The organism is Streptomyces sp. NPDC047315 (assembly GCF_040643215.1).
Classification (GTDB): Bacteria; Actinomycetota; Actinomycetes; order Streptomycetales; family Streptomycetaceae; genus Streptomyces.
Map to the genome: position 1 here is coordinate 115,343 of NZ_JBEYTZ010000005.1, position 115,343 is coordinate 230,685.

Below are 115,343 nucleotides of genomic sequence, written 5' to 3' on the forward strand. Positions count from 1 at the left end.
CGCTCTTCATCATCGGCGCGCTGGTCGTCCTCGACCCGCTCCTCGGCCTCTTCGGGCTCCTCGTCGTCCTCGGTTGCTGGCTCGTCGTCCGCTGGTACCTGCGGCACGCGCTCGGCGGCTACCTGGCCGAAGGGGAAGCCAACTCCCACCTCGCGGAGCAACTCGCCGCCACCGCCACCGGCGCCCGGACCGTGGAGGCCCTGCGCCTACAGCGCCAGCGCATCGGCGCCGCGCAGGACGCCGTCGACAATTGCGTGCGCACCCGGCTGCGGACGCTCTTCCTGCGCTCCGTGCTGTATCCGGGCTTGGACGTCGCGCAGGTCGTACCGCTCGCCGGGGTGCTGCTGGCGGGCGCCGTACTGATCGACCGGGGCACGGTCACCCTGGGCGCCGTGGTGTCCGCCGCGCTCTACATGCGCCAACTCGCCCAACCCCTGGAAGCCGTGCTCGACCGGGTCGAAGAACTCCAGAGCAGCGGCGCGTCCTTCGCACGCGTCGAGGGGCTCGCCCTCGTCCCCCGCGCGGACGCCACCACCTCGCCGACTCCCGACGGCGACCGCATCGAGGTCATCGGCGCACGCTACGCCTACGAGGGCGGCGATGACGTGCTGCGCGGAGTCGACCTCACCGTCCGCCCCGGTGAACACCTGGCCGTCGTCGGCCCGTCCGGGGCCGGCAAGAGCACCCTCGGCCGGCTGCTGGCCGGCCTGGACGCCCCGCACGGCGGCACGGTGAGCGTCGGCGGCGTGCCCGTCGCCGACCTCGACACCGCACAGCTGCGCCGCCACATCGTGCTGGTCACCCAGGAACACCACGTCTTCATCGGCACCGTCCGGGACAACGTGCAGTTGGCCGCGCCCGACGCCACCGACGAGGAGCTGACGGCTGCGCTCGTCGCCGTCGGCGCGCAGTGGGCCGTGGAACTGCCCGGCGGCCTCGATGCCGAGCTGGGCGCCGGCGGCCACCAGCTCGACGGAGCGCAGGCGCAGCAACTGGCGCTGGCGCGCGTGGTGCTGGCGAACCCGCACACCCTCGTGCTCGACGAGGCGACCGCACTCCTCGACCCGAGGACCGCCCGCCACACCGAACGCGCCCTCGCCGCCGTACTGAAGGGCCGTACGGTCATCGCCGTCGCCCACCGCCTCCAGACCGCGCATGACGCCGACCGGGTCGCGGTGATGGAGGACGGCCGGCTCACCGAACTCGGCACGCACGACGAACTGGTGGCGGCGGGCGGGGCGTACGCGGCGCTCTGGGACTCCTGGCACGGCACCGCGAGATAGCCCCCCACGGCCCCACGGCCCCACCGCCCCACCGACCCACGAAAGGGAGTCCGGGCCGCCTCGCGCGCAGTCGGCGAGGCGGCCCGGGGCTGGGGAGCTCCGTAGAGCCCCGTCAAGTGGGTCGGAGCCTTGGCTTTACGCCGGCTCCCCCTGAGCGGTCGGCGTACGGTCGCCGCCCTCGCGTACCTCGGCGCCCTCCTTGTCGAGCCGGACCGACTCTTCGGCGCCGTCCGGGCGCTCGCAGCCCGCCTCGTCGACCGCGTGCTGCGGCTTGCGAGCCTCGTACAGCCGCACCAGGCACGGCTCGGCCCAGCGCGCCGCCAGCGGACCGAGGATCACCAGGATCAGGACGTACGCCGTGGCGATGGGACCGATCCGCGGCTCCGACGCCACCGCGAGTCCTGCGATAACGATGGAGAACTCACCGCGCGCCACCAGCGCGCCGCCCGCCCGCAGCCGCCCGCGCGGCCCGATGCCGGCGCGGCCCGCCGCGTACCAACCCGTCGCGATCTTCGTGGCCGTCGTGACCAGCGCGAGCAGCAGCGCCGGCAGCAGCACCGGCGGGATGTCGGAGGGGTTCGTCGACAGTCCGAAGAAGACGAAGAACACCGCGGCGAACAGGTCCCGCAGCGGCGTGAGCAGCTTGCGCGCCCCCTCCGCGACCTCCCCGGACAGTGCGATGCCCACGAGGAAGGCGCCGACCGCTGCCGACACCTGCAACTCCTGTGCGACGCCCGCGACCAGCAGCGTCAGTCCGAGCACCACCAGGAGGAGCATCTCCGGGTTGTCCGATGAGACCGCCCGGCTGATGAGCCGGCCGTGCCGCAGCGCCAGATAGAGCACGATGCCGACGGTGCCCAGCGCGATCATCAGCGTGATGCTGCCGCCGGCGAGTCCGACGCCCGCCAACAGGGCGGTGAGCAGCGGCAGGTACACCGCCATCGCCAGGTCTTCCATGACCAGGATGCCGAGGATCACCGGGGTCTCCCGGTTGCCCAGCCGCTCCAGGTCCGTCAGCACCTTCGCGATCACGCCGGACGACGAGATCCAGGTGACGCCGGCCAGGGCGACCGCGGCCACCGGGCCCCAGCCGAGCAGCAGCGCCGCCACCGCGCCCGGCACCGCGTTGAGCACGAAGTCCACCGCGCCCGACGGGTACTGCGTCTTGAGGCTGCCGACCAGCTCGGAAGCGCTGTACTCCAGGCCGAGCAGGAGCAGCAGCAGGATGACGCCGATCTCCGCTCCGACGGCGATGAAGTCCTCGCTCGCGCTGAGCGGCAGCAGTCCGCCCGCTCCGAACGCCAGGCCCACCAGCAAGTACAGCGGGATGGGGGAGAGCCCGATCCGGCCCGCGAAGCGGCCTATCAGGCCCAGCCCGAGGATGATCGCCCCGAGTTCGATGAGGAGGGTGGTCGTCTCGTGCACGGCTCAGCCTTCCGCAACGATCTCGGCGAGCGCGTCCACGCCCTCACGGGTGCCGACGGCGACGAGTGTGTCCCCGAGGGCGAAGCGGAAGTCCGGGCCGGGCGAGGGGTGCGCACCGGTGCGCCGCAGCACGGCGACGATCGAGGCGCCGGTCCGGCTGCGCGCCTGGGTGTCGCCGAGCAGCCGTCCCGCGTACGGGGAGCGGGTCCCGATCTGGATGTGCTCGGTGACGAGGTCGATGCCGTCCGTCCGCACGGCGTCGATCGGCGCCGGGTCGATGAGGTGGGCCAGTGCGGTGGCCTCGTCGGACGACAGAGGCACCTCCAACTGGCAGGCGTCCGGATCGTCCGACTTGTAGAAGCCGAGGAAGCGGCGGCCGTCGTGGTGCACCACGACGGAGATGTGCCGCCCCGCCTCGGTCGTGAAGTCGTATTGCGTACCGACTCCCGGCAATGAGGTCCGACGGGTGCCCATGGTCGCCTCCCGGGGCGTGCCTGACCTGCCCACGACGCGGGTGCGGGTGGGCAGGGCGATATGTGTGTTCGACGAACGCATATAGTACGGGGGCGATCTGAGCGGCCCGTTCCGTCCGGGTTGCGCCGGGGTCGCCGGCACGCCGAGGGCCCCGTTCCGGGAGTGCGCCGGACGAGGCCCTGGGGAGGATCGGCAACCGCGGTGGATCGAGCTTCCGTCAGCGGTCGTCCGTGATCTTCGTGGCGATGCCGTTCTCGATGATGACCTCGGCGGACACTCCGCCCTTCTTGGCGACGGCCTCCAACTGGGCCTCGGTGCACAGCGTGGCCGACTGGCCCTGCTCGTCGCCGCAGATGTCGCCGGCGCCCCAGATCTTGGTGTCGTCCGCGATGAGGAACTGCTGTTCGCTGTTGTTGGCGCCGCTGACGACGTACTTCCCCGGCGCGAGGAAGGTCACGTTGCCGAACCAGGTGCCGTTGACGCCCTTGCCCTTGTTGATGCCCTCGACGACCGTGTCCCGGTCCGAGCCGCCGGAGCCCTTGCCCGTACCCTTGTCCGTTCCGCCGCCGGAGGCCTTGTCGGTGCCCTTGTTCTGGTCCTTGCCGGGCTTCGTCGGGGCGCTGTCGTCGACCGGCGCGCCCTCGTCCGGCGCGGTGCGCTCGGTGACGCTGACGGCGATGCCGTCCTTCATCACCACGTCGCCGCCGATGGACCCCTTCTTGAGGGCCTTCTCCAGGTCGTCCACGGTGCAGGGGTTCGTCGACTGCGGGTTGTACGCGCCGCAGACCGTGCCGGCGCCGAGGACCTTGGTGTCGTCGGCGACCATGAACTGCTGGTCCTTGCCGTTGGTCGACACGATGTGCTTGCCCGGCGCCAGGTAGCTGATCACTCCACCGGTGAACGTGCCGCTGACCCCGTCCGCCTTCGCCGCTACCACGTCCTTGGCACCCGCCTGCGAGGCCGTCTCCGACTTCTTCGCCGAGTCCCCGGAGCCCTTGGAGTCGGAGCCGCAGGCGGTCAGCAGCATGGTGCCGGCGAGGAAGGCGGCGGCGGTGATGGCGGCCTTGGTGCGGATGGTGGAAGCCATGGAGTGTCCCCCGGAAGATGTTGGGCCTGCTGATCGAGTCGGCCCTGCTGATCAGTTCGTGGGGAACACTCTGGTCTGGCGACGCGGCCCCGGAAAAGGGATGTCGTCAGGCCCGGACCGGGCCGTTACAGGAGGCAGACATGTCAACAATCGTGCCCGGACTCTGAAGACAGACCTGGCTGCAACGGCCCAGGTGGGGAACCGTTCGGGGCGCGACGCCACCTCCCCGGCGGGCCGCGTCAGACCAAGGGCGCGTCCGTGCAGCGCTCCAGGACCGAGGTGACGCGCTGCCAGGTCTCGACGTCGCGCTCCACTGCGGGCCACTCGGTCGTCCGGCCCGTCTTCGACTGCCAGTGGACGGCGACGGCCACCGCGTCCTCGCCGGTCGCGGCAGCGGTCGCGAGCGCCGCTGAGCCCAGCGCCGTCGGCTCCGTCGCCTCGGGCACCAGCAGCGGGCGGCCCGAGAGCCGGCGGACCGTCTCCACCCAGTGCCGACCGCGGGCGCCGCCGCCGACCAGGCGCAGCGGGCGCCCGGCGACGGCCGGGTCCGCCGGATCGAGGCCGCTGGCGCGCAACACCTCGTCGAGCGCGCGCAGCACGGAGACCGTGGCGCCCTCGTACGCCGCGCCCAGCACCTGCTGCCGGCTCGTGGAGTGGCGCAGCCCGGTGAGGAGTCCGGCCGCGTGCGGCAGGTTCGGCGTCCGCTCGCCGTCGAGGTACGGCAGCAGGACCAACTCCCCGCCCGCTTCGGCGGTGTCGCGGCTGAGCCCGAGCAGGGCGGCCACCTTGTCCACGGCGAGCGTGCAGTTCAGGGTGCAGGCCAGCGGGAGGTACGTGCCGTCCGTCGCCGCGTACCCGGAGACCGCGGGGGAGTCGGGCCGGGTGCGGGTCGCGGTGAAGACCGTGCCCGAGGTGCCCAGGCTGAGCACCGGGTGGTCCAGCACGCCCTGCGCGCCGAGCCCGAGTCCCACCGCGGTGGCCATGTTGTCGCCCGTGCCCGCCGCGACCGCGATGCCCGCGGGAAGCCCCAGGTCCCGCGCCGCCGCTTCGGTGAGCGCGCCGACGCGTCTGCCGCCGCCGGGCGCCACCTCCGGCAACAGGGCGGCGTCGAGCCCGATGAGGTCGAGGACGTCGACGTCGTACGCACCGGTCGCGGTCGAGTACCAGCAGGTGCCCGACGCGTCGCCGGGGTCGGTGGCGGCGACGCCGCAGAGCCGTTCGGTGAGGTAGTCGTGCGGCAGGCGCACCGCGGCCGTCCGCTCCGCCGCCCGGGGATCGTGCTCGCACAGCCAGCGCCACTTGGCGGCGGTGAGGGCGGCGACCGGGACGGAGCCGGTGCGCGCCGCCCAGGCCGCGGGGCCGCCGAGGGCTTCGGCGAGGGCTTCGGCCTGCGGGGCGGAGCGGGTGTCGTTCCACAGCAGCGCCGGTCGCACCGGACGGCCCGCCGCGTCCAAGGTGACCAGGCCGTGCTGCTGACCGGCGACCGCGATCCCGGTCACTGCCGCCGCAGGGACCTCGCCCTCCTTGAGCCCGGCCGCCACCGCCTCCCGCAGCGCCCGCCACCACTCCTGCGGGTCGCTCTCGCGGGCGCCCCGGACGCCGGTCACCTCGTGCGGGGCGCGTCCCACGGCGAGCGTACGACCGGTGGCCGCGTCGACGAACGCCGCCTTGGTGGACTGCGTCGAGCTGTCCACGCCGATGACGACAGCCTGAGCCGGCATTGCTCCACCCTTCTGATCCATTTGGACTGGCGGCGAACAAATTACGCCAACCCGTCCTGGAACAACAGATGTTGTAGGTCTTCTGTGAACCGGGTGTCGTGTGCATCATTTATCAGGGCAGAAAACAAAACCCCTAAGGACGTTGGACACGGATGACGAAGGCGGGCAGCGAAGTGGACGTCACCCCCACCCCCGAGGACAAGTTCAGCTTCGGCCTGTGGACGGTCGGCTGGCAGGGCCGGGACCCCTTCGGGGACGCCACCCGGCCGCCGCTGGACCCCGTGGACGCCGTGCACCGCCTCGCGGAGCTCGGCGCGTACGGCATCACCTTCCACGACGACGACCTGATCCCCTTCGGCGCGGCCGACGCCGAACGCGCCCGCTGCGTCCGCCGGTTCCGGGCGGCCCTGGACGCCACCGGGCTGGTGGTGCCGATGGCGACCACGAACCTCTTCACCCACCCCGTCTTCAAGGACGGCGCCTTCACCGCCAACGACCGGGACGTGCGCCGCTACGCCCTGCGCAAGACGATCCGGAACGTCGACCTCGCGGTGGAGCTCGGCGCCCGGACCTACGTTGCCTGGGGCGGACGCGAGGGCGCCGAGTCCGGTGCGGCCAAGGACGTCCGCGTCGCGCTCGACCGGATGAAGGAGGCGTTCGACCTGCTCGGCGCCTACGTCATCGAACAGGGCTACGACCTGCGCTTCGCCATCGAACCCAAGCCCAACGAGCCCCGCGGCGACATCCTGCTGCCCACCGTCGGCCACGCCCTCGCCTTCATCGAGCGGCTGGAGCGGCCCGCGCTGTACGGGGTGAACCCGGAAGTGGGCCACGAGCAGATGGCCGGGTTGAACTTCCCGCACGGCATCGCCCAGGCCCTGTGGGCGGACAAGCTCTTCCACATCGACCTCAACGGCCAGAACGGCATCAAGTACGACCAGGACCTGCGGTTCGGCGCCGGCGATCTGCGGTCGGCGTTCTGGCTGGTCGACCTGTTGGAGTCGGGCGGCTACACCGGGCCGCGGCACTTCGACTTCAAGCCGCCGCGCACCGAGGACGCCGACGGCGTGTGGGCGTCCGCCGCCGGATGCATGCGCAACTACCTCGTCCTCAAGGACCGCGCCGCCGCCTTCCGCGGCGACCCCCGGGTGAAGGAGGCGCTGCGCGCGGCCCGACTGGACGAGCTGGCCCGGCCCACCGCCGACGACGGGCTCGCCGGCCTGCTGGCCGACCGAACGGCGTACGAGACCTTCGACGTCGACGCGGCGGCGGCGCGCGGCATGGCCTTCGAGGAACTGGACCAACTGGCCCTGGACCACCTGCTCGGCACGGCCTGAGCCCGTGCCCAGAACCTGACCCTTCCCGGTGGTCCGGCCCCGCTCCACCGGGAAGGGTCAGCCCGCCGTGCGGCTGCTGAAGGTGAGCGGATCGGTGAGCACGTCCTGGACGACGAGGGCCGCGGCGCCGCGCGCGGCGTCCGCGGCGGGGGAGGAGGCCCGCAGCCGCGCTGCGCCGGGCGGCCACAGCCCGGACACCACCCGCGAGCCCAACTCCCGTGCGGCGGGCGGCGCGAGCCAGGGCACCAGCGGACGGTAGATCCCGCCGAGGACGACGGCGTCGGGGTCGAAGAGGTTCACCGCGCCGGACAGCACCCGGCCGAGCATCACCCCCGCCCGGGTCAGCGCGGTCAGCGCCCGCTCGTCCCCGGTCCGGGCGCGGTGGACCAGTTCGGTCACTGCGCTCGCCCCGTCGGACTCGTCCAGCCCCGCCGCGCGCAACAGCGCCGACTGGCCGGCGTACTGCTCAAGGCAGCCCCGCGAGCCGCACCGGCACTCGGGGCCGTCGGGGGCGACGACGGCGTGGCCTATCTCCCCGGCGAAGCCGTGCGCGCCCCGCAGCAACTCGCCGCCGAGCACCAGCGCCCCGCCGACGCCTATCTCCCCGGTGAGGTAGAGGAACGTACGGGCCTCGCCGAGACCGCCGAACCACAGCTCGGCGAGGGCGGCGAGGTTGGCCTCGTTCTCGGAGCGCACCGGCAGCGCCGGCAGTTTGGCGCGGTGCCCGGCGAGCGCGTCGGCGAACAGGTCCTCGGCGGGGACCCGGCTCCAGCCGAGGTTGGGAGCGGCGCGGACCGTCCCCGCCGACACCAGGCCCGGCAGGGCGAGCGCGGCGCCCACCGGGCACAGGTCCTGCTCGTCGGCGGAGGCGAGGGCGCGGGTGGCGATGCGGGCGGCGCGGGCCAGCACCCGGGACGGCGCCGCCCCGCGGTTGTCCAGGTGCTCCACCAGCCGGACCCGGTCGGTGCCGGCGAGGTCGACGACGCAGACGCAGACGTAGTCGACGTTGATCTCCACGCCGAGGCCGGCGACGCCGGTGCGGGAGACCTTCAGGACCGTGCCGGGGCGCCCGGCCTGGCCGCTGAAGCTCTTCCCCGACTCGGACAGGAAGCCGCTCTCCAGGAGCTGTTCCACCAGGGAGGAGACCGCGGCCCGGGTCAGGCCCACCCGGGCGGACACCCCCGCCCTGGTGATCTCACCGGCGTCCCGGACCGCCCGCAGCACCAGGCTGAGGTTGTGGCGGCGCACGGTGTCCCGACCGGCCTTCGACTCCAGGGGCGCCCGGCCCCCGGACCTGGCTACGGGCGGTGCTGGGGTGCGGCCCGTCCGCGCCGTGCGCGTGGCTCTGTGCACGTCAGCCCTGGGGTCCGCGGTATCCCAGGGACGCCTCGATGCGTCCGGCCAGCCCGTCGCGACAGCGCGGCCCGCGCCCCGACGAACCCGCGAGCCACGAGCGGCACTTGCTGCCGAGCAGCAGCCCGAAGCTCTCCGCCTCGTTCTCCTCGGACTGGTCGAAGCGGGTTCGGGCGGCGACCTTGAGGACGGTGTCCTGGAGATCGGCCTCGTCGCTCAGCAGCCGGGCGGCGACGGCGGCGCCCTCGACGTGATGGCTGCAGTGACCGGCCTTCATGTGCCACAACTCATGGCCGAGAATCACCAGTTGGTGATCGGGCGCGGTGCGCTCCTCGATGACGACGAGGTCCTGGTCGGTCATGTCGAGCCACAGCCCGCTCGCCGTGCCCGGCGGGAAGACGGCCGTGCGGTAGCGCACCGGTCGGCCGCGGTGCCGGCTCATGCCGCTGCACAGGGCCGTATAGAGATCGGCGGGGTCCGCGGGCGCGGGCAGGTCGATCCCCGCGACCAACTCGCCGCAGAGCCGACGCATCTCCTTGCCAATGCTCACCGTTCTCCTCTCCCCGTCAGCTTCCCGCGGCCGTCGACCGTGTCCGGAAATCCTGTCGTGGACGGAGGCCCTTTCTGAAGTCAGGTTTCCGTCGGGTTGGCGCTGTCCGAATCCTCGGAATCGGCCGATTCCTGCGGTCCCGTCGGCTTGACGCTCTCCAGGAGCATGTCGAGCCATTCGGTGACCTTGTCGCGGTGTTTGTCCGTCGGCAGTTGTGCGGCGCGCCAGGCGATGCCGCGTACGCCGTGGTCCTGGAGCAGCCGCTCCAGCGGGTCGCCCTCCCCGGCGTAGTCCTGGAGCAGCCGTTGTTCCGTGCGCTGGAGCGCGCCGTGCAGGGCGTCCGTGTCGTCGGCGGTGAGGAATCCGGCGTGGACGCCGAAGAACCGTTGGATCGCGTCGCAGTGTTCCATGGTGGGGCGGCGGTCGCCGTTGATCAGGGCGCCGGCCTGCTGCCGGGACATTCCGGCGCCGTCGGCGATCTCCTGCTGGGTGTAGCGGCGGCCGTTCCCCTTCAGCCGTGTGCGGCGCAGCAGGTCGAGGCGTTGCAGGAAGCGCGCCTGCAGGTCGGGCTCGCCGGCGTGGCGCCCGTCGAGCAGCGCGGTGACCACCGGGGCGGGCACACCGGACGCCTCAGAGAGTTGCTCCACGTCGAAGACCTCGTCGCGACTCAGGCCGAGTCGGTCCGCGAGTTCGGCGACGCGGGCCACGGACGCCGCCAGAGTGTCTGCGGCTGCCTGGCCCGGAACCGAGAAGCCGTCTGTCACCAGTAGGTCTCCTAGATCACGCGAGAGGGCTCCGCACACAGTTGGCTCCGGGGAGATTAACCGGTCCCGGCTTCCGTGACCATGTTTTGCCACAGCTGTGGCGGGATATCGGCGAACGCTGGCGGGGAATGCCACGATAGTTGACATGTGCTTGAGAGGAGGCGCAGGATCACCAAGGGCGGAGTAAAGATCGAATGACGCCGCCGCGGCAGGACTTCGGGAAGGGTGGCGTTCTCGATGACACATGAGGCGGAGATCAACCGTCCTGGTGTCCACGGGCGCAGGGGGTGCGCGGGGACGGGTCGCGGCACCCTCAGGACGAGGAGGTTCGCCGACCTCGTGCGGGGCCGACGGGAAGAGCTCGGGCTGACCCCGGACGACATGGCGGCCCGCTTGGAGATCAGCGCCGGCACGTACGACGTGTGGGAGCGCACTCCCGCCCACGAATGGACCGAGGACAGACTCGCCGCGCTGGTCAAGGCGTTGGAGATGACCGACCAGCAGGGCGGCTGGCTGTTCCGGCTCGCGGTCGACCGGGAGATGCCGCCGTCCCCCGTGTCCCCGGCGTCCACGACCGTACCGCTCGGCCCCGCCCGCCCGTCCGGCCCCGCGTTCCCCTACCGCACCCCGGTCGGGCCGCTGTTCCCCTTCGCCCCCGTGGCCACGCCGTCCGACTCGATCGACGACGCCCCCTCCCTGGACGCCGCCACCCGGGCGTACCTCGCGGACTACGCCACGATGATGGACGCGGTGCCGCTGCCGTCGGTGCTCTTCGACCGGCGCTGGGACGTCGCCCATGTGAACCCGGCCTTCCAGGCGCTGTTCCGGGACATCGGCCCGCACCCCACCGCCATGCCGGAACAGAACTTCCTGCGGTTCGTGCTCTTCCACCCCGAGGCTGGCTCGGTGCTCGTCGACCGCGAGACGAGTTGGTGCCTGCCGCTGCTGGCCCAACTCGAATCCGCGCTCGAACGTTGGGCGGACGACGGAGTGCTTCAAGCCATTCGCAAGGACATCGAGGACGACCCGATCATGGACGCCGCCTACCGCTTCGGGCTGCCGCACTGGGTCCGGGCGACCGGCGCGGCGGCCGTCCACCACGACGGCGCGGTCCGCACCGTGCGCCATCCCGATCCGGGCTGGGGCCACGCCGAGTGCCGCATCGTGGACGAGACGCCGGGGACGCTCCAGGACGACGGGTACACCCGCATGACGCTGGTGCTCCGTGAGCCCCAGCGCGCCGGCACCCCCGACGTCCGCCGCGGCAAGTCCCACCTCCGAGCCGTCTCCGGCACCTGAGCCGACGTCACACCCCGAGCCGGCCAGGAACCGGAACTGGGCGTCCCGTACGGCTTGACCCTTGTCATGACCGGGCCGTACCGCGAACATGACCGCATGTCACAGCAGACCCCTGAACCAGCGGGCGGCGCCGACGCTTCGGCGGCCACCAGCCGGCGGACGGCGGTGCTGGCCGCGGGCACGGTCGCCCTGGGCACCGCGCTCGCCGGCGCCCCGGCCCACGCCGCGACCGCCCCCGAAGCGACCGCCGCGCCGGACGCCGCCGCCACCGCGCGGGCGCGCGTGGCCGGGGACCTGCCCGCGACCGCCCAGCGCCCCTCCCGCGAACTGCGCACCCTGCTCGCCGAGATCGACCGCCGTCGCATCGAGGCCACCGTGCGCGCCCTCGCGTCCTTCGGCACCCGACACACCCTCTCCAGCCAGGACGACCCGCACCGCGGCATCGGCGCCGCCCGCGACTGGATCCACGCCCGACTCGTCGAGTGCGCCAGCGCCAGCGGCGGCAGGATGACGGTCGAGCTGCAGAGCTATGTGCAACAGCCCGCGCCCCGCGTCCCCGTGCCGACCCGGATCACCAACGTCGTAGCCACCCTCCGCGGCAGCACCGACCCCGACCGCGTCCACGTCGTCTCCGGCCACTACGACTCGCGCGCCAGTGACGTGATGGACGCCGAGAGCGACGCGCCCGGCGCGGACGACGACGCATCGGGCGTGGCCGTCGTCCTGGAGCTGGCCCGGGTGATGGCCACCCGCCGGCCGGCCGCCACGATCGTCTTCGCGGCCGTCGCGGGGGAGGAGCAGGGGCTGTACGGCGCCGCCCACCTGGCGCAGACGTACCAGAGCGCGGGCGTGGACGTGCAGGCCATGTTCACGGACGACATCGTGGGCAGCCCCACCGCCGACGACGGCACCCGCGACCCGTACGCCGTCCGGCTCTTCGCCGAAGGCGTCCCGACCTCCGAGACGCCCGAACAGGCAGCCACCCGCCGCTCGGTGGGCGGCGAGAACGACTCGCCGTCGCGCCAACTCGCCCGCTTCGTACGGGACGTGGCGGACAACGATGCCACCGGCATGAACGTCCGCGTCGTCTACCGCCGCGACCGCTATCTGCGCGGCGGCGACCACATCCCGTTCCTGGAGCGCGGCTTCGCCGCCTGCCGGTTCACCGAACCCGCCGAGGACTACGCCCACCAGCACCAGGACGTCCGGGTCGAGGGCGGCAAGCAGTACGGCGACCTGCCGGAGTTCTGCGACTTCGGCTACGTCGCCCGGGTCGCCAAGGTGAACGCCGCAGCCCTGTGGACCCTCGCCCAGGCGCCCGCCGCCCCCAAGGGTGCCCGGATCCGCACCGCCGCGCTGACGAACGACACCGAGTTGGTGTGGGACCGCGGCCGAGAGCCCGACCTCGCGGGCTACGAGGTCGTCTGGCGCGAGACGACGGCGCCCGAGTGGACGCACGTCGTCCCCGTCCAAGACGTCACGCGGCACACCGTCGACCTCTCGAAGGACAACGTCTTCTTCGGCGTACGGGCCGTGAACCGCGCGGGGCTGCGCGGCCCCGTGTCGTTCCCCGCGCCCCAGCGGTGAGCCCGCGCCCCACTACTGACGCGCCCCGACCAGACGTTCCCCGCCCGCCGTCCGCCGGCCCATGGCCCGCGGACCCGCTGAAAGACGCGCCGCATGGTTGTGCACCGACGAGGTCCAGGCCCCCGCCTTCCCCGAGCCGGGGCCTGGACCTCTCCCCCTTCCCCCATTCCCCCGTGGACCGTGGTTCCCCGTGGCACCACGGCCGTTCGTGGCTGCTCAGCGCAGCGACGCCACGGCCCACTCCGCGGCGAGCACCAGGGCGACCCCGGCGCCGAGGACCGCGGTGGCCACGCGCGTACGCCCTGCCTTGCTGAGCACCAGCGCGCTGCCCGAAAGGATCAGCGCGACGCCGTAGAAGCCCATCGTCAGCACCGAGTGCGTGCTGCCGAGCCGGAGGGCGAGGGCCGCACCCACCGCGATCATGATCGTCGCGGAGAGTACGATCCGCACCCGGCGGGCCTGACGTGGTGTGAGCCCCTGCCGTTCAGGGGCGGTGTTGGCTTCCGACATGCGCAAAAGCCTATCCGCCCCGGTCCCGGCCGGGGGCCCGGAAGTCGGATGGACGGCCGTGACGGCATCGGCGGCCCCCGTGACGCCGGCGGTCATGACGTCCTAGGCCCGGCCGCTGACGCCGACCCGCCACAGGGGTGCGGTGCCAGTCAGTTGACAGGCCATCAGATAGAGGGGGATGGGCGGTGTGTAGGGGCTGTCGTCGTCGGGCCAGTGGATGAGTCGCGGGCGGTGGGCCGGTACGTACGCTCCTTCGGCGTAGTGGGCGGGCAGCGGCCAGGTCAGCTCCTGGTCGGAGCCGGCGGGGACGATCCACCACCACCAGTCGGCGTCGGCGAAGACGCAGCCGTTGCGCGGCAGCCGCGCCAGCAGGCGGAAGCCGTAGCGGGCGGGCACGCCCACCGCGTCACAGCCGAGCGCGGGCACGATCGTGGCCGGCAGGGCGAGCCGGACCAGGGGAGCGACGTCCCCGGTGCTGGCGGTGAGCCCGGTAGCCAGGGGGGCGCGGGGCGCACCCGGGGGCGGTCCGACCTGTTCCCTGGAGTAGGGGCCCCCGCCGCGCAGGAAGGCCGCGAGGTGCCTCAGCACGGCCGCTCCGCGCGCCGCGGATACGCGACTCCGTACGGCACGTGCAGATGGGCGAGGTCCGCCCAGACGGTGCGACCGGCGCCGTGCTGGGAGGCGTGCGCGCCCCACGCGGCGGACACCGTCTCCACCAGCAGCAGCCCGCGGCCTCTCTCCTCGGCGGCCCGGGAATGGCAAACGTGCGGTCCCGTGGGCGCACAGCCCTGGTCCCGCACGCTGATCCGCAGGTGCTTGACGTCGTTCAACAACTCACAGGAGATGAGATGGCTCCCGCTGTGCACGACCGCGTTCGTCATCAGCTCGGACATCACGAGCATCGCGGTGTCGTGGACGTCGCCGGCTATGCCCCAACAGTCGAGCCGGTCCCGGGTGAGCTTGCGTGCACGTGACACGTACTCGACGCGCGCCGGGAGCTCGAAGCCGTACCGGTGGTGGTCGGCCTCCGAGCACGGATCCAGGAGTGGGGCGTGGCGCGTGTCGTGGTTCACACGACCACTGTCGCCCTGCAATCGACATTTTGGCAAGGCCCACTGTGAATTTTTCAGAGTGGGCATATTCAGCGACACTGGGTGCGTGGCAGACTGCTCGCATCAGCACGTGGGGAGGTCTTCGAAGTGAGTGAACCGCGGTCCGCCCCCACGGTGGGGCAGGTCGTCCTCGGTAAGCGCCTGCAGGACCTGCGGGAACGCGCCGGACTCAAGCGCGAGGAGGCCGCGAAGGTCCTCCGCGTCGCCGCGGGCACCATTCGCCGCATGGAGACCGCCGAGGTCGCGCTGAAGATCCCGTACGTCCAGCTGCTCCTGGACGCGTACGGGATCAGCGAGGAGGAGGCGCGCGGCTTCATCGAGCTGGCGGAGGAGGCGAACAAGCCGGGCTGGTGGCAACGGTTCCACGACGTCCTGCCCGGTTGGTTCAGCATGTACGTCAGCCTGGAGGGCGCCGCGAGCCTGATCAGGGCTTACGAGCCGCACTTCGTGCCCGGTCTGCTGCAGACCGAGGACTACGCACGGGCGATCATGCTCAGCGGAGCCGTCGGTCAGACCGATCCCGAGGACATCGAGCGCCACGTGGCGCTGCGGATGGAGCGGCAGTCCCTGCTGCTGCAACCCGATGCACCCAGACTGTGGGTGATCATGGACGAGACGGTGTTCCGCAGACCCGTCGGCGGGCCCGGCGTGATGCGGGCACAGGTCGACAGGCTGCTCGAAGGCGCCGAGCTGCCCCATGTCACCCTGCAGATCGCGGAGTTCGCGTCCGGACACCACCCCGGCACCTACGGGCCGTTCGTGCTGTTCCGGTTCGCCGTCCCCGAGCTCCCGGACATGGTCTACAGCGAGTACCTCAGCGGCGCCGTCTACCTCGACGCACGTCCGGAGGTGGCCTCGCACCTGGAGGTCCTGGACCGCATGGCGGCTCAGGCCGCGACTGCACAACGCACGAAGGAGATCCTCAACGATCTCCGCAAGGAGCTGTGAATGGATCACATATACAACGGCATGCCGGCCCACGAGCTGGGCGACGTGGGCTGGCACAAGCCGTGGAGCGGCGGGAACGGCGGCAACTGCTTCGAGACGATGAAGCTCGCCGACGGCCGGGTGGCCGTGCGGCAGTCCGCCGACCCCGACGGTCCCGCGCTGATCTACACCCCGGGTGAGATCGCCGCGTTCATCCAGGGAGCCAAGTCGGGCAAGGCTGACTTCCTGCTGACCTGAGACCGTTCGCGGGCTCCCCTCCCTCACGAGCTACGAGTCGCAGGGTTGTGATTTCCATCGACGAATCCACCGGCACCTGTGCCACCACCGGCAGCACCACCGACGGTCCGTTATCGGACGGGCCCGACGGACACTTATCGCGTCCGTCCTTCCCCGACGGGGGAAGAGCGCTCTCGGAGCGCAGCGTGAAGAAACGGCGTGCGGGATAGCAACCCGCACGCCGTTCGTCGTTTCCCCCTCCTGCCGCCGGGCTCGCCGTACACCAAACCGTCGACCTCGGTGCCGCCCGCAATCCGTCGCCCTCGGTGCCGCCCGCGACACCGTTCGTGCGCGCCGTGTCCCCCGTCCCGGTGAAAGGGGCCCCGTACGGCTGCGGCGGACCGGCTCCGACGAGGACGATCGGCGGCCGTGACGGGGCGCCGGTGGAGCGCCTGAGGACGCCGACGAGCGTTCGACGCACTGTGCCGCACCTGTGACGTACGAGGGACGCACGGGTGACGCACGGGTGCGGACGCATCGGACGGGCACCGGACGCCGCCGAGGACCGAGCGGGCACTCGCGGCGGGCGAGGAGTGGACACATGCGATGGCGGTGGGTGCTGACGTGGCTGGTGTGCGCCGTGGTGGCCATCGGCCTGGTCGCCCTGTGGGCCAGGGCGGTCCCCGAGGACGCCGCGAGCGCCAGCTCGGTGGTGGCGGCCGTGGTCGGCCTGTTCGGCGTGATGGCGATGTGGGCGTGGCGGCGCAACCCCCGGCAGGGCGCCGCCTCCACCCCCGGACAGGTCACCGACGCGGCCCGGATCCTGGCCCGGCTGGTGCGCCGGCAGTGGCGGGACGAGGCGGTGCTGCGGCAGCTGTTCGACCCGGCGCCGCTCCCCGTGCTGTGGGAGGACTGCCCCCTGATGCGCGTCACCGACCACCGCCAGCTCATCGGCGACCCGGTCACCTGCCGGGCCGATCGGTCGCGGGAGTTGGCGGCCACCTTCCGGGGGCTGCCCCGCCGACGGCTGGTCGTCCTGGGCCCGGCGGGATCGGGCAAGACCACCTTCGCCGTGCTGCTGACCCTCGCCCTGCTGCGCGACCGGGAAGCGGACGAACCCGTACCGGTACTGCTGTCCCTGGCCTCCTTCGACCCGTCCCACGAGACCGTCGCGACCTGGCTGCGGCGCCGGATCCTCGCCGACTACCCCCAGCTGACGGACGCCGACACCTTCGGCCCCAGCGCGGTCGCCGACCTGCTCGCCGACGGCCTGGTCCTGCCGGTGCTCGACGCCCTCGACGAGTGCCCCGAAGCCGGCCGCACCGCGGTACTCCGGGCCCTCAACGACACCCTCGACCCGCACACCCCCCTGGTGCTCACCTGCCGGACCGACGACTACGCGGCGGCCGTCGCCGACGCGGACGTACTGGTCGGCGCGGCGGTCGTCAGCCCCGCGCCCGTACGCCCCGACGACGCCCTCGCCCTGCTGCGTCTCGCCACCCCGCCCGGCCCGCGGCAAGAGCCCTGGGACGTGCTCGTCGACCACCTGGCCGGGGAGCCCGACGGCGCGGCGGCCCGCGCGCTGGCGAGCCCCCTGACGGTGGCGCTGGCCAGGGCCGCGTACGCGGACGCCCCGGGCGATCCGGCGGAGCTCGCCGACCTCCGGCGCTTCCCGACCGCGGAGGCCATCGAGCACCATCTGTTGGACGCCCTCGTGCCCACCCTCTTCGCCCGCGCCCACCGCACGAGCCCCGCCGGCTGGCACCGCTGGGACCCGCACCGCGCCCAGCGCTACCTCACCTTCCTCGCGCGCGGGCTGGAGGAGCGCGGCACGTACGAGTTGGCCTGGTGGCAGCTGTACCGCTGGGTGCCGGCGCTGGAGCGCCCCTGGCGCCGGGCCGCGGTGTGGGGCGGCGTGACGGCCTTCGCCATGCCGCTGTGGCTGGGGAGCTTCTACGTACTGCTGCTGAGGGCGACCGACGCGCAGTGGGCGCTGACCGAGGCGCTGATGTGGCTGCCGACCACCGTGATCAGCGTGGTGTGCATGCAGTGCGTCGCCTCCTGGATCGCGGAGCGGCCCGACGGCACGATCCCCACGACCACCGCCCTGGTGCTCATCGCCGCGGGCGGCGCCGTGGCGGCGAGCTCCCCGTTCTTCTTCGTGGAACTCAGCCGGGGCAGCGGCCCTTGGGACGTGCTGGGCACCGCCGCGACCTTCGCCGGCCTGTACGGGTTCCCCGCCCTGATGGCCCTGCTCAGCGCGGGGCTGCCGCAGCCGCCGACGCAGCCGCAGCGCGGGGCCCTGGCCCTGCGGCACTGGCGCCAGCGCCTGCCCGGGGCGACGGTGACGGTCCTCGGCGTCACCCTGCTCGGCGGCGCCGCCCTCGCCGCACTCGCCGGCGGGTACTTCTTCGCGTCGGACTCCGTCACGGCGTGGGTGCACGGGATGGCGTTCGGCGCGGGCATGGGCGCCGCGCAGGCCGCCCTCGGCTGGGTCAGGAGCACCACTTCCCCGCGCGAGTTCACCACCCCGAAGACCTCGCTCAAGGCCGACCGGCTGATCGGGCTCGTCAACGGCGTCACCGGAGTGGTCCTCACCGGCGTCCCCATCGTGGCCATGAACTCCGGCACGGGCGTGGAGCCCTACCTGATCTGGCAGATGCTGATCGGGGTCGCGGCGCTCGGGCTCACCGGGGGAGCGCTGACGCTGTCCGCGTACGCCTGGCCCTACTACTGCGCGGCGCGAACCGTCCTCGCGGTGCGCGGCCGGCTGCCGTGGCGGTTGCAGACCTTCCTCGCCGACGCACACCGGCTGGGCGTGCTGCGCCAGGTCGGGCCGGTGTACCAGTTCCGGCACGCGCGGTTGCAGCACCGGCTGGCCGGAGCGCGGGTGCCGGCAGCGCGTACGGCGCCGGGGCGGTCGGACGCGCCGGTGCGCGGGCGGGCGTCGTGAACGGGGCCTTCGTGGGGCTCGTGGTGTGTCGGTGGCGGTCGGTTCGGGGATGGGGGCAGTGGTTCAGGTGAGCTGCCAGCCCGTGGGCGTCCAGGAGCCGCGGCGCCCGGTCTCGCGGCCCGTGGCCAGCCGGACGTAACCTTCGGCGACCTCGCGCGCGGGCGTGCCCTGGGCGACGTCCACCGCCAACTCCGCGCGCACTTCGGGGCCGAGCGCGACCAGCGTCTCGCGCACCCAGCCGGGGCTGACCGCGTTGAGCCGCACTCCGCGGGGCAGTTCCACTGCCGCGTGCCGTACGAAGGCGTCCAGTCCCGTGTTGGTGAGCGCGCCGAAGGCCGCGCCGGTCGTCGCGGCGGGGATGGCACCGGAGGTCAGGGTGATCGATCCGCCGTCGCGCACGGAGCCCACCGCCCGGCGCACGAGGCGCACTTGGCCCAGCAGTTTGCCGTGGAGGCCGGTGAAGAATTCGTCATCCGTCGAGCCCAGCAGCGGGACCAGCGCGCCGCTACCGGCGGTGACGAGCACGGCGTCCACCGGGCCGATCGCCGCGAACAGAGCGTCGACGGAGTCCGGTTGCTCCAGGTCGACCCGGAGTTCGCCGCGGCGCGAGGCACCCAGCACCTCGTGGCCGACGCCCTCCAGGGCGCTGACGACCGCGCCGCCGATGATCCCGGTCGAACCGATGACTACTGCCTTCATGACGACTCCCGACGGTGTGCGCTCCGCACCCAGCGCTGAGCTGGGGACTTGTTGTGGATCAGGCTGTCCCGGAAGCGGTCGGGGCGTCCAATATCCGTGTCCATAACCCGGGGACATGGACGGCGGTGCCCGCCGGCCGCGGTGCTGGTCGGTCGCGGTGCCCGCCGGCCGCGGTGCTGGTCGGAGAGGCGCGGCGGCCGGGGCGAGGAAAGTTATCCACAGGCTCGCGGGCGCCGTCGCGGGAGTGCGTACGGTGGTGATCAACGTCGTTGTCGATCGTTGAGGTGGGGCGGTACAGATGGTGGAGACCGAGGTGCACGAGGGCGGTTTCGTACGGGACGGGGTGTGGCACTCAGTTCCGCGTAAGGAGGCGCCGAGCGCCCCGGCGCAGGCGCTGATCGTGGTCGACGTGCAGACGGCGTTCCTGTCGGGCCCGGAGGCCGTTCCCGACGCCGAACGGGTCGTCGATCGGCTCGGCCTGCTCCTGGAACGGGCGCGGCAGGCGGGTGCGGTCGTCGTCCATCTGCGCAATGACGGCGAGGCGGGCGCGGTGGACGAGCGGGGGAAGCCCGGCTGGGAGCTGTATCTGCCGGTGCGGGAGTCGGAGCGGGAGGTCGTGGTCCGCAAGGAGAGCGACGACGGCTTCGAGGGCACCGAGTTGGGCGCGCTGCTGGACCGGCACGGGGTTCGTGCGGTGGTCATCGCGGGCGTGCTCTCCGAGATGTGCGTGAGCGCGACGGCGTTCGGAGCAATGGAGCACGGACTGCACGTCATAGTGCCGCACGACGCGCACGCGACGTACGGCCTGGACGACATCCCGCCGTCCGTCGTGTCGCGGGTCGCCGAGCACGCACTCGGTTCGGACCCGGAGTTCGTGGCGACGGCGGAGGCAGTGACGTTCGAAGCCGCCGTGCCGCCGGCGCCCGGCGCCTGAGCACACCGTCCGGCCGGCCGCTCCCCGGGATGCGGGATCCTGGGGTCTCGGGGTCTCGGGATCCCGCCGCGCCCTTCTGATCTCGGCGGCTGAGTACATGGTGCGGCGCGTGAGTAAGGGGCCGGAGCACGGGGGACAGGGATTCCCGCGCTCGGGGGAGCGGGCTCCGGGCGTGCCCTTCCGAGCCTGGCTCACGGCTCGGACCTCCCCGCCCCCTTGCCGAGCACTGCGGTGCTTTGTAACTTGAGCAAGCGCTTTCAGGAAGCGCTTTCTGCGCTGCGCCGCCACGCCCGTGCCCCACCCCCCAATCAACGAGGTGAACGGGATGCCCAGACCACGAAGGACCCGGCTCGCGTTATGCGTCGGGGCCCTGCTCGCGGCGCTGTTCGCGCCGCCCGCCTTCGCCCAGCAAGAAGAGACCCCCATCGCGGACCCGCTGCCCGATCCCACGCCGGCGCGGTACGGGCTGGTGCTCAAGGAGTTCGCGACGCTGCCGAAGTCCGAGTCGGTGCCGCCGCCGACGGACGCCCGGCTCAAGCGGTGGAACCGAATCAACTACCTCGGCGAAGTCCCGGACCGCTCCCGACGGTTGTACGTCCCCGACCTCAACGGAAAGCTGCTGATGGTGGACCGGGCGGGGGCCTCCAGCGAGTACCTGGACGTGGGGACCGCCGTCGGGCCCGACTTCTGGTCCCACCGGGGTCTCGGCAGCGGGCTGGGCTTCGTCACCTTCCATCCCGACTTCGCGCGCAACGGCGTCTTCTACACCGCCCACACCGAGGGGCGAGCCGCGCTCACCAGCAAGGTGCCCGACCTGCCGTACCCCGCAGGCGGCCAGCTCCACAGCGTGATCACCGAGTGGACCGCGAGCGACCCGTCCGCCGCGACCTTCAGCGGCACCCGGCGCGAGGTGCTGCGGCTCGGCTTCCACAACACGTACCACAACATCCAAGAGATCGCTTTCAACCCCAACGCCCGCGCCGGCGACCGGGAGTACGGACTGCTGTACGTCGCGGTCGGCGACGGCGCTGCCGGCGCCGGCGGCACGGTCCCGCAGGACCTCGCCGTGCCCCAGGGCAAGATCCTGCGGATCGACCCGAAGGGCAAGGACGGCCCCGGCGGCAAGTACGGCATCCCGCGCGGCAACCCGTACGTGGGGCAGCCGGGCAAGCTCGGCGAGATCTACGCGTCCGGGCTGCGCAATCCGCATCGCATCAGCTGGGACACCGGCGGCCGGCACCAGATGTTCGCCGGGAACATCGGCGAGCACCGGGTGGACTCGGTGTACGAGGTGCGCCCGGGCGACAACTTCGGCTGGAGCAACCGCGAGGGGCCGTTCGCGTACCGCAAGGCGGAGAACCCCACCTGCGGAGTCTTCCCGCTGCCCGCCGACGACGCGAAGAACGGCTACACCTACCCCGTCGCCGCCTTCGACCACACCCCGCGCCCCGACAGGCCCTGCGGCGACAGCGGAAACGCCCTGATCGGCGGGTTCGTCTACCGCGGCTGCCAGATACCGGGGTTGGAGGGCAAGTACGTCTACGCCGAGGGGGTCGGCGGCCGGATCTTCGCATCCGACGTGCGCGCCATGCGCCGCGGCGGCCCGCTGGCCACCACCTACCAACTGCCGCTGTTCGACGCCGCCACCGGGGCCGCGACCACGATGAAGCAACTCGCCGGGCACGACCGGGTGGATCTGCGCTTCGGCACCGACCGCGCCGGCGAGCTCTACGTCCTCGCCAAGGCCAACGGGAAGATGTGGAAGGTGGCCGGTGTCCGGGCCGTACGCTGAGCCGGCCCGCGGCGGGGCGGCCGGCGCGATCGTCACCGCCGTCGCACTCGCACTCGCCGCGGCCCTGCTGCCGGCCACGACCGCAGCCGCGGGCGGAGACCGGGGCGCCGGAGGTCCCGTCGCGCCCGGAGGGTACGGGGGTCGGCACGTGGTCGCCGCGTACGACTTCTCCCACCCGGTGCCGGGCGACGCGGGCCGCGAGCACGACCGGGGCCGCTCCGGCGTCGCGATCGACCTCGTCAACGGCGGTGCACGGATGCGGGTGTGGGACGCCGAGCGCGGCGCCGTGCTCCAGACCCGGCAGAACTCCCCGACGACCCAAGGCAACGACGACTGGAAGGCGGGTGCGTACGCGCCGGACGGCGTGCCGGGCCTGCGGGCCTTCAACGGCGCCCGAGAGGCCACCGTCATGGGCTGGTTCAAGACCACCGGTCAGGTCCCGAGTCCGAACTCCAACTCGGCGGATCCGAGCGACCGCTTCGGCGCCGTGGGGCTCGCCGGGATCCTCTCCGGCACCTCCCAGGGGCACGACGTGCGGGCCCTGCTGGAGCTGATCACGGTCGACGGAGTGCTGAAGGTCGTCGCCCTCGGCCGCCGCGTGGACGGCGCCCGCTCGCAGACCTTCGCCGCCGACGCCGACTGGCGCACCGTCCTGCCGCCCGGCCGCTGGGTGCACCTCGCCGCCACCTTCGACTACGACGACGGGACCATGGCCCTGTACCGCAACGGCCGGGCGCTGCCCGGCTCGTACGTGGTGGCCGGCGACCCGTGGGCGGTCGAGGGGCCGCCCGAGCCCGACGCGGCATCGCCCACGGACCCCCGCGGCATCAAGATCGGCGGCAGCTACCCGCAGAACACGCGGGAGGGCAACCCCTGCGACTGCCGCATGGACGACCTGACGTTCCTGGACCGCGCGCTCTCCGAGCGCGAGGTCAGGGCCCGATACCTGCTGACCCGCTGAAGGGGGTCCCATGCGCCCGCGGTTACGACCGCTGATCGCCCTGCTCGGCCTCGCCATGACCTGGACGCCGTTCCTCGCGCCCGCCGGCACCGCCACCGCGGCACCGGCGCCCGCGCCGCGCCCGGCGTCCGCACCGGCGGCGCTGCCCGACGGACTCGCGCTGACCCCTCCCATGGGGTTCAACAACTGGAACTCCACCGGCTGCGCCATCGACGAGAAGATGATCAGGGACATCGCCAACCTGTTCGTCTCCACCGGGCTCAAGGACGCCGGCTACGAGTACGTCAACGTCGACGACTGCTGGGCCGCCAAGGAGCGGGACCCGCTGACGGGCCGGCTCACCCACCACCCCACCCGCTTCCCGAGCGGCATCAAGGCCCTCGCCGACTACGTCCACTCCAAGGGGCTGAAGTTCGGCATCTACACCAGTGCCGGCACCGAGACCTGCGCACGCACCATGCCCGGCTCGCTCGACCACGAGGAGGTCGACGCCCGGACCTTCGCCGAGTGGGGCGTGGACTACCTGAAGTACGACAACTGCCACAACCAGGGCCGACCGGCCCTGGAGCGCTACACCAAGATGCGCGACGCACTGCGCGCCACCGGCCGCCCGATCGTCTACAGCATCTGCGAGTGGGGCCAGAACAAGCCCTGGGAGTGGGGCGCCGGCGTCGGCCACCTGTGGCGCACCACCGGTGACATCACCGACAGCTGGCAGTCGGTGGTCAACCTCTTCAAGCAGAACGCGCCGCTCGCCAAGCACGCCGGCCCGGGCCGCTGGAACGACCCCGACATGCTGGAGGTCGGCAACGGCGGCATGACGGACACCGAGTACCGCTCGCACTTCAGCCTCTGGTCCGTGATGGCCGCACCGCTCCTGATCGGCACCGACCTGCGCAAGGCCACCCCGCAGACGTTGGAGATCCTGTCCAACCGCGAGGTCATCGCCGTCGACCAGGACCGCCTCGGCGTCCAGGCGAAGGTGCTGCGCAGCGCCGACGGCCACTGGGTGCTCGCCAAACCGCTCGAAAACGGCGACGTTGCCGTGGCGCTGTTCAACGAGACCGAACAGACCGCCACCATCGCCACCAGCGCCGAGGAGCTCGGCCTGGAGCGCCGCAGCGGCTATCTCGTACGGGACCTGTGGAAGCACCGCAGCACCCACACCGCGGGCGTCGTCAGCGCCACCCTGCCGGCGCACGCCACCGCGCTGTTCCGCGTCTCAGCCGACGGGAAGTGGTGGCAGGCGCCGCCGGACGCGGCACTCGGGCTGCGGCTGCCGCCCGTCGCCGAAGGCATCCCCGGCAACATCACCCCCGCGGGCGAGGAGATCACGGCCACGGTCAGCGCCACCAACAACGGACGCACCCCGCTGATCACGCCCAAGCTCGGCCTGACCGCCCCCGACGGCTGGCGGGTGCGTCAGCTCGGCAGGCCCACCACCCCCGTGCTGCCCACCGGCCGTGCGCTGACGGTGAAGTGGCGCATCACCCCGCCGCCCGGCACCCCGCCGAGTTCGGCCCCGCTCTCCGCCCGGCTCGACTTCCGCGCGGTGGGCCACGGCCGGGTCACGGCGACCGCGAACGAGACGGTGAACGTGCCCGCCACCGTGCCGGCCGGGGTGACGGACCTGTCCCGGGCCGACTGGGCGTGGGCGAGCAACGGCTACGGCCCGGTCGAACGCGACTCCTCCAACGGCGGGGCGCGCGGCGGCGACGGCCGGAAGATCACCATCAACGGCGTCACCTACGACAAGGGCCTCGGCACCCACGCCCCGGTGCAACTCGTCTACTACCTCGCCGGGAAGTGCACCCAACTGGCCACGGACGTGGGCGTCGACGACGAACGCGACCCGCGCGAGCCGGAACAGGGCACCGTCACCGCGGAGATCTGGGCCGACGGCACCAAACGCGCCGACAGCGGCCTGCGCACCTGGCAGGACCCCGCGGTCTCCCTGAAGGCCGACCTCACGGGCGCGCGCTATCTCCGCCTCGTCGGCACCATAGGCCCCGACACCAACCGCTACGACCGCATCGACTGGGCCGCGCCCGTCCTCACCTGCCGGGGGTGACCCACGGGAGGGGGACCGCCTGACGCCGACCGGACCCGTTCGGGTGTCCGGGTCCGGTCGGTCCGGTGGTACGCGACCGAAGCGCTCGGCGCCGGTCGCGTACCACCCGTGCCTGTGCCTGTGCCTGTGGCCGTGCCCGGACGGTACGGGCGCCGATCGGTGGCGTGGACGCGCCTGCTCCCCTCCGCCCTGCCTTCTGCTACGTTCCTGGAGCGAGAAACCGGTTTCCCGTGGGCGGTGCACGGCGTGCGCCGGCTGGACTTCGGCGGGCCGTGAGCCAGTGGAGGAGAGCGTCCGGATGGTTGCCCCGAAGCGCCCCAAGAGGGTCACGATCGCCGACGTGGCGCGGCAGGCCGGGGCCTCCGTGGCGACGGTCTCCCGGGTGCTGAACGGTGTGGACACCGTGGCGCCCGCGCTCGCCGAGCGGGTGCGGGCCGCCATCGTCGAGTTGGGCTACCGCCCCAGCGCCGCGGCCCAGGGGCTCGCCCGGGGGCGCTCGGGCACCATCGGCGTGCTCGTGCCCGACCTGGCCAACCCGTACTTCCACGACATCATCAAGTCGGTCTCCGTGGTCGCCCGGGAGGCCGGCAGCCGGGTGCTGGTGATGGACTCCAACGAGGACCCGGCCGTGGAGCGGGAGTTGACCGAGGACCTGCTGCGGTACGCGGACGGGTTGCTGCTGTGCTCCCCCCGGATGCCCCGCGCGGACCTGGCGGCCATGGCCGGCCGCGGCACCCCGCTGCTGGTCACGAACCGTCAGGTGCCCGGCCTCGCCCTGCACTCCATTGCGGTCGACTTCTTCCGCGGGATCATGGCGCTCTGCGGTCACCTGGCGCGGCTCGGCCACCGCAAGGTGCTCTACCTGGAGGGCCCCGAGCACGCCTGGGCCAACGGCGAGCGGCTGCGCGCGCTCTCCGGCGCCGAGGCGTTCGGCCTGGAGGTGGTCACCGCCCCCTGCGGCTCCACGACGGACGAGGGGTACGCGGTCGCCCCCGCCGCCCTCGACAGCGGCGCGAGCGCCGTGATCGCGTACAACGACTTCGTCGCCCTCGGCGTCCTCGCCCGCTTCTCCGAGCTGGGCGTCAAGGTCCCCGACGACATCTCGCTCACCGGTTTCGACGAAATCGACATGGCCCGGTTCTCCTCGCCGCCCCTGACGACGGTAGCGGTTCCGCGCGATCGACTGGGGCAGATCGCCGGCGAGGCGCTGGGCCGGATCATGGCCGGGGACGAGGACATCGAGCCCGAAACCGTCCCCGTTGAGCTGCGAGTACGCGGTTCCACCGGCGCACTCTCTTGACACGGCCCCGGCCGGGGTGGACTTTGTTCGGGCACAAGGCCGAGTAAGCGCTATCTCAGTAGAGGAGTGCCAGTCGCCATGGCCCGATTACTGTACCGCCGTTCAGCGGCCCGGGTGTGTGCGGGCCTGCTGCTCGTCGTGGCAGCCGCAGGGTGCGGTGCTCCCGAGTCCGACGACTCCGACTCGGGCGACGAGCACCGGAAGATCCCGGCGAAGCCGGCGAAGCCCGTGACGCTCGACATCCTGGACGTCGCCGGAAACCTCCAGCTCACCCAGGGCATGATCGACGCGTTCGTCAAGGAGCACCCCGACGTCATCGGCAAGGTCACCTACTCCAAGGCGCCCGCCCCCGACCTCGCCGGGAAGATCAAGGCACAACAGCAGGCCGGTCGCGTCCAGATCGACCTGGTGCTCACCGGCACGGACGGGCTCGCCGCCGGCCTCTCCCAGGACCTGTGGTCCTCGATGACGGAGCACCAGGACGCCATCGGCACCCCGGACTACCAGGAGCCCGCGGCCGAGATGCATAAGCTCGCCCAGGGCAAGGGCACCGCGGTCGTCTACTACCCCTCGGGCCCGCTGTACGAGTACGACCCGGACAAGGTCGAGAACCCCCCGAAGACCCCGCAGGAACTGCTCGCCTGGGCGAGGGCCAACCCCAAGCGGTTCCAGTACGCCGACCCTGCCAACTCCGGCCCCGGGCGCACCTTCCTGATGGGCCTGCCCTACCTCCTCGGCGACGCGGACCCCACCGACCCCGTCAAGGGCTGGGACAAGACCTGGGCGTACCTCAAGGAGCTGGACAAGTACGTGGGCACGTACGGCTCGGGCACCACCGAGACCATGAAGAACCTGGCATCCGGCTCCCACGACATGGTCATGTCCACCACCGGCTGGTACATCAACCCGCGGGCCCTCGGCACCGTGCCCCAAAAGATGAAGGCCGGCCGCTTCGACGGCATGACCTGGGTCACCGACGCGCAGTACGCGGTGGTGCCCAAGGGCGTGGACGCCGACACGATGTCGGCGGCGCTCCAGCTCATCAAGTGGATGCTCACCCCGGAGCAACAGGCCAAGGCGTATGACGACGGCTACTTCTACCCCGGCCCCGCGATCAAGAACGTGCCGCTGAGCATGGCGCCGAAGAAGTCGCAGGAGACCATCGCGAAGTTCGGCGTCCCCGAGTTCGACCGGTGGATCGACGAGTTCTCCAAGAAGCCGTCCCTGCCCGCGCAGGCCCAGGTCAAGGCGTTCGACCTGTGGAACCGCCAGGTCGCGGGTCGCTGAGCCATGGCCCGGTTCGACACCCTCGGACTCGACGGGGTCTCCCGCAGCTTCGGCCGCCACGCCGCCCTCAAGGACCTCCACCTCGACATCCGCGGCGGCGAGTTCATCGCCCTCCTCGGCCCCTCGGGCTGCGGCAAGTCCACCGCCCTGAACTGTCTGGCGGGCCTGCTGCCGCTGACCGCGGGCGCGATCCGGCTGGACGGCGAACGCATCGACCACGTCGCTCCCGAACGCCGCGGCTTCGGCATGGTCTTCCAGAACTACGCGCTCTTCCCGCACCTCACGGTCGCCGGCAACGTCGCCTTCGGCCTGAAGATGGCCAGGACCCCCAAGGCCGAGATCGCCCGCCGCACCGCCGAGGCGCTGGAGTTGGTCCAGCTCACCGCCCACGCCCGCAAACGGCCCGGACAGCTCTCCGGCGGCCAGCAGCAGCGGGTCGCCATCGCCCGGGCGATCGTCCTGGAGCCCCGTCTCGTCCTCATGGACGAACCCCTGTCCAACCTCGACGCCGCCCTGCGGCTGGAGATGCGCACCGAGATCCGCCGGCTGCACCAGAGCCTCGGCCTGACGACCGTGTACGTCACCCACGACCAGGAGGAGGCGCTCTCGCTCGCCGACCGGCTCGTGGTGCTGCGCGACGGGCTGGTGCAGCAGACCGGCCCGCCCGAGGAGGTGTACGGGCGCCCCGCCAACCGCTACGTCGCCTCCTTCATGGGCTACCGCACCATGCTCGACGTCACCGTGACCGCCGTCGACGGCGACCGGGTCGCCCTGCGCGTCGCCGGCGCCGACTTGACCGGCGTCAACCGCGGTGACCTCGCGACCGGCGCCCCCGGCATCGCAGCCCTGCGCCCGGAGGACCTCGGCGTGGCCGCGGACACCGTGCCCGGCCGGTTCGACGCGGACATCGAGGTGGTCGAGTACCACGGTCGGGAACACGCGGTGCAGGCTCGGCTCTGTGACGGCCAGCGGGTCCACTTCCGCACCGGCCACCGCCTCGCCGCCGGTGAGCGGGTGGAGTTGGCCGCGCCCCCCGACCGGCTGCTGGTCTTCGCCCCGGACGGAGCGGCCGGCACCGCCGCGCCACCGGTCGACCCCCGACTGCGCGAGGCGGCCACCCCATGACCCGACCCGCGCCGACCGCCCGTCCCGCGCTGCTTCACCGGCTCGCCGAACGCGGGGTCGACCGCACCCTCCTGCTGCTGGTGCCCGGCGCGGTCTTCCTGGTGCTGCTGTTCTGCTACCCCTTCCTGTACGGCCTCCAGCTCTCCTTCCAGCCCCAGGGCGGCGGCGGGGCGCTGGCGAACTACCGGGAGTTCTTCTCCGACCCGTACCTCAGGGAGACGATCTGGCTCACCCTGAAGCTGGCCGTGCCGGTCGCCCTGGTGAACTGCCTGGCCGCGGTCCCCGTCGCGTTCCGCACCCGCGGCACCTTCCGCGGGCGGCGGCTGATCACCACCCTGCTCGTCATGCCGATCACCCTGGGCACGGTCCTCACCGCCCAGGGCCTCCTCGGCTACCTGGGGCCCAACGGCTGGCTGAACAAGACGCTCACCGGGATCGGGCTCATCGACCAGCCGCTGGAGCTGGTGCACAATTACTGGGGCGTGTTCGCCTCCCTGGTGATCACCGGCTTCCCCTTCTCGTACCTGCTGACGCTCTCGTACCTGACGGGCATCGACCCCAGCCTGGAGCAGGCGGCGGCCACGCTGGGGGCGAACGTGCGCCAGCGCTTTCGGCACGTGCTGCTGCCGCTGCTGGCTCCCGGGCTCGCGATCACCTTCTGCCTGTCGTTCGTGCTGGCCTTCGCGGTCTTCCCGTCCGCGCAACTCGTCGGTGACCCGCGGGGGGAGACCCATGTGATCTCGATCGAGGCGTACCAGGCGGCCTTCCAGAAGTTCGACTACTCCCTCGGCTCGGCCATCGCGATGGTGATGGCGGCCGTGATGACGGCGGTGGTGATCGTGGTGCTGGCGTGGCGTTCGCTGCTGTACCGGGGCGCGACGGGGGGCAAGGGCTGATGGCCACCGTGCGCACCCGCCGCCTGCGGGGGCGGAGAGACCAGCGGGCGCCAAAGGACCGGCGGGGGCGGGACGAACAGCGGGGGTCGGGCGACCGGCGCGGACGGCGCCCGCGCCGGTTCGGCCGCCCCGCCACCTGGGTGACCGCGCTCGTCTTCGGCTTCTTCTTCGTCAACCTCGCAGGCGTCGTCGGCGTACCGCTCGTGGACTCCTTCGGCACCCGCTGGTTCACCAGCTGGCTGCCGGACGGCTGGACCACCAAGTGGTACGGCTCGGCGTGGCGGGAGTTCTCGCTGGGGCAGGTCTTCTGGACCACGGCGCTGGTCTCCGTACTCGTCGTCGCGATCTCCGTACTGGTCGGGGTGCCGGCGGCGTACGCACTGGCCCGGCGCGACTTCCCCGGCAAGCGGCTGGTGCTGCTGCTGTTCCTGCTGCCGATCCTCGTGCCGCCGATCACCTACGGCATCCCGCTGGCGACCGTGCTGTACAAGTTCCACCTCGCGGGCACCCTCAGCGGCGTCGTGCTGGCGAACCTGGTGCCGTCGGTGCCGTTCGTGGTGCTGACGATGACGCCGTTCATCGAACAGATAGACCCCAGGATCGAGGCCGCCGCCCGGATGTGCGGCGCGCGCACCGCCTCCGTGCTGCTGCGGGTGCTCGCCCCGCTGCTGGTGCCGGGGATCCTGGCCGCGTCCGTACTGGTCCTGGTCCGCACCGTCGGGATGTTCGAACTGACCTTCCTGACCGCGGGTCCGGACAGCCAGACCCTGATCGTGGCGCTCTACTACGCGGTGTTCTCCGCCGGGATCCGCACCCAGCAGTCCATCGACGCCATGGCCGTGATGTACACCCTGTCGATGCTGGTGCTGCTGGTGATCGCGCTGCGCTTCGTCAATCCCACCCAGTTGGTGACCCGAGTGAAGGAGGAGCGCACCCCCTGACACGCGGGGTCCGTACGGCCGCCTCGAACGGGGCGGCGCACGGCAGCCGGCCATCCGCCCCCGCCCGTACGCAGTCCTTCGTGAGCACCCTCGTGAGAGGTGACGCCATGCAACCGCACCCGTCGCGCCGTACGGCCCTGTGGGCCTCCGGCGCGCTGGCGGCGGGGTCCTTGCTGCCCGCCGCCCCCACCGCCGCCGCGCTGCCCGCGGACGGCCCCGCCGCCCCGTCCGCAGCCGGGGAGGGCTCCGGCTGGGGCCAGTTGCCCCGCATCCTGGCCCGGATCAGACCCCCCGCCTTCCGTCGCCGCACCTTCGACATCACCCGCTACGGCGCGGTCGGCGACGGCACCACCAAGAACACCGCCGCCATCCGGGCCGCGGTCGACGCCTGCCACCGCTCCGGCGGCGGCCACGTCGTCGTGCCCGCCGGCAGGTTCGTCACCGGCGCGATCCATCTGCGCAGCGGGGTGGACCTGCACGTGAGCGAGGGCGGCATCCTCGCCTTCAGCCCCGACCCGGCCGACTACCTGCCGGTGGTGTCCACCCGCTGGGAGGGCACCGAGTGCTTCAACTACTCGCCCTTCGTCTACGCCCACGGACAGCGCGGCGTCGGCGTCACCGGGCGGGGCATCCTGGACGGACAGGCGCGCCTCGGCCCGTGGGAGAGCTGGTACCGCACGAGCGGGCTCCAGGGCCCCGACCAGCGGCTGCTGCGCTCCATGGGGTCGCAGGGCGTCCCGGTGGCCGAGCGGGTCTTCGGCGCCGGCCACCACCTGCGCCCGGCCATGGTCCAGTTCAACCGCTGCCGCGACGTGGTCGTCAGCGGACTGACCGTGGTGGACCCGCCGATGTGGACCATCCACCCCGTGCTGTCGTCGAACGTGACGATCCGCGACGTGACGGTGGAGAGCATCCTCTACAACACCGACGGCTGCGACCCCGAGGCGTGCCGTGACGTCCTGGTCAAGGACTGCCGCTTCAACACCAACGACGACTGCGTGGCGGTCAAGTCCGGCCGCGACGAGGACGGCCACCGGGTCGGCGTGCCCAGCGAGAACGTCGTCGTCCAGGACTGCGACTTCTCCGGGCGCTGGGGCGGGATCACGGTCGGCAGCGAGATGTCCGGCGGCGTGCGGAACGTCTTCGCCGAGCGCTGTCGGATCAACCCGCTGGACTTCCCCGGCCACTACCCCGTGAAGTACCCGGTGTACGTCAAGGCGAGCAAGAAGCGCGGGAGCTCCATCGACGGGGTGTACGTACGGGAGTTCACCGGGCGCGCCGTGGAGCGCGACGTGGTGTTCGTGAACATGAACTACAACGGCGGCGAGGGCGGTGCGCACCCCGTCTCGGTGCGCAACGTGCACCTGTCGCGGACCCGGATCGACGGGGCGCGCGCGGTGCTGAACCTGGTGGGCCTGGAGGGCGACCGGCTGCGCGGGGTGCACCTGTCGCACTGCGACTTCACCGGCGTGCGCGGGCCGGACTCCATCGCCTTCACCGACGACCTGACCTTCCACCGGGTGACCGTGAACGGGGTTGAGGTGGCGTGAGGATTGGCATGATCATGCAAAGTGACGCGGCTCGGCTGGCGCGCCGGTGGCTCACCGTGCTCGTGGTCGTCGCGCTCGCCTTCGCCGGAGCGCTCCAGCCGGGCCCCGCCGAGGCGCGGACCGCGCCCGAGCGCGCACGCGCAGGCGCGGACGGCGGCGCCGGCTCGCCCGTGCGCGGCTGGACGATCCTGTCCGACAGCGACAAGGGCGCCGACGAGGTGCTGGCCGCCGCCCCCTCGTACGACGTCAACCACCTCCAGATCAGCCACCACATCGTGCACGACCTGCGCGAGGTGCGCGAGGAGAAGAAGCGCATCCAGGCCAACCGGATCACCGCAGCCGCCCACCGCGCCGGCATCGACGAGGTCGCGATCTGGGACCACGCGCTGTACCGACTGGACTACTACCCCGCCGAGTTCCGCACCGGCCCCGGCGGCACGATCGACCTCGACAACCCCGCCTTCTGGGAGTGGTTCAAGAACGACTACCGACAGATGCTCGACCTCGTCCCCGACGTGGACTCCGTCGTCCTCACCTTCATCGAGACCGGTGCCCGGGTGGAGCGCCAGCACTCCACCCGGCTGCTGACCGAGGAGGCCAAACTCGCCTACCTCGTCGACCAGGTCGCCGACGTCGTCAACGAGGAGCGCGGCCTCGGCCTCTACCTGCGCACCTTCGGCTACTTCCCGCAGGAGATGGAGCGCACCATCAAGGCCATCGACCTGGTCACCAACCCGGCCGCCCGGGTCATGATCAAGGCGCAGCCGCACGACTTCTTCCTCACCCACCCCGTCGACACCACCGTCACCCGCATCAAGCGGCCCGTGCTCGTCGAGTACGACGCCACCGGCGAGTACCACGGCCAGGGGAAGATCGCGAACGCCTTCGCCGAGGACCACGTCAACCGGATGCGGTACTACCAGAAGCAGCCGAACGTCATCGGCTACGTCGCCCGCACCGACCGCTACAAGGAGTCCCGGATCGTCGGCACCCCCACCGAGGTCAACCTGTACGCCCTCGCCCGCGCCGACCGCGACCGCCGGGCCCGGCCCGAGCGCATGTACCGGGAGTTCGCGGAGCTGACGTACGGAAGGAAGTCCGCCCGCCACGTGGCCGCGGCCCTCGCCAAGTCGTACGACATCACCACCTCGGTCATGTACACCCTGGGCACCAACAACGCCAACCACTCGCGCCTGGACTACGACCCGTACTGCTCCAGTTGGGACCGCAGCGTGTCCGGGAAGTGGGTCGACCCGCCGACCGTGCGCGTGGGCCACGGGGTCAACAAGCGCTACCACTACTGGACCGGCGTGATCGAACACCTGGCGCCTTCCTACTGCAAGTACTCCGCCACGATGAAGCGGGAGAACCCGCACGTCATCGCGAACGGCTGGCTCACCGATACCAACGCCATGGACGGCACGTACCTCAAGGACGTGCTCACCGAGAAGCGGTACGGGGCCGAGCTCGCCGCCTCCGCGCTGCGCGACGTCCAGCGCGCCAAGGACACCCTCGCCCCGGACCACTACCGCCAGCTCAACGCCTACTTCGAGCGCACCCTGCTCACCGCCCGGCTCCACCTGGCGATCAGCACCGCCTACTTCGGCTACCGGATCTACGTGCAGGGCCCCGAACACCGCGCCGAGGGCATGAAGCGGCTGATCTGGCACGGCCTGGACGAGTCCCGGAAGGTCGCCGCCGCCATGCGCGCCCACCCCGACCAGGCGACCACCGGCGAGTGGGACTGGATCCGGGACGCCACCCAGGCCGACACCTACTTCACCCGCATCTCCCAGGGCTGGGACCGCTACGACAACATCGCCGTCCCCCGCCCCACGACATGAGAGGTGACCACCCCGTGAACCCCACCGACCCCCCGACGGGCCCGCCGCCCGACACCGACCCCCCGACGGGCCCGCCTCCGGGAACCGGCCGCCGCTCCTTCCTCGCCTACGCGGGCACGGCCGCCGCCGCGGCCCTGCTGCCGCCCGCCATCGGCGCCGCCACCGTGGCCGCCGCCGAACGCACCGTCGCCCGGCTCGCCCGCGACCCCTGGGAACAGGTCCCCGAGATCCTCTCCCGCATCCGCCCGCCCACCTTCCCCGAACGGCAGTTCACCATCACCGCGTACGGCGCCGTCGGCAACGGCACCACGAAGAACACCCGCGCCTTCCGAGCCGCCATCGACGCCTGCCACCGGGCCGGCGGCGGCCGGGTCGTCGTCCCCCGCGGTCGCTTCCTCACCGGCGCGATCCGGCTGCGCAGCAAGGTCGAACTGCACGTGGTGGAGGGCGGCACCGTCCTCTTCTCGACCGACCCGAAGGACTACCTCCCCGTGGTGCTCACCCGCTGGGAGGGCACCGAGTGCTACAACTACTCGTCCTTCGTCTACGCCCACGGCGAGTGCGACCTCGCCATCACCGGCAAGGGCACCCTCGACGGACAGGGCATGAAGGGCCCCTGGAAGAGCTGGCGCGACCCCGGCGGGAACGCCCTGATAGACCAGGCCGAGCTGCGCCGCATGGGCACCGAAGGCGTGCCCGTCGCCGAACGGGTCTTCGGCGCCGGCCACCACCTGCGGCCCAACATGATCCAGTTCTACGACTGCCGCAACATCCTGATGCAGGACGTGACGATCCTCGAACCGCCGATGTGGACCATCCACCCGGTGCTCTGCCGCAACGTCACCCTCAAGGACGTGGACGTCATCGGGCGCATCAACAACAGCGACGGCGTCGACCCCGAGTGCACGTCGGACATGCTGATCACCGGGTGCCGCTTCCACACCGAGGACGACTCGATCGCGGTGAAGTCCGGCCGGGACGAGGACGGCCACCGGGTCGGCGTGCCCAGCGAGAACATCGTCGTCCGCGACTGCGTCTTCTCCGGCCGCTGGGGCGGCGTCGCGGTGGGCAGCGAGATGTCCGGCGGCGTGCGGAACGTCTTCGCCGAGGACTGCTCGATCAACCCCACCGACTTCCCCGGCCGCTACAACCCGCGCCACCCCGTCTTCATCAAGACCAACAAGAAGCGCGGCGGCTTCATCGACGGGGTGTACGTGCGCCGCTTCACCGGGCGCGCCATCGACCGCGACTGCATCTACCTGACCACCCGCTACGCGGGCCAGCAGGGCGAGCGGCCCGCCGTCATCCGCAACGTCACCGTGCAGGACATGGTCCACGACGGCGCCCGCCGGGCGATCAACCTGGAGGGCCTGGACTCCGACCCGTTCGTCGGCGTGCACATCGAGAACTGCCGGTTCACCAACATGGCGAACCCCAACGTCATCGGCTTCTCCCGGGACCTGACCATCCGCAAGGTGTTCGTGAACGGTTCGGAGGTGGTGTACCCGTGAGGCGCCGCACGATCGGCGTGGTGTGGGCTTCAGTGCTCGCGCTGCTGGGCGGGCTGCTGCTGGCGGCGCCGTCGACCGCCCGCCCGGCCGGCGAGCCGGGCACCGCGGCCACTGCGCCCGCCGCCGCCCCCGCGTACCCCGCCCGCCAGACCATGCTCCGCAACTCCACCGCCGGACTGTTCCTGCACTGGGGCATGTTCACCCGCCCCATGCACACCGACTGCCGGGCCTGGGAGGACGCCGTCACCGGCGGCGGCTGGAGCGCGGACTACTGGGTCGAGGAGGCGCGGAAGATCCGGGCGAGCTACATCGTCCTCGCCACCTTCCACTCCCGACTGGGCTACGCCCGCCCCTGGCCCTCCAAGATCCCCGGCACCTGCGCCACCGAGCGCGACTTCCTCGGCGAGTTGACCGAGGCCGCCAACGCCAAGGGCCTCGAAGTCATCCTCTACATGACCGACGACCCCAAGTGGCACAGCGAACAGGGCTTCAACACCCTCGACTCCGCCGCCTACTCCGCCCACAAGGGACGCCCGGTCGACCTCACCACCCGGGCCGGCTTCGGCGAGTACTCCTACGACCTCTTCTTCGAGGTGATGGACGGCTATCCGGACCTCGCCGGCTTCTGGATCGACAACGACAACGAGTACTGGGAGCAGAACCGGCTCTACGAGCAGATCCGCGAGAAGCGCCCGGACATGACGCTCAGCAACAACAACGAGGACACCCCGATCATGGACATGGTGTCCCACGAGCAGAAGACCGGGATGACCCCGCCCTACGACCAGCCGTCGGCGATCTGGACGCCGATGCCCCGGCTCACCGAGTCCTGCTTCAAGGTCCCCGACACCGGCGCCTGGTGGTACGACGGCCAGGACCGGCCCGTGTCCACCGGGCTGAACGTGGGCCGCTACGTGGCCAACGCCGGCACGTCGGTGAAGTCCCTGATGAACCTCACCGCCATGGTCAACGGGAGGTTCCCGCCCCAGCAGCAGCGGTTCACCGACTTCATGAAGGACTACCTCCCGCCGATCTGGAAGTCCCTCTCCGGCGTGGAGGGCGGCGGGTACGCGTACGGCGGACTCCAGCCCGGGGCCTGGAACGACGGCGCTTACGGATACGTCACCGTCGGCAAGAAGGACCGCAGCCGCCAGTACGTCCACGTCACCACCCGCCCCACCACCGGCGACCGGGTGCGGATCCGGGACAACGGCCACCGGGTGGAGCGCGTCACCGACCTGCGGACGGGGCGGCGGATGGCGTTCGACCAGCGCGACGGCAGCCTCACCATCAAGGGCGTCACCGCCTGGGACCCGTACGACACCGTCTTCACCGTCGAAACCGACGAGGAACGCGAGGGGCTGTACCCGGCGCGGTCCGTACGGGCCACCGCCACGTCAGCGAAGGACGGCTTCCCCGCCGGCCACCTCACCGACGGCGACTTCGACACCTACTGGGACTCGGCCGTCCAGGTCCCGGTCTCCGTCACGCTCGACCTCGGCCGCGTCAAGCCGACCCGGTTCCTCGCCGTCAACCAGCGCGAGTGGTCGCCGACGTACAACCGCGAGACCTTCGGCCGGGTCGAGGACTCGGCGCGCATCAAGGACTACGAGGTCCGGTTGAGCCGGGACGGGAAGACGTGGGGCGAGCCGGTGAAGTCGGCCGTGCTGGAGAGCGCCCGCGGCACCCGCTTCATCGACCTCGGGAACCGCTCCGCCCGCTTCGTGCGGCTGGAGGTCGCCAGTACCTGGGCGAAGGAGACCGTGCCCCGCTTCCACCGACAGCTCCAGATCGACGAGATCAGGGTGGGTTACGGGCATCCCCGCAGCCGTTCCTGACCTGTGAGTCGACGGCCGGCCCGCGTCCGGCGGCCCTGTGGTACACCGGACGCGGGCAGCCAAGTCAGTTGGATTTCACGGGGGTTCGGTGCGCGGGCGACGACAGATCAGCTACCGGGACGCGGTCGCGATCCTGACGGGGGACAGCGCGGCGCTCGCCGCGGCGGACCGGGCGCTCGGCGGCGTCCTGTCCGTGGCGACGGGCGGCGTCAGCGACGCCGTGCTGAACATGCTCGACGCCCAGGGGCGGGTCCTGAGACTGGGCCGCGACCTGACCGCGAACCTGCGCGGGTCCCTCAGCGACGTCGACCGCGGCACCCGCACGGACCGGATCCACGCGGCCCACTCCGTCCTGGTGATCACGGCCTGGTTCGAGGCGCTGGGGGAAACGGAGCTGCCGTTCCGACTGGAGGAGATGGAGCTGACGGGGCGCGACCAGGTGGCGATCGCGAGCGGGGCGGTGCCGGGCGCCGACCTGTTCGAAGCACTGGTCGACCTTCGGGTGGACCCGCCCGCGCCGCACCGGTCGTTCGAGGACCACGTGGGCACCGTCCGCGTCACCTACCGAAGCTTCCAGGAGCACTTCATCCGCTTCGTCAGCGGACTCGCCGTCTTCGACCGGCTCGATGCGAGCAACCGCATGAACGAACTGACCCGCGTCGGCCGTCAGGTCACCCACCGCGCCTGCGACCGCTACCAGCAGCTGTACGGCGAACTCGCCGTCGAAGTAGCCGAATTCGGCTTCTGGTCCGGGCAGGTCGACCACCAGGCCACCCGCACCCTCGTCCGCCGCTCGCTCACCGGCGTCGAATCCGCCCTCGCCGGGCTCAGCGCCGTCCAGCCGCACCGGAACGCCGCCGCGGCGCTCACCACCGGCTACCGCGCCGCGCTCGCCAAGCCGATCCTCTCCGAGGGACACGCCCCGGCCGGGGCGTGCCTGCCCACGCTGGAGGAGGGGTACGTCGATCCCGACTTCCGGCTGCGGGCCGTGGGCGGCACGTCGCGCGGACCCGCCGACGAGGAGTTCTGGTCCGAGGCCGAGCCGCGGTCCGACCTCATCGAGTGCCTGTCCGGCCTGCTCACCGCGCCCGCCACCACCCGCGCCCCGCTGATGGTCCTGGGCCAGCCCGGAGCCGGCAAGTCGGTCCTGACCAGGATCCTCGCGGCCCGGCTGCCGTCCGCCGGCTATCTGCCGGTGCGCATCCTGCTCCGCGAGGTCCCCTCCGACCTCGACGTACAGGACCAGATCGAATGGGCCGTGCGCGCCGCGACCGGCGAACGCGTCTCCTGGCCCGAACTGGTGCGCGCGGCCGGAGACTCCGTGCCCGTCCTCCTCTTCGACGGCTACGACGAACTCCTCCAGGCCACCGGCATCAGCCAGTCCGACTTCCTCCTGCGGGTCGCCCGCTTCCAGGAGCGCGAGGCCGACCAGGGCCGCCCGGTGTACGCGATCGTCACCAGCCGCACCGCCGTCGCCGACCGCCCGCGCTACCCGGAGGGGGCCGTCGCGCTGCGCCTGGACCCCTTCAGCGCCGAGCAGGTCACCCGCTGGCTGGAGCTGTGGAACCGGCTGAACAGCGCGTACCTCGCCGGCCGTGGACTGGTCCCGCTACCGGCCGCCATCGCCCTGCGCCACGGGGAACTCGCCTCCCAGCCCCTGCTGCTGCTGATGCTCGCGCTCTACGACGGCACCGCCAACGCCCTCCAGCAGGAGACGGTCGGCGAAACCCCCTTCGACGCGTCGCACCTCTACGAGGAGCTGTTGACCTCCTTCGCGTCCAGGGAAGTCGCCAAGTCGGGCGACGAGCTGACCGGCCACCGGCTCGCCGAGTGCGCCGAACAGGAGCTCCAGCGGCTGTCCCTGATCTCCTTCGGCATGCTCAACCGCCGCCGCCAGTGGATCACCTCACAGGAGGCGGAGGACGACCTCACCGCACTGCTCGGCCGCGCGGAGCCGGTCGGCGACGGCCGCCGGGCGCCGCTGGGCCAAGGGGACATCGCGCTGGGCCGGTTCTTCTTCGTCCAGCGCTCCCAGGCGCTGCGGGACGCCCAGCGGCTCGCGACGTACGAGTTCCTGCACGCCACCTTCGGCGAATATCTGATCGCCCGGCTGTCCGTACAGCTGTTGGAAGGGCTGCTCGCCCAGCGTCCGGCGCTCGCGGTGGGCCGTGCGCGGATCAACGACGACCTGCCGTACGTCCTGCTCTCGTACGCCACGCTCGCCTCCCGGCAGATACTCCGCTTCGCGACCGCCCGCATCGAACTCCTGCCCGGGCAGGAGCGGGAACGCCTCGTCGAGCTGCTCCTGACCGTGCTGACCGACCATCGCAACCGCACCGAACACGCCTACGCCGACTACCGGCCCGAGGTCCGCGCCACCTCCTCCCGCCACGGCCTGTACTCGGCGAACGTCGTCCTGCTCGCCGTCCTCGTCTCCCCGGAGCCGCTGCGGGCCAGCCGGCTCTTCCCCGGCGCCGACAAGCCCGCCGCGCTCTGGCACCGGCGCGCGATGCTGTGGCGCTCGGCGTTCCGCGAGTCGGAGTGGACGGAGTTCGCGATGGCGGTGGACCTGCGGCAGTGCTGGACGGGCGATCAGCAGGACCTGAGCGTCACGGCGGCGGCGCGGACGAGAGGCGAGCCGGAGCCGGTGGACGCCCACTGGCTGTACGGGCGACGGCTCAGCGACGAGGACGGGGTGGTGAGCTGGACGCGCTCGCGGCCGGAAGAGGTCCACCACAAGATGTTGGTGTCGGGCGGCACCAGCGATCTCCTCGCACTGCACGCGCTGGACCCCTTCTTCGCCGTGCTGCCGGGCGCCGTCACGGCCGTGACGAGTTCGTCCGCGGGCCCGTCCACCTCCGCGGCCCGCGTGCTGACGGCCCTCTGGCTGACGAGCGGCCTGGGCGCGGCACCCGACGAACTCGCCGGCAGGTACTACGACTGCGCTGCGGTCATGACGTGGGGCGCCGGCATCGACGAGGACACCAGGTACGAGATGCGCCGGTTGGTGCTGCGGCAACTCGTCCTCGACGCCCGTCGGTTGCCGATGGACGTGGTCCTGTACGTCATCTCGGCCGGCTCGGACGTTCAGGACGGCGAAGAACACCTGGACCACATCGCCACCGTGCTGCTCGGCTTGCTAGGCGAGTCCCCGCAGGAAGATCTGGTGGACGAGGCCCTGATGTACCTACAGATGCTGGGGCACGCATCCCCCCAACGCCTCCTTGCGCTGTGCGCCCTGCCCCACAGCCCCGCCGTTCGCCGACTCCTGCACGATGTGGTCGCAGACATGCTCGACGGCGGCATCGACGACGGGCTCCCCGGCGTCTCGCCGGAGGCCCTGGCCCGGGCCCGCGCCTTCGTCGCCGACCACCGCTCCGGACGGCCGCCCCGGGGCGCCGCTTCCTGACCCCTGCGGGAGAATGGACCCATGTCCCCACGCCCCACCCGCCCCCGCCGCTCCCTCGATCCCGGCGCACTCACCGCCGCCACGCCCTGCCCCTGCGGGCTGCCTGCGGCGTACGGCGAGTGCTGCGGGCGGTTCCACTCGGGGGAGGCCGCGGCGCCCACCGCGGAGCTGCTGATGCGCTCCCGCTACAGCGCGTTCGTCGCCCTTGACGCGGCGTACCTGCTGCGCACCTGGCACCCCGACACCCGACCGGCGCAGCTCGACCTGGACCCCGGCATGGCGTGGGAGGGGCTTGAGGTCACCGAGGTGACGAACGGCGGGCCGTTCCACTCCGCCGGCACGGTCACCTTCCGGGCCCGCTACCGCCACCGCGGCAAGCGCGGCGAACTGCGCGAGCGCAGCACCTTCGAGCGGTTCGCCGGCGCCTGGGTCTACGTGGACGGGACGTTCATCGAGTAGTCGACGTTCATCGAGTAACCCACCGCAAAAGTCACTCCGGAAGGACCATCAGCCGGGGGTTGTGCGCTGCCAGCACCTTGTTCGCCCGGGCGAGTACGGACAACGTCCGCTCCCGCTCCGCGCGGTCCGCCGCATCGAGCGGGCCGCGCAGGCAGTGCAGCAGCCGGGCCGCCCGGTCCGCCTCGATCTCGGCGCACAGGACGTGCTCCGGCATGCAGGAACCGATCAGCACGGCGACACGGTCGGGGATGGGTACGGGAACGAGCGGTGACGCGGTCACGGTGTCCGTCCTTCTCTGTGCGGTGGCCCTTCCCGGCCGCCCCATTGCTTTCTTCTTACGCGCGAGTAAGTTGCCCTTCGACGCGTCACCCCGTGGCGCCGTGTCCCGGCAACTCCCCGCCCGCACCGTGCGAACAGGAGCCGACCATGGGCGTACGCAAGGACCTGAAGAGGGCGAAACAGCGCGGTGACCTCGTCGACCGTGCCCCGGTGGAGATCGTCCGGAGCGACGGCGTCGTTCGGGAGGTGTGCACCGCACGGCTGGCCCGGACCTCTGCCACCGGCAGCACTGGCGACATACCTTACGACAATGTGCAGCACGCACCCGAATCGATCATCCTACGGCGCAGGGGCGCCGACGGCCGCTGGCGGCCCGTCACGGCCGCCGAGTTCGCCCGCGAGGTCAACGCGGTCGCAAAAGGGCTGATGGCGGCGGGTGTGTCGGCCGGCGGCCGGGTCGCGATCATGTCCCGCACCCGCTACGAGTGGACCGTGATCGACTTCGCGATCTGGGCGGCCGGGGGACAGTCCGTACCCGTGTACGCCACCTCGTCCGCGGAACAGGTCGCCTGGATCCTCGACGACGCGGCCGTGACCCACGTGGTCGTCGAGGACGACGAACTCGCCGCCGTCGTCGACGCAGCCGCCCGCGACCTGCCGCAGCCGCCCGAGGTGTGGCGCGTCGAAGGCGGTGCGCTGGCGGAGTTGACCGCGCTCGGCGCCCACCTCAGCGACGCGGAGGTCACCGAGCGGCGGGTCGCGGTGACCGCCGACTCCATCGCCACCATCTGTTACACCTCCGGCACCGCGGGCCGCCCCAAAGGCTGCGTCCTGACCCACGGGAACCTGCGCGCCGAGGCCGAGAACACGGTCGAACTCCTGCACCCCGTCTTCCGGGAGGTCACCCGGCAGACCGCGTCGACGCTGCTCTTCCTGCCGCTCGCCCACGTCCTCGGGCGCACCATCCAGATCGCGTGCCTGCTGGCCCGGATCGAGATCGGCCACTGCCCCAGCATCAAACCGGAGGACCTGCGCCCGCAACTGCGCGAGTTCCGGCCCACGTTCGTCGTCGGGGTGCCGTACCTCTTCGAGAAGATCCACGACACGGGGCGGGCGACAGCCGAACGGATGGGGCGGGGCGCCTCCTTCGCCCGCGCGGACGCGATCGCCGTGCGGTACGGCGAGGCACACCTCGCCCGGCACCTCGGCACCGGCAAGGGTCCCGGGCTCGCGCTCACCGTCGCCCACGCCCTGTACGACCTGCTGGTGTACCGCCGCATCCGCAGCCAACTCGGCGGCCGGCTGCGGTACGCCATCAGCGGCGGATCGCCGCTGGACCGCCGGCTGATGCTGTTCTTCTACGCGGCCGGGGTGGTGGTGTACGAGGGGTACGGACTCACCGAGACCACCGCGGCAGCCACCATCTCGCCACCGCTCGCCCCGCGGCCCGGCACGGTCGGGCTGCCCGTGCCCGGCACCGCCGTCCGGATCGCGGCCGACGGCGAGGTGCTGATCAGGGGCGACATCGTGTTCGACGCGTACTGGAACGCGCCGGACGCAAGCCGCCGGTGCCGGACCGACGGCTGGTTCGCCACCGGCGACCTCGGGGGCCTGGACGACGACGGCTATCTGACGATCACCGGGCGGAAGAAGGACGTCATCGTCACCTCGGGCGGCAAGAACGTGTCGCCCGCCGTGCTGGAGGACCGGTTGCGCAGCCGACCCCCCGTCGGTCAGTGCGTCGTGGTCGGCGACCGCCGCCCCTACGTCGCCGCCCTGGTCACCCTGGAGGCGGAAGCGATCGAGCACTGGCTCGCGGTGCGCCGACGCCCGAAGGACACCCCGCAGGACGTGCTCTGCGACGACCCCGAGTTGATCGCGGACGTGCAACGGGCCGTGGACTACGCCAACGAGGCGGTCTCGCGCGCCGAGTCGGTCCGCCGCTTCCGCATCGTGCCCGGCGCCTTCACGGAGGAGAACGGGCAACTCACCCCGTCCTTGAAGGTCAAGCGCGCGGAGGTGGCGAAGGCGTACGCGGACGAGATCGAGGCCCTGTACGCCCGCCGGTGACCCAGTGGGGGAGCCGGCTGCCCGAAGGGGCACTCCGCAGGCCCTCGAACCGGCCCCGTCGCCCCTGTCCCGCGCGGCCCCGATGGCTTATCAAGACGAGGTCCCACCGTCGTCATTGAGGTTCCTTAGGGGTATGCCGTGCACTCTGCCGGACACGAGCGGGCTCAGCACGACGGGCGACCGCCGGTGGGCACCAGGCCCGGCGCGCCCCGCGTCAGTGTGAACGCGAGTTGGCTCAGCCATCTGCAACGCGTGGCGGCCGGCCCGACGCGGGACGGGGAGGGGCCCGTCCCGGCCGTGGTCCAGCGCGCCGGGGAACCCGCCGCAGAGCAGGCGGCCGGCGGCGGGCAGGACGCAAAGGAAGGGCAGGGCACCGAGGGTGTGAAGGGCGCAGAGGTCATGGACCGGCTGAGCCGTTCGATCGAAGGGGGCACCGCCCTGAAGAAGGCGAAGCGGAACCCCTTCGCCCCGGGCACCTGGTGGCCCGAGGACTGGATGGTCAAAGGGCCGGCGCGGCTGCGCAAGACGCTGGACCGACGGGTGATGCAAGGCCGGGTCTTCAACGAGCAGGACCTGAAGGACATCGAACAGCTCTCCCGGGATAACCCGAAGTGGCTCGCGGACGTGGGCATCGGCACCTATGCCGAGGCCCGGAAGTACGCCGACGAGGGCAAGTTCGGCGACTGGTTGAAGCTCCCCGCCGGAAAGCGCGTGCTCACCGCGACCCTCGCGCTCAATGCCCACGGCCCGTCCAACCGCCCACCGGGCGAGGAGACCCCGATCTCCCCCGACTACACCCTCGGCCGGTTCATGCGCACCAGAAAAGGGCCCGGAGAAGACCAGGATCGGACGGACCAGGATCGGACGGACCTGGAGGAGGAGCGGAACCGGCAGATCCGGGACACCGCCGTCGACACCCTGCACCCGGCCGGGATCGCGCCCGAACACAAGTACGCCGGCGGCGTCCCGAAGGCCGACGCCGGGCCGGCGGAGGGCAAAGGCAAGGCCAAGGGCAAGGAGAAGGAGGGGGTCCCGGACTACGTGGCGAAGGACAAGCGGGCCCGCGAGATGCTCACCAGGGTCCTGCTCCTGCTGCAGAACGGGCTCAAGCTCTACGACGAGAAGGCCAGGGCACACGTGGTCGACTACGAGGTCGACGTGGTGCGCGCCCTCGCGCACGGCGGGCGGGTCAACGTCCGCATCCCCGCTCTCCAGAGCAAGGAGGAACCGGCCTACGCGCTCCCGAAGTTCCTTGGCATCACCAAGACCGCGCACGCGGGCGACCTTGAGACGGACGTCGACAAGCGGGACTACGCCACGCACCGCACCTCCATCGGGGACAACAAGGAGGACGGGGAGCCCGGCAAGTTCAAGGAGAAAGGCGGCTTCTTCCGGGCGGCCGTCACCAACAAACTCACGGCCGGCGCGGCCCGCCCCGAGCTGTGGGGGCAGGACATCTCCGGCGGCGGCCTCGGCTCCAAGGACTGGAACGGGGACGTCGTACTGCCGAACGGGTCGTACGGCCACATGCTGCTGGTCTTCCACCGGCCCACCACCAAGAGGGACGGCTCGCTCCAGATCGGCATCGAGACCGTCGCCCCCGGCGCCCACAGCCCCGTCGGGTACGTCCACGACTTCCGCTCCTCCGAGGCCACCGCCAACCCGGAATCCGTCCTGCACGGCCACAAGGGCGACAAGGTCGGCGCCGGAAAGCAGAGCGACAACGGACGCCTGGTGGACCTGCGGGAAATGGGCGCGTCCCACGCCAGCGGGGACTGGAGCACTTTCCTGAACGAGATCGAGAAGGACTGGAAGGCGGCGCTGGACAAGACCGAGGACGGCTCGCAGGAGCGGCGGGACCTGTACGAATCCCTGGTCGGGCCGCGGGCCCGGCAGCAGTGACGCGGAGGCACGGGCTTGCCCGGTGAGTCGCCGTGCGAGCCGACGGGCGCGCCCGGGGAGCCGGCGGACGACGACGCACCACGGTGCGTTCGCCCCGATGCGTCGCACCGGATCCGACTCGCCGTGCCGGACCCGGCCGTCGTGGTGCGGCTGGCGTACCTCCAGGGCGCCGCGGGGAACGCGGCCGTCGTCCGGCACCTGAATTGACGAGTCGGTCCGTGAACGCCGTCAGGGGCCCTCGGCGGCGCCGCGGGGCCTGAGGTCACGGGCGCGGAGCACCACCTCGATGGCGAAGCGGCGCTCGGCGTCCCCGAGTCGATCGCCGATGATCGACTCCAGATTGCGCATCCGGTAGCGCACCGTCTGCGGATGCACGGCGAGCAGTTCGCCCATCTGCGCCGCCGTGCCGCGGGTGTCCAGCCAGGTCCGCAGGGTGTCCACGAGACGGTCGCGGCGCGAGGGGGTGAGCGCGGCGAGGGGCGCGAGCTCGCGCGCGGCGAGGTGGTCCAGCAGCCCGGGGTCCGACAGCAGCCAGAGCTGCACGAGGTGGTCCTCCGCGAGGACCAGCGGGGCGTCGGGGACGATGCCGGCGTCGACCAGCTCCAGGGTGCGCCGGGCCCAGCGGATCGAATGGTGCGCCTCGGCGGCCGGCACGGTCAGCCCCACCGCGGCCCGATTGCCGAACAGGGCCGCGTCCAGCATCCGTCTTCGGGCCCCGTCCGGTTCGACGGGTCCGGGGATCAACAGGTGCGGCTGGGGATCGCTGAGGTCGGCGAGGACATCGTTGTCCATGCCGTCCGTGTTGTCTATGTCTATGCGCTCCAGCACCGCCGGGGAGCGCAGGGCGACCAGCGTGACCTGTTCCGGCAGGAGCCACGCCGTCTGCTCCGACAACTCGGCGATCGCGGTCCGGGGGACCGGCGGGCCCGCCAGCAGCAGGTGCAGCAGCCGGCGGCGGAGGATCTCGTGCTGCTCCCCGGAGCGGGACAGCGCCTCCAGGTAGCCCTCGCGGGAGAGCGACTCCAACTCGTCCACGTAGGCGAAGAGCGCGTCCGCGAAGGAGAGCATCATCGTGGGGGAGAAGTTGTAGCTGCGGCCCACCTTCTTCGCCCGGCGCAGGGCGACGCGCGCACCGAGCCGGTACGCCCCCTGGAGCGAATCCAGCGTGCGGCCCTCGTACGCCTCGTAACGGCCGAAGCGCCGGCACATCTCGTCCCGCAGCGTGGAGGGCGCGGTGGGTTCGGCGACCTGGTCGACGAAGACCGAGATCGACTGCTCGACGCCCACCCGGATGCCCTGGCCGTACGGACCGTTCAGCAGCCGCGCGTACTCCGGATACGCCCGGGTGACCTCGATTCCGATCTCTTTGATCAGACTGGGGAGTTCGGGCCGGATGATCGCGGCGAACTCCTGCGGAAGCGGCCCCAGCGCTTCCCCGCTGTCCGACAGGTTCACCGTACCCGGCATCCAGCCTCCCTTCAGCACGCTGCAAGATAGACCAACGGTGACGCGGTGAACACCACTTGGGAACCGGGGTGCCACAAGGGCAAGAAAACGCTCTCTGTCGGAAGGATCCGCTCGTCGCGAATTGTGGCGGATTGACAAAAGCTCGGCCTTTTCGCCAGCCCTGACGGGTCGTCACAAGGGATGGTTCTGGCCACTCGTTACTCGTGGGTTCGTTGGCCCGGCCGTCCGGAAGGTGGCATTCCGGAGGGTGGGTGCGCGCGCCCGAGCACCCAGGGGCGCCCCGGGTGGGGGGTTGCATCCGCCCGCGGCTGGCCGGTGTCGAGGAGCCGATCACTGTCGGGGCGTGACAGGTGGCGTACGGGGCGAACTGTGGGCGTTCCGCGGCCGGCGGGAATTTTGCGCACCAAATGACAAGGTCGATCCGTTAAATGCTTACCGGGTGACGAGGAAAAATTCCGGTGCGGAGAATCTTGAACGGCGGGATTGTGCGCGATGTTTCCCGCAAGTAACGTCTCGCAGCGTCACAGATCGGACGTGGCCGAATCCCGTCAATCGCTCGTGATCGGGATTCCGCGTCGTGCTCCGTGCTCCGCACCGGCCTCGCGCATCCCCCACGGGAGTGGAGCACGACCGCCGAGCAAGACGTCTTGCTGACGAACCGAAAGGATCCTCACGTGAGAAACCCGCTCAGAAAGGCCGCGGTGGTCGTCACAGGGGCAGCCGCCGCCGTCGCCCTCGCCGCCGGCCCGGCGCTGGCCCAGCCCACGAACTGGACGGTGGGCCCGTCCTCCCCGCTGACCTTCTCGGCCGTCTCCACGAACACGGTCCTGGACCTCAACGGGATCCCGCTGACCTGCCCCGTCGCCAATGCGGGCGGCACGCTGGCCAGCGCCACCGGCAACCCCGCCAAGATCGGCGACATCTCGCCGGTCACCTTCGGCAACGCGGCCAATCCGTGTACCAGCCCGCTGGGGCCGGTGGAGCCGGTGACCGACACCAACCCGCCGTGGAAGCTGATGGCGCAGAACCACAGCGGCGGTGTCACCACCGGGTACATCACCGGAGTCCAGGCCCGGCTGGGCGTGCTCACCTGCGAGTTCGACGTCGTCGGCGAGGTCAGCGTCACCTATTCCAACGCGACGGGCGTCCTCACCGTCTCCAACAGCGGTCGGCTGCTGACCGTGGCCAACGCCAGCCCCGGCTGCGCGGGCATCGCCCAGAACGGTGACCACCCCACCTTCAACGGCGACTTCAGCGTCACCGGCGCCGGCGGGGTCCGGCCGACCGTGGTCGGCACCCCCTAACGCGCCGTCCGCCGGGTGAGGGGCCCGGGGGTGTTCGAGGATCGCGCGGTGGGCCCGGACCCGGTCCGGAGCCGGGGCGCCGCGCGGTCCGCCCGCCGTCGTCGTGCAGGCAGCAGCGTGGAGGGAGCCGTGAGTTCGTGAGGACGTCGCACCACCGGGCCGGGCCGCGAGCCCAGTCGACCCGTTCCCGCACCCGCCTCCGTTCCCGCACCGCGGTGCGCGCCGCCGTCGCCGCGGCCGTGCTGGTGACCCTGCTGATGCCCGGTGCCCGCGCCGTCGACGAGGAGCGGAGCATCGCCGTCGACCTCGCCTACACCTGCGCCTTCCCCGGTGGGAAGCGGGGCGTGGACGTGACCGTCACCGCGACCCTGCCCGCCGGCGGAGCGCCCGGCCGGCCGCTCGCCGTCGAGGACGTCACCACCGAGGTCACCCTCTCCCCGGAGGCCGGCGCCGAACTCGTGGCGCTCTCCGCAACCGAGGTCACCGCCACCACCCGGCTCACCGTCGCCCTCACCCAGAAGCAGCACCGGGCCACCGTGGTGTGGGAGGGCGCCACCGCGGGCCCCGTGCCCGTCCCCGCGCCGGGGTCCGAAGGCGCGGACCGGGTACGGCTGACGGCACCCGGCCCCGTGCCCCAGGTGACCCCCGGCGACACCGGGACCCTCGCCTTCACCGCCGGCACCCTCGCCGTGGACCTCGCCCCGCGCACCGCGGACGGCGCTCCCACCGAGCCTTCGTCGCTCGCCCTCGACTGCACGTCCGACCTCGGCCGGGCCGGGCGGCTGGCCGACGTCGACGTACGGGCCGACACGACGACCGCGCCCCCCGCACCGTCCGCCTCCGCGCCCGTCCCCACACCCGCCACCCCCGGCCGGCCGCAGGACGACGACACCGGCGCAGGCACGGACCCCGGCCCCGGCCGTGACCTCAGGGCCGAGCCGCCCGCAGCACCGGGCACGCCCGCCGACACGGCACCCCCCTGCGTCGGCGACCGCACCAACCCGCTCGCCCTCGTCGCGTACGTCACCGGCTACGCCAACGCCACCAAGCAGAAGTCCGCGGCGCTGAGCCGGCTGTCGTGCAACAGGATCGTCGACGAGTGGAAGAAGATCGTCCCCAAGCCCGACGGGCTCCACCTCATCCAGCACGCCACCGGCGAACTGGACTGGGAGGGCAAGCGGATGATGAAGCCCTCGCCGGCGACCTTCCTGACGTACGGCTTCATGCCCACCACCGCGACGATGGAACTGATCCAGACGAAGACCATGACCATCGACTCGGACATCCTGCTGGCCAAGTCGACCGGCGTGACGTACATCCGGGTCCCGCTGGTGCTGCGGCTGACGGACGTGAAGGTCAACGGGGTCCCGCTGGACGTCGGAGCGAACTGCCGAACCGTGGGGTCGCTGTACTCCAAGGACCCCGACCCCGCCCAGGACACCAAGGACCACGTGGTCCTCACCGGCATCCTCAAGGGGCGCGGCGACGGCTACCAGCTCATCACCGGCGGCGTGGTGACCTCGACGGTGACCATACCGCCCTTCAGCGGCTGCGGGGTGGGCGAGGACCTCGACGCCGTCTTCACCTCCGCCGTGTCGGGCCCCGGCAACTACGTCAAACAGGTCCAGGGCGCACCCTGCGCCTCCGGCGTGGGCCGCCCCGACCCCCGTTACTGCACGCCCCGGTTGGAGCCGAAGGACGTGCCCAAGCCGCAGCGCTGACGCACCGCCACCCGGCCCTCCCCGCACCACCGGCCACCCCGCCGCTCCCCACCACCGGAAAGGACCGAGGGAGAGATGAGACGTGTCCCCGAACCACCGCGACGCTCCGGCCTGAGGCGCACCACCGGCGTCGGCGCGCTCGCCGCGCTGCTGCTGGCGATCCCGCTCGGCGCGGCGCCCGCCGCCGCGTCACAAGCGCCGGCAGCCACGCCGCCCCAGGCAGTCACGTCGGCCCCGGCCGGCACACCGGCCCCGGTCGACGAGGGCGCTGAAGTAGCGTCCGCCGCCGCCGTCCGGCTGAACGGCCACTGGGGTCCGTTCACCCGCTGCCCCGTGGACGCCCCGGCCATGCTCGCCGCCGACGGCCAGGCGACCGTCGCCACCTGCGTGTCGTCCAAGTCGCCGGGTGGCTCGATCAAGCTGGGCAAGGTCACCGCCACCACCGGTGCCAACGACCTCCAGTTCGGCGTCGTCCAGGACACCAAGGCCGGCACCTTCACCGTCGTCCCGCCCGCCGGCGGCGCGGTCGTCGGCGCCCCGACGGAGATCCCCGGCGGGCTGCTCGGCCTGATGTGCCCCGGTGACATCCCGGTCGTCACCGACATCTGCAAGCTGCTCACGGACAACGTCCTCAACCGGGTCACGGCCACCGTGGAGTCCGCCGGCGCGCCGACCGAGTTCAACCTCGCCGCCGGGCTCACCAGCGGGAAGCAGATCGTCAAACTGCCCGTACGGATCCGGCTCCAGAACCCCTTCCTCGGCTCGCAGTGCTTCATCGGATCCGCGGCCGACCCGATCGTGCTGCGCCCGCAGAACACCACCGCCCCCACCCTCGCCGTCCAGCGCTTCGACGGCGAAGGCACCCCGAACACCGCCGGTTCGATGCTGCGGTTCGCCCTCACCGGCAACAGCCAGGGCGACTCCGCCTTCGCCGTGCCCAAGGCCAACGGCTGCGGACTGCTCGGCGTCCTCAACGGCGCCATCGACCTCAAGACCGGACTGCCGTCGCCGGCCGGGAACAACCACCTGACCCTGGGCGGCGCGGCCACCCACAGCGCCGGACTCACCGCACCCGGCCTCGTCCGCCCCGACGCGGGCAAGGTCCTGGCCCGCAACTGGCACTCGGCCGTACTGCCGTAACCCCCGCACCACGCACTCCCATTGCGCGGAAAACGCACACGCCGCCGCGGCGCGTTGTCATCCGATGACAAATACCGCGGCGGCCCCGGGACTCCACCGTCGAATGATCCGCACGACCCTTGTCCCGACGCCGTCCGTGAACTTAACGTGCGCCCTCGGTGCACACCCCCGCCCCTTCGCCCCTTCGCGTCTTCGTCACTTCGCTACTGCAGCACTTGATTGCTTCATTGCTTCGTCAATTCGTGAGTACGGAAATCGGCACGCGGTCGCGAGTCACCCGCAGGAGGTGGGATGGGCATCGAAGTGGTCGTCGACGGACTGACAAAGTCCTTCGGCAAGCAGAACATCTGGCAGGACGTCACCCTCACCCTGCCCGCCGGAGAAGTCAGCGTCATGCTGGGACCTTCCGGGACAGGCAAGACGGTGTTCCTGAAGTCGATCATCGGGCTGCTCAAGCCCGAGCGGGGCCGGGTCCTCATCGACGGCGTCGACATGGTGAACAGCCCGGAGCGCGACGTCTACGAAACCCGCAAGCTCTTCGGCCTGATGTTCCAGGACGGCGCCCTCTTCGGCTCGATGTCCCTCTTCGACAACATCGCCTTCCCCTTGCGGGAACACACCCGGAAGAAGGAGTCCGAGATCCGGCGCACCGTCATGGAACGCATGGAGATGGTCGGCCTCGTGGGCGCCGAGAGAAAGCTACCCGGAGAGATATCCGGCGGAATGCGCAAACGCGCCGGGCTTGCCCGCGCCCTCGTCCTCGACCCCCGGATCATCCTCTGCGACGAACCCGACTCCGGACTCGACCCGGTGCGCACCGCCTACCTCTCCCAACTCCTGATCGACCTCAACGCCCAGATCGACGCGACGATGCTGATCGTCACCCACAACCTCGACATCGCCGCCACCGTCCCCGACAACATGGGCATGCTGTTCCGGCGCGAACTCGTCGCCTTCGGCCCCCGTGAACTCCTCCTCACCAGCGAAGAGCCGGTCGTCGCCCAGTTCCTCAGCGGACGCCGCGAAGGGCCCATCGGCATGTCGGAGGAGAAGGACGCCGCGACCCTCGCCCGGGAGCAGCTCGGGCGGAGCGCCCCGGACGGCCCCCGGCCCATCGCGCCGCAGCTCGAACCCTCGCCCGGCATGCCCGAGCGCCGTGCCGTGGGCCGCCGCAGGGAGCGGGTGCGGGCCATGCTGGACACCCTGCCCGAAGCCGCCCGGGCGGCCGTCCAACAGAGCTTCACCCAGGCCGCGGGCGAGGTGGCGCCCCGATGAGCACCGACCAGATGCCCGTACGGGGCGGGGAGCCGGACCCGGACGAGCCGGCGCCCGCCCCCAAGCAGCCGCCCCCGGCCGTACCCGCGGCTCCGCTTCCGCTGCTCGCGCCCCTGCGCGAGGCGGGAAGGCTGTTCGCCCTGGCCGCCACCGTCAGCCGGGCGATCTTCCGCCGCCCCTTCCAGGTGCGGGAGTTCATCGAACAGTTCTGGTTCGTCGCCAGCGTCACCATCCTGCCGGCCGCCCTCGTCTCCATCCCCTTCGGCGCGGTGATCGCCCTCCAGGTCGGCTCCCTCACCCAACAGCTCGGCGCCCAGTCCTTCACCGGCGGCGCCAGCGTCCTCGCCGTCATCCAGCAGGCCAGCCCGCTGATCGTGGCCCTGCTGATCGCCGGCGCCGGCGGCTCCGCGATCTGCGCCGACCTCGGCTCCCGCAAGATCCGCGAAGAGCTGGACGCCATGGAGGTCATGGGGGTCTCACCGATCCAGCGCCTGGTGGTGCCACGGGTGCTGGCCACCATGCTCGTGGCCGTGCTCCTCAACGGCATGGTCTCCGTCGTCGGCACCCTCGGCGGCTACTTCTTCAACGTCATCATGCAGGACGGCACCCCCGGCGCGTACCTCGCCAGCTTCTCCGCCCTCGCCCAACTGCCCGACCTCTACATCAGCGAGCTCAAGGCGCTGATCTTCGGCTTCATCGCCGGGATCGTCGCCGCCCACCGCGGACTCAACCCCCGCGGCGGCCCCAAGGGCGTCGGCGACGCGGTCAACCAGTCCGTCGTCATCACCTTCCTCCTCCTCTTCTTCGTCAACATGGTCCTCACCGCGATCTACCTCCAGATCGTCCCGCCGAAGGGGGGTTGAGCCGATGCCCCCCGTCGCCCCGCTGCGCTGGCTGGACCGCTCCGGCGACCAACTCGCCTTCTACGTCCGCGCCCTGATCTGGATTCCGCGGACCCTGCGCCGCTATCTGCGCGAGGTGCAGCGGCTGCTCGCCGAAGTCGCCTTCGGCAGCGGCGGCCTCGGCGTGATCGGCGGCACCATCGGCGTGATGATCGCGATGACGCTGTTCACCGGCACCGTCGTCGGCCTCCAGGGGTACGCCGCCCTGAACCAGATCGGCACCTCCGCCTTCACCGGCTTCGTCTCCGCCTACTTCAACACCCGGGAGATCGCCCCCCTGGTGGCCGGCCTCGCGCTCTCCGCCACCGTCGGCGCCGGCTTCACCGCCCAACTCGGCGCCATGCGCATCAACGAGGAGGTCGACGCCCTCGAAGCGATGGGCGTGCGCCCGCTGCCGTACCTGGTCACCACCCGGATCATCGCCGGCGTCGTCGCCATCGTCCCGCTGTACGCGATCGGCCTGCTCAGCTCCTACCTCGCCTCGCGCTGGACCACGGTCGTCTTCAACGGCCAGTCCGCCGGCACCTACGACCACTACTTCGAACTGTTCCTCTCCCCGGACGACGTCCTGCTCTCCATCCTCAAAGTGCTGGTCTTCAGCGTGCTGGTGATCCTCGCCCACTGCTACCACGGCTTTCGCGCCAGCGGCGGCCCGGCCGGCGTCGGCGTCGCCGTCGGCCGCTCGGTGCGCAACGCGATCGTGCTGATCAGCGTCACCGACTTCTTCCTCTCCCTGGCGATCTGGGGAGCGACCACGACGGTGAAGGTGGCGGGATGACCGGGCGCCCCACCGCACTGACGACGCTGCGCACCCGCCTCGCGGGCCTGGTCTTCCTGCTGGTGCCGGTGCTGCTGGTGTGGCTGTCGGTGTCCGTGTACCAGAAGGACTTCTCCGACGACGCCACAGTCACCCTGCTGACGTCCTCCGCCGGCAACGAGATGCACACCAACGCCGAGGTGAAGCTGCGCGGAGTGGTCGTCGGGGAGGTGCGCGAGGTACGGGCCGACGGCGACGGGGCCCGGCTCACCCTCGCCATCGACCGCGACCGACTGCGCCACGTCCCCGCCGACGTGACCGCGCAGATGCTGCCGACCACCCTCTTCGGCGAACGCTTCGTCGCCCTCGTGCCCCCGGCCTCCCCGGCCGCCACCGGCGCCGGCCGCACCCTGGCCGCCGGCGACACCATCCCGCAGGACCGCTCCAGCAACGCCATCGAGCTCGAACAGGTGCTGGACGACGTGCTGCCCCTGCTCACCGCCGTCAAGCCGGAGAAGCTCTCCGCCACCCTGACCGCCGCCGCCCAAGCCCTCCAGGGCCGCGGCGACCAGCTCGGCCGCACCCTCGTCACCCTGGACGACCACCTGAAGGCGCTCAACCCGCACCTGCCGCAGCTCAACCGGGACATCGCCCGGCTGGTCGAGGTCAGCCAGTTGTACGCGGACGTCGCCCCCGACGTCCTGGACGCCGTCGTCGACCTCACCACCACCAGCAGCACCCTCGTCGACCAGCAGGCGGAACTCGCCGAGCTGTACGGCACGACCACCGACGCCGCCCGCGAACTCACCGACTTCCTCCGCGCCAACCGGCACAACCTCATCCGACTCGCCGCCACCGGCCGGCCCACCCTGGAGCTGCTGGCCCGCCAGTCACCCTCGTTCCCCTGCACCCTGCGCACCCTCGCCGGCTTCGTACCCGCCATGGACAGGGCACTCGGCAAGGGCACCGACCGCCCCGGACTCCAGGTGCAGGTCACCACCGTCCCGTCCCGGGGCGCCTACCGGCCGGGGAAGGACACCCCGAGGTACGACCCCGCGGGCGGCCCGCACTGCTACGCCGTGCCGTACAACGCCCGGCCCGTGCCCGCCGCGGCCCAGGCGCCCCCGCTCGGACTCCCCAACTCCCCGCAGGAGAACCGACTCGTCAACGAACTCATCGCCCCCGCACTGAAGAAGCCCCCCACGGACCTGCCCGACTGGAGCACCGTCCTGACCGGTCCCGTCTTCCGGGGAACGGAGGTGACGCTGAAGTGAGCCGCCGCAGCATCGCCGCACCACTGGTCAAGTCACTCGTGTTCGTCGCCGTCACCGCGCTGGCGACCGCGGTCCTCGCGGTCAGCATCGCCGGCCCCGGCGTCGGCGACTCGGTCGCCTACCAGGCGCGCTTCACCGACGCCACCGGGCTCATCGCCGGCGACAGCGTCCGCATCGCCGGCGTGGAGGTCGGCCGGGTGGAGTCCGTACGGGTCGCCGACCGACGCCTGGCCGAGGTCTCCTTCACCGTCCAGAAGGGCCGCGCCCTGCCCGCGTCGGTGACCGCAGCGATCAAGTACCGCAACATGGTCGGCCAGCGGTACGTCGACCTCGACCAGGGCACCGGGCGGGTCGGCGGGAGCTTCGCCGCGGGCGCCACCATCCCCGTGGAGCGCACCACCCCCGCCCTGGACCTCACCCAACTCTTCAACGGCTTCCAACCGCTGTTCGAAGGGCTGTCCCCGAAGGAGGTCAACGACCTCGCCGGGTCCATCGTCAAGGTCCTCCAGGACGACGGCGGCACCGTGGACAGCCTGATCCGCCACATCGGCTCCCTCACCACCACCGTCGCCGGCAAGGACCGGGTCATCGGCGAGGTGATCAGCAACCTCAACACCGTCCTGAAGACCGTGAACGACCGCGAGGAGGGGTTCGACGACCTCGTGGAAACCCTCCGGCAACTCGTCACCGGCTTCGCGGGCGACCGCAAGCCGCTCGGCGAGGCCGTCACCGCCCTCGCCGACCTCACCACCGTCACCGCCGGGCTCCTCGAAGACGGCCGGGCGCCGCTGAAGGAGGACATCCACCAACTGGGCCGGCTGTCACGCGAACTCGACCGGGGCGCCCCGGCCATCGAGAACTTCCTGAAGAGGACGCCGGAGAAGATGCAGACCCTGACCCGCACCGCCTCCTACGGCTCCTGGCTCAACCTCTACCTGTGCGAGGCGAAGGTCACCGGCGTCACCACCTCGACCGGCGCCCCGCCGCCCACCGGCATCAGCACCCCCGCGCGGAGGTGCCGGTCATGATGCGTCGAACGAAACCCCTGTTCAAACCGGTGCGAGAGCGCAACCCCGTCGCCGTCGGCGCCGTCGGACTGCTGCTGATCGCCCTGCTCGGCGTCGCCGCCTACCGCGCCGACTCCTTCACCGGCGGCACCACCTACACCGCCGACTTCACCGAGGCCGCCGGCCTCGACGAGGGCGACGAGGTGCGCATCGCCGGCGTGAAGGTCGGCAAGGTCACCGACGTCGAACTGGACGGCGCGAAGGTCGCCGTCTCCTTCCGCGTCGAGGACGCCTGGATCGGCGACGCCAGCACCGCCGCCATCGCCATCAAGACCCTCCTCGGTGAGAAGTACCTCGCGGTCGATCCGCTCGGCAGCCGCGGCCAGGACCCCGGCCGGCGCATCCCCAGCAGCCGCACCACCTCGCCCTTCGACGTCACCCAGGCGTTCAACGGGCTCGGCGAGACCATCCAGGAGATCGACACCGCCCAGCTCGCCAAGAGCTTCGAGACGATCTCGGCCACCTTCGCCAAGTCACCGCCGAACGTGAAGAGCGCCGCCACCGGACTGTCCGCACTCTCCAAAGCGGTCTCCGAACGCGACGCCCAACTCGCCGTCCTGCTCAAGAACAGCAAGCGGCTCACCAAGACCCTGGCGGGGAAGAACAGCAGCTTCGAGACCCTGCTGACCGACGGCAACCTGCTGCTCGGCGAGATCCGGGCCCGGCGCGACGCCATCCACCTCCTGCTCACCGGCACCACCGAGCTGGGCGAACAACTCAGCGGAGTCGTCAAGGACAACGAGGAGCAACTGGAGCCCACCTTGACCGCCCTGTCCAAGGTCACCGCGGTGCTGGTGAAGAACCGCGCCGACCTCGACCGCACCCTCGCGCTCGCCGGGCCGTACTACCGCATCATGGGCAACACCCTCGGCAACGGCCGCTGGCTCGACTCGTACGTCTGCGGCCTCTTCCCCCGCGACTACCTGCCGCCCGGCACGCAGCCCGAAGGCGACTGCATGCCACCCAAACCCAAGTCCGAACCCAAGTCCGGGCCCGTGGGCGGTGCCCAGTGAACCGTAGACGAGCCGTCGGGATCGCCGCGGGCCTCGCGGTCGTCGCCGCCGTCGCCGTCCCAGGCGCCCTCGCCCTCAAGGACGGCGAAACGACCAGGATCACCGCCTACTTCACCCGGACGACCGGCGTGTACGAGGGCTCCGACCTGCGCGTCCTCGGGGTGAAGGTGGGCACGGTCGACGAGGTGCGGCCCGTCGGCGACCGGGTCGAGGTCACCCTCCTCGTCGACGCCGACGTCCCCGTGCCGAAGGGTGCGCACGCCGTCGTCGTCGCCCCCAGCGTCGTCGCCGACCGCTACGTCCAACTCGACCCCGCGTACACCGGCGGCGAGCGCCTGGAGGACGGCGCGGTGCTGCCCGCCGAGAAGAACGCCATGCCCCTGGAGGTGGACCAGCTCTACGAGTCCGTCACCGAACTCGCCGAAGCCCTCGGCCCCGACGGCGCCAACGCGGACGGCGCCCTCGCCGGGCTGCTGGACACCGGCGCCGCCAACCTCAAGGGCAACGGCAAGGCGATCGGCGACTCCATCGAGCAGTTCGGCAAGGCCACCAAGACGCTGGACAAGAGCAGCGGCGACCTCTTCGCCACCCTCGCGCACCTGCAGTCCTTCACCGCCATGCTGCGCAAGAACGACGGCGAGGTCGCCGAGGCGGAGCGGCAACTCGCCACCGTCACCGGCTTCCTCGCCGACGACAAGGAGAACCTGTCCGCCGCCCTGAAGGAGCTGGGCAAGGCGCTGAAGCTGGTGAAGACCTTCATCGAGGACAACCGGGGCAAGCTGAAGGAGAACGTCGACGCCCTCGTCCCCCTCACCCAGGCCCTCGTCGACCAACGGGCCTCCCTCGCGGAAGCGTTGGACGTGGCGCCGCTGGCCGCCGGCAACGTACTCAACACCTACGACCCGGTGCACCGCACCCTCAACGGCCGCGCCAACCTCAACGAACTCACCTACGGACCCGACCCGGCCCGCGCCGACGGCGCCGGCTCCCTCGCCGGCCTCACGCCCGTACCGGACGAGCGGCGCGGCGCCCTGCCCCGGCTGCCGCTGCCGCCCGTCGGCACCGTGTACGGCAGCGCGCCGGGAGCGCCGGCAACGAAGGGGACGCGATGAGAACCGCCCGTCCCATGAGGACCGTCCGCCCGCTGAAGACGGCCCGCCCCGCCCTTGTCGTGACCGCCCTGGCCGTAGCGCTGGCGCTCACCGGCTGCTCGTCCGGAATGCCGCAACTCGCCGGCATCGAGGACCTGCCGCTGCCCGGCGGGGCCGACCTCGGCAACAACCCGTACCGGGTCACCGCCGAGTTCGACGACGTGCTCAGCCTCGTCCCGCAGTCCGCGGTCAAGGTCAACGACGTCGCCGTCGGCCGCGTCACCGACATCGACCTCACCCCCGGCGCCTGGTCGGCCCGGGTCACCATGCGCGTCAACGGCGACGTCGAGCTCCCCGCGGACGCCGTCGCCCACATCGAGCAGTCCAGCCTCCTCGGCGAGAAGTACGTACAGCTCTCCCCGCCGCCCGCCCGCAAGGGCGCACCGCCCACCGCCGGCGCCCTCGCCGACGGCGCCACCATCCCCGTCTCCCGCACCAACCGCAACCCCGAGGTCGAAGAGGTGCTCGGCGCCCTCTCCCTGCTCCTCAACGGCGGCGGCATCGCCCAGATCAAGAACATCGCCACCGAGCTGAACAAGGCCCTGGGCGGACGTGAACCGCAGGTCGCGTCCCTCCTCAAGCGCATGGACACCCTCGTGACCAGCCTCGACGGCAACAAGGAGAACATCACCGCCGCGCTCGACGGCCTCAACCGGCTCTCCACCACCCTCGCCACCCGCAAACGGGACGTCGGCCGCCTCCTCACCGACCTCAGCCCCGGCCTCAAGGTCCTGGAGCAACAGCGCGGCGCCCTGCTGACCATGCTGCGCTCCCTGAACACCCTCTCCGCGGTCGCCGTGGACACCATCAACAAGAGCAAGGACGACACCATTGCCGACCTCAAGGCGCTCGCCCCCACCCTCAAGGCGCTCGCCGACTCCGGCCGGGCGCTGCCCGACTCCCTCCAGGTGCTGCTGACCTACCCCTTCACGGACGAGGTGCTGCGCGGCGTCAAGGGCGACTACCTCAACGTGTATCTGGACGTGACGGCCGTTCCGGGGACCCAGATCATCCCCGAGCTGGTCCCACCGCAGGAACGGGCCGCCACCGGGGCGGCGGGCGGCGGCGCACCCCTCCCTCTGCCGCTGCCCGCCGTCAGCCCCGGTGCGCCGGGGGGAGGGAAGGGCTGATGCTCACGCTCGGCACCCATCTGAAGAACCTGGCCTTCCTGGTCATCGCCGTCGTCGTGCTCGCCTTCGTCGGCATCCGCTACGCCGACCTCGGCCGCTACGCGGGCATCCGCGACCACTACACCGTCCGCGTGGAACTTCCGCGCACCGGCGGTCTGTTCACCCACTCCAACGTCACCTACCGGGGCGTTTCGGTGGGCCGGGTCGGCCCCATCGACCTCACCGACGACGGAGTGGAGGCCGAACTGCGCATCAAGAAGTCCGCCCCGAAGATCCCCGCCGACCTCGAAGCCGTCGTGGCCAGCCTCTCCGCCGTCGGCGAGCAGTACGTCGACCTGCGACCGCGCACGGACCGGGGCCCCCACCTCACCGACGGTTCGGTGATCGCCCAGCGGGACACCCGGGTCCCCGCCCCCGTCACCCAGGTCCTCACCAGCGTCGACGCCCTCGCCTCGTCCGTCGACCTGAAGTCGCTGCGTACGGTCGTCGACGAGTTCGGCACCGCCCTCCAGGGCCGCGGCGACGACCTCCAGGTGCTGCTCGACAGCGGCGACGACTTCGTGCGCGCCGCCGACCGGGCGCTGCCCGTCAACGTCCGGCTGATCGACGACGGCGAGCGGGTGCTGCGCACCCAGGTGGAACAGGGCGACGCCCTGCGGTCCTTCGCCTCGGGGACGAAGGAACTCGCCGCCCAGCTCAAGGGCTCCGACGCCGACCTGCGGCGACTCATCGCCGCCGCACCGGACGCGGCCGGTCAGCTCACCGGGCTGCTCAAGGACCTCGACCCCTCCCTCGGCGTCGTCGTCGCCAACTTGCTGACCACCTCCGAGGTGGCCGTCACCCGACAGCGCGGCATCGAGGAGCTGCTGGTGAAGATGCCGGCCGTGGCCGCGGCCGGCTCGACCGCGATCACCGCGCAAGGGGTGCGGCTGGGCATGTCGGTGACGTTCTTCAACCCGCTGCCGTGCACCGCCGGGTACGGCGGCACCCGCTACCGCGTCGGCACGGACGTGACCCCGACGGACCGGGTGAACACCGGCGCCCGCTGCACCTCGCCCGCCGGCAGCGGAGTGAACGTGCGCGGCAGCGCGAACGCGCCCCGCGGCGGCCGGCTGCCCACCCCAGCCGCCCCCGCGGGCACGCCGCAGCGCGGCGCAGCGGGCGCGCCGCCCGGGCTCGGCGCCCTGCTCGGACTGGAGGTCGGACGATGAGCCGCACGACGGACCACGCCACCGCGCCGGAACGCCGCCGGCTCGTCCGCCCGCCCTCCCGCACCCTGGTGGCCTGGGCCGCCGTCGCCCTCGCCGCACTGCTGTGCGGATACGCCGGCTGGTCGTACGCCGCGACGCGCGGCGACGACTCCCGTACGTACGCCGAGACCCGGGACCGGGTGCTCACCGACGCCACCCGGCACCTCGCCCGGCTCAGCAGCTTCGACGCCGACGACCCGGACGCCACCCAGCGCGCATGGCTCGATGCGTCCACCGGCCTCCTGCGCGAGCAGGTGACGAAGTCCCCGGCCACCGACCGCGGGGCGAAGGGGAACGGCGGGAATAGGCCTGCGACCACGGCCCGGGCGACCGTCACCGACGCCGCCCTGACCGCCCTGGACACCCGCGCAGGAACGGCGGACCTGATCGCGACCGTGACCGTGACGAACGGGCCCGTCGCGACCTCGTCGAAGAAGACCGCCGCCAGCACCGAACGCCAGCGGCTCCAGGCCGCACTCGTCCGCACCGACGCCGGCTGGAAGGTCGAGTCCCTCACCGCCGTCCAGGTCGGTGGGGCATGACGCCACGTCCGACGCCACCACGCACTCACCCACCCCGGGGGCGACGATGAGCACCAGCGAGGACGTCCGGCCGGTGATACCGGCCCCCCGGACGTCACCCGAGAACGACCCGCCCCGCGCCGCCCCCGCCCGCCGGCCCCGGCTCGTGGCCGTCCTGCTCGCTGCGGCCCTCGCGCTGACCTTCGCCGCGGCCGGACTCCTCGTCCGCGCACACCAGTTGGCGGACACCCCGGCCACGGACAACCGCGCACTCGTCGACACCGCCGCCACCACCCGGGTGGCCGGCGACGTCAGCAGCGCCGTGACCCGGATCTTCTCCTACACGCCCGACGGCACGGCCGCCACCCGCGAGGCCGCGCGACAGCTGCTTGCCGGCAAGGCGGCACGCCAGTACGGCGAGCTGTTCGGACAGGTCGAGAAGCGGGCGGCGGACCAGCAACTGACGCTGACCACCCACGTCGTACGGGTGGCGGTGTCCGGGCTGACCGGCACCGACGCCCGCGTCCTGCTCTTCCTCGACCAGGTGGCCGAGCGCCGCGGGAAGCCGCCGACCACCGCGGCGGCCCAGCTCACCGTGGAGGCCCGACTGCGCGCGGACCGCTGGCAGATCGTCGACATCACGTCCCGTTAGGGGGAGGCCCGATGGCTCAGGAGCAGCACAAGGCGGGGGCGGCGCGGGGCGCGGCCTTCGGCATCAGGAGCAGACCGCTGCTCGCCGTGGCGCTCGTGCTCGCCCTCACCGCCGCGGTGCTCGCGGCCGTGACCGGCCGGTCCTGGTACGCGGCGGCGCACGACGACTCCGCCGCGTACGCCAAAGAGCGCGACCGGGCGCTGGCGGCGGGCCGGCAGGCGGTGCTCAACCTCAACACCCTCGACCACCGGGACGTCGAGGGCGGCCTCGACACCTGGCAGGACTCCACCACCGGTGACCTGCTGAAGCAGCTCACCGACGGCCGCGCCGAGTTCGAGAAGCAGATCCGGCAGGCGAAGACGGTCACCACCGCGAAGGTGCTCTCGGGGGCGGTGACCGAACTCGACGACCGCGCCGGCCGGGCGAGCGTGATGGTCGCGCTGCGCATCACGGTGACCGCGGCGAAGGGGAAGCCGACGCCGAAGGACAGCCGGATGCTCGCCGAACTCACCCGCACCCCGAAGGGCTGGAAGCTCAGCGCCCTCGGCCAGGCGCCCGTCGGCGCCTCCTGACAGCGGGGCCGCCCCGGGGCGCCCCGCCCAAGAACCGCCGCCGCACCACGCCGTGAGAGGACCCGACATGTCGACCACCCGTCATCTGCTCAACCGGCAGCGGAGGTTGGCCGCGGCGGCGACGTCCCGCGGCCCTGCCGCTTCGGTCACCGACCGCCCGCCGAAGGACGAGGCCCCGGACCGCGAGACCGCCTCCCCGGCCGAGCAGGACGGCGAGGCGACCGGATCCGCCCAGCGGGCCCGGCTGCCCGTGCTGCTGTGCGTGCTCGCCCTGCTGCTCGCCGGCTTCGCGGGCTACGCCGCACAGCGCAGCTCGACCTTGCGGGACGACCCCGCCACCCGGAACGCCGCCCTCGCCGACGCCGCCCGCACCAGCGAGCTGAAGGGTCAGGTCACCCGGGCGGTCGAGGCCCTGTTCTCGTACAACTTCGCCGAACCCGCGGCGCTGGACCGGGCGGCCGAGGCGCATCTGTCGGGTGCCGCGGTCCGTCAGCACGCCGACCTGCTCGCGGCCGTGCGCAAGGAGGGGCCGCAGCAGAAGCTGGTGCTCACCACGACGGTGACCGGGGCCGGTGTGGAACGCATCGACGGCGACCGTTCCCGCGTCCTGGTCTTCGCCGACCAGAGCAACACCCGTACGGCGACGAAGGGCGAGACGAGCTACGGAGCCGCCATGCTCGCCGTCGAGGCCCGTCGCACCGGTGGCACCTGGACCGTCACCGCCATCGACACGCTGGGGGCCCGGTCGTGAGGAAGCGCACCCGCAGGGGGACCGTCGCCACCGCCGCGGCGATCGCCGCGATGGCGGCCCTGACCGCGTCCCAGGCGCCGCCGGACGGCGGCCCGCGGCCCGCGGCGGCCGGGGAGCGGCAGTCCGTCGACCCGTACGGGACCGGGCCGGCTCCCGAGGACGACGACGTCTATCACACCGAACTCCCGCCCCTGACCAGCCCCGTCGTCGGCCCCGTCCGCCCCGGGGCGGGGCCGGCAGTAGGTGCCGGCGTCGCGGTGCAGACGGCCGCAGTCCGGGCGCAGTCGGGGATCCCCGCGACCGTGCTCGCCGCCTACCGGCGGGCCGAGGCCGTGGTCCGGCGGAGCGACCCGGGCTGTCGGCTGCCGTGGCAACTGCTCGCCGCCATCGGCAAGGTGGAGTCGGGCCAGGCCCGCGGCGGCCGGCTGGACTCCCGGGGCACCACCCTCGCGCCGATCCTCGGCCCGGTCCTGGACGGGGTGCGCTTCGCGCACGTCCCGGACACCGACGGCGGGGCGTACGACGGGGACACCCGCTACGACCGGGCCGTGGGGCCCATGCAGTTCATCCCCTCGACCTGGGCCCGCTGGGGCCAGGACGCCAACGGCGACGGCCGCCGCGACCCGCACAACGTGCACGACGCGGCCCTGGCCGCCGGGCGGTACCTGTGCGCGGGCGACCGGGACCTGACGGTCGCCGCCGACCTGGACCGGGCGATCCTGTCGTACAACCGCTCGCGCGCCTACGTGCGCACGGTGCTGGCGTGGCTGGCGTTCTACCGGTCCGGCGTCCACGCCGTGCCGGACGGCACCGGCGTCCTGCCGGTCAGCGCCGGCGCGGGCGGCACCCCGCCCACGCGGCCGGTGGGGGACCCCGACCCGCCGGAGAGCGGCGGCGGGGGCATCGTCGTGGGTCCGCGGCCCACGCCCACGTCCGGTGGGCCGTCGGTCCCGCCGCGGCCCTCGCCGTCCGGGCCGGGCACGAGCCCCGGCCCCTCGCCGTCGGGCCCCTCCCCGTCGGCCCCCGGTCCGTCCCCGTCGCAGCCGGGCCCCTCGCCCGGCGAGCCGTCGCCCTCGCCGTCGGAGCCCGCGCCTTCGCCGTCCGCATCGGAGGGCCCCGGTGCCAGCCCGGGACCCTCCCCGTCGGACCCGCCGTCCTCACCCGCCGCCGGCACCGGCTGACAGCACCTCGGCGAGGTCGTAGCCCACCGGCTCCTCCAGCTGTGCGTACGTACAACTGGCGGGGGTCCGGTCCGGGCGCCAGCGGCGGAACTGCGCCGTGTGCCGGAAGCGGGTGCCCTCCATGTGGTCGTACGCCACCTCCGCCACCCGCTCCGGGCGCAGCGCCAGCCACGACAGGTCCTTCTTCCCCGTCCAGCGGCTGACCGCGCCCGGCAGCCGGGACGACTCGTGGGCGCTCTCGTCAGCCCAGGCGGCCCACGGGTGCTCGTCCGCCGGCTCCATCCGCAGCGGCTCCAACTCCTCGACCAACTCCGCCCGCCGCTTCATCGAGAAGGCGGCGCACACGCCGACGTGCTGGAGGACGCCCTCGTCGTCGTAGAGGCCGAGCAGCAGCGAGCCGACGATCGGGCCGCTCTTGTGGAAGCGGTAGCCGGCGACCACGACGTCCGCCGTCCGCTCGTGCTTGATCTTGTACATCAGCCGGGTGTCGGGGCGGTAGCGCAGGTGCAGCGGCTTGGCGATCACCCCGTCGAGCCCGGCGCCCTCGTACTGGTCGAACCACCTGCGGGCCAGCTCCGGGTCCAAGGTGGCGGGCGCCAGGTGGACGGGCGGCCGGGCGTTCGCCAGCGCCTCCTCCAGCAGGGTCCGGCGCTCGGTGAGGGGGGTGTCGAGGAGTGCGGTGTCGCCGAGGGCGAGCAGATCGAAGGCGACGAAGCTGGCGGGGGTCCGCTCGGCCAGCATCCGCACCCGGGAGTCGGCCGGGTGGATGCGTTCGGTCAGCCGGTCGAAGTCCAGCCGGCCGTCGTGCACGATCACGATCTCGCCGTCCACGACGCAGCGCGGCGGCAGGTTCGCGGCCAGCGCGGTCACCAACTCCGGGAAGTAGCGGGTCAGCGGCTTCCCGGTGCGCGAACCGATCACCACCTCGTCCCCGTCGCGGTGCACGATCGCCCGGAAACCGTCCCACTTGGCCTCGTACTGCATGCCGGGCGGAATGTCCTTCACCGACTTGGCGAGCATCGGCTTCACGGGCGGCATCACCGGCAGGTCCATAGAAGGATTGTCCGGTATGCGAGGCATGTCGGCGCGACTTACCCTGGCGCACATGGCCGGCCGAGCGATGGAACTGCAGGTGGGGGAGCGGACGGTGCGCGTCTCCAACCCCGACAAGATCTACTTCCCCGAGCGCGGATACACCAAGCTGGACATGGTCCGCTACTACCTGGCGGTGGGCGACGGCATCACCCGCGCCCTGCGCGACCGCCCCACCACCCTGGAGCGCTACCCCGACGGGGTGAACGGCGAGTCCTTCTTCCAAAAGCGCGCACCCAAATACCTGCCCGACTGGATCCCCACCGCCCACATCACCTTCCCCAGCGGACGGTCGGCGGACGAGATGTGCCCCACCGAACCGGCGGCCGTCGTCTGGGCGGCCAACCTGGGCGCGGTGACCTTCCACCCCTGGCCGGTGCGCCGGGCGGACACCGACCACCCCGACGAACTGCGCATCGACCTCGACCCCCAGCCCGGCACGGACTACCTCGACGCGGTGCGCGCCGCCCACGAACTGCGCGACGTCCTCGACGGCGTCGGGCTGCGCGGCTGGCCCAAGACGTCCGGAGGGCGCGGCCTCCACGTCTTCGTCCCGATCACCCCTGACTGGACGTTTGTGCAGGTCAGACGTGCTGCCATCGCCTGTGGTCGGCTCCTCGAACGACGGCTGCCGGACCATGTGACGATCAAGTGGTGGAAGGAGGAGCGGGGGAAGCGGATCTTCATCGACTACAACCAGACGGCGCGGGACCGCACCATCGCCTCCGCCTACTCCGTCCGCCCGCGGCCCCACGCACCGGTCTCCGCGCCGCTGCGCTGGGAGGAGGTGGACGACGCCCGCCCGGAGGACTTCGACATCAAGACGATGCCGGAGCGGTACGCGCAGGTCGGCGACGTCCACGCCGACATGGACGACGAGCGCTTCAGCCTGGAGGCGCTGTTGGAGGCGGCCCGCAAGGACGAGGCCGACCACGGGCTGGGGGACCTGCCGTATCCGCCGGAGTACCCGAAGATGCCGGGGGAGCCCAAGCGGGTCCAGCCCAGCCGGGCGAAGAAGGAGCCGTCGGACGAGTAGGCCGGGATGTGCGAGGGCCCCTTCCCGGGGAAGGGGAAGGGGCCCGTACACCGACTTACTCGTGCGTCACAGCTCCTGGATGCGGATGTTGCGGTACGAGACCACGTCCGTGGTGCCGTGCACCTGGAGCCCGATGTACCCGAGCGCGTAGCGACGGCCGTCGGTGCCGACGTCGCCGGCGCGCGGCGGGGTGAAGGACTGGCCCGCCGCGTTCTCGAACTGGTTGATCAGCGCGCCGTTGCGGTAGATCGAGTACGTCTGGCCGACCACCCGGACCTCGTAGTCGTTCCAGGTGCCCTTGGGCGTCACCCCGGCGCCGGCCAGGCCGACGCGGTCGAAGCCGTAGATCGAACCGGTCTTGTACATGTCGCCGTCCGGCCGGTCGAGCACCTGGACCTCGTGGCCGTACTTGATGGCGACCCACTCCGGCCGCGGCTCCTCCGGGTTCTCGTGGACGAACGGGAAGCGGACGAAGACGCCGCTGTTGGCGTTGCCCGTGCCCGGTGCGTCGTCGCGCCACTGGAGCTTCAGCGAGAAGTCCCCGTACTGCTTCTGCGGGAACCACAGCATCCCGAGGCCGCCCTTGGTGGTGCCGCTGGTCATCGAGCCGTCGTCGTTGCGGGCGAACGAGCCACCGCCCACGTGCTGCCAGCGGTCGAAGGACGCCTGCGTGCCGTCGAAGATGTCCCGGTAGCCGGTGTTCTGGCCGGGCTTGCCGATGCCGGACTGCTTGGCGGCGGCGTACACCTTCTTGTGCTCGCGGAGGTCGACGACGCCGTCCTCCAGCAGCTTGTCCAGCACCTGGTCCACGTGCTTGAGGAACAGCGCGTGCGACGACCAGGACTTCTCGTCCTCGATGAGTTCGTTGATCGTGCACCGGACCCGGGTCATCCGGTTCGGCACGCCGGTGTCGACCGTGCCGACGATGACCGTGAGCCGCTCGTCCCACTCCGGGCAGTTCGGGGCCGGGACGCCGCCGCCCTGGGCGACCGTGAAGGTCGCCTTGAGCGCCGACGAGGTGTTGCCGGCCTTGTCCGTGGCCCGGTACTGCACGGCGTGGTAGCCGGCCCGGTCCACGACGACCGGGGCGGTGTACGCGAGGTAGGGGCCGCCGTCGAGCGAGTACTCGACCTTGTCGACGCCGGAGCCGTCGCCGTCGGTGGCGCTGATCGTCACCTTGGCGTTGTTGATGTACGCGCCGTCGGAGTTGCGCTGCCCCGCCACCTCGGCCCCGGTCACCGGCGGTGTGGTGTCGGGCTTCGGCGGGGTGACCACGGTGAACTCCACGGACTTCGCCGCCGCGGCGTTGCCCGCCTTGTCGGTGGCGCGGTAGCGCACGGTGTGCGTGCCGACCTGGTGCACCATCACCGGCGCGGTGTACGGCTGCCAGGCGCCGTCCGCGCCGATCGCGTACTCCACGGTGTTGACGCCCGAACCGGTGTCGGACGCGGACACGGTCACCGTGGCCATGTCCAGGTAGCGGCCCTCGGCGTCCCGCTCGCCGGTCACCGTCGCCGAGGTCTCCGGCGGCGTCTTGTCGTCCGTGGGCGGAGCGACGACCCGGAAGTCCGCGGCCTTCTCGGCGGCCGTGTTGCCGGCCTTGTCGGTGGCGCGGTAGCGGATCTTGTGCGTGCCGACCTGGTTCACCACGACCGGTGCGGTGTACGCCTGCCAGGGGCCGTCGGCTCCCACCGCGTACTCGATCCGCTCGACCCCGGAGCCCTCGTCGGTCGCCGACACCGTGACGGTGGCCAGACCCACGTACGCGCCGTCGGAGTTGCGGTCGCCCGCCACCTTGGCGTCGGTGGTCGGCGCGGTGGTGTCCTCGCCGCCCGGGTCGGACACGGTCAAGATGCCCTGCATCTGGCCGTGGCCGGGGATGGTGCAGAAGAACCGGTAGCGGCCGGGCGTCAGCGTCACCTCGGTGGTGTGCTTGCCGCCCTTGTCGTCGTTGGGGTTGGCCAGGACGTTCAGCGGTACGTCGTTGTTGTACTCCGGGTCCGAGACGTCGAACGTCAGGGTGTGCGGCATCCCGGTCGTGTTGCCGGCCGCACGGCTGTTGTCGAAGACGATCGTGGTGCGGCCCGCCACGGCGGTGGTGGGGAAGGACAGATAGCGGTCGATCGGATCGCCCGCGGTCCAGGTCAGGGTCTGCGCCGCGGCGCTGGCGGGCTGCGCGGCCGGGGTGCCCGTCGCCGTCTTGGCGGCTGTCGACGCCTTGGGGTCCTTCTTCGCCGTCGCGGCCCCGGCCGGTGCGCTCTGCGGCGCGCCGCCCTGCCCGTACGCGACCGCCGACATCAGCCCGACGACCATCGCGAACGAGGCCACGAGGGCCGTCCCCAGGCTCAGCGTCCTGCTGCTGTCCCTGCTACTGCTACTGCTACTGCTGCTGCGTCTGCCTCGGAGGAGTCTCACCGCGCCGCCTTCCGTGCCAGTTGGTCGGCGGAGGGAGTGGGCTCCCCGCCCTTGTACGTGACGCGCCACAGCGCCGAACGCGCGTCGGAGGTGAAGAACCCGCGGCCGTAGTCCAGGACGTAGAGCGAGCCGTCGGGTGCGAACTTCCAGTCCATGAGGTTGCGGATGCCGTTGGCCCCGACCGGGATGATCTTCTTCAGGGATTCGGCGTGCACCGGGATGCCGCCTTTGCCGACGGTCTTGGGGTCGGTCAGCACCGCGTGCCGGGGCTGGTCGCCGTCGTAGAAGTCACCGACGAACCACTTTCCGTCCCAGTACGCCGGCCACTTGACGTTCGACGTGCTGGTGGCGTCGTGTCGGTAGACCGGGCCCGTCATGGTGGCCTGGGCGCCGCCCTTGAGCCACGGCATCAGCAGCTTCTGCTCGTCCAGCTTGTAGCTGGGCACCCCGTTCGCGTCCCGCGGGAAGTCCGGTCCGCCGCCCTGCGGCGAGTACCAGATCGTGTTGGGGGTGACGGGCGGCACGTTGACCAGTCCGTCGTTGTTCGGCGACTCGTTCTTGGGCGCCTTGCAGTCGTACCAGCCCAGCGGCTTGCTCGGGTCCGCGAGACCGCGGTCCCGGTACGGCTGGTTGTTGCCCATGCAGAACGGCCAACCGTGGTTGCCCGCCTTGGTGATGGCGGCGAAGGTGTCGTACTTGGCGGGGCCCCAGGTCGTGGACGGCGAACCGGCGTCCGGGCCGACCCAGCCCGCGTACAGGGTGTCGGTCTTCTTGTCGACGAAGATCCGCGAGGGGTTGCGCACGCCCATCACGTAGATCTCGCCGCGGGTCTTCCCGCCGCCCTCGTCCATCTCGTCGCCCGTGAACAGATTGCCCTCGGGGATGGTGTACGTGCCGTTCTTCTGCGGCTTGATCCGCAGGATCTTGCCGTTGAGGTTGTTGGTGTTGCCCGAGGTGCGGCGCGCGTCCGCGAACGAGACGCCCTTGAAGTTCGGCTGCGGGTTGTTGCCCGAGTAGCCGTCGCTGAAGCGGGACGAGTTGTTGTCACCCGTGGCGACGTACAGATTGCCCTTGGAGTCCCACGCGAGACCGCCGCCCGAGTGGCAGCAGCTGTGGATCTGCACCGGCCACTTCAGCAGCACCTTCTCGCTCGCCAGGTTCAGCTTCCCGGTGGTGAAGTCGTAGGTGAAGCGGGAGACCCGGCGGTCGGCCATCCGCGTCTCGCGGTTGATCTGCGAGTGCGGGGTGTAGTGCAGGTACACCCAGCCGTTGGTGGCGAAGGCGGGGTCCAACTCGATGCCGAGCAGCCCCTCTTCGTTCTTGATCAGCTCGTCGCCGCCGCCCTTGTTGCCGAAGACCGACAGCGCCCCCGCGAGGGTCACCTTCTTCGTCGCCGGGTCGTAGACGTGGATCTCGCCGTCGCCCTTGCCGATGTTCGGGTCGTTCCAGTCCGTGACCACCGGTTTGCTGCTGTCGGCGCCGCCGCGGCCGATGTAGAAGACCTTGCCGTCGGGGGCCGTGACCAGCCCGTGCGGCTCGCCGATCTGGTCGTTCTGCCCCGGCTGGTTGGGCTGGGTGACCCGCTCGGCGGTGTAGTTGGCGTCGATGGTGGCCTTGCAGTCCGCCCGGGACGTGCGGTTCGTCCAGGCGAGGGCGCCGCGCAGGTGGTCGCGGAAGTCGGTCTCCGAGAAGCTGTCGACCGTACCGCCCATCCCGGTGTAGAAGGAGCGCCCGCCGTCGTAGTCGCGACACCACGAGACCGGGTGGTCCCAGCCGTTGGGCTTGGCGGCCGGCGTGATGGAACTCTCCTTGAGCCGGGCGACGGTGTGCACGCTCCCCGACGGGTTGACCGCCCAGTTGAACCACTTGTCGGGCCGCTTCCATTCGAGCGGCAACGACTTGGTGGCCGGATGCTGGCGGTCCCCGACCTCGACCACGGCCCGCTGCACGGAGCTGGGCGCACCCGAAGGGCGCGCACCGATCAGCCCGGTGAACCAGTCGGAGTACGGCTCGGTGCGCGCGGCGTCGTGGACGCCGAGGAAGCCGCCGCCGGCCTCCATGTACGCCTCAAGGCCCGCTTCCTGCGCCGGGTCGAGCACGTCCCCGCCGCCCGTCAGGAAGACCACGGCGTTGTACTTCCCGAGGCGGGTGGCGTTGGTGAAGACCGAGGCGTCGTCGGTGGCCTCGGTGGCGAACCGGCCGGCGGCCGGGCCGGTCAGCCCGATGGTCTCGACGGCCTGGATGCCGGCGTTGACCAGCGGGGACTCGGCGGTCGCCGAGCTGTGGAACACCAGGACCTTGACGTTCTTCCCGCCCGGCGGAGAGGGCAGGGACAACGTTGTCCCCTTCGACTCCGGGGGCGCTTGGGCAGCGACGGAGTTTCCCCCGCCGAGCAGGGAGACGGCGAGCGCGCCGACCCCCACCGTTGTCGCCAACGCCCTTGCCCGGGCGCTTCTTCGAGTTCTTGACCTGTGACGTGGTGCGCGCTGCATGTGGTCACCCACCCCTCCGTGTGGTCCCGACAACAGCCGACAACAGTCAGGGAAAGTAGACCTCTTTTCGCGGTTCGCCAATAGGTATGACCGTGGTAGTACAAACTTTGTCCTGAGTGTGGATAAACCCTCGTCCTCCGGCTACCGTATGGCCGTCTCCAGGGGTGACTCGTGTGCCCCGTCAACCTCCGTAACAGAGTTGGAGAGTTCGGCATGGACAGACGGAGCTTCAACCGACGACTTCTGGCCGGGAGCGCCGTCGCGGCCACCGGGGGCACGGGCCTCTCCCTGGCCGCCGCGCCCAGCGCCACCGGAGCGCCCGAGCGGGCACCGCTCGCGGTCACGCCGCCGAAGACCGCCCCGGCCGGGGGCAAGGTGCGCCACCTGAAGCTCTTCGCCGAGAAGCTGCCGGACGGGCAGATGGGGTACGGCCTGGAGAAGGGCAAAGCCACCGTCCCCGGCCCGTTGATCGAGCTCAACGAGGGCGACACCCTGCACGTCGAGTTCGAGAACCTGATGGACGTCCCGGTCAGCCTGCACGTCCACGGCGTCGACTACGACATCAACAACGACGGCACCAAGATGAGCCGCAGCCACGTCGAACCGGGCGCCACCCGTACGTACACCTGGCGCACCCACGCCCCCGGCCGCCGCGCCGACGGCACCTGGCGAGAGGGCAGCGCGGGCTACTGGCACTACCACGACCACGTCGTGGGCACGGACCACGGCACCGGTGGTCTGAAGAAGGGGCTGTACGGACCCGTGGTCGTCCGGCGCAAAGGCGACATCCTGCCGGACAAGCAGTTCACCATCGTCTTCAACGACATGCTGATCAACAACAAGCCCGCCCACTCCGGACCCGACTTCCAAGCGACCGTGGGCGACCGGGTGGAGATCATCATGATCACGCACGGCGAGTTCTACCACACCTTCCACATGCACGGTCACCGCTGGGCCGACAACCGGACCGGCCTGCTGAGCGGCCCGAACGACGTCAGCCGGATCATCGACAACAAGATCACCGGGCCGGCGGACTCCTTCGGCTTCCAGATCATCGCGGGGGAGGGGGTCGGCGCGGGCGCCTGGATGTACCACTGCCACGTACAGAGCCACTCGGACATGGGCATGGCGGGCCTGTTCCTGGTGGCGAAACCGGACGGCACGATCCCCGGCTACGACAAGCCGCACCACTAGTGCCGGTGGGGCGGGCGGGTGCTTCGGCCTGCCCGACCCGCTTCGCCCACCGCGGCGGCACCCGGATGCGCGCGCTCCGGATCGGTAGCAGACTCGGAAGGGACCCGCCAGGGCCCCGGCGGGGACCGGCTTCCTAGGAGCGCGCGCCATGCTGAGCACCCGTTTCGTCCCAGGCTCCCCGAACTGGATCGACCTCGGCACCCCCGACGTGGACGCGGCGGCCACGTTCTACGGCGGCGTCTTCGGCTGGACGCACCGGTCGGCCGGCCCCGAGGCGGGCGGCTACGGGATGTTCCACCACGACGGCAAGATGGTCGCCGGCATCGGCCCGCTCCAACAGGACCAGGGCCCCACGGCGTGGAACGTCTACTTCCAGACGCCCGACGCCGACGCCACGGCGGACGCGGTCCGCGCGGGCGGCGGCACCGTGCTGGCCGAGCCCATGGACGTCTTCGACCTGGGCCGCATGGCCGTCTTCACGGACCCCGCCGGCGCGTCCTTCGCGATCTGGCAACCCGGCAAGCACAAGGGCCTGGAGGCGGCGAGCGAGGGCGACACGCTGTGCTGGACGGAACTGAACACCCCCGACCCGGCCGCCGGCACCGCGTTCTACACGAAGGTCTTCGGCTGGCAGACCACGTCCATGCCGATGCCCGGGGGCGGCGGCGACTACACGATGATCCACCCCGCGGGCGGCACCCCCGACGACATGTTCGGCGGCATCGCCGCGCACTCGGGCAACGCGCACTGGCTCCTGTACTTCGACGTCGCGAACTGCGACGCTACGGTGGCGAAGTCACGCGACCTCGGCGGCGCGGTCACGACGGCCCCGGTGGACCTCGAAGGGGTGGGCCGCATCGCGGTGGTGTCGGACCCGGCGGGTGCGACGTTCGCCCTACTGACTCCCGCAGAGCAGGGCTGACCTGCGGATTCTTCGACGGGTTGGGGTTTGTGCGCGGGCTCGGGCCAGGGGTGTTGATGCGGCGTTGATCAGGTGTTTATCGCGATAGGCGATGGTTTTCCCATGCTGATCAACACCACCGCTGCCGATGAGCTCTCCTGGCAGGAGACGGCACTCTGCGCCCAGACGGGCCCCGACTTCTTCTTCCCCGCCCCCGGCTCCTCCACCCGCGAGGCGAAGCAACTGTGCCGGGCGTGCGAGGGCCGGGTGGCGTGCCTTGAGTACGCGCTGGAGCACGACGAGAAGTTCGGGGTGTGGGGCGGCCTGTCGGAGAAGGAACGCCACCGCCTGAAGTCCACCCGCGCCTGAAGTCCACCCGCGCCTGACCCACTCAGAACCAACGCCGCACGTAGCGGCCCTGCTTGGCCAGACCGGCTCGCTCGGCGACGACGATGGCGTCGACGTCGACGTCGGAGGTCGACCGGGGAGCGCCCGGCTCCCAGAGCCGCGTGTTGACCACGCGGATTGCCTGTTGCCCTCCGACGGGGGAGATGACGCCTCCGGCATGGGGGTCTCCGGCGAACCAGATGGCTCCGGACTGCGGATCGCGACGCGCTCTGAGACTGCGCCGATACGGAACAGTCTGCAGATGCTCGTACTGCCCCGGGGCAACTTCGATGGCGACCGCATACTGCCTGCTCTGGTGCGGCAGGGCGTACTGGCAGGGATAGCACTGCCATGTGTACGAGGCGAGAATCCGTGCCGTCCTTGGAGTAAGAGTCAACGCGGACGCAGCCAGGAGCACGGGCACCGGGGCGATGAAGACCACCGCGATGAGCAGTGGGAGCGCCGTGTTGGGGTCCGTCGCGAGGGTGGCCAATGAGACGACGGCGACGGGCAGGCCGGCCGATCCCACCAGCCAATGGACGCGTCTTCGACGGAGTTTCCGGTAGGCGGCAGCCGTCGGTTGGTGAGCCAGCGCTGACATTTCGGGTGCAGCTGTGAAGTCGGTCATTGCAGAGCATCCAGGATTCGACTCGGGCGGGACGCTACACGTGTGGCAGCGGACGGGTCGGTGAAGCTCAGGGTCCGGCCGACGCCGAGGAGGATCTCCACGTAGTCGTCCGAGAACTCCATTGCGGTCGTGGTGAGGTCCACGATCACCGTGCGTGATCCGGAAGGGCGGGCCACGGCGAGGCGTGCTTGGAGCACGTCCCGTGGGGGAGTGAGGATGGCGGCGCCTGGGCGCCCTGGTGTGTTGGAAAGCCGATAGGTGACCAGGGCTGCCGGAGCACGGCACGGCAACTCGGGCAGATCGCGGTGGAGCACCGTTCCCAGCGGTGTCTCAACGAGTGCGAGGGCACACCTCGCGGCAGCCAGACCGCCGGTCGGCGCATGCGTCTGGACGTCGGACAGCGAGAGCCACGAGATGCTGAACTCGCCGTCGCCGACAGCGTGCACGCCCAGGGCAACGTACATCGCACCGTGGCGGAACACGTCCTTCACCGCCTCCAGAAGCGTGCGGACTTCCTGTGCACGTCGAAGGCGCGAGTCCGGATCGGGCTGAACTGCCGTCTGGTCTCGGATGATCTGCTCCTGCATCGTGTCCAGAGCTGTTGCGTCGACGTCCACGAATCCTGGTGGGCGCTGGAACCAACACGGAGCTGCGGGAGAGTCTGAGGCCATGGTGCTGCTCCTAACGACGGATCTGGGACCAGGTTTGGGCCGCGGTGACACCGGCCCCCGGAATGTCCGACGTGATGAGGCGGGCTGCGTCGACACCGGCTCCCGTGCTTTGAGTCTCGGCGTTGTCGCCGGCCGGCGTGAGACCGACCACGGACGTGGCCACCCCACTGCCTGCGACTACCGTCTGCAACGGGACCTCGACTGATGGACTCGTTCGCCGAACGACCCAGTCGAGTACGGGTTTCGGGGCGCTCATGCCATCCCGCATGCCGGCAGCGGACTCGGTCCACAAGGCTTCCAGGCCACTTCGCAGGCCAGCGGATACGCTGCTTTGGGCCGCAGCCTCTGATCTCGTGGCGACCGCCATTCCCTTCGCGCCCTGCGCGACGGCTCCCAAGCCCGGCAGCGCGCCGAGGGAGTCTCCGCACAACGTGATCGCGCTGGACCAGAAGTGTGCGTCGAACCTGCCCTTGGCAAAACCCGCTGCCAGGGCTGATTGGTGTTCCGGGTCGGTTGCATGCGACGCCAGCGCAGCAGCGCTGAGACCGGCGGCGGCGAAGAGCAGCGGGACGGCAACCGGAGCGGTCGAGAAGACGGCGACGAGGCCGAGGGACGCCGACAGTAGGCCCAAGGCGTCGCCGAGGTTGTCGTCCATCCACTCCAGGAACTGGTCCAGGACGCCCGGTTCCTCTGGGGTCAGGTGGAGGGTTGCTGCGTTGAGGGACTTGGCGATGCGGGTCGCCTGCGTTCTGTGCGCTTCTTCCAGCTCGCGCGCCAGGCCGCGGATTGACTCCAGTGACTCGTGCGCCTCCGTCACCGCGTCGTGTGCCGCGCGGAGTTGCCACGTCGGGGTGTTCGGCGTGGTGCGCAGTTGGTGCTCGTGGGACTGGGCGCGGGTCAGGGCCGTCAGGTCCTCGCGGGCCTCGGCGTCGTAGCGCGCCGCCGTGGACTGGTACTCCACGAGGTCGTCGTGCCAGCGCCCGAGTTGCCGCGCAGCCTTCGTCAGGGAGCGGTGCGCGTTGCGCAGGGAGCGCGGCAGGTCGCCCGTCAGCGCCGTGCGGAACGCGTCGCCCGCCTCGCCGCGCCAGTGCGTGCTGTCGCGTACGAGCACGTCGACGAGGCGGTACGACGTGCCGAGCGCCGTCGCCGCCGCGTCGAGGCGGACGTGGAGCGCTGCGATCGCCGGTGGGCTGCCGGGCGTCGGGTCCCAGCCCAGGTGCCGGTATTCACGCACGGGTGTCGACCGCCCGGAACGCCTTCTCGACCGCGGTCTCCACCTGCGCGTAACCCTGGTGGCTGAGGCTCACCCCGTCGCGTAACGCACCGAGCCGGTCCCGCAGCACCTCCGCTCCGTACTGCCAGCGGCGTTGGAAGCCGTCGCACGCCTCGTCCAGGTCCTTCGTGCCCAGTTGTGCCGTGTCGACGTCGGCGAGGGAGGTCCGTGCGTCGGCGAGGGACGACAGGGCGCGGGTCAGTGCGCGCGAGAGGCGTCGCAGTTGGTCGGTGTCGGTGCGGAGATCGCGATGCATGGCGGACCACCTTGGCAGAGCGTGCCGCGGCGGCGACAACTCGCGTACCCCGCGCGAGTGGCGGCCCGTGCGCGTGTTGACCGGGCGCTACGGTGCCCCCGTCCCCGTACCCGCCCCCGGTGACCGCAGCGCGTCGACGGCCATCCGCGCCGCCGTGCCGATCACCGCGTCCGCCGCCGGCAGCGTCGCCGCCGGGCTCGCCGCGCGGGTGAAGACGGCGACGGCGTACCGTCCGCCGTCGGGGTACTCGACGACGCCGACCTCGTTGCGGACCGTGGGCGCGCTGCCCGTCTTGCCCGCCACGTGGACGTCGTCGAAGGGGAAGCCCGAGGCCAGCCGGTGCGGCCACACCTGGAGCCCGAGGACGCGGCGCATCGCGGCGCAGTGCTCGGGGGTGCCGGCCTCGTCGCGCCAGATCGCCGCCAGCAGCCGGGTCATGTCGCGGGGCGTGCTGTGGCTGGTGCGGGCCGGGTCGACAGCGCGCAGACGGGCGATCACCTGGGGGTCGGCCAGCGCCTGCGGGCCGCTCGGTCCGACGTCCTCCCTGATCGTGGTGAGGAAGTCGCGGAAGGTCTGCACGGCCCTGGTGCGGGTCAGCCCCAGGCGGCGGGTGGCGTCGTTGACGGCGTCCAGGCCCACCCGCGTCAACAGCAGGTCCGCGGAGGTGTTGTCGCTGACGGTCATCATCAGATAGGCCGCGTCGCGCAGCGACAGCCGCACCTCGTCGAGCATCGCCGCCAGCCCGGTGGGCCCGGGGGTGCGGTCCCACGGCGGGACCACCGTCTGCTCCGTGAGGTCCAGCCGGCCCGCCGCCGCCTCCCGGTGGAGGGCGACGAGCAGGCACAGCTTGTGGACGCTGGCCGTGACGACGGGATGGTCCGCTCCGGCGTCGACCTGCGCTCCGGCGTCGATGTCGCGGGCGTGCAGCCAGCCGGTGACGCCCGCTTCCGCGAAGGCGTCGCGGATGCGGGCCCGGGCGGCGCGGCCGTGGTCGGGGGTGGTGGATTCGGTCATAGCCAGTACTCGGCCGCCGGTCGTAGGTGCAGGGGTCGGGACGGAAGGTCGGGGCCGGCTCCGGTCGTGCGGCCCAGGGCATCGGTGACGGTATCGGCAAAGGCGCGCACCGCGGCGTCGCCCCGCCCCTGGAGCCAGGCCGCGGAGTGCCGCAGCGCCAGCGGCGCCCCGCTGAGCGGACGCCAGCACAGCTCGGTGTCGCCGGTCAGATGGGCGTCGCGCGGTGCGAAGGCGACGGCGCGCCGGGACAGCAGCAGGCCGCGGGTGAAGCTCGGACCCTGCCCGTGGCGGATCGCCGCCGGGGTGTAGCCGTGCCGGGCGCAGGTCGTCAGCAGGTCGTCGTACACCGCCGGCGCGAGGGCGCGCGGAAAGAGGATCAGCTCGTGCCCGGTCAGCGCGGCGAGCGCGACCGTCTCAGCCCGTGCGGCCGGGGAGTCGTGGGGGAGCAGTACGCCCAGGTCGTGCCGGAGCACGGGGCCCAGCTCCAGCCCGGAGACGTCGCACGGATGGTGGATCAGGCCCACGTCGAGGTCGTGCGAGGCGAGTTGGGCCAACTGTTCCGCGGTCGACAGCTCGTGCAGTTCCAGCTCCACGCCGCCGTGCCGGTCCCGGAACCCGGTCAGGACCGCGGCGACGGTCTCCCCGGACACGTCCGGGGGCAGGGCGGCCCGCAGCAGTCCGCTGTGACCGTCCTGTACGCGGCGGGCCGTGGCCTTCAGTGCCTCCGCGCACGCCAACAGTTGGCGGGCCTCCTCCAGCAGGAGCGTGCCGCCCTTGGTGATCGTGACCTGGCGGGTGGTGCGTTCGAAGAGCCGTACGCCCAACTCGCGTTCCAGCCGCTGAATGCGTTGTGACAGGGGTGGTTGGGCCATGCCGAGGCGCTGGGCGGCACGACCGAAATGTAACTCCTCTGCAACAGCGACAAAGCACTGCACATGCAGGATCAGGTCCACGACCAGCGATCATATCGGAAGTTAATCAATGCATGACTCATATGAGTCTTGGACGCAATGAGGATTGCGCTGGTCTTCTCGGGAGTATGAGCACCACAGGGACGGGGCAGTCGGTGGCCCGCGCACGCCCGGGCGAGCACGCCCCGGAAGGGACCGCGGAGCAGACGCGCGAACACCCGGAAGAGGTAGGCCCGAAAGACGCGGCGGACGTGCCGGCGGACGCAATCCGCCCTCCCTTCCGACGCCCGAAGCTCCTGGCTCCCCTCGCCGTCGCGCTGCTCCTCGCCCTTGCCGCCGTGGTCCAGCTCGCCCGCCCCCAGCCCGCCACCGACATCGAGATCGACGCGGACGCCGTCGCGTTCACCTTCCCGGGTCGGTCCGCGCTGCCCTGGCCCCAGCAGGGCCAGGCCGCCGTCGCCGTCCCGGGCACGGGCACCGTCGGCGTCCACGGCCCGCAGCGCCCGGCGCCGATCGCGTCCGTGGCCAAGGTCATGACCGCGTACGTCCTGCTCGGGAAGCACCCGCTGACCGGCGACGACCCCGGCCCCACGATCGAGGTCGACGCCAAGGCCGTGGCGGAGGGCCGGGCCAAGGACGAGTCCAGGATCGAAGGGCTCTCGGTCGGCCAGCGCTTCAGCCAGCGCGACCTGCTGAAGATGCTGATGATCCCGTCCGGCAACAACATCGCCCGGCTGCTCGCCCGATGGTCCACGAAGAGCGACACCGAAGCCGCCTTCGTACGGGAGATGAACGACGCCGCGAAGCGGCTGGGGATGGCAGACACGCGCTACACCGACCCCAGCGGTCTGGACGCCGGGACCGTGTCCACCGCGGTCGACCAGCTCAAGCTGGCCGAAGCGGTCATGGCGTACGACGTCTTCCGCGCCACCGTCGCACTGCCCAGCGCCACCGTGGACGGTCTGGCCGAACCGCTGATCAACAACATGGGGGACCTGCTGCTGGCCGACGGGCTCAGCATCCGGGGCGTGAAGACCGGCTCCAACACCCCCGCCGGCGGCACGCTCATGTGGGCCGCCTACAAGACCGTGGGCGACAGGACCCCGCTGATCCTCGGCACCGTGCTGGACCAACGCGCCCCCGCGCCCGACCCCGACGGCGCGAACAGCCTCACCCTGGTGAAGGAGAACAGCCGCCGGCTCGTGGCGGCCGTCCGCGCCGCGCTCGTCTCCGCCAAGCCCGTCCGCCGGGGCCAGGTCGTCGGCCACGTGGACGACGGGTTCGGCGGACGCGTCCCCGTCGTCGTCTCCGACGACCTCACCGCCGTCGGGGTCCCGGGACAGCGGGTCGACGTGCGGTTCACCCCGACGGCGGCGGCGCCGCCGGAGTCGGCGAAGGCCGGTACGGAGGTCGGGACGGTGACGATCGGCAGCGGCGCGGACGCCGTACGGGCCCGGGTGACCCTCAAGGACGACCTCGAAGGCCCCTCCATCCCCACCCAGCTCACCCGCCTCAACTAGAGCCTGTCTTACGGATCAGGCTGGAAGAGAGAGAAACGCCACCCATGAACGTCCGTACCGCCCGCGCGTCCCGTCGAACCGCGCTCGCCACCCTCGCCGGTCTCGCCGCGATCCCCCTCACCGGGTGCCAGAGCGCTTCCTCGACGAAGGACGCGTCGACCAAGCCCGCCGACCGCCCCTCCGCGTCGGCTTCCGGCGCGCCGCACGACACGGCGCGCGCCTTCGCCGAGCTGGAGCGGAAGTTCGACGCCAGGCTCGGCGTCTACGCCGTCGACACCGGCTCCGGCCAGGTCGTCACCAACCGGCCCGACGAGCGCTTCGCCTACGCCTCCACCTGCAAGGCGTTCCTCGCCGCCGCCGTGCTCGACAAGCGCTCGCTGACCCAGCTCGACCGGCGGGTGCGCTACGACCGCGGCGACCTCGTAGGCCACTCGCCGATCACCGAGAAGAACCTCGGCACCGGGCTGACCCTGCGCGAGCTGTGCGACGCCGCCGTGCGCCACAGCGACAACGGCGCCGCGAACCTGCTCTTCCACGAACTCGGCGGACCGGCCGGCCTCCAGGCGGCGCTCCGCGCCATCGGGGACCAGGTCACCCGGTGCGACCGCTACGAGGTGGAGCTGAGCGAGGCCACGCCGGGGGACCTCCGCGACACCAGTACGGCCCGCGCGCTCGCCACCGACCTGCGCACCTACGTGCTCGGGGACGCCCTCACCACCGACAAGCGGGCCCTGCTCACCGACTGGCTCAAGCGCAACACCACCGGGGACAAGCTCATCCGGGCCGGTGCCCCCGAGGGCTGGCAGGTAGGCGACAAGACCGGCACCGGGGGGTACGGCACCCGCAACGACATCGCCGTCGTGTGGCCGCCGAAGGCGGCGCCGATCGCGATGGCCGTCCTCTCCCGCCGGGACATCCGCGACGCGGAGCGGTACGACGAGCTGATCGCCCGCGCAGCGGAAGTCACGCTGAAGGCCCTGGCCTAGGCCAGGGCCGGGGGTCGTCAGCGCGCCGCGCGCGCCGCCAGCCGGGCCTTGCGTGCGGCCAGCTTCTCGTCGAACTTCAGCGCCTCCGCGTTCAGCCCGCCCATGAACAGGCCCAGCTCCTCCTGAGCCTGCAACCCCTCGGGGCCGAGCCCGTCGATCTCCAGGACCTTGAGGTGCCGCAGGACCGGGGCGAGGACGTCGTCGTGGTGGATCCGCATGTTGTAGACCTCGCCGATCGCCATCTGCGCCGCGGCCCGCTCGAAGCCGGGGATGCCGTGGCCCGGCATCCGGAAGTTGACGACGACGTCGCGCACCGCCTGGAGCGTGAGGTCGGGCGCCAGCTCCAGGGCGGCGACGAGCAGGTTCCGGTAGAACACCATGTGCAGGTTCTCGTCGGTGGCGATGCGCGCCAGCATCCGGTCGCAGACCGGGTCGCCCGACTGGTGGCCGGTGTTCCGGTGGGAGATCCGGGTGGCCAGCTCCTGGAAGGCGACGTACGCGATCGAGTGCAGCATCGAGTGGCTGTTGTCCGACTCGAACCCCTCCGACATGTGCGCCATCCGGAACGCTTCCAGCTTGTCCGGGTCGACGGCGCGGGAGGTCAGCAGGTAGTCGCGCATCACGATGCCGTGCCGCGCCTCCTCGGCCGTCCAGCGGTGCACCCAGGTGCCCCAGGCGCCGTTGCGGCCGAAGAGGCTGGCGATCTCGTGGTGGTAGCTGGGGAGGTTGTCCTCTGTCAGCAGGTTCACCACGAGGGCGATCCGTCCTATGTCCGTGACCTTGGACTGCTCCGGCTCCCAGGCCACGCCGTCCTCGAAGAAGCCCGGGAAGTTGCGCGCGTCGCCGAAGGGCACGTACTCGTGCGGCATCCAGTCCTTCGCGGCCTTCAGATGGCGGTTCAGCTCCTTCTCGACCACCTCTTCGAGTGCGTACAGCAGCCGGGCGTCGGTCCACGCTTCCGAACTGCCGAGGTGGGGAGAGGTGATGGTCACGGGTGCTCCTGGGGACGGGAGTGGAACCAAAGGGGAGGGGTTACCTACGGCTTCGTAGGTTACGAGACCGTAGGTTAAGGGCGGGGTAAGCCTTCGGCCAAGCCGGGCCCCCGGAACCTCTCCCTCCGGGGGTGAATCGATGGCTTTTGTCCCTATTTCAAGCCCTCGGGACGGGCCTCGGGAGCGCTCCTGCCGCGGTCCCGCCGAGAGACACGTCACGCCGTTCCCCGCCCGCGCCCCGCCCCCTCGGCCCGCCCGCGCCCGCCCCTCAGCCCCTGCCGAGGTCGCTCCTCAGCCCCCGTCGAGGTCGCGCCGCAGGTGCCGTGCCGTGAACGACTTCGGGTGCTCCAGCAGCGCCGCCGGAGTGCCCGCGAAGACCAGCTCCCCGCCGTGCTTCCCGCCGTCCGGCCCCAGGTCCACGATCCAGTCCGCCCGCTTGACCACGTCCATGTTGTGTTCGACGCAGATGACCGAGTTGCCGGCGTCCACCAGCCGGTCCAGCAGGGTGACCAGCGTGTCCACGTCGGCCATGTGCAGACCGGTCGTCGGCTCGTCCAGCACGTAGGTGCTGCCCGTGCGGTGCAGCTGGGTGGCGAGCTTCAGCCGCTGCCGCTCGCCGCCTGACAGCGAACTCAGCGGCTGTCCCAGCGACAGGTACGTCAGCCCCACGTCGTCGAGCGCGGCCAGCTTCCGCCGCACCGCCTCGTCCTCGAAGAACCCCGCAGCCTGCGCCGCCGTCATGTCGAGCACGTCCACGATGGAGCGCCCGGCCACCCGGTGCCGCAGCACCTCCTCCTTGAAGCGGCGCCCCTCGCACCGGGGGCAGGTCGTCGTCACCGGGTCCATGAACGCCAGGTCCGTGTGGATCACGCCGCGCCCCGAGCACTCGTCGCAGGCGCCGGCCGAGTTGAAGCTGAACAGCTTCGGCGCCACGCCGGCCGCCCGGGCGAAGACCTTCCGGACGGTGTCCATCACCCCGAGGAACGTCGCCGGGGTGGAGCGCGACGAGGCCGTGATCGCGCTCTGGTCGATCACCACCGCCTCCGGATGCGCACCGGTGAACACCTCGGACACCAGCGTCGACTTCCCGGAGCCCGCGACGCCCGTGACCGCCGTGAGCACCCCGACGGGGAAGTCCACGTCGACGCCCTTGAGGTTGTGCAGAGCGGCGCCCCGCACCGGCAGCCACCCCCGCGGCACCCGGAACGCCTCCTTCAGCTCCGCGCGGCGCCGCAGGTGCCGCCCGGTGAGGGTGTCCGCCTTCCGCAGCGCCGCCACCGGGCCCTCGAACACCACCCGGCCGCCGTCCGTGCCCGCCCCCGGGCCCATGTCCACGACGTGGTCGGCGATCGCCACCACGTCGGGGTCGTGCTCGACCACCAGCACCGTGTTGCCCCGGTCCCGCAGCCGTACGAGCAGGTCGTTCAGCCGCCCCACGTCCCGCGGGTGCAGCCCCACGCTCGGCTCGTCGAAGATGAAGGTCAGCCCGGTCAGCGAGCTGCCGAGGTGGCGCACCATCTTCAGCCGCTGGCCCTCCCCGCCCGACAGGGACGTGGTCTCCCGGTCCAAGGAGAGATAGCCGAGGCCGATGCCGACGAGCCGGTCCAGCCGCTCCCGCGCCGCGGCGGCCACCGGGGTCGCCACCGGATCGTCGATCCGGCCCAGGACCTCCACCAGGTCGGAGACCTCCAGCCGGCAGTAGTCGGCGATGCTGCGGCCGTCGATGCGGCTCGCCAGCGCCGCCTCGTTCAGCCGGGCCCCGCCGCACGCCTCGCACGCGCGCTGCGCGGTGAACCGGTCGACCGCCTCCCGGCGCCGCTGCGAGAGGGTGCCGGTGTCCCGCTTGAGGGACAGCCGGGTGAAGCGGTTGACGATCCCCTCGAACTGCATCTCGAACGAACCCGACTTCATGTCGATGTTGACCGAGAACCCGCTGCCGTACAGCAGCAGCTCACGCTCGGCGTCGGTGTACGCGCGCAGCGGCTTGGCCACGTCGAAGTGGCCGGACTCGGCGTACAGCTTCCACTCCCAGGAGCCGACGGAGAGCCCGGGCAGCAGCAGTGCACCGTCGGCGAGCGACTTCGACCAGTCGACGGCCCGTTCGACGTCGAGCTCCACCGTCTTGCCGATGCCGTCGCAGCCGGGGCACATCCCGGCGGGGTCGTTGAAGGAGTATGCGGTGGCCGGCCCGGCGCTCGGGGCGCCGTGCCGGGAGAAGAGCACCCGCAGCACCGCGTTGATGTCCGTCATGGTGCCGACGGTGGAGCGCGCGTTGCCGCCGATCGGCTTCTGGTCGACCACGATCGCCACGGACAGCTCGTCGATCGCGTCGACGTGGGGGCGCTCGTACTTCGGCAGCCGGTTGCGCAGGAAGGCGGTGAAGGTCTCGTTGAGCTGCCGCTGCGACTCCACGGCGATGGTGTCGAAGACGACGGACGACTTCCCGGAGCCGGACACCCCGGTGAAGACGGTGATCCGGTTCTTCGGGAGGGTGAGGGAGACGTCCTTGAGGTTGTTCTCGCGTGCGCCGGTGATGACGATGTCTTGCTCAGGCATGCCGGCGAAGCTAACCGGAATACCGGACATCTCTTGTCTGGATTTCTGCCCGGGTTCCCCGGTCGTCGGGTCCCGGGTCCTGAGTCCCCGGTCGTCGGGTCCCCTTTCCCCGGAGCGCGGCTCCCGCCGGTGGGGCGCCGTCCCGGACGACGCCCCACCGAGGGGGCTACTGCTGCGCCACCGGGTGGTGGAGCCTGCCTTCCCGGACGTCGTCGGCGCTGACGTCCCGCAGCTCCCCGTCCAGCAGCAGCCAGCGGGTCACCCCGATCGACTCCAGGAACGACACGTCGTGGCTGGCCACGACCAGCGCGCCTTCGTACGCGTCGAGCGCGTCGGTGAGCTTGCGCACGCTCGCCATGTCCAGGTTGTTCGTCGGCTCGTCGAGCAGCAGCAGCTGGGGCGCAGGCTCGGCCAGCAGCAGCGAGGCTAGCGCCGCCCGGAACCGCTCCCCGCCCGACAGGGTCCCCGCCGCCTGGTCCGCCTTCGCGCCCCGGAAGAGGAAGCGCGCGAGCTGGGCCCGGATGCGGTTGTTCGTCGCGGCGGGGGCGACCGAGGCCACGTTCTCGACCACGCTCCGCGCGTCGTCGAGGACGTCGAGCCGCTGCGGCAGGAAGCGTAGCGGTACCCGCACGTCCACCTCGCCCGACACCGGCTCCAGGCCGCCGGCGAGGGTGCGCAGCAGCGTGGTCTTGCCCGCGCCGTTCCGCCCCACCAGGGCGATCCGCTCCGGTCCGCGGATGTCGAACTCGCCCGCCACCGTGGCCCCGTAACGCAGCTCCAGGTCCCTCATGTGCAGGACTTCACGGCCCGGGTGGACCTGGGTGTGCGGCAGGTCGATCCGGATCTCGTCGTCGTCCCGGACCGCGTCCTGCGCTTCGTTCAGCCGTTCCCTGGCGCCCGCCAGACGCTCCTGGTGGACGGCCCGGTGCTTGCCCGCGGACTCCTGGGCGGAGCTCTTGAGGGTGTTGGCCACGACCTTGGGCACGCGCTTCTCCGCCTGCGCCTTCTTCGCGTACTGCCGCCGGCGGGCCAGCTTCGTCTGGGAATCGACCAGCTCGCGCCGCTGGCGTCGCACATCGGCCTCGGCGACGCGCACCATGCGCTCGGCCGCCTCCTGTTCGACGGCGAGTGCGTGCTCGTACGCGGTGAAGTTCCCGCCGTACCAGGTCACCTGACCGTCCCTGAGGTCGGCGATCTGGTCGACCAGCTCCAACAGCTCCCGGTCGTGGCTGACCACGACCATCACTCCGGTCCAGGACGAGACCGCGTCGTACAGCCGGCGCCGCGCGTACAGGTCGAGGTTGTTGGTGGGCTCGTCCAGCAGCAGGACGTCCGGCCGGGCCAGCAGCAGGGCGGCCAGCCGCAGCAGGACGCCCTCCCCGCCGGAGACCTCGCCGATGGTGCGGTCCAGGTCGACGTGGTCGAGCCCGAGCTGGTCGAGGGTGGCCCGGGCCCGCTCCTCGACGTCCCAGTCCTCACCGACGGCGGTGAAGTGCTCCTCGCTCGGATCGCCGGCCTCGATGGCGTGCAGCGCGGCCCGCGCGGCGGCGATCCCCAGCACCTCGTCGACCCGCAGCGCGGTGTCGAGCACGAGGTCCTGCGGCAGGTAGCCGATCTGACCGGCGGCGCGGACGAGCCCTTCGGCCGGCGTCAGCGCGCCCGCCAGCAGCTTCAGCAGGGTCGACTTGCCGGAGCCGTTGAGGCCGATCAGCCCGGTGCGGCCGGGGCCGATCGCGATCCGGAAGTCGTCGAAGACCTCCGTGCCGTCGGCCCAGGAGAACGAGAGCGCGGTGCAGGAAAGATGGGTGGCGTTGGTGGACATACGGGTCTCCCGGTTGCGTGGGGTGGAACGGGGCAACGGGTGGAGACACCGCAGTGCGCACGACGGAGCGGGAAGGGCCCGTGGAGCCGCGCGATCGGCGGCGCAGGGAGGGGTTCCGCAGGAAGGACGGCACGGCAGGCCGAGGTCGCACGCACTGCGCACACGCCGAAGACGGCGGTGGCGCACGGTGTCTCAGGACCTCAGACCTTCAACGTCCTTCTCCAATCGGACGGCGGCAGGAACGGGGGAAACGTAACGGGGGCGCGCGAGGGGCGTCAACCGCTTTTTCGGCGGGTCCGGCGCGGGGCCGACGAGGGCGGGCGCGGGGGCGACGCAGGGTCGGCGCGGGCGGGCGTCAGTGCACGTCGCCCAGGAGCTGGCTCAGATCGTGGTCGAGGTCGAGGAAGCGGTGCTCGTGGCCCTCGGGCGCCACGTCCTCCACCCGCTTCAGGAAGCGCCGCACGTCCCCGCTGTGGACGTGCACCACCGCGACGCCCTCGGGGGCGTGGAACTCGACCACCGTCCGGTCGTAGCCGTACGGCCGCACCCGGACGTCACCGACTCCGACCGGCTCCACCAGACCGGCCGACAGCAGGGAGCGGGCGAACGCCCAGGACACCTCCGTGCCCTCCAGCGTCGCGTTGGGCGGGAATGCCATCCGCACCGCGAAGGGGTCGTCCGTCTCGTACCGCAGCGTGACGCTCAGGGGCTCCGCCCGGGGTGCCGAAGCGACGATCCGGGCCTGCACGGCCTCTTCGATGACGACGGTGGATGTGGACATGGACGGACCCCTGTTCCCTGCACGCGCAGCCCCGCGGACGCTTCCCTGACACGGGGAAGGACGTCGACCGCGGCCCATCCGTGCATCGGCGGGGTGCGTGAGCTGTGTCACCGCGGGCCGCGGGCGGCGCCGCGGGGCGTCAGCCCGCGGTCTCCGCGCGCAGCGCTTCGAGCCCCGGCGCCGCCCTGGTGACGGCGACGTGGGTGATCCGGTACGCGCACACCCCGTCGAGCACGAACGGATCGGTCGCCACGACCGCGTCGATCCGTCCGCGGTCGTCCCCCGCGGCCAGGACCACACCGCCGTCCCGCGTGCCCTTGCGCCCCGAGGCGAGGAACAGCCCGTCCTCGTAGTGGTCGTTCACCCAGGCCATGTGCGCATCGCGCAGGGCGTCGACGCGCTCGACGGGCGCGGTGTAGGTCAGCTCCAGTACGAACATGATCGCCAGGCTACGGGCCGCCTTGGCCGATGCGGCCCGTAGGGTGGGCACCACCATGGAGATCATCGACACGCCCGACGGCTGGCCGCACGACGAAGCCGCCGCCCTCGCCCTCCAGGACGAACTGCGCGACCGCGTCGTCCTCGACGAGCCGGGACCTCCGGTGGGGGCCGGGACGGTGACCGGAGTGGACGTGGCGTACGACGACGGGCGCGACCTCGTTGCGGCGGCGGCCGTCACCCTGGACGCCGCAACGCTCGCCGTCGTCGCGCAGGCCACCGCGGTCGGCCGGGTCTCCTTCCCGTACGTGCCCGGGCTGCTGGCCTTCCGCGAACTGCCGGCCGTCCTCGCCGCGCTGCGGGCGCTGACCGTCGCGCCCGGCCTCGTCGTCTGCGACGGGTACGGGCGCGCGCACCCGCGCCGCTTCGGGCTCGCGAGCCACCTCGGGGTGCTCACCGGCCTGCCGACGATCGGCGTGGCGAAGAACCCCTTCGTCTTCACCCACGCCGAGCCCGGGCCGGAGCGGGGTGACTGGGCGCGGCTGAGCGCCGACGACGGCGAGGAGGTCGGCCGCGCGCTGCGCACCCGCGCCGGGGTCAAGCCGGTGTACGTCTCCGTCGGACACCGCGTCACCCTCGACGTGGCCTGCGCGCACACCCTCCACCTGGCGCCCCACTACCGGATCCCGGAGACGACGCGCCGCGCGGACCGCCTGTGCCGCGACGCCCTCGCGTCGGCGACGCAGAACGCGCCGTAGGGCGTCGTAAGGTCCCGTCTGCTGTGCCTCGTGACAGAGCAGCCGCAGACGCCACACCGCAGCACGCCGCACGGCGAAACCGCGTCCGGCAAGACACCTAGCGCACCGCCGCGGTCCGGAACCGGATGCCGGCAGCCCGCAGTCGCTCCAGCAGGGCGTCGCCCATCGCCACCGCCGTGGTCACCTGGCCCGCGACCTGCGGCAACTCGTCGTAGGCGAGGCTGAGTGCGGACTCTGCGAAGATCTTCGCGGTCTCGTCGTAGCCGGGGTCGCCGCCGGAGACCTCCGTGTACACCGTCCGACCGCCCCCCTCGCCCACGAACCGCACGGAGAACGAACTCCTCGCCCGGCGCTCCGCGTCCGGCCCGTCGCCCGGGCTCACGATCCGGCTCGACAGCCAGCGGCGGGTCCACGGCAGCTGGGCGAGGCCCGCGAGGGCGCCGGCCGCCGCGACGCCGGCCAGCGCGGTCGGCAAGGTGGGCACCGCGGCGTAGTGGCGGAAGCGGAAGTCGGGGCCGTAGCGCGGCAGCGCCCGTGCCGAGGAGGTGACGACGCGCGCGTCGAGCAGCGGCAGGGGTAGCGCCCAGGCGTGCGCCTCCCGGCTGTAGCGGGGGCCGCCGAGCGGCGCGCGGGCCCGTCGCGCCACCTGCCGGGGCTCGTGCAGCCGGCGCTCGCGCGCGGCCCGCCGCATCTGGCGTCCGCGGCCGAGCGCGTTGAGCGCCGATGCCAGCGTCCCGCCGGAGAACATCGCGTCGGTGCGGACGAAGCCGTCCACCGTCAGCGGCACGTCCTTCGGCAGCTGACGGACGGTGAAGTACACGCCCAGGTCCTGCGGCACGCAGTCGAAGCCGCACGCGTGCACCAGCCGGGCGCCCGTCTCCCGGGCGCGCGCGTCGTACCGCACGTACATCAGGTCCACGAACTCCGGCTCGCCCGTCAGGTCCAGATAGTCCGTACCGGCGTCCGCGCAGGCGGCGACCAACGGCTCGCCGTACCAGAGGTACGGGCCCACGGCGCTCGCCACCACCCGGGCGGACCCGGCCAGCGCGCGCAGCGCCGCCGGGTCGTCCGCCGACGCCTCCACCAACGGCAGTTCGGCGCAGTGCGGGTGGTCGGCGGCGAGCCGATCGCGCAGGCGCTCCAGCTTCGTGCGGCTGCGGCCGGCGAGCGCCCAGCGGCAGCCCTCGGGCGCGTGCGCCGCGAGGTAGCGGGCCGTCAGCTCCCCGACGAAGCCGGTCGCCCCGAAGAGCACCATGTCGTGGCGGCGCCCCGCGCGACTGCTTCCGCCCGATCTGTCCTGCCCGCCCTGCCTGCCCTGCCTGCCCTGCCCGCCCTGTCCGTGCTGCCTGGCCAATGGGTCCTCCACCGATGACGCCGTGCCCGTGCCCACGCGCCTCTCCGTCACGCGCGGGCAGACCCTAACGCGCCCGACCACCTGGGGAAAGAGCGGACGCGGCAGCCCCGCGGGCGCCGGCGATCGGGCGAGTGCCCGGCCCGGTCGCGCGGAAAGGCCGGGAAACCCTTGTAAGCGCTGAAACACGTTCTTACCATCACTGGTGTTACATCAGTTGTGTCACATCAAGGCTGGGGAATCGATGACGCCGACCTCGACGGCAGCGACAGGGAACGGCCCGCTGAGCGGGGTCAGGGTGGTCGAGTTGGCGGGCATCGGGCCCGGCCCCTTCGCCGCGATGCTCCTCGCCGACCTCGGCGCGGACGTGGTGCGCGTCGACCGGCCCGACGGCTCGGGGCTCGCCATCCCCGCCGCGTACGACCTCACCAACCGCAACAAACGGTCCGTCCTGGTCGATCTCAAGGCCGACGGCGGCGCCGAGCGCGTGCTCGACCTCGTCGAGCGGGCGGACGTCCTGATCGAGGGCTTCCGGCCCGGGGTCGCCGAACGCCTCGGTGTCGGCCCCGACGCCTGCCTCGCCCGCAACCCCCGCCTGGTGTACGGCCGGATGACCGGCTGGGGCCAGGACGGCCCCCTCGCCCAGCGCGCCGGACACGACATCGGGTACATCGCCGTCACCGGCACCCTCGGGATGATCGGCGCGCCCGACGAGCCGCCGGCCGTCCCCGCGAACCTCCTCGGCGACTACGCGGGCGGCTCCCTCTACCTCGTCGTCGGCGTCCTCGCCGCCCTCCAGCACGCCCGCTCCGAAGGCGGCACGGGACAGGTCGTGGACGCGGCCGTGGTGGACGGCGCCGCCCACCTCGCCACGATGATCCACGGCATGATGGCCGCCGGCGGCTGGCAGGACCGCCGCGGCGCCAACCTCCTGGACGGCGGCAGCCCCTTCTACGGCTGCTACGAGACCGCCGACGGCGAGTACATGGCCGTCGGCGCGCTGGAGAAGCGGTTCTACGACGAGTTCGTGCGCCTGCTGGGCATCGAGGACCAGGCCCCGTCCCGCAAGGAGTTCGACCGCTGGGACGAACTGCGCGACCTGGTCGCCGCCCGCTTCAAGTCGCGCACCCGCGCCGAGTGGACGGCGGTCTTCGAGGGCTCCGACGCCTGCGTGGCCCCCGTGCTCTCGCTGCGGGAGGCCCCGGCCCACCCCCAACTCGCCGCCCGCGCCACCTTCACCGACCACGGCGGCATCACCCAACCGGCGCCGGCGCCCCGGTTCTCCGCCACCCCCACCACGATCCGCTCGGGGCCCACCGCGCCGGGCGCGGACGCCGCGTCCGTGGCCCGCGACTGGGACCTGCCCGCCCGCCCCTAGTGCGTCTCTGCAAACTCTGCAAAGTCCCGTCTGCCCGGCGGGGAAGCGCCACGACCTCCCGATCCGAAAGGCAGTCGTCTTGACCACCGAAGCGTACGTGTACGACGCGATCCGCACCCCGCGCGGGCGCGGCAAGGCCAACGGCGCCCTGCACGGCACCAAGCCGATCGACCTCGTCGTCGGTCTGATCCAGGAGCTGCGCAGCCGCCACCCCGAGCTCGATCCGGCCGCCATCGACGACATCGTCCTGGGCGTCGTCGGACCGGTCGGCGACCAGGGCTCCGACATCGCCCGGATCGCGGCCGTTGCCGCCGGGCTGCCCGACACCGTCGCCGGAGTCCAGGAGAACCGCTTCTGCGCCTCCGGCCTCGAAGCCGTCAACATGGCGGCGATGAAGGTCCGCTCCGGCTGGGAGGACCTGGTGCTCGCCGGCGGCGTCGAGTCCATGTCGCGCGTCCCGATGGGCTCCGACGGCGGGGCCTGGTTCGCCGACCCGATGACCAACACCGCCGTCGGCTTCGTCCCGCAGGGCATCGGCGCCGACCTGATCGCCACCATCGAGGGCTTCTCCCGGCGCGACGTCGACGAGTACGCCGCACTGTCGCAGGAGCGGGCCGCCGCCGCCTGGAAGGCCGGCCGCTTCGACCGCTCCGTGGTGCCCGTGCGCGACCGCAACGGACTCGTCGTCCTCGACCGCGACGAACACCTGCGCCCCGGCACGACCGCGGACACCCTCGCCGCCCTCAAGCCCTCCTTCGCCGGCATCGGCGACCTCGGCGGCTTCGACGCCGTGGCCCTGCAGAAGTACCACTGGGTCGAGCAGATCGACCACGTACACCACGCCGGCAACTCCTCCGGCATCGTCGACGGCGCCGCGCTCGTCGCCGTCGGCACCAAGGAGGTCGGCGAGCGGTACGGGCTCGCGCCCCGCGCCCGCATCGTGTCGGCGGCCGTCTCCGGCTCCGAGCCGACGATCATGCTCACCGGTCCGGCGCCCGCCACCCGCAAGGCCCTCGCCCGCGCCGGGCTGACGATCGACGACATCGACCTCGTCGAGATCAACGAAGCGTTCGCCGCCGTCGTCCTGCGCTTCGCGCGCGAACTCGACGTCCCCCTCGACCGGATCAACGTCAACGGCGGGGCGATCGCGCTCGGCCATCCGCTGGGCGCGACAGGAGCGATGATCCTCGGCACCCTCGTGGACGAACTGGAACGCCAGGACAAGCGGTACGGACTGGCGACGCTCTGCGTCGGCGGCGGCATGGGCATCGCCACCGTCGTCGAACGCGTAGCGCCCTGACTCCCGCCGACCGCCACTGCCACCCGGAGACCGCAGCCATGACCACCACCACGACCACGACCGGTGACGCGACCACCCACCCCACCATCCGCTGGGAACGCGACGACACCGGTGTCGTCACCCTCGTCCTGGACGACCCCCAGCAGTCCGCCAACACCATGAACGAGGCGTTCCGCACCTCCCTCGCCGCGATCGCGGCCCGCCTGGAGGCCGAGCGGGACACCGTCCGCGGCATCGTCGTCACCTCGGCCAAGAAGACCTTCTTCGCCGGCGGCGACCTCAAGGACATGATCAAGATCGGGCCGGCGCAGGCCCGGCAGGCGTTCGACGTCGGCATGGAGGTCAAGCGCGCCCTGCGCCGGATCGAGACCCTCGGCAAACCCGTCGTCGCCGCGATCAACGGCACCGCGCTCGGCGGCGGTTACGAGATCGCGCTCGCCTGCCACCACCGCATCGCCCTCGACGCCCCCGGCGCCAAGATCGGCCTGCCGGAGGTCACCCTCGGGCTGCTGCCCGCAGCCGGCGGCGTCACCCGCACCGTACGCCTCCTCGGGATCGCCGACGCCCTGCTCAAGGTGCTCCTCCAGGGCACCCAGTACGCCCCGCGGCGCGCCCTGGACAACGGCCTCGTCCACGAGGTGGCCGCCACCCCCGACGACATGCTCACCAAGGCCCGCGCCTTCATCGACGCCCACCCCGAGTCGCAGCAGCCCTGGGACGTCAAGGGGTACAAGATTCCCGGCGGCACCCCCTCGTCGCCCCGGTTCGCCGCCGAACTGCCCGGCTACCCGGCGAACTTGAAGAAGCAGACCGGCGGCGCGCCCTACCCGGCGCCGCGCAACATCCTGGCCGCCGCCGTCGAGGGGTCCCAGGTCGACTTCGAGACCGCACAGACCATCGAGGCCCGCTACTTCACCGAGCTGGTCACCGGACAGACCGCCAAGAACATGATCCAGGCGTTCTTCTTCGACCTCCAGGCGGTCAACTCGGGCGCCAGCCGCCCCCGCGGCGTCGAGCCGCGCCGGGTGCGCAAGGTGGCCGTGTTGGGCGCCGGGATGATGGGCGCCGGCATCGCGTACTCCTGCGCCCGCGCCGGGATCGACGTCGTCCTCAAGGACGTCTCCGCCGAAGCCGCCGAGCGCGGCAAGGCGTACTCGCAGAAGCTGCTCGCCAAGGCGCTGTCCCGGGGCCGCACGACCGAGGTCAAACGGGACGCCCTGCTCGCCAGGATCACCCCGACCGCGGACGTCGCGGACCTCGCGGGCTGTGACGCGGTGATCGAAGCCGTCTTCGAGGACACCGCGCTGAAGCACAAGGTCTTCCAGGAGGTCCAGGAGGTGGTGGCGCCCGACGCGCTGCTGTGCTCCAACACCTCCACCCTGCCCATCACCGCGCTCGCCGAAGGCGTGGCGCGCCCCGCCGACTTCGTCGGCCTGCACTTCTTCTCACCGGTCGACAGGATGCCGCTGGTGGAGATCATCAAGGGCGACGGCACCGGCGACGAGGCGCTGGCCCGCGCCTTCGACCTGGTGCGGCAGATCAACAAGACCCCGATCGTGGTCAACGACTCCCGCGGCTTCTTCACCTCGCGGGTCATCGGCCAGTTCATCAACGAAGGCGTCGCCATGGTCGGCGAGGGCGTCGAGCCCGCCTCGATCGAGCAGGCCGCGGCGCAGGCCGGCTACCCCGCCAAGGTGCTGTCCCTGATGGACGAACTCACCCTCACCCTGCCGAGGAAGATCCGCCGCGAGGCGCGACGGGCGGTCGAGGAGGCCGGCGGCACCTGGACCGCGCACCCGGCGGAAGCGGTCGTCGACCGGATGGTGGACGAGTTCGGCCGCCCCGGACGCAGCGGGGGAGCGGGCTTCTACGAGTACGGCGAGGACGGCGCCCGGGGCCGCCTGTGGCCGGGGCTGCGTGAGCACTTCACCCGGCCCGACGCCGACGTCCCGTTCGTCGACCTCCAGGAACGAATGCTCTTCTCGGAGGCGCTGGACGCCGTCCGCTGTCTGGAGGAGGGCGTCCTGACCTCGGTCGCCGACGCCAACATCGGCTCCATCATGGGCATCGGCTTCCCCGCGTGGACCGGGGGCGTGCTCCAGTACGTCAACGGCTACGAGGGCGGGCTCCCCGGCTTCGTCGCCCGGGCGCGCGTCCTGGCGGCCCGCTACGGGGAGCGGTTCGAGCCGCCGGCACTGCTGGTGTCGAAGGCGGAGCGCGGCGAACGCTTCACGGACGCGCCGTAGCCCGCGCCCCCGAAGCCCCTCGCGCCCCTTCCGACGGGTCCGCCTGCCGCCGCCTCGGCGGGCGCGGTTCGCCGTGCGGCGAGCTGGGTCGGTTGCGTCCGCGCCCCGGTGGTGGGCTGATCGCGCAGTTCCGCCCCCTGTGCCCTGCGGGCACGGGGGGACCCCCAGCGTCCCTGAGCGCCGTTCTCCTACAGGAACGTTGCCGTCCGCGGCCCGGTGGTGGGCTTGTCGCGCAGTTCCCCGCGCCCCTGTTTCGCTGCCCCCGTCACTCGTCTGCGGGCCGTGGGTGGGCTTGCCCCGGGCACCCGCAGATACACGACGGGCTGAGCGAATCAGGTGGCGTGGGGGGCGGAACTGCGCGACCAGCCACAGACGGCCCGCAGAGACCAACGCACCCGGCAGGGAAACGGCGGGACGTCGCGGGCCAGCCCTAGCTTTCCTCGTCGTGCCGCTGGTGGCCGTCCGGCGTGAAGGCGGTCCGGAGCTCCTCCTTCAGCGAACGGTGGAACGCGGTCACCAACGCCTGCACCACCAGCGGACGCACGGTCGCGGACAGCGCGCGCATCGCCTCGGCGCGCTCCGCCTCGCCCCGGGGCCGGCCGTCGTCCTCCTCCCGGTCCCGGTACGGGGGCCACACCTCGTCCCGGAACAGCCGGGTCAGCTCGTGCGCCACCGAGCGGGTGTGCTCCACGAGGACGGTGCGGGCCGCGAGGATCGTCTCGTACGTGATCGGGACGTCCAGCAACTGCGCGCCGAGCCGCAGCAGGCCCGGGTCGACCCGGTAGGTGCCCGGCGCCCCGTCGCGCTCGCGCTCCACGGCGCCCATCGCGACCAGCCGTTCGACGTCGCCTTCGTCGAGCGCGCGACCGAGCCGCCGTTCGACCTCGGCGTGCGTGGCCACCTCGGCGGAGTCCGGCATCCAGGACGCCACCAGCGCCCGGTGGATCGCCAGGTCCTGCGCGCTCAGGTCCCCCGGCAGCTGCTCCAAGTACCGCTCGACGGCGGACAGCGTCATGCCCTGGCGCTGCAACTCCTCGATGAGCGCGAGGCGCGACAGGTGCTCGGCGCCGTACCGACCGACCCTTCGGGGGCCGATCGCCGGCGGCGGCAGCAGCCCGCGGGTGCCGTAGAAGCGGATCGTCCGCACGGTCACTCCGGCCCGGGCCGCCAACTCGTCGACCGTGAACGTCGCCCCGTCGCCGTCGGGGGAGCCCGGGGCCGAGGTCGCGGCGGTGCCGATAGCCATCCCTGCGCCTCACTTTCCCCTTCGCGGTGCAACAGTATTGCTGTCTCACCACTGCTGTGAAAGCCCCCCACCTGGCCGCAGACGCCAACCTCGCGCACCGCACGGTGCAACCGCGCTCACGCACCCGGGGGCGTACCCGTGCCGCGGAGGTACGCGAGGACCGCGCGGACCCGGCGGTGGTCGTCCGCGGCCGGGGGGAGGTCGAGCTTGAGAAGGATGCTCGCGATGTGCTTCGCGACCGCAGCATCGGTGACCACCAGCTCCCTGGCCACCGCCGCGTTCGAGCGGCCCTCGGCGATCAGGCCGAGCACCTCGCGCTCCCGCGGAGTCAGTCGGGACAGCGGGTCGCGGCGGCGCGCCAGGAGTTGGCGCACCACCTCGGGGTCGACGACCGTGCCCCCCTCCGCCACCCGCGCGACCGCGGCCACGAACTCCTCGACGTCGCCCACCCGGTCCTTGAGGAGGTAGCCAGTGCCGGCCCGGTGCCGGGAGGCGACGAGTTCGTCCGCGAACGTCTGCTCCACGTACTGGCTGAGCACCAGCGCCCCCAGCGACGGCTGGAGCCGCTGCAGCTCCCGCACCGCGCGCAGACCCTCGTCGCTGAAGCCCGGCGGCATGCGGACGTCGGCGATCACCACGTCGGGCCGGTGTTCGAGGGCCGCCGCCACCAGCGAAGGGCCGTCCCCGACGGCCGCGGCCACCGTGTGGCCGAACCTCTCCAGGAGCCCCACCAGCCCCTCCCTCAGCAGCACCGCGTCCTCGGCGATGACCACGGTCAACTTCCGCACGGCACGGCCTCCCCGGACGTCCCCACCGGAATCTCCAACCGCACCAGCGTCGGCCCGCCGGCGGGGCTGGACAGCAGCATCCGGCCGTCCACCGCGGCCACCCGGTCCGCGAGGCCCGTCAGCCCGGAGCCGCCGTCCGGCGACGCCCCGCCGCGGCCGTCGTCCCGCACCTCCACCACCAGCGTGCCCGCGTCGACCCGGCCGCTGATGCGGCAGCGGGCCGCGCCGCTGTGCCGCGCCGCGTTGGTCAGCGCCTCCGTCACGGCGTAGTACGCGGCGACTTCGACCGTCGACGGCAGCCGTCGCGCCAGGCTCAGGTCCAGGTCGACGGGGACTGGGGAGCGGCCGGCCGCGTCCCGTACGGCGGCTGGCAGCCCCCGCTCGCTCAGCACCTGCGGATGCACCCCGCGGATCAGCTCGCGCAGCTCCGCCAGGGCCTCCTTCGCCATCCGGTGCGCATCGGCGACCTCCTGCGCCGCGCGCGAGCCGGGCGGCAGGTCGAGCCCGGCGAGGCCGAGCTTCATCGTCAGGGCCACCAGCCGCTGCTGCGCCCCGTCGTGCAGGTCCCGCTCGATGCGGCGGCGCTCCGTCTCGTACGCGTCCATCAGCCGCGCCCGGGAGCGCCGCACCTCACGCAACTCGCCCTCGCGCGGCACCAGCACTGCCCGGGCGACGGCAGCCCGCGCGCCGGCCCACGCGGTGAGCGGGTACGCGGCCACCGGCAGCAGCAGGACGCCCGCGACCGGTCCCGCCACCGCAGCCCACGACGGTGCGGTGGGCTGCAGGGGCGCGGTGAGCAGCACCCCGGGGATGCCGGCCGCGACGAGCAGCAGCGACAGGTCCACCCACCCCACGGCGAGTACGGACAGGGCGCCGTACCCCACCGAGCGCCAGCCCCCGCCACGGCCGTCACCCGCCGGGTCCACCAGGCGCAGCCTGCGCAGCTCCAGCGGCCCGGACAGGGCCGCGACGAACGCGAGCACGGCGACCGCGCCCGAGGCCGCCGTCACGGCCCCGATGCGCGGCCCCGCCGCGACGAGCCCGCCGACGGCCACCCAGGCAGCCATCCCGAGCACCCCGCCGGACAGCAGGTACCCGATCGAACGCCAGGGCCAGGACGTCAGCAAGAAGCGCAGCGGCTGCCGGGTCAGCGCCTCCAGGGCGGTGCGGTGGACCATCCCGCGACCGTAGCCGCGCCCCGCACCCCTGCGCAGTAGTGCCAGGTGTAGTACGAGGACTAGCCCGGCCGCCCGTGTGCCGAGCGGGCCGTACGCGGTGGACTTCGACCATGCCCAGCACAACTCACCAGAGCCAGACCAAGACCGCGACCGCGGCACACCCCGTCGAACTGCAGGCACTCACCCGGCGCTACGGCACCGGTGACGGGGCCGTGACCGCGCTGGACGGGGTCAGCCTCGACTTCGTCCGCGGCACCCTCACCGCCGTCATGGGCCCGTCGGGCTCCGGCAAGTCGACGCTGCTGCACTGCGCCGCCGGCCTCGAACGCCCCTCGGCCGGCCGGGTCGTCCTCGACGGCACGGACCTGACCGGGCTCGACGAGACCGGGCTCACGCTGCTCCGCCGCGACCGGGTCGGCTTCGTCTTCCAGGCGTTCAACCTGGTCTCCGCGCTGACCGCGGAGGAGAACGTCGCCCTGCCGCTGCGGCTCGCCGGGCGCCGGCCCGATCCGACGGCCGTGGCCGTGGCGCTGGCCGAGGTCGGCCTCGCCGACCGGGCACGACACCGGCCGAGCACCCTGTCCGGCGGGCAGCAGCAGCGCGTCGCCATCGCCCGCGCGCTCATCGGCGACCCGGCCGTCCTGTTCGCCGACGAGCCCACGGGCGCCCTCGACACCAAGACGTCGTGGCACGTGCTGACGCTGCTGCGCGGACTGGTGGACGAGCGCCGACAGACCGTGATCATGGTGACGCACGACCCGGTAGCGGCGTCCTTCGCCGATCGGGTGGTGTTCCTCGCGGACGGGAAGGTCGCCGACGAGACCCGCTCCCGTACGGCGGCCACCACCATCGCCGCCCGCACGGCCACCCTGGAAGCCGGCGCGGGCGGCGGCCGGGAGGCGGAGCGTACGGAGCCAGGAGCGCGCTCGGAGTCGGGGGCCGGCGCGTGAAGACCTCCCTCGCCTTCCTGCGCGAACGCCGGAGCGCCTTCGTCGGCTCGTTCACCGCCCTGTGCCTGGGCGCGGCCGTCCTCGCCATGAGCGCCCTGGTCCTGCTCTCCGGCGGCAGCGGCGTGCCCGAGCGGTACGCCGGCACCCCGGTGCTCGTCCAGAGCGGACCGCTGGATCAGGCCACCTTCCACGAGGCCGCGCCCTTCGCGCCCGCTGCCGTCCGGCGCCTCACCAGTGACCTTGCGGGACTGCCCGGCGTACACGCCGCCGTCCCCGACCGCTCCTTCTACGCCCAGGCCGTCGACGGCCCGCGCCCGCTCGACGAGCAGCGCGCCGGGGACCGGCTCGGCCACGGCTGGTCGAGCGCCGCCCTCGCCCCGTACCGCCTCGCCTCCGGCCGGGCGCCGCGCGCCGCGGACGAGGTCGCACTCGACCGTTCCCTCGGCCTCGCCACCGGTGCGCGCACCACCCTCCTCACCGCGGACGGCCCCGCGCCCTTCACGGTGTCGGGCACGGTCGACGGGCCCGGCTACTACCTCACCGACGCCCGTGCCGCCGAACTGTCGGGCGGAGTACGGGTCATCGGGTTGCGCCTGGAGGAGGGCGTCGACGCCGACGCCGTCGCCGCGGGTGCCGCCCGGGTCGTCGGCGACGACGGCCGGGTGCTGCGCGGCGAAGGGCGCGCCGACCTCGCGCCGGGGGAGGACGAGAAGACCCGGTGGATAGGCGGCCAGGTGGTCAGCGCGATGACCGGGCTCTCCGCCTTCGTCACCGTCTTCGTCGTCTCCTCCGCCTTCGCGTTCACCGTGCTGCGCCGCCGGCGCGAGTTCGGACTGCTGCGGACGGTCGGCGCGACCCCGCGTCAGGTCCGGCGCACGGTGTACGCGGAGGGGCTGGCCATCGGCGCCTTCGCCGCCGCCGTCGGCACCCTGATCGGCACCCTCGGCGCGCCCGTGCTCGGGGACGTCCTGGTGGACGCCGGGTTCCAGCCGCGCGGCTTCGCCGTCGTACAGCGGCCCTGGGCGTCCGCGCTGGCCTTCCTGGCGGGCGTGGCGGTCGCGTTCGCCGGGGTGTGGACGGCGTCGCGCCGGGCCGCCCGCATCGGTCCCATGGAGGCGCTGCGCGAAGCCGCCGTCGACGACCGGCCGCTGCCGCCGTGGCGCCGCAACACCGGGCTGGCCGCCACCCTGCTCGGCGTCGGCGCGGCCGTCGGCACCGCGTCCGCCGCGCCCTCCGACATGATCGCTCTCGCCCTCGTCACGGCCGCGGGACTGATCACGGGCGCGGCCCTGCTGATGCCGGCGTTCGTACCGCCCCTGGTGCGGCTGGCGACCCGGCCCTTCCGCCGCGCCAAGGGCGCCACCGCCGTCCTGGTGCGGTCCGGCATGCTGGCCGCCGTGCGCCGCACGTCGTCGACCGTCGCCCCGGTGCTCGCCACGGTCGCCTTCACCGTGCTGATCACGGTGAACACCGCCACCACGGCGCAGTCGTACGCGGACCGGGACGTGGCGTCCGTACGGGCCGATGCGACCGTCGTGCCGGACGGGACGCCCGGTCTGACGGACGCCGAAGTCTGCCGGATCACCGGTTCGCCGATCGTGCCGACCGTGCTGTACGCGGGTCCCGAGCGCGCCCCGGTCGAGGCCGTCGGCGTCGATCCGACGTCGTACGCCGCGGTCCACGGGTTGCCCGGCGACGGCCTCGCCGCGCTGCGGGGGCCTGGCGATGCCGTGGTGGTCTCCCGTTCCGGCCTCGCCGCCTTCGGCGCCGGCGAGGGCGACGCGGTCCCCGTCACCTTCGAGGACGGCACCACCCGCACCCTGCGGATCGCGGCCGTGCTCGACGACCGGGCACTGCCCCACGCCGCGGTGCTCAGCCGTGCCGTGGTGCGCGCCCACGACCCGTCGGCGCTGACCGCGGCCGTGCACCGCACGGGCCCGCCGGTCGAGGTCCGCGGCGGCCGGGAGACCGCGGTCGAGGAGTTCGGGGGCCGCGACGACGCGGCGGAGGATCGACTGGTGCGGGTCTTCACCCTGCTGCTGGTCGCCCTGTCGGCCGGGTACACCGGCATCGCGGTGGCCGGCACCCTGCTGATGTCCACCGCGGACCGCGTCCCCGACCTGCGGATCCTGCGCCGCTCCGGTGCGACGGTCCGTCAGGTGCTCGGGGTGCTGGCCGTGGAGAGCGTCCTGGTCGTCGCCATCGGCACCGTTCTCGGCGCGCTGGTCGCGCTGCCGTCGCTGCTCGGCATCCGGGCCGGGCTGAGCGGGACGTTGGGCGTTCCGGTCGCCCTGGTGGTGCCCTGGCCGCCGATCCTCGTGACCGTGGCGGCCACCTTGCTGATCGCCCTGCTGGCCACGGTCCTCCCGGCGGCGCGGTCCCTGCGTACGAAGGACGGCGCACCGGACGTGCGGACCACGAGCTGAGCCGCAGGCTTACGGCGACGAACGGCGACGAACGGCGACGAACGGCGACGAACGGCGCTGGGCGGGGCCCGATGGGGACCCCGCCCAGTGTGTCGTGTCCTGCCGCGCCGCGCAGGGCGGCGCCGGTCACTCCCGTTCGCTCGTTCCCTGATCAGTACGGCTCAGTACACGCTCACTCCGTACGCCGCCAGCGCCTCACGCACGGGCTGGTGGATCGCCGAGCCGTTCGTGCCCGAGCAGCCGGAGCTGCCGGAGTGGATGCCGAGCGCCGTGCCGCCCGCGAAGTGGGCGCCGCCGCTGTCGCCGCCCGCGGAGCAGGCCGTGGTGCGGACCATGTTGTAGACCGGGCCCTCGCTGTAGTTGACGGTCACGTTCACCGCCGTCACCACACCGCTGGTCACCCGGGTCGTCGAGCCGCTCTTCTGGAGCGACTGGCCGACGATCGCGTCGGCGGCTGCGGAGATGTCCTGGGAGCTGCCGTTGTAGAGGTTCACGGTCCCCGGCGGCACGTCGGTGCCGCTGTAGCGGACCAGCCCGTAGTCGTTCGTGGGGAAGCTGGTGCCCTCCCGGGTGCCGATCGACGGGCCGCCGGAGGTGGCGGACCAACTGCTGGCCACGTTCGTGCAGTGGCCGGCGGTCAGGAAGTACCGGGCCGAGCCCTTGACCACGTTGAAGGCCGCGGAGCAGCGGTAGCCGCCGCCGTAGATGGCGTCGCCGCCCTGGACCTCCTTGGTGAAGACCCCGGGCACCCGCTCGACGCGCACCGCGTCGCCGAGCGAGGCGGCGACGGCGCGCAGCTTCGCCAGGGAGCGGGCGGAGAGGGACTGGTCCGCCTCCACGACGACCTGGTTGCTGGCGGGGTCGATGCCCCAGGAGGTCCCGGTGATCTTCGCCCGGGACTCCAGGGCGCCCATCGCGTCCTCCAACTGCGCCGTGGAGCGCGCCACGACCTCGGCGCGGGCGCCCGCGGCGCGCACCTGGGAGGCGGCGGTCGCATCGGTGACGGTGACGACGAGTTCACCGGTCTCGGCGTCGAGGTAGGTGCCGGCGGTGCGTTCGCCGAGGCTGCGTTCGAGCTGGGCGTCGAGTGCGTACTGACTGGTGGACGCGGTGACACCGGGCCCCGGGGGCGGGGTGGGGGCGACCGCCGTCGGTGGCGGCGCGGCGGACGCGGCCGTGGTGCCGAGTCCGGCGAGGGGCAGGGTCAAGAGGACGGACAGGCAGATGCGCGCGCTGAGCGTGCGTCTCATGGGGGGCTTCTCCTTCGCAGGTATCCGTGGGGTGGATTGTGGGGGTTCACGAAGTTCGGTGCGAACGGGAAGAAGGGTGCTCCGCCCGATCAATGTGGCATGCCCCTGTCATTCAGACAAGGGCGCGTCGACGCGTGCCGCGCGCCCCCAAGGGCCGGTAACGGGCCGTCAGGACGCCTCCCCCGGACGGCCGCAGACGGGCCGCCAACCGGGTGCGGTGCACTCCCGCCCGCCCGTACCGCCAGCGAGGTGAACGCGCCCCGTTCGTCGAACCGTTCGTCGCCCCGGTTCGTCGACCCGCTCGCCGCCCCGACCGTCGGCCCGTGCGTCCTACCGTCCGGAGCCCACCACGGGGTAGTGGTCCGACAGATCCGTGTACGTGTACGTCCGACCCCAACTGGAGACCGTCCAAGGCGCGGTCCGCTCCGCCACCACGTCATTGGTCCACCCGGCCGGACGCGCGTGCCCGGCGCGGTGCAGCACGTGGTCCAGGTCCTCGCTCGGCGTGCCGGGGTAGCGGTCCGCGGCGATCGAGTTCCGCGCGGTGTCGAAGGAGTACGGGTGCCCGGTCCGGCTCGCGGGCGCGACGAGCCCCGCGTCCGCGAGCATGGTGGCGAACTCCGGCGTCCGGGTGTCCACGTTCAGATCGCCCGCCACCACGACCTGCTCGGACGCCGGGATGCCCTTGGCGTCCAGGAAGGCGTCGAGCTCGCGGAACTGGCTGCTGCGCACCTTCGCCGCCTCGCCCGCCGCGCAACCCGGATCGGTGGACTGGGCGTGGGTGCCCACCACGTGCACCCGGGCGTCGCCCACCTGGAGCACCGCGTACACGAACCCCTTGTTCGACCACCAGTCCGAGCCGCACGCGTCCTTGAAGACGTACTGCTCCTTGCGGACCACGGGCCACTTGCTGAGCACGGTGACGCCGCCGTCCTCGGGCGTGGTGGCCGAGTACGAACCGCGCGTGGCGTCCCAGCCGCTCTTGCCGCGCCCCAGCACCGGCGTCTGGTGCGGGTACTGCGCGGCGGCCGTGCGCTGGAGCTGGTCCGACGTGCCGTTGTCGAACGCCTCCTGGAGCACGACGACGTCGTTGCCGCGGAAGAACGGCGCCGCGGGGATCGCCGCGGCCCGGTGCTCCTGTCCCCAGTTCGGATAGAGGGTGCGGCTCATCAAGAACGCGTTGTACGTCAGCACCTTCAGCTCCGGTGCCGCCGGCGCGGCGGCTGCCGCCGGCGACGCGGTGCCGGCCAGTGCGGCGGCGCCGAGGGTGAGGGAGAGGAGGGGGGAGAGCAGGGCGACGGCGGTACGGCGGATGCGGGGGCGGCGCGGCACGACGGCTCCTGGAGGCGGTGGGCGTAAGAGGGGACGCCGACCATCCAAGCAGCCGTAGTTACCGTCAGGTAATGAGTAGGTGCCCACTTCCTTGCCGCAGCGGTACGATCGTTTCGGCACGCCGACGCGGCAGCACGCTCCAGACCCGGACAAGACAGGACGAACACCTTGAATGACAAGCTGCTCCCCCTCGACATCGGTCCGCTCAACCCCACCGGGTGGGGCCTCGTCGTGGGTTTCGTGGCCTTCGCCATCGTCTACGCGGTGCTCGCCGGCCGGCTGCTGCCCCGCGCCGCGGCCATCATCGCCGAGCGTGAGGCCAAGACCCAGGGTGTGATGGACGCCGCCGACGAGGTGCGCACCGAGGCGGAAGAGGTCCGCGCCCAGCGCGAGGCCATCCTCGCCGAGGCGCGCCACGAGGCCGCCCACACCCGCCAGCAGGCGCACGAGGAGGGCACCGCCCTGATCGCCGCCGCCCGTGCGGAGGCGCAGCAGGAGAAGGAGCGCATCCTCGCCGAGGGCGCCGCGGCCATCGAGGCCGAGCGCGTCGTCGCCGAGGCGGCGCTGCGCGCCGACGTCGACGCGTGGGGCCACTCGCTGGCCGAGCGCATCGTGGGCGAGCCCGTGCCGGCTCCGTCCCAGAGCCGCCGCGCCTCCGAGTGACCTGCGTCACCCGCTGCCGAGTCGGCGGCGGGTGAGCGAACCCCCTGCGGCGCCCCGAGCCTGACGGCCGGGGCGCCGCAGTCGTGTGTCCGGCCCCGTTGCTCCACCTCGCCACTGCCGCCGCGCGCCGGCCCGCGTTCCGACACAAACACCACGTACGCCCCACCCGCCGCACGGACCACCCGATGGCCCCCTGTTGCCGGGCAGTTCGCGGGAGTACGGTCCGGCCATGTCGATACGTGCGCGGGGCCCCCGCATGACGTACAGATCGCTCACCACGGCGGCGCTCGCCGCCCTGATGGCCATGACGCTCTCCCCGACGGATGCGCAGAGCGCACCCGCGCGGGAGAGCAGACCCGTCTACTCCTACCCCGACGCGATCCGCGAGTCCGTCTGGGTGGACACCCGGCTCGACGGCGACGGCGACGGCCGCACCGACCGGGTCGCCGTCGACGTCGTCCGCCCGAAGGAAGCCGCCCAGCAGGGCCGCCGCATCCCCGTGATCATGGACGCCAGCCCGTACTACGCCTGCTGCGGGCGGGGCAACGAGAGCCAGCGCAAGACGTACGACGCCCAGGGCAACCCCGTCCAGTTCCCGCTCTACTACGACAACTACTTCGTCCCCCGCGGCTACGCCTTCGTCGCCGTCGACCTCGCGGGCACCAGCCGTTCCGACGGCTGCGTGGACGTCGGCGGCCGGTCCGACGTGCTGTCCGCGAAGGCCGTCGTCGACTGGCTCAACGGCCGCGCCCGCGGCTACAGCAGCCGCACCGGCGGCGAACGCGTCCGGGCCGACTGGTCCACCGGCAAGACCGGCATGATCGGCAAGAGCTACGACGGCACGGTGGCCAACGGCGTCGCCGCCACCGGCGTCGAGGGCCTGGAGACCATCGTCCCCATCGGGGCGATCTCCTCCTGGTACGACTACTACTTCGCCAAGGGCGCCCCGCTGTACGGCTCCGGGCCCGACTGGCTCTCGAACTACGTGGAGAGCCCCGAGGCCCGCCAGCGCTGCGGCGCCGTGCAGCAGCGGCTGGTCGACGGCGCCCCGCGCACCGGCGACCGCACCCCGCTGTGGGCCGAGCGCGACTACGTGCCCGACGTCGACGAGGTGAAGGCCAGCGTCTTCGCGGTGCACGGCATGCAGGACCTGAACGTCCGCATGAACCACTTCGGCCAGTGGTGGGACGCCCTCGCGGAGGCCGGGGTCGAGCGTAAGGTGTGGCTCTCGCAGGTCGGCCACGTCGACCCGTTCGACTTCCGCCGCGCCGAGTGGGTCAAGACCCTGCACCGCTGGTTCGACCACTACCTCCTCGGCTACGACAACGGCATCGACGACGAGCCCATGGCGGACGTCGAGCGCGCCCCCGACCAGTGGTCCACCGACCGCGTCTGGCCGCCGCGCGAGACCCGGACCACGGCCCTGCGCCCCGACAGCGGCCAGGTCCCGGGGGTGGGCACCCTCTCCCTGAAGCCGGCCCGCCCCGGCGCCGGCGAGACCTTCACCGACGACCGCACCCTCGACGAGACCGACTGGGCCGCCGCGATCGACCGCTCGACGCCGGCCAAGGCGGGCTTCACCACCCGCCCCCTCAGCCGTGACCTGAGGCTGTCCGGCTCGTCCAAGGTGCAGGTGACCGTCACCCCGACCACCACCACCGCCCATCTGTCCGCCGTCCTCGTCGACCTCGGACCGGACACCATCCGCGACTACGCGGCAGCCGGCGAAGGCATCACCACCCTGCCCGAACGCACCTGCTGGGGCGCGAGCACCAGCGGCGACAGCGCCTGCTACAAGGAGACCGCGGCGCGCACCAAGGCCGTCGACTACACCGTCTTCAGCCGCGGCTGGGCCGACCTCGGCAACTACGCGTCGAACGACACCGGCCGCCCGCTGATCCCCGGCAAGCCGCACACCATCACGCTCGACCTGCACGCCAGCGACCACGTGGTGCCCGCAGGACACCGACTCGCCCTGATCGTCGCCGGCACCGACCGCGACCTGATCGAACCGCCCGCCAGCACCCCCACCCTCACCGTCGACCTCGCCAAGACCTCGGCCCAGCTGTCGATCGTCGGCGGCACCAAGGCGTTCCAGCGGGCCACGAAGGGCGCACCGGCGCAGGTCGCACCGCGCGAGAGCGGACTCCTCGACGGCGTCTCCGAGCCGCGCCCGATCCGCCCGATCCCCGGAGGCACCCGCTGATGTACCCCCGTATCCGCACCCTCGCGGTGAGCGCCGCGGCAGCCGCGCTCGGCGCGACCCTGCTCACGGCACCCGCGCAGGCGGCCCACGACGGCGCCCCGCCGCGCAGCGGCTTCGAGACCAGCGGCGGCACCCGCTGGACGAGCCTCGCGGAGGAGCAGCAGTTCCTCGCCGCCGTCGACCGGGGCAGCGACCGCGTCCGGCTCAGCCGGATCGGCACCACCAAGCAGGACCGACCGCTGCAACTGGTCCACATCGGCAACCGGCGCGCCGAGTCCACCGTGCTGATGATCTGCTCCCAGCACGGCGACGAGCCCGCCGGCCGGGAGGCGTGCCTGTCGACGATCCGCGACCTCGGCCACGCCCGGGACCGCGAGACCCGCCGCTTCCTGGAGCGCACCCGGGTCCTCGTCGTGCCCACCGCCAACCCCGACGGCCGTGCCGCCGACACCCGGGGCAACTCCGACGGCGTGGACGTCAACCGCGACCACCTCGCCCTGAAGACCGCCGAAGGCCGGGCGATCGCCGCCGTACAGCGCGACCAGCGCCCGGACGTCATCTACGACCTGCATGAGTACAGCGCAACCCCGCGCTACTACGACAAGGAGCTGACCGACCTCTGGCCGCGCAACCTCAACACGCATGCGGACGTCCACCGGGAGTCGAAGGCGCTGTCGGAGCAGTACGTCCGCCCCGCCGCGCACGAGGAGGGGTACCGCACCGGCACGTACGGCATCTGGACCGACCCCGTCACCGGTGAACCGATCCGCCAGGTCGCCGGCGACGGCCAGGAGCGCATCCTGCGCAACGCCTCCGGCGTCAAGAACGCCCTCGGCCTGCTGATCGAGAGCCGGGTGGACGCCCAGACCGCCGAAGAGCAGGCCGACGCTTCCGTGAACAACCGGCGCCGGGTGGACAGCCAGCTCGCCGCACTCGACGGGCTGTTCGCCTTCGCCGACGAGCGGCGCGGTCGGGTCGAAGCGGCGACGAACGCCGCCCGCCTCGCCGGCTTCCGGGACCGGGGCCCGGTGTACCTCGGCGGCGCGGACAACGACCCCGCCACCGCCGAGGAAACGCTGGCCGACCCGCCCTGCGGCTACCGGCTGGACGCCGCCCAGTACGCGGACGTACGGGACGAACTCGCCCTCCACGGCGTGCTGTCGCGCCCCAGTGGCGACGGCGCGTGGGTGCCGCTGCGGCAGTCGCAGCGACAGCTCGTCCCGCTGCTGCTGGACGCGCGTGCGACGTATCACCTGACAAAGGGGCAGCCCGTCACCGCCTGTTGAGCGAGGCGGCACACGCCACCTGTGGTAGGGGATAGCTGAGGCAAACAGTGCATAGGTGCTGAACCTCACTTGTCTCCTGAAAGGTGCACTCGTGTCGCTCGGACAGACACCCGACGACCGGGGGGCCCGGCCCGTGACGGCCGAGCCCTCCGGTCTGCCCCGGCACCCCGGGCACCCCACCACGGACCGCGTGGTCTTCGGGATCGCCGCCGTCCTCACGCTCGCGTTCGTCGTCTGGGGCGCCACCGCCACCGAATCGCTCAAGACGGTCTCGTCCACCCTCCTCGAAGGACTCATCAAGAACGGCGGCTGGGCCTTCGTGCTGGCCGCCTCCGGATTCGTGGTCTTCGCCCTCTGGCTCGCCATCAGCCGGTACGGCAGGATCCCGCTCGGCGAGGAGGGCGCCACCCCGGAGTTCCGCACCGTGTCCTGGGTCGCCATGATGTTCAGCGCCGGCATGGGCATCGGCCTGATGTTCTACGGAGTGAGCGAGCCGCTGGCCCACTTCATCTCGCCGCCGCCCGGCACCGCGCCCGCGAGCACCGGCGAGGCGATGCAGATCGCCATGGCGACGACCCTCTTCCACTGGACGCTGCACCCCTGGGCGATCTACGCGGTCGTCGGCCTCGCCATCGCGTACAGCACCTTCCGCCGCCACCGCCGCCAGACCATCAGCGCCGTCTTCGAACCGCTCATCGGAAAGCAGCGCTGCCGCGGCGGCATCGGTCGTTTCATCGACATCCTCGCCATCTTCGCCACCCTCTTCGGCTCCGCCGCCTCCCTCGGCCTCGGCGCGCTCCAGATCGGCAGCGGACTGACGGAACTGGGCTGGCTCAGCACGGTCGGCACCGGGCTGCTCGTCTCCGTGATCGCCGTGCTCACCGCCGCCTTCGTGGTGTCCGCGGTCTCCGGCGTGGAGCGCGGCATCCAGTGGCTGTCCAACACGAACATGGTGCTGGCGCTCGTCCTGGTGCTGTTCGTCTTCGTGGTCGGCCCCACGATCATCGTGCTCGACCTGCTGCCCACCTCCATCGCCGCGTACTTCGGCGAACTGCCCCAACTCGCCGGCCGCACCGAGGCCACCGGCGGAAAGGCCGTCGCCGACTGGCTCAGCAACTGGACGGTCTTCTACTGGGCCTGGTGGATCTCCTGGACGCCCTTCGTGGGCATGTTCATCGCCCGCATCAGCCGCGGGCGCACCATCCGCCAGTTCGTCGGCGGTGTGATCCTGGTGCCCAGCACCGTCAGCCTCATCTGGTTCGCGGTCTTCGGCGGCACCGCGATGAAGCTCCAGGAGAAGGCGCGCCTCGGCGACGAAGCCACCCCCGAAGGACAGCTCTTCGCCCTGCTCCAGCAGTACCCCATCCCGACCGCGACCAGCATCCTGGTGATGGTCCTCGTCGGCATCTTCTTCGTCTCCGGCGCCGACGCCGCGTCCGTCGTCATGGGCACCCTCTCCCAGCAGGGCACCTTCGAACCGGCCCGCCTCGTGGTGGTGTTCTGGGGCATCGTGACCGGCGCCGTCGCCGCGATCATGCTCTTGGTCGGCAGCGGCGAGGGCGACGCCCTCGCCGGCCTGCAGAACCTGACGATCCTGGTTGCCGCGCCCTTCGTCGTCGTGATGATCGGCATGTGCGTGGCCCTCATGCGCGACCTGCGGCACGACCCGCTGATCGTCCGCGGCGAAGTGGGCACGGAGGCCGTGGAGTCGGCCGTGATCGCCGGCCACGAGAAGTACGACGGCGTCTTCGAGATCCGCATCGGCCCGGGCACCGCGCCGCCGCCGGAGCCGGACGCGCCGTCCGGCTCCGGCGGGGACCGCACGATGTGAAGCCGGCGGGAGCGGAAGCCTCCGACCAGAGGCTCCGGCTCCCGCCGCGCGGGGGTTAGGGACGGGAGATGGAGGTCCGCCCGAGGAAGGTCGTGGAGCCGCCCGGGTTGATCTTGTAGAGGTCGATGTCGAGGGTGCGGGCTCCGCCGGGGAAGTTCGTGGAGTGGGTGAAGTTGAAGCCCGTGGTCCCGTACTCGCATGCGGTGCGGGTCGTGGTGGTGCTGTCGGGCTTTGTGCTGAACTTGGCGTGGACGCAGCCGTTCCAGTGCGACGTGACGTCTCCGGTGATGCGGATCGAGCGGTCGAAGAACTCGGCGGTGCCCTTGGTGCTGCCCTGCCCGCTGGGCAGGTTCCACCCGCCGGGCGCAGCCGCCGCCGGCCCCGTCCCCGTCATCAGCACGGCAGCCGCCGCAGCCGCCACTCCCATGCCCTTGAACACCGTACGCATGATTCCTCCTGTGGGATTCGTCCGAACCGTGCTTGCGCGGTCCCTCGTGGGGCCGCAGCTCCGAGCGCTGGTGGTCAGCTCGGAAGTCTGGGCTGGAGGTCGTTCGACACCATGTCGAAGATCCCCCAGTAGTCGTCGATCCACTTGCCGTCCGGCAGGCCGGTTGAGGTCGCCACGTGCGCGAACGCCTCCACTCCGACCCAGCCCTGGAACTCGCCGGCGTCGTCGATCACCTGGAGCATGGGGCGCGGGTGCGAGTTGTACAGGTAGCAGGGCTGCTGCTGGGCCAGGTCCTGGCACCAGTACTCCTCGGTGTTGCGCCGACCGCCGCCGATCTCGCCGATGTAGCGGACGCGGTCTTTGTCGACGCCCTGGCACGAGGTGTTCTGCTGGAGCCAGCCCATGCAGGGGCTGCCGTCGCACAGCCGCCACGGGTCCGCCGCCGCCCCGAAGGTCCAGTCGCCGCCCGTCTTCTCCCGCGCCACGATGCTCGCGTTCGTGACCTTCTGCTTCTTGGCCACCACGAAGTCGCCCCGGTACGGCTCCGCGTTGTAGCGGGGGTCCTGGACGAGTTGGCTCATCGAAGCCCGGCTCGTACGGTCCAGGGGGGCGTTGCTCCCGTAGCCGACGCCGAAGTTGGCGTACGCCGAGAAGGCACCGGGTTCGGGGACCGTGACGTAGTCGGTGACGGGCCCGTGGAAGGTGGGGCTGGCGATCTTGGCCACGCGTCCGCCGGCGAGACCCGTCGTGAGGTTCCAGTTCTCGGTGACGGGCCGGCCGAGCGCGGTGCCCGCGGCGTCGTGGGTCCACGTCACCGCGAGCCGCCCGTCCGCGGCGTGGGCGAAGGTGCCCCGGTACCCGCCCGTCGGGTCCCCGGCGAAGCCGTCGACCGTCCGCACCGCACACGTGGGAACGGCGCCGCCGCAGTTCGCGGTCATCGCGTCCACCCGCCGCGGCTGGTCCCGCTGGTTCCAGGTCCAGTAGTTCGTGGTGACCGTGCCGTCGTCCTTGAAGGCGTAGTACCCGAGCCGCACCCAGTTGCGGAAGTTGTTCTTCGTCGCGAGGTCCATGTGGCCGACCGAGACCACCCAGTTCGCCTTGCCCCCTGGCAACGGGGTCAGGGCCCGGGCCGGCCCGGCGGTGACCACCGACGCCGCGAGGAGAGCGGCGACAGCGGCCAGTGCCGCGACCGATCTCCTGACGACGCTGCTCAGCACGCTCGTCAACTCCACCTCCACCGTCCGGCGCCCGTCGGGGCGCTTGTTCGACACCTCCCTTTACCCGGAGCCCGCACCCGGGTTCACGGCCGGTACGAACCCGGGCCGAGACTTCGGGTAAAGACCAGTGCACGCCCCCACCACAGACACGGAGACCGCGTGAACGGAGCGCCCGGAAGACCCGTCGACGACGCCGGTGTCATAGCCGACTCCCTGGCCCAGCCCGAGCTGTTCGGCGAGCTCTACCAACGCCACGCCGCCGCCATCCACCGGTACGCGGCGCGCAGGCTGGGCGAGGACGCGGCCGACGACGTCACCGCCGACACCTTCCTGAGCGCGTTTCGCACCAGGTCCCGATACGACCTGACCCGGACCAACGCCCTGCCCTGGCTGTACGGGATCGCCGCCAACCTGATCGGCAAGCGGCGCCGGTCGGAGGTCCGCGCCCTGCGGGCCCTGGCCCGCACGGGACACGACCCCGTCGCCGACACCTGGACCGACCGCAGCGACAGCCGCGTCACCGCCCAGGCGGCACAGGCGTCCCTGGCGGCTGCGCTGGCGTCGCTGTCGACCGGCGACCGGCACGTCCTGCTGTTGGTCGCCTGGGCGGACCTCAACTACCAGGAGGTCGCCGAAGCCCTGAAGATCCCGGTGGGCACGGTACGGTCCCGGCTCAACCGGGCACGCAAGAAAGTGCGTCTCGCCCTCGGCGGCCGGGACCCGAGGCTGGTGCAGGAGTTTCCGGAGATGGTCGCCCATGGATGACGAGATGAGGGCCGTTCGACGGTTCAGGGACGACGCCCCCGGGCCCGACCGCGCACGCCTCGCCGCCGGCCACCGGCGGCTGCGGGCGGAGTTCGTCCGCGGTCGGAGCACGCCCCGTCCTCGCCGCCAACTGGCCGTGGTCGGCGCGGTCGCCTCGGTCGTGGCGACGGCGCTGCTCTCCACCGTCGTCCTACGCCAGGAGCCCCCGCCCACCGGCTCCGAGCAGCGCTCGCGGGGCTGGGTGCACCAGGAGGTGCGCTGGGACACCTGGCAGTGCGGCTCCGGCACCGACGGGTACAGCGAGGTCGGCCCGTTCAACCTGGGCCCCGCATCGCGCTCGTGCCGTGCGGAGCCGGCCGCGCCCAAGGACAGGGAGAAGTGGGTCCGCTACGACGGCTCCGCGCTCGCCACCCCCGACGAGAGCACGGAAGACGCCGACGACGTGGACGTGTGGGAGGGCAGCTACCAGGACGGCTGGGAGATGCTGGCGCCCGAGGACTCCGACGAGTTGATCGCCCGACTGGAGGTCGACCCCGCAGCCGCCCTGGAGCAGATCCGCGGCTGGTCCCTGCCCACCCGCTTCGCCGGCACCCTGCGCCTGAGCCAGGCCCAGCGCGACTTCGTCGAGGTCGTGGGGGTGTTCTCGCAGTCGCCGACCGTCCCGCCCGACAAGGCGCGGACGCTGTACGAGGTCATCACCCGGTTGCCGGGAGCCACCGAGCCGGCGCGGGTCACCGACGGGCTGGGCCGGGCCGTCCTCGCGGTCGGCGTGCAGGGCGAGCACCGGGACTCCTCGGACGAACGCAACGCCATGCAGGTGCTGCTCGACCCCGAGACCTTCGCCTACCGAGGCGTACGGTACGTCGCCGGGCTCGACTACCACGTGGGCGGACGGTCGTCAGGGGGCCCCTTCGTCGCCAGGGGCACGGTCGTGGCCACGGCGACCCGAGTCTCCACGGAACGTGTGGACAAAGCGGGCGAACGCCCCTGAACCCGACGAAGCATCACGGGGAGCGCAACAGGGCGTCGGCAGCCGCGGCGGCCGACGCCAACGCGTCCTCAGGACTCTTGCTGCCGTTCAGCGCCGCTCGGATCTCGGGCGCGAGCACCGCCATCACCTGCCGCGAAGCCGGGTGCGGCTCACCCGGAGTGGCGCTGGCCAACGCCGTCCGGTACTGCATCGCGTACGGCGAATCGCTCGGCACGACGACGTCGGCGCGCGGCGAGAGATAGCCGCTGGCCCGCCCCAGGGAACGGATCTGCTCCGGGCGCGTCATGAAGGCGAGGAACTCCGCGGTCTCGGCCCGGTGCCCGGACCGTGCGCTCGCCGCGAGGACGCCGGGCGCACCGAACGCCACCTCCCGGGCGGGCCCCTTGAGCGGCCCGCCCACCAGCACGTTCTCCCCGCCCCAGGTGCGCGCCGCCAGATCCGCGTCCGCCAGGATCACCGAGAAACCCATCGCGGCCCGCTGCTGCCCGAGCGCCTGCCCGCCGAGGCGGTTGTTGTTCGTCACCGCGGACGACGGGATCGCGCCCCCTCGGGAGAGGTCGGTGAGGAAGCGGAGCGCCTGCAACCCCTCCGGGCCGTTGAAGGCGACCCGGTCGCCGCCCTCGGCGAAGACCCGGCCGCCGGCCTGCCACAGCAGGGGGTAGAAGTTGAGGTTCAGTGAGGCGTCGTCGGAGGCCGAGTAGTCGAGGAGGGCGATGCCCTTGTCGCGTAGCTTCGGCGCCGCCGCCCTGATCTCGTCCCAGGTGGCGGGCGGTGTCGTGACCCCCGCCTCGGTCAGCAGCCGCTTGTTGTACAGCGTCGTCGTGGCCGTCTGGTAGATCGGCGCGCCGTAGACGCGCCCCCGCACCGTGACCGCACCCAGGGCGCTGGGCAGGAACTTGTCCGCCGTGCCCTTGAGGGCGGAGTCGACGGGGAGGAGCAGCCCCTGGGAGGCGAAGCGGGGTATCTGGTCCGGCAGCAGGAGGACGGCGTCCGGTGCGTCGTCCCCGCTCAGGGCACTGGCGATCTTCTCGTCCCGGCCGGCCCACGGCAGTCGCTCGACGGTGAGTCGGACCCCGGGCGCGGACCGCTCGAAGTCGTCCTCGACGCCCCGCCAGTACGCCGCGTCCCGCTCCGGATCGGTGATCACCGGATACATCCACACGGTCAACTGCACCGGCTCGGGCTTCCGCTGCTGACCGCACCCGGTGAGGAGCAGGGCTAACGACAGCAGACCGGCACCGGTGACGTACCACGATCTGGTGCGGACCAAGGAGACACCCCTCGTGACGGACGGCCGGGCCAACTCCGGCCGGTACGCCGTCGAAGGCCCCTCGAAGCGCCCCGCCGCGGAGCTCCCCCGACCGTCGGCCGGGGGAGCACCGTGCTCGGGGAGCGCGCGGTGGTGCGATGACTCAGCTGCGCCCGCGGTCCTTGCCCGTCAGCCCCGCGCGCCGCAAGGCGTCAGCCATGGCGCTGTTCACCGGCGCGGGGCCCTGACGGTCGCCGCCGCGGCCCCGGGCGCCGCCGGTCGACCCCTGACCACCTTGACCGCCCTGGCCGCCGCGGCGCTGCTGCGGTCGCCCGCCGCGCTCGCCGCCCCGCTCCCCGCCGCGCTCACGACCGCCCTGCCGGGGCGCGCCCGCCGCCGGCTGCGCCTCGTCGTCCAGGCGCAGCGTCAACGAGATCCGCTTGCGCGGGATGTCGACGTCCAGCACCTTCACCTTCACCACGTCACCCGGCTTCACCACGTCGC

97 protein-coding genes (2 of these 97 running past the window's edge) are annotated in these 115,343 nt (G+C 72.1%); 60 read left to right on the forward strand and 37 right to left on the reverse strand.

Features of this window, described 5'->3' with window-relative positions; genetic code table 11:
- Positions 1–1,283, forward strand: partial view of an ABC transporter ATP-binding protein gene (locus ABZ842_RS07045; RefSeq protein WP_361532967.1) — the 3' portion only. The gene continues 502 nt to the left of window position 1, outside the view; 1,283 of the gene's 1,785 nt are visible here — the last part of the coding sequence; its start codon lies beyond the left edge, outside the window; the stop codon is at positions 1,281–1,283.
- 135 nt (positions 1,284–1,418) lie between these two features.
- Here ABZ842_RS07045 and ABZ842_RS07050 read toward each other — a convergent pair whose 3' ends face one another.
- From ABZ842_RS07050 to xylB, 4 genes are all read right to left on the reverse strand, one after another.
- The gene (locus tag ABZ842_RS07050; protein ID WP_361532970.1) at positions 1,419–2,708 is read right to left on the reverse strand and encodes a cation:proton antiporter; all 1,290 of its coding nucleotides are present in this window, start codon (positions 2,706–2,708) and stop codon (positions 1,419–1,421) included.
- 3 nt (positions 2,709–2,711) lie between these two features.
- On the reverse strand, positions 2,712–3,182 hold the full coding sequence (locus ABZ842_RS07055; RefSeq protein ID WP_361532973.1) for a TrkA C-terminal domain-containing protein: 471 nt from the start codon (positions 3,180–3,182) through the stop codon (positions 2,712–2,714).
- Between the two features lie 217 nt (positions 3,183–3,399).
- Positions 3,400–4,269 carry a hypothetical protein gene (locus ABZ842_RS07060; RefSeq protein WP_361532976.1) on the reverse strand — a complete coding sequence of 290 codons (870 nt, stop codon included), beginning with the start codon at positions 4,267–4,269 and terminating at the stop codon, positions 3,400–3,402.
- A 239-nt stretch (positions 4,270–4,508) separates the two neighbouring features.
- Complete coding sequence (gene xylB, locus ABZ842_RS07065; protein ID WP_361532979.1) at positions 4,509–5,990, reverse strand: xylulokinase; 1,482 nt, start codon at positions 5,988–5,990, stop codon at positions 4,509–4,511.
- Positions 5,991–6,163: 173 nt separating this feature from the next.
- On the opposite strand from xylB, the gene xylA reads away from it, so the two are divergent.
- Positions 6,164–7,327: a xylose isomerase gene (gene xylA / locus ABZ842_RS07070; protein WP_361533458.1), complete on the forward strand. Its 1,164-nt coding sequence runs from the start codon at positions 6,164–6,166 to the stop codon at positions 7,325–7,327.
- 57 nt (positions 7,328–7,384) lie between these two features.
- Here the strand turns inward: xylA and ABZ842_RS07075 are convergent, their stop codons facing one another.
- From ABZ842_RS07075 to ABZ842_RS07085, 3 genes are all read right to left on the reverse strand, one after another.
- Positions 7,385–8,602 carry an ROK family protein gene (locus ABZ842_RS07075; RefSeq protein WP_361533461.1) on the reverse strand — a complete coding sequence of 406 codons (1,218 nt, stop codon included), beginning with the start codon at positions 8,600–8,602 and terminating at the stop codon, positions 7,385–7,387.
- A gap of 79 nt (positions 8,603–8,681) precedes the next feature.
- Positions 8,682–9,212 (reverse strand): toxin-antitoxin system, toxin component, encoded by a 531-nt coding sequence (locus ABZ842_RS07080; protein ID WP_361533464.1) that lies wholly within the window; start codon positions 9,210–9,212, stop codon positions 8,682–8,684.
- A gap of 98 nt (positions 9,213–9,310) precedes the next feature.
- On the reverse strand, positions 9,311–9,994 hold the full coding sequence (locus ABZ842_RS07085) for a helix-turn-helix domain-containing protein (RefSeq protein WP_361532982.1): 684 nt from the start codon (positions 9,992–9,994) through the stop codon (positions 9,311–9,313).
- Positions 9,995–10,231: 237 nt separating this feature from the next.
- On the opposite strand from ABZ842_RS07085, the gene ABZ842_RS07090 reads away from it, so the two are divergent.
- Positions 10,232–11,293, forward strand: a complete 1,062-nt coding sequence (locus ABZ842_RS07090; RefSeq protein ID WP_361532985.1) for a transcriptional regulator — start codon at positions 10,232–10,234, stop codon at positions 11,291–11,293.
- A 96-nt stretch (positions 11,294–11,389) separates the two neighbouring features.
- On the forward strand, positions 11,390–12,880 hold the full coding sequence (locus tag ABZ842_RS07095; protein ID WP_361532988.1) for a M28 family metallopeptidase: 1,491 nt from the start codon (positions 11,390–11,392) through the stop codon (positions 12,878–12,880).
- Between the two features lie 216 nt (positions 12,881–13,096).
- Here ABZ842_RS07095 and ABZ842_RS07100 read toward each other — a convergent pair whose 3' ends face one another.
- The 3 genes from ABZ842_RS07100 to ABZ842_RS07110 form a co-directional block, all read right to left on the reverse strand.
- Positions 13,097–13,390, reverse strand: a complete 294-nt coding sequence (locus ABZ842_RS07100; protein WP_361532991.1) for a hypothetical protein — start codon at positions 13,388–13,390, stop codon at positions 13,097–13,099.
- 102 nt (positions 13,391–13,492) lie between these two features.
- A complete protein-coding gene (locus ABZ842_RS07105) occupies positions 13,493–13,846 on the reverse strand; it encodes a hypothetical protein (protein ID WP_361533467.1) in 354 nt (117 codons plus the stop codon).
- A gap of 125 nt (positions 13,847–13,971) precedes the next feature.
- The gene (locus tag ABZ842_RS07110; protein ID WP_361532994.1) at positions 13,972–14,463 is read right to left on the reverse strand and encodes an ATP-binding protein; all 492 of its coding nucleotides are present in this window, start codon (positions 14,461–14,463) and stop codon (positions 13,972–13,974) included.
- Between the two features lie 126 nt (positions 14,464–14,589).
- On the opposite strand from ABZ842_RS07110, the gene ABZ842_RS07115 reads away from it, so the two are divergent.
- From ABZ842_RS07115 to ABZ842_RS07125, 3 genes are all read left to right on the forward strand, one after another.
- The gene (locus ABZ842_RS07115; protein ID WP_361532997.1) at positions 14,590–15,450 is read left to right on the forward strand and encodes a helix-turn-helix transcriptional regulator; all 861 of its coding nucleotides are present in this window, start codon (positions 14,590–14,592) and stop codon (positions 15,448–15,450) included.
- Positions 15,451–15,687: a DUF397 domain-containing protein gene (locus tag ABZ842_RS07120; RefSeq protein WP_361533000.1), complete on the forward strand. Its 237-nt coding sequence runs from the start codon at positions 15,451–15,453 to the stop codon at positions 15,685–15,687. It begins immediately after the preceding gene.
- 580 nt (positions 15,688–16,267) lie between these two features.
- Positions 16,268–18,619, forward strand: coding sequence for an NACHT domain-containing protein (locus ABZ842_RS07125; protein WP_361533003.1), 2,352 nt, complete (start codon positions 16,268–16,270; stop codon positions 18,617–18,619).
- A gap of 63 nt (positions 18,620–18,682) precedes the next feature.
- On the opposite strand, the gene ABZ842_RS07130 is transcribed toward ABZ842_RS07125, so the two are convergent.
- Positions 18,683–19,318 carry a short chain dehydrogenase gene (locus ABZ842_RS07130; RefSeq protein WP_361533006.1) on the reverse strand — a complete coding sequence of 212 codons (636 nt, stop codon included), beginning with the start codon at positions 19,316–19,318 and terminating at the stop codon, positions 18,683–18,685.
- A gap of 298 nt (positions 19,319–19,616) precedes the next feature.
- Here ABZ842_RS07130 and ABZ842_RS07135 point away from each other — a divergent pair, with 298 nt between their 5' ends.
- The 15 genes from ABZ842_RS07135 (at position 19,617) to ABZ842_RS07205 (ending at position 41,236) form a co-directional block, all read left to right on the forward strand.
- Positions 19,617–20,252, forward strand: a complete 636-nt coding sequence (locus tag ABZ842_RS07135; RefSeq protein ID WP_361533009.1) for an isochorismatase family protein — start codon at positions 19,617–19,619, stop codon at positions 20,250–20,252.
- Positions 20,253–20,577: 325 nt separating this feature from the next.
- Positions 20,578–22,044, forward strand: coding sequence for a PQQ-dependent sugar dehydrogenase (locus ABZ842_RS07140; RefSeq protein ID WP_361533012.1), 1,467 nt, complete (start codon positions 20,578–20,580; stop codon positions 22,042–22,044).
- A complete protein-coding gene (locus ABZ842_RS07145) occupies positions 22,025–23,005 on the forward strand; it encodes a LamG-like jellyroll fold domain-containing protein (RefSeq protein ID WP_361533015.1) in 981 nt (326 codons plus the stop codon). Before ABZ842_RS07140 ends, ABZ842_RS07145 begins: the two co-directional genes overlap by 20 nt.
- 10 nt (positions 23,006–23,015) lie before the next feature.
- Positions 23,016–25,076, forward strand: coding sequence for an NPCBM/NEW2 domain-containing protein (locus ABZ842_RS07150; protein WP_361533018.1), 2,061 nt, complete (start codon positions 23,016–23,018; stop codon positions 25,074–25,076).
- Positions 25,077–25,374: 298 nt separating this feature from the next.
- Entirely contained in the window at positions 25,375–26,376 is a 1,002-nt protein-coding gene (locus ABZ842_RS07155; RefSeq protein ID WP_361533021.1) for a LacI family DNA-binding transcriptional regulator, read from the forward strand.
- A 78-nt stretch (positions 26,377–26,454) separates the two neighbouring features.
- On the forward strand, positions 26,455–27,663 hold the full coding sequence (locus tag ABZ842_RS07160; protein WP_361533024.1) for an extracellular solute-binding protein: 1,209 nt from the start codon (positions 26,455–26,457) through the stop codon (positions 27,661–27,663).
- 3 nt (positions 27,664–27,666) lie between these two features.
- Positions 27,667–28,788: an ABC transporter ATP-binding protein gene (locus ABZ842_RS07165; RefSeq protein WP_361533027.1), complete on the forward strand. Its 1,122-nt coding sequence runs from the start codon at positions 27,667–27,669 to the stop codon at positions 28,786–28,788.
- Entirely contained in the window at positions 28,785–29,684 is a 900-nt protein-coding gene (locus ABZ842_RS07170) for a sugar ABC transporter permease (protein WP_361533030.1), read from the forward strand. The genes ABZ842_RS07165 and ABZ842_RS07170 overlap by 4 nt, the downstream gene beginning before the upstream one ends.
- Positions 29,684–30,625, forward strand: a complete 942-nt coding sequence (locus ABZ842_RS07175) for an ABC transporter permease subunit (protein ID WP_361533033.1) — start codon at positions 29,684–29,686, stop codon at positions 30,623–30,625. The genes ABZ842_RS07170 and ABZ842_RS07175 overlap by 1 nt, the downstream gene beginning before the upstream one ends.
- A gap of 107 nt (positions 30,626–30,732) precedes the next feature.
- Positions 30,733–32,175 carry a glycoside hydrolase family 28 protein gene (locus tag ABZ842_RS07180; protein WP_361533036.1) on the forward strand — a complete coding sequence of 481 codons (1,443 nt, stop codon included), beginning with the start codon at positions 30,733–30,735 and terminating at the stop codon, positions 32,173–32,175.
- 8 nt (positions 32,176–32,183) lie between these two features.
- The gene (locus ABZ842_RS07185; RefSeq protein ID WP_361533038.1) at positions 32,184–34,019 is read left to right on the forward strand and encodes a hypothetical protein; all 1,836 of its coding nucleotides are present in this window, start codon (positions 32,184–32,186) and stop codon (positions 34,017–34,019) included.
- 14 nt (positions 34,020–34,033) lie between these two features.
- Positions 34,034–35,530 carry a glycoside hydrolase family 28 protein gene (locus tag ABZ842_RS07190; protein WP_361533041.1) on the forward strand — a complete coding sequence of 499 codons (1,497 nt, stop codon included), beginning with the start codon at positions 34,034–34,036 and terminating at the stop codon, positions 35,528–35,530.
- Positions 35,527–37,368, forward strand: coding sequence for an alpha-L-fucosidase (locus tag ABZ842_RS07195; protein ID WP_361533044.1), 1,842 nt, complete (start codon positions 35,527–35,529; stop codon positions 37,366–37,368). Before ABZ842_RS07190 ends, ABZ842_RS07195 begins: the two co-directional genes overlap by 4 nt.
- Before the next feature lie 88 nt (positions 37,369–37,456).
- Positions 37,457–40,777: a hypothetical protein gene (locus ABZ842_RS07200; RefSeq protein ID WP_361533047.1), complete on the forward strand. Its 3,321-nt coding sequence runs from the start codon at positions 37,457–37,459 to the stop codon at positions 40,775–40,777.
- Positions 40,778–40,798: 21 nt separating this feature from the next.
- Positions 40,799–41,236, forward strand: coding sequence for a YchJ family protein (locus ABZ842_RS07205; RefSeq protein ID WP_361533050.1), 438 nt, complete (start codon positions 40,799–40,801; stop codon positions 41,234–41,236).
- Positions 41,237–41,267: 31 nt separating this feature from the next.
- Here ABZ842_RS07205 and ABZ842_RS07210 read toward each other — a convergent pair whose 3' ends face one another.
- Complete coding sequence (locus ABZ842_RS07210; protein ID WP_361533053.1) at positions 41,268–41,516, reverse strand: hypothetical protein; 249 nt, start codon at positions 41,514–41,516, stop codon at positions 41,268–41,270.
- 146 nt (positions 41,517–41,662) lie between these two features.
- Between ABZ842_RS07210 and ABZ842_RS07215 the strand changes: the two genes are divergently transcribed.
- From ABZ842_RS07215 to ABZ842_RS07225, 3 genes are all read left to right on the forward strand, one after another.
- Complete coding sequence (locus ABZ842_RS07215; protein WP_361533056.1) at positions 41,663–43,585, forward strand: AMP-dependent synthetase/ligase; 1,923 nt, start codon at positions 41,663–41,665, stop codon at positions 43,583–43,585.
- A 138-nt stretch (positions 43,586–43,723) separates the two neighbouring features.
- Positions 43,724–45,487, forward strand: a complete 1,764-nt coding sequence (locus tag ABZ842_RS07220; RefSeq protein WP_361533059.1) for a PE-PGRS family protein — start codon at positions 43,724–43,726, stop codon at positions 45,485–45,487.
- A gap of 15 nt (positions 45,488–45,502) precedes the next feature.
- Positions 45,503–45,694: a hypothetical protein gene (locus ABZ842_RS07225; protein ID WP_361533062.1), complete on the forward strand. Its 192-nt coding sequence runs from the start codon at positions 45,503–45,505 to the stop codon at positions 45,692–45,694.
- Positions 45,695–45,715: 21 nt separating this feature from the next.
- On the opposite strand, the gene ABZ842_RS07230 is transcribed toward ABZ842_RS07225, so the two are convergent.
- Positions 45,716–46,954, reverse strand: a complete 1,239-nt coding sequence (locus ABZ842_RS07230) for a helix-turn-helix domain-containing protein (RefSeq protein WP_361533065.1) — start codon at positions 46,952–46,954, stop codon at positions 45,716–45,718.
- Positions 46,955–47,628: 674 nt separating this feature from the next.
- Between ABZ842_RS07230 and ABZ842_RS07235 the strand changes: the two genes are divergently transcribed.
- From ABZ842_RS07235 to ABZ842_RS07315, 17 genes are all read left to right on the forward strand, one after another.
- Positions 47,629–48,258, forward strand: a complete 630-nt coding sequence (locus ABZ842_RS07235) for a hypothetical protein (RefSeq protein ID WP_361533068.1) — start codon at positions 47,629–47,631, stop codon at positions 48,256–48,258.
- A gap of 137 nt (positions 48,259–48,395) precedes the next feature.
- Complete coding sequence (locus tag ABZ842_RS07240) at positions 48,396–49,979, forward strand: DUF6801 domain-containing protein (protein ID WP_361533071.1); 1,584 nt, start codon at positions 48,396–48,398, stop codon at positions 49,977–49,979.
- A gap of 75 nt (positions 49,980–50,054) precedes the next feature.
- Positions 50,055–51,119 carry a hypothetical protein gene (locus ABZ842_RS07245; protein ID WP_361533074.1) on the forward strand — a complete coding sequence of 355 codons (1,065 nt, stop codon included), beginning with the start codon at positions 50,055–50,057 and terminating at the stop codon, positions 51,117–51,119.
- Between the two features lie 291 nt (positions 51,120–51,410).
- Entirely contained in the window at positions 51,411–52,394 is a 984-nt protein-coding gene (locus ABZ842_RS07250) for an ATP-binding cassette domain-containing protein (protein ID WP_361533077.1), read from the forward strand.
- Between the two features lie 11 nt (positions 52,395–52,405).
- Entirely contained in the window at positions 52,406–53,257 is an 852-nt protein-coding gene (locus ABZ842_RS07255) for an ABC transporter permease (protein ID WP_361533470.1), read from the forward strand.
- A 4-nt stretch (positions 53,258–53,261) separates the two neighbouring features.
- Complete coding sequence (locus tag ABZ842_RS07260) at positions 53,262–54,074, forward strand: ABC transporter permease (RefSeq protein ID WP_361533080.1); 813 nt, start codon at positions 53,262–53,264, stop codon at positions 54,072–54,074.
- Positions 54,071–55,327: an MCE family protein gene (locus tag ABZ842_RS07265; protein WP_361533082.1), complete on the forward strand. Its 1,257-nt coding sequence runs from the start codon at positions 54,071–54,073 to the stop codon at positions 55,325–55,327. The genes ABZ842_RS07260 and ABZ842_RS07265 overlap by 4 nt, the downstream gene beginning before the upstream one ends.
- Entirely contained in the window at positions 55,324–56,355 is a 1,032-nt protein-coding gene (locus ABZ842_RS07270) for an MCE family protein (protein WP_361533085.1), read from the forward strand. Before ABZ842_RS07265 ends, ABZ842_RS07270 begins: the two co-directional genes overlap by 4 nt.
- Positions 56,352–57,407 (forward strand): MCE family protein, encoded by a 1,056-nt coding sequence (locus ABZ842_RS07275; protein ID WP_361533087.1) that lies wholly within the window; start codon positions 56,352–56,354, stop codon positions 57,405–57,407. Before ABZ842_RS07270 ends, ABZ842_RS07275 begins: the two co-directional genes overlap by 4 nt.
- Positions 57,404–58,519: an MCE family protein gene (locus ABZ842_RS07280; protein WP_361533090.1), complete on the forward strand. Its 1,116-nt coding sequence runs from the start codon at positions 57,404–57,406 to the stop codon at positions 58,517–58,519. Before ABZ842_RS07275 ends, ABZ842_RS07280 begins: the two co-directional genes overlap by 4 nt.
- Entirely contained in the window at positions 58,516–59,688 is a 1,173-nt protein-coding gene (locus ABZ842_RS07285; RefSeq protein WP_361533093.1) for an MCE family protein, read from the forward strand. Before ABZ842_RS07280 ends, ABZ842_RS07285 begins: the two co-directional genes overlap by 4 nt.
- Positions 59,688–60,899 carry an MlaD family protein gene (locus ABZ842_RS07290; RefSeq protein WP_361533095.1) on the forward strand — a complete coding sequence of 404 codons (1,212 nt, stop codon included), beginning with the start codon at positions 59,688–59,690 and terminating at the stop codon, positions 60,897–60,899. Before ABZ842_RS07285 ends, ABZ842_RS07290 begins: the two co-directional genes overlap by 1 nt.
- A complete protein-coding gene (locus ABZ842_RS07295) occupies positions 60,896–61,480 on the forward strand; it encodes a hypothetical protein (RefSeq protein ID WP_361533098.1) in 585 nt (194 codons plus the stop codon). The genes ABZ842_RS07290 and ABZ842_RS07295 overlap by 4 nt, the downstream gene beginning before the upstream one ends.
- Before the next feature lie 46 nt (positions 61,481–61,526).
- Positions 61,527–62,111, forward strand: a complete 585-nt coding sequence (locus ABZ842_RS07300; RefSeq protein WP_361533101.1) for a hypothetical protein — start codon at positions 61,527–61,529, stop codon at positions 62,109–62,111.
- 11 nt (positions 62,112–62,122) lie between these two features.
- On the forward strand, positions 62,123–62,683 hold the full coding sequence (locus tag ABZ842_RS07305; protein ID WP_361533104.1) for a nuclear transport factor 2 family protein: 561 nt from the start codon (positions 62,123–62,125) through the stop codon (positions 62,681–62,683).
- Positions 62,684–62,750: 67 nt separating this feature from the next.
- Positions 62,751–63,434: a hypothetical protein gene (locus ABZ842_RS07310; RefSeq protein WP_361533107.1), complete on the forward strand. Its 684-nt coding sequence runs from the start codon at positions 62,751–62,753 to the stop codon at positions 63,432–63,434.
- A gap of 50 nt (positions 63,435–63,484) precedes the next feature.
- On the forward strand, positions 63,485–64,615 hold the full coding sequence (locus ABZ842_RS07315; RefSeq protein ID WP_361533473.1) for a lytic transglycosylase domain-containing protein: 1,131 nt from the start codon (positions 63,485–63,487) through the stop codon (positions 64,613–64,615).
- Here ABZ842_RS07315 and ABZ842_RS07320 read toward each other — a convergent pair.
- On the reverse strand, positions 64,592–65,668 hold the full coding sequence (locus tag ABZ842_RS07320) for an ATP-dependent DNA ligase (protein ID WP_361533110.1): 1,077 nt from the start codon (positions 65,666–65,668) through the stop codon (positions 64,592–64,594). The genes ABZ842_RS07315 and ABZ842_RS07320 overlap by 24 nt on opposite strands.
- Before the next feature lie 52 nt (positions 65,669–65,720).
- Here ABZ842_RS07320 and ligD point away from each other — a divergent pair, with 52 nt between their 5' ends.
- Entirely contained in the window at positions 65,721–66,743 is a 1,023-nt protein-coding gene (ligD, locus tag ABZ842_RS07325; RefSeq protein ID WP_361533113.1) for a non-homologous end-joining DNA ligase, read from the forward strand.
- A 66-nt stretch (positions 66,744–66,809) separates the two neighbouring features.
- Here ligD and ABZ842_RS07330 read toward each other — a convergent pair whose 3' ends face one another.
- Both ABZ842_RS07330 and ABZ842_RS07335 read right to left on the reverse strand, forming a co-directional pair.
- A complete protein-coding gene (locus tag ABZ842_RS07330) occupies positions 66,810–69,056 on the reverse strand; it encodes a family 16 glycoside hydrolase (protein WP_361533476.1) in 2,247 nt (748 codons plus the stop codon).
- A 98-nt stretch (positions 69,057–69,154) separates the two neighbouring features.
- Entirely contained in the window at positions 69,155–71,650 is a 2,496-nt protein-coding gene (locus tag ABZ842_RS07335; protein ID WP_361533116.1) for a ThuA domain-containing protein, read from the reverse strand.
- A 213-nt stretch (positions 71,651–71,863) separates the two neighbouring features.
- On the opposite strand from ABZ842_RS07335, the gene ABZ842_RS07340 reads away from it, so the two are divergent.
- The 3 genes from ABZ842_RS07340 (at position 71,864) to ABZ842_RS07350 (ending at position 74,114) form a co-directional block, all read left to right on the forward strand.
- Entirely contained in the window at positions 71,864–72,844 is a 981-nt protein-coding gene (locus ABZ842_RS07340) for a multicopper oxidase domain-containing protein (RefSeq protein WP_361533119.1), read from the forward strand.
- Positions 72,845–72,992: 148 nt separating this feature from the next.
- Positions 72,993–73,766, forward strand: a complete 774-nt coding sequence (locus ABZ842_RS07345; RefSeq protein ID WP_361533122.1) for a VOC family protein — start codon at positions 72,993–72,995, stop codon at positions 73,764–73,766.
- 102 nt (positions 73,767–73,868) lie between these two features.
- The gene (locus ABZ842_RS07350) at positions 73,869–74,114 is read left to right on the forward strand and encodes a WhiB family transcriptional regulator (RefSeq protein ID WP_361533125.1); all 246 of its coding nucleotides are present in this window, start codon (positions 73,869–73,871) and stop codon (positions 74,112–74,114) included.
- 22 nt (positions 74,115–74,136) lie between these two features.
- Here ABZ842_RS07350 and ABZ842_RS07355 read toward each other — a convergent pair whose 3' ends face one another.
- The 6 genes from ABZ842_RS07355 to ABZ842_RS07380 form a co-directional block, all read right to left on the reverse strand.
- Entirely contained in the window at positions 74,137–74,760 is a 624-nt protein-coding gene (locus tag ABZ842_RS07355) for a hypothetical protein (protein ID WP_361533128.1), read from the reverse strand.
- The gene (locus ABZ842_RS07360; RefSeq protein ID WP_361533131.1) at positions 74,757–75,377 is read right to left on the reverse strand and encodes a hypothetical protein; all 621 of its coding nucleotides are present in this window, start codon (positions 75,375–75,377) and stop codon (positions 74,757–74,759) included. Before ABZ842_RS07360 ends, ABZ842_RS07355 begins: the two co-directional genes overlap by 4 nt.
- 64 nt (positions 75,378–75,441) lie before the next feature.
- Complete coding sequence (locus tag ABZ842_RS07365; RefSeq protein ID WP_361533134.1) at positions 75,442–76,665, reverse strand: hypothetical protein; 1,224 nt, start codon at positions 76,663–76,665, stop codon at positions 75,442–75,444.
- On the reverse strand, positions 76,658–76,960 hold the full coding sequence (locus tag ABZ842_RS07370; protein WP_361533137.1) for a hypothetical protein: 303 nt from the start codon (positions 76,958–76,960) through the stop codon (positions 76,658–76,660). Before ABZ842_RS07370 ends, ABZ842_RS07365 begins: the two co-directional genes overlap by 8 nt.
- 87 nt (positions 76,961–77,047) lie before the next feature.
- The gene (locus tag ABZ842_RS07375; protein WP_361533140.1) at positions 77,048–77,974 is read right to left on the reverse strand and encodes a serine hydrolase; all 927 of its coding nucleotides are present in this window, start codon (positions 77,972–77,974) and stop codon (positions 77,048–77,050) included.
- On the reverse strand, positions 77,971–78,927 hold the full coding sequence (locus tag ABZ842_RS07380) for a LysR substrate-binding domain-containing protein (protein WP_361533143.1): 957 nt from the start codon (positions 78,925–78,927) through the stop codon (positions 77,971–77,973). The genes ABZ842_RS07375 and ABZ842_RS07380 overlap by 4 nt, the downstream gene beginning before the upstream one ends.
- A gap of 86 nt (positions 78,928–79,013) precedes the next feature.
- Here ABZ842_RS07380 and ABZ842_RS07385 point away from each other — a divergent pair, with 86 nt between their 5' ends.
- Positions 79,014–80,405: a D-alanyl-D-alanine carboxypeptidase gene (locus tag ABZ842_RS07385; RefSeq protein WP_361533146.1), complete on the forward strand. Its 1,392-nt coding sequence runs from the start codon at positions 79,014–79,016 to the stop codon at positions 80,403–80,405.
- Positions 80,406–80,449: 44 nt separating this feature from the next.
- The gene (bla, locus tag ABZ842_RS07390; protein ID WP_361533149.1) at positions 80,450–81,391 is read left to right on the forward strand and encodes a class A beta-lactamase; all 942 of its coding nucleotides are present in this window, start codon (positions 80,450–80,452) and stop codon (positions 81,389–81,391) included.
- Between the two features lie 17 nt (positions 81,392–81,408).
- On the opposite strand, the gene ABZ842_RS07395 is transcribed toward bla, so the two are convergent.
- The 5 genes from ABZ842_RS07395 to ABZ842_RS07415 all read right to left on the reverse strand — a co-directional run bounded on the left by ABZ842_RS07395 (position 81,409) and on the right by ABZ842_RS07415 (position 87,981).
- Positions 81,409–82,383, reverse strand: coding sequence for an acyl-ACP desaturase (locus ABZ842_RS07395; RefSeq protein WP_361533152.1), 975 nt, complete (start codon positions 82,381–82,383; stop codon positions 81,409–81,411).
- A gap of 291 nt (positions 82,384–82,674) precedes the next feature.
- Positions 82,675–84,939, reverse strand: coding sequence for an excinuclease ABC subunit UvrA (locus ABZ842_RS07400; protein WP_361533155.1), 2,265 nt, complete (start codon positions 84,937–84,939; stop codon positions 82,675–82,677).
- A 166-nt stretch (positions 84,940–85,105) separates the two neighbouring features.
- Positions 85,106–86,761 carry an ABC-F family ATP-binding cassette domain-containing protein gene (locus tag ABZ842_RS07405; RefSeq protein ID WP_361533158.1) on the reverse strand — a complete coding sequence of 552 codons (1,656 nt, stop codon included), beginning with the start codon at positions 86,759–86,761 and terminating at the stop codon, positions 85,106–85,108.
- Between the two features lie 355 nt (positions 86,762–87,116).
- A complete protein-coding gene (locus ABZ842_RS07410; RefSeq protein ID WP_361533161.1) occupies positions 87,117–87,542 on the reverse strand; it encodes an SsgA family sporulation/cell division regulator in 426 nt (141 codons plus the stop codon).
- 139 nt (positions 87,543–87,681) lie between these two features.
- Positions 87,682–87,981, reverse strand: a complete 300-nt coding sequence (locus tag ABZ842_RS07415) for a YciI family protein (protein WP_361533479.1) — start codon at positions 87,979–87,981, stop codon at positions 87,682–87,684.
- A 55-nt stretch (positions 87,982–88,036) separates the two neighbouring features.
- Between ABZ842_RS07415 and ABZ842_RS07420 the strand changes: the two genes are divergently transcribed.
- Complete coding sequence (locus tag ABZ842_RS07420; protein ID WP_361533164.1) at positions 88,037–88,738, forward strand: endonuclease V; 702 nt, start codon at positions 88,037–88,039, stop codon at positions 88,736–88,738.
- Between the two features lie 97 nt (positions 88,739–88,835).
- Here ABZ842_RS07420 and ABZ842_RS07425 read toward each other — a convergent pair whose 3' ends face one another.
- Complete coding sequence (locus ABZ842_RS07425; protein WP_361533167.1) at positions 88,836–89,993, reverse strand: saccharopine dehydrogenase NADP-binding domain-containing protein; 1,158 nt, start codon at positions 89,991–89,993, stop codon at positions 88,836–88,838.
- Positions 89,994–90,333: 340 nt separating this feature from the next.
- On the opposite strand from ABZ842_RS07425, the gene ABZ842_RS07430 reads away from it, so the two are divergent.
- From ABZ842_RS07430 to ABZ842_RS07440, 3 genes are all read left to right on the forward strand, one after another.
- A complete protein-coding gene (locus ABZ842_RS07430; RefSeq protein WP_361533170.1) occupies positions 90,334–91,467 on the forward strand; it encodes a CaiB/BaiF CoA-transferase family protein in 1,134 nt (377 codons plus the stop codon).
- A 79-nt stretch (positions 91,468–91,546) separates the two neighbouring features.
- Positions 91,547–92,767, forward strand: a complete 1,221-nt coding sequence (locus tag ABZ842_RS07435) for an acetyl-CoA C-acetyltransferase (protein WP_361533173.1) — start codon at positions 91,547–91,549, stop codon at positions 92,765–92,767.
- 38 nt (positions 92,768–92,805) lie between these two features.
- A complete protein-coding gene (locus ABZ842_RS07440) occupies positions 92,806–95,013 on the forward strand; it encodes a 3-hydroxyacyl-CoA dehydrogenase NAD-binding domain-containing protein (protein ID WP_361533176.1) in 2,208 nt (735 codons plus the stop codon).
- Between the two features lie 430 nt (positions 95,014–95,443).
- Here ABZ842_RS07440 and ABZ842_RS07445 read toward each other — a convergent pair whose 3' ends face one another.
- The 3 genes from ABZ842_RS07445 to ABZ842_RS07455 all read right to left on the reverse strand — a co-directional run bounded on the left by ABZ842_RS07445 (position 95,444) and on the right by ABZ842_RS07455 (position 98,225).
- Complete coding sequence (locus tag ABZ842_RS07445; protein WP_361533179.1) at positions 95,444–96,259, reverse strand: MerR family transcriptional regulator; 816 nt, start codon at positions 96,257–96,259, stop codon at positions 95,444–95,446.
- 116 nt (positions 96,260–96,375) lie between these two features.
- Positions 96,376–97,047: a response regulator transcription factor gene (locus tag ABZ842_RS07450; RefSeq protein ID WP_361533182.1), complete on the reverse strand. Its 672-nt coding sequence runs from the start codon at positions 97,045–97,047 to the stop codon at positions 96,376–96,378.
- Positions 97,035–98,225 (reverse strand): sensor histidine kinase, encoded by a 1,191-nt coding sequence (locus tag ABZ842_RS07455; protein WP_361533185.1) that lies wholly within the window; start codon positions 98,223–98,225, stop codon positions 97,035–97,037. Before ABZ842_RS07455 ends, ABZ842_RS07450 begins: the two co-directional genes overlap by 13 nt.
- Positions 98,226–98,335: 110 nt before the next feature.
- Here ABZ842_RS07455 and ABZ842_RS07460 point away from each other — a divergent pair, with 110 nt between their 5' ends.
- Entirely contained in the window at positions 98,336–99,175 is an 840-nt protein-coding gene (locus ABZ842_RS07460; RefSeq protein WP_361533188.1) for an ABC transporter ATP-binding protein, read from the forward strand.
- Positions 99,172–101,601 (forward strand): FtsX-like permease family protein, encoded by a 2,430-nt coding sequence (locus tag ABZ842_RS07465; RefSeq protein ID WP_361533191.1) that lies wholly within the window; start codon positions 99,172–99,174, stop codon positions 101,599–101,601. Before ABZ842_RS07460 ends, ABZ842_RS07465 begins: the two co-directional genes overlap by 4 nt.
- Positions 101,602–101,762: 161 nt before the next feature.
- On the opposite strand, the gene ABZ842_RS07470 is transcribed toward ABZ842_RS07465, so the two are convergent.
- Together ABZ842_RS07470 and sph are read right to left on the reverse strand one after the other, a co-directional pair.
- A complete protein-coding gene (locus ABZ842_RS07470) occupies positions 101,763–102,851 on the reverse strand; it encodes a S1 family peptidase (protein WP_361533194.1) in 1,089 nt (362 codons plus the stop codon).
- 330 nt (positions 102,852–103,181) lie between these two features.
- The gene (gene sph, locus ABZ842_RS07475) at positions 103,182–104,165 is read right to left on the reverse strand and encodes a sphingomyelin phosphodiesterase (RefSeq protein WP_361533482.1); all 984 of its coding nucleotides are present in this window, start codon (positions 104,163–104,165) and stop codon (positions 103,182–103,184) included.
- Between the two features lie 186 nt (positions 104,166–104,351).
- On the opposite strand from sph, the gene ABZ842_RS07480 reads away from it, so the two are divergent.
- The 4 genes from ABZ842_RS07480 to ABZ842_RS07495 all read left to right on the forward strand — a co-directional run bounded on the left by ABZ842_RS07480 (position 104,352) and on the right by ABZ842_RS07495 (position 110,169).
- Positions 104,352–104,846, forward strand: a complete 495-nt coding sequence (locus ABZ842_RS07480; protein WP_361533197.1) for a hypothetical protein — start codon at positions 104,352–104,354, stop codon at positions 104,844–104,846.
- A 229-nt stretch (positions 104,847–105,075) separates the two neighbouring features.
- Entirely contained in the window at positions 105,076–107,052 is a 1,977-nt protein-coding gene (locus tag ABZ842_RS07485) for a Xaa-Pro dipeptidyl-peptidase (RefSeq protein WP_361533200.1), read from the forward strand.
- A complete protein-coding gene (locus tag ABZ842_RS07490; protein ID WP_361533203.1) occupies positions 107,052–108,338 on the forward strand; it encodes a M14 family metallocarboxypeptidase in 1,287 nt (428 codons plus the stop codon). The genes ABZ842_RS07485 and ABZ842_RS07490 overlap by 1 nt, the downstream gene beginning before the upstream one ends.
- A 133-nt stretch (positions 108,339–108,471) precedes the next feature.
- Positions 108,472–110,169, forward strand: a complete 1,698-nt coding sequence (locus tag ABZ842_RS07495) for a BCCT family transporter (RefSeq protein ID WP_361533485.1) — start codon at positions 108,472–108,474, stop codon at positions 110,167–110,169.
- A gap of 55 nt (positions 110,170–110,224) precedes the next feature.
- On the opposite strand, the gene ABZ842_RS07500 is transcribed toward ABZ842_RS07495, so the two are convergent.
- Both ABZ842_RS07500 and ABZ842_RS07505 read right to left on the reverse strand, forming a co-directional pair.
- Entirely contained in the window at positions 110,225–110,617 is a 393-nt protein-coding gene (locus ABZ842_RS07500; protein ID WP_361533206.1) for a hypothetical protein, read from the reverse strand.
- Between the two features lie 74 nt (positions 110,618–110,691).
- Entirely contained in the window at positions 110,692–111,888 is a 1,197-nt protein-coding gene (locus ABZ842_RS07505) for a hypothetical protein (protein WP_361533209.1), read from the reverse strand.
- Positions 111,889–111,993: 105 nt separating this feature from the next.
- On the opposite strand from ABZ842_RS07505, the gene ABZ842_RS07510 reads away from it, so the two are divergent.
- Positions 111,994–112,599 (forward strand): RNA polymerase sigma factor, encoded by a 606-nt coding sequence (locus ABZ842_RS07510; RefSeq protein ID WP_361533212.1) that lies wholly within the window; start codon positions 111,994–111,996, stop codon positions 112,597–112,599.
- Positions 112,592–113,590, forward strand: a complete 999-nt coding sequence (locus ABZ842_RS07515; protein WP_361533215.1) for a hypothetical protein — start codon at positions 112,592–112,594, stop codon at positions 113,588–113,590. Before ABZ842_RS07510 ends, ABZ842_RS07515 begins: the two co-directional genes overlap by 8 nt.
- Before the next feature lie 13 nt (positions 113,591–113,603).
- On the opposite strand, the gene ABZ842_RS07520 is transcribed toward ABZ842_RS07515, so the two are convergent.
- On the reverse strand, positions 113,604–114,860 hold the full coding sequence (locus ABZ842_RS07520) for a sugar ABC transporter substrate-binding protein (RefSeq protein WP_361533218.1): 1,257 nt from the start codon (positions 114,858–114,860) through the stop codon (positions 113,604–113,606).
- A 142-nt stretch (positions 114,861–115,002) separates the two neighbouring features.
- On the reverse strand, positions 115,003–115,343 hold the end of the coding sequence (locus tag ABZ842_RS07525; RefSeq protein WP_361533221.1) for a Tex family protein. Its footprint extends 2,086 nt past the window's final position; only the last 341 of its 2,427 coding nucleotides appear in the window; the start codon falls outside the window, past its right edge; it ends in the stop codon at positions 115,003–115,005.

Coding starts and splice junctions, on each gene's coding strand:
- ABZ842_RS07055 (WP_361532973.1), bottom strand. CDS start 3,182: ATGGGCACCCGTCGGACCTCATTGCCGGGAGTCGGTACGCAATACGAC.
- ABZ842_RS07060 (WP_361532976.1), bottom strand. CDS start 4,269: ATGGCTTCCACCATCCGCACCAAGGCCGCCATCACCGCCGCCGCCTTC.
- xylB (WP_361532979.1), bottom strand. CDS start 5,990: ATGCCGGCTCAGGCTGTCGTCATCGGCGTGGACAGCTCGACGCAGTCC.
- ABZ842_RS07080 (WP_361533464.1), bottom strand. CDS start 9,212: ATGCGTCGGCTCTGCGGCGAGTTGGTCGCGGGGATCGACCTGCCCGCG.
- ABZ842_RS07090 (WP_361532985.1), top strand. CDS start 10,232: ATGACACATGAGGCGGAGATCAACCGTCCTGGTGTCCACGGGCGCAGG.
- ABZ842_RS07095 (WP_361532988.1), top strand. CDS start 11,390: ATGTCACAGCAGACCCCTGAACCAGCGGGCGGCGCCGACGCTTCGGCG.
- ABZ842_RS07100 (WP_361532991.1), bottom strand. CDS start 13,390: ATGTCGGAAGCCAACACCGCCCCTGAACGGCAGGGGCTCACACCACGT.
- ABZ842_RS07120 (WP_361533000.1), top strand. CDS start 15,451: ATGGATCACATATACAACGGCATGCCGGCCCACGAGCTGGGCGACGTG.
- ABZ842_RS07125 (WP_361533003.1), top strand. CDS start 16,268: ATGCGATGGCGGTGGGTGCTGACGTGGCTGGTGTGCGCCGTGGTGGCC.
- ABZ842_RS07130 (WP_361533006.1), bottom strand. CDS start 19,318: ATGAAGGCAGTAGTCATCGGTTCGACCGGGATCATCGGCGGCGCGGTC.
- ABZ842_RS07135 (WP_361533009.1), top strand. CDS start 19,617: ATGGTGGAGACCGAGGTGCACGAGGGCGGTTTCGTACGGGACGGGGTG.
- ABZ842_RS07140 (WP_361533012.1), top strand. CDS start 20,578: ATGCCCAGACCACGAAGGACCCGGCTCGCGTTATGCGTCGGGGCCCTG.
- ABZ842_RS07150 (WP_361533018.1), top strand. CDS start 23,016: ATGCGCCCGCGGTTACGACCGCTGATCGCCCTGCTCGGCCTCGCCATG.
- ABZ842_RS07155 (WP_361533021.1), top strand. CDS start 25,375: ATGGTTGCCCCGAAGCGCCCCAAGAGGGTCACGATCGCCGACGTGGCG.
- ABZ842_RS07160 (WP_361533024.1), top strand. CDS start 26,455: ATGGCCCGATTACTGTACCGCCGTTCAGCGGCCCGGGTGTGTGCGGGC.
- ABZ842_RS07165 (WP_361533027.1), top strand. CDS start 27,667: ATGGCCCGGTTCGACACCCTCGGACTCGACGGGGTCTCCCGCAGCTTC.
- ABZ842_RS07170 (WP_361533030.1), top strand. CDS start 28,785: ATGACCCGACCCGCGCCGACCGCCCGTCCCGCGCTGCTTCACCGGCTC.
- ABZ842_RS07175 (WP_361533033.1), top strand. CDS start 29,684: ATGGCCACCGTGCGCACCCGCCGCCTGCGGGGGCGGAGAGACCAGCGG.
- ABZ842_RS07180 (WP_361533036.1), top strand. CDS start 30,733: ATGCAACCGCACCCGTCGCGCCGTACGGCCCTGTGGGCCTCCGGCGCG.
- ABZ842_RS07185 (WP_361533038.1), top strand. CDS start 32,184: ATGATCATGCAAAGTGACGCGGCTCGGCTGGCGCGCCGGTGGCTCACC.
- ABZ842_RS07205 (WP_361533050.1), top strand. CDS start 40,799: ATGTCCCCACGCCCCACCCGCCCCCGCCGCTCCCTCGATCCCGGCGCA.
- ABZ842_RS07215 (WP_361533056.1), top strand. CDS start 41,663: ATGGGCGTACGCAAGGACCTGAAGAGGGCGAAACAGCGCGGTGACCTC.
- ABZ842_RS07230 (WP_361533065.1), bottom strand. CDS start 46,954: ATGCCGGGTACGGTGAACCTGTCGGACAGCGGGGAAGCGCTGGGGCCG.
- ABZ842_RS07245 (WP_361533074.1), top strand. CDS start 50,055: ATGAGACGTGTCCCCGAACCACCGCGACGCTCCGGCCTGAGGCGCACC.
- ABZ842_RS07250 (WP_361533077.1), top strand. CDS start 51,411: ATGGGCATCGAAGTGGTCGTCGACGGACTGACAAAGTCCTTCGGCAAG.
- ABZ842_RS07255 (WP_361533470.1), top strand. CDS start 52,406: ATGCCCGTACGGGGCGGGGAGCCGGACCCGGACGAGCCGGCGCCCGCC.
- ABZ842_RS07260 (WP_361533080.1), top strand. CDS start 53,262: ATGCCCCCCGTCGCCCCGCTGCGCTGGCTGGACCGCTCCGGCGACCAA.
- ABZ842_RS07265 (WP_361533082.1), top strand. CDS start 54,071: ATGACCGGGCGCCCCACCGCACTGACGACGCTGCGCACCCGCCTCGCG.
- ABZ842_RS07275 (WP_361533087.1), top strand. CDS start 56,352: ATGATGCGTCGAACGAAACCCCTGTTCAAACCGGTGCGAGAGCGCAAC.
- ABZ842_RS07285 (WP_361533093.1), top strand. CDS start 58,516: ATGAGAACCGCCCGTCCCATGAGGACCGTCCGCCCGCTGAAGACGGCC.
- ABZ842_RS07290 (WP_361533095.1), top strand. CDS start 59,688: ATGCTCACGCTCGGCACCCATCTGAAGAACCTGGCCTTCCTGGTCATC.
- ABZ842_RS07295 (WP_361533098.1), top strand. CDS start 60,896: ATGAGCCGCACGACGGACCACGCCACCGCGCCGGAACGCCGCCGGCTC.
- ABZ842_RS07300 (WP_361533101.1), top strand. CDS start 61,527: ATGAGCACCAGCGAGGACGTCCGGCCGGTGATACCGGCCCCCCGGACG.
- ABZ842_RS07305 (WP_361533104.1), top strand. CDS start 62,123: ATGGCTCAGGAGCAGCACAAGGCGGGGGCGGCGCGGGGCGCGGCCTTC.
- ABZ842_RS07310 (WP_361533107.1), top strand. CDS start 62,751: ATGTCGACCACCCGTCATCTGCTCAACCGGCAGCGGAGGTTGGCCGCG.
- ABZ842_RS07315 (WP_361533473.1), top strand. CDS start 63,485: ATGGCGGCCCTGACCGCGTCCCAGGCGCCGCCGGACGGCGGCCCGCGG.
- ABZ842_RS07320 (WP_361533110.1), bottom strand. CDS start 65,668: ATGGACCTGCCGGTGATGCCGCCCGTGAAGCCGATGCTCGCCAAGTCG.
- ligD (WP_361533113.1), top strand. CDS start 65,721: ATGGCCGGCCGAGCGATGGAACTGCAGGTGGGGGAGCGGACGGTGCGC.
- ABZ842_RS07330 (WP_361533476.1), bottom strand. CDS start 69,056: ATGGTCGTCGGGCTGATGTCGGCGGTCGCGTACGGGCAGGGCGGCGCG.
- ABZ842_RS07335 (WP_361533116.1), bottom strand. CDS start 71,650: ATGCAGCGCGCACCACGTCACAGGTCAAGAACTCGAAGAAGCGCCCGG.
- ABZ842_RS07340 (WP_361533119.1), top strand. CDS start 71,864: ATGGACAGACGGAGCTTCAACCGACGACTTCTGGCCGGGAGCGCCGTC.
- ABZ842_RS07345 (WP_361533122.1), top strand. CDS start 72,993: ATGCTGAGCACCCGTTTCGTCCCAGGCTCCCCGAACTGGATCGACCTC.
- ABZ842_RS07350 (WP_361533125.1), top strand. CDS start 73,869: ATGCTGATCAACACCACCGCTGCCGATGAGCTCTCCTGGCAGGAGACG.
- ABZ842_RS07355 (WP_361533128.1), bottom strand. CDS start 74,760: ATGACCGACTTCACAGCTGCACCCGAAATGTCAGCGCTGGCTCACCAA.
- ABZ842_RS07370 (WP_361533137.1), bottom strand. CDS start 76,960: ATGCATCGCGATCTCCGCACCGACACCGACCAACTGCGACGCCTCTCG.
- ABZ842_RS07375 (WP_361533140.1), bottom strand. CDS start 77,974: ATGACCGAATCCACCACCCCCGACCACGGCCGCGCCGCCCGGGCCCGC.
- ABZ842_RS07385 (WP_361533146.1), top strand. CDS start 79,014: ATGAGCACCACAGGGACGGGGCAGTCGGTGGCCCGCGCACGCCCGGGC.
- bla (WP_361533149.1), top strand. CDS start 80,450: ATGAACGTCCGTACCGCCCGCGCGTCCCGTCGAACCGCGCTCGCCACC.
- ABZ842_RS07400 (WP_361533155.1), bottom strand. CDS start 84,939: ATGCCTGAGCAAGACATCGTCATCACCGGCGCACGCGAGAACAACCTC.
- ABZ842_RS07405 (WP_361533158.1), bottom strand. CDS start 86,761: ATGTCCACCAACGCCACCCATCTTTCCTGCACCGCGCTCTCGTTCTCC.
- ABZ842_RS07410 (WP_361533161.1), bottom strand. CDS start 87,542: ATGTCCACATCCACCGTCGTCATCGAAGAGGCCGTGCAGGCCCGGATC.
- ABZ842_RS07415 (WP_361533479.1), bottom strand. CDS start 87,981: ATGTTCGTACTGGAGCTGACCTACACCGCGCCCGTCGAGCGCGTCGAC.
- ABZ842_RS07420 (WP_361533164.1), top strand. CDS start 88,037: ATGGAGATCATCGACACGCCCGACGGCTGGCCGCACGACGAAGCCGCC.
- ABZ842_RS07425 (WP_361533167.1), bottom strand. CDS start 89,993: ATGGTGCTCTTCGGGGCGACCGGCTTCGTCGGGGAGCTGACGGCCCGC.
- ABZ842_RS07430 (WP_361533170.1), top strand. CDS start 90,334: ATGACGCCGACCTCGACGGCAGCGACAGGGAACGGCCCGCTGAGCGGG.
- ABZ842_RS07440 (WP_361533176.1), top strand. CDS start 92,806: ATGACCACCACCACGACCACGACCGGTGACGCGACCACCCACCCCACC.
- ABZ842_RS07445 (WP_361533179.1), bottom strand. CDS start 96,259: ATGGCTATCGGCACCGCCGCGACCTCGGCCCCGGGCTCCCCCGACGGC.
- ABZ842_RS07455 (WP_361533185.1), bottom strand. CDS start 98,225: ATGGTCCACCGCACCGCCCTGGAGGCGCTGACCCGGCAGCCGCTGCGC.
- ABZ842_RS07460 (WP_361533188.1), top strand. CDS start 98,336: ATGCCCAGCACAACTCACCAGAGCCAGACCAAGACCGCGACCGCGGCA.
- ABZ842_RS07470 (WP_361533194.1), bottom strand. CDS start 102,851: ATGAGACGCACGCTCAGCGCGCGCATCTGCCTGTCCGTCCTCTTGACC.
- ABZ842_RS07485 (WP_361533200.1), top strand. CDS start 105,076: ATGTCGATACGTGCGCGGGGCCCCCGCATGACGTACAGATCGCTCACC.
- ABZ842_RS07490 (WP_361533203.1), top strand. CDS start 107,052: ATGTACCCCCGTATCCGCACCCTCGCGGTGAGCGCCGCGGCAGCCGCG.
- ABZ842_RS07500 (WP_361533206.1), bottom strand. CDS start 110,617: ATGCGTACGGTGTTCAAGGGCATGGGAGTGGCGGCTGCGGCGGCTGCC.
- ABZ842_RS07515 (WP_361533215.1), top strand. CDS start 112,592: ATGGATGACGAGATGAGGGCCGTTCGACGGTTCAGGGACGACGCCCCC.